The 112,800-nt window shown below is 67.5% G+C and carries 111 protein-coding genes, 2 tRNA genes and 1 pseudogene (2 of these 114 running past the window's edge); 46 read left to right on the top strand and 68 right to left on the bottom strand.

Annotation, left to right across the window (positions count from 1 at the left end):
* The 3 genes in view from hsaC to hsaA are tightly spaced (at most 13 nt apart) and all read right to left on the bottom strand, a layout consistent with a single transcriptional unit that may run on beyond the window.
* Window positions 1-237, bottom strand: the 5' end (the start) of a protein-coding gene (gene hsaC / locus G6N43_RS05780) for an iron-dependent extradiol dioxygenase HsaC (RefSeq protein ID WP_083155042.1). Its footprint begins 666 nt before the window's first position; 237 of the gene's 903 nt are visible here — the first part of the coding sequence; it begins with the start codon at window positions 235-237; the stop codon falls past the left edge of the window.
* A gap of 13 nt (window positions 238-250) precedes the next feature.
* Window positions 251-1,135, bottom strand: coding sequence for a 4,5:9,10-diseco-3-hydroxy-5,9,17-trioxoandrosta-1(10),2-diene-4-oate hydrolase (hsaD, locus tag G6N43_RS05775; RefSeq protein WP_083155044.1), 885 nt, complete (start codon window positions 1,133-1,135; stop codon window positions 251-253).
* Window positions 1,136-1,147: 12 nt separating this feature from the next.
* Window positions 1,148-2,332, bottom strand: coding sequence for a 3-hydroxy-9,10-secoandrosta-1,3,5(10)-triene-9,17-dione monooxygenase oxygenase subunit (hsaA, locus tag G6N43_RS05770; RefSeq protein WP_083155046.1), 1,185 nt, complete (start codon window positions 2,330-2,332; stop codon window positions 1,148-1,150).
* 151 nt (window positions 2,333-2,483) lie between these two features.
* Between hsaA and G6N43_RS05765 the strand changes: the two genes are divergently transcribed.
* Window positions 2,484-3,536, top strand: coding sequence for a ferredoxin--NADP reductase (locus tag G6N43_RS05765; protein ID WP_083155388.1), 1,053 nt, complete (start codon window positions 2,484-2,486; stop codon window positions 3,534-3,536).
* Between the two features lie 67 nt (window positions 3,537-3,603).
* The gene (locus tag G6N43_RS05760) at window positions 3,604-4,152 is read left to right on the top strand and encodes a hypothetical protein (RefSeq protein WP_234810182.1); all 549 of its coding nucleotides are present in this window, start codon (window positions 3,604-3,606) and stop codon (window positions 4,150-4,152) included.
* A gap of 5 nt (window positions 4,153-4,157) precedes the next feature.
* On the opposite strand, the gene G6N43_RS05755 is transcribed toward G6N43_RS05760, so the two are convergent.
* Window positions 4,158-6,263 (bottom strand): acyl-CoA dehydrogenase family protein, encoded by a 2,106-nt coding sequence (locus tag G6N43_RS05755; protein WP_083155048.1) that lies wholly within the window; start codon window positions 6,261-6,263, stop codon window positions 4,158-4,160.
* Window positions 6,264-6,460: 197 nt separating this feature from the next.
* Between G6N43_RS05755 and kstR the strand changes: the two genes are divergently transcribed.
* The gene (gene kstR / locus G6N43_RS05750; RefSeq protein WP_083155050.1) at window positions 6,461-7,129 is read left to right on the top strand and encodes a cholesterol catabolism transcriptional regulator KstR; all 669 of its coding nucleotides are present in this window, start codon (window positions 6,461-6,463) and stop codon (window positions 7,127-7,129) included.
* Window positions 7,130-7,131: 2 nt separating this feature from the next.
* Window positions 7,132-7,884 (top strand): trehalose-phosphatase, encoded by a 753-nt coding sequence (gene otsB / locus G6N43_RS05745; protein WP_083155052.1) that lies wholly within the window; start codon window positions 7,132-7,134, stop codon window positions 7,882-7,884.
* On the opposite strand, the gene G6N43_RS05740 is transcribed toward otsB, so the two are convergent.
* On the bottom strand, window positions 7,881-8,981 hold the full coding sequence (locus G6N43_RS05740) for an Rv3575c family transcriptional regulator (protein ID WP_083155054.1): 1,101 nt from the start codon (window positions 8,979-8,981) through the stop codon (window positions 7,881-7,883). The genes otsB and G6N43_RS05740 overlap by 4 nt on opposite strands.
* Window positions 8,982-9,073: 92 nt before the next feature.
* On the opposite strand from G6N43_RS05740, the gene G6N43_RS05735 reads away from it, so the two are divergent.
* The 3 genes from G6N43_RS05735 to G6N43_RS05725 are packed head-to-tail and all read left to right on the top strand — an operon-like array spanning window position 9,074 to window position 11,650.
* Window positions 9,074-9,979, top strand: coding sequence for a metal ABC transporter solute-binding protein, Zn/Mn family (locus G6N43_RS05735; RefSeq protein ID WP_083155056.1), 906 nt, complete (start codon window positions 9,074-9,076; stop codon window positions 9,977-9,979).
* 8 nt (window positions 9,980-9,987) lie between these two features.
* Window positions 9,988-10,785: a metal ABC transporter ATP-binding protein gene (locus tag G6N43_RS05730; protein WP_083155397.1), complete on the top strand. Its 798-nt coding sequence runs from the start codon at window positions 9,988-9,990 to the stop codon at window positions 10,783-10,785.
* Complete coding sequence (locus tag G6N43_RS05725; RefSeq protein WP_083155058.1) at window positions 10,778-11,650, top strand: metal ABC transporter permease; 873 nt, start codon at window positions 10,778-10,780, stop codon at window positions 11,648-11,650. The genes G6N43_RS05730 and G6N43_RS05725 overlap by 8 nt, the downstream gene beginning before the upstream one ends.
* On the opposite strand, the gene G6N43_RS05720 is transcribed toward G6N43_RS05725, so the two are convergent.
* A complete protein-coding gene (locus G6N43_RS05720; RefSeq protein WP_083155060.1) occupies window positions 11,624-12,430 on the bottom strand; it encodes a sulfurtransferase in 807 nt (268 codons plus the stop codon). The two genes, G6N43_RS05725 and G6N43_RS05720, sit on opposite strands and share 27 nt — an antisense overlap.
* Before the next feature lie 31 nt (window positions 12,431-12,461).
* Between G6N43_RS05720 and bluB the strand changes: the two genes are divergently transcribed.
* Window positions 12,462-13,130, top strand: coding sequence for a 5,6-dimethylbenzimidazole synthase (gene bluB, locus G6N43_RS05715; RefSeq protein ID WP_179967972.1), 669 nt, complete (start codon window positions 12,462-12,464; stop codon window positions 13,128-13,130).
* Window position 13,131: 1 nt separating this feature from the next.
* Window positions 13,132-13,887, top strand: a complete 756-nt coding sequence (locus G6N43_RS05710; RefSeq protein ID WP_083155062.1) for a LamB/YcsF family protein — start codon at window positions 13,132-13,134, stop codon at window positions 13,885-13,887.
* On the opposite strand, the gene G6N43_RS05705 is transcribed toward G6N43_RS05710, so the two are convergent.
* On the bottom strand, window positions 13,884-14,903 hold the full coding sequence (locus G6N43_RS05705; RefSeq protein WP_083155064.1) for a CobW family GTP-binding protein: 1,020 nt from the start codon (window positions 14,901-14,903) through the stop codon (window positions 13,884-13,886). The two genes, G6N43_RS05710 and G6N43_RS05705, sit on opposite strands and share 4 nt — an antisense overlap.
* 79 nt (window positions 14,904-14,982) lie before the next feature.
* Here G6N43_RS05705 and G6N43_RS05700 point away from each other — a divergent pair, with 79 nt between their 5' ends.
* Window positions 14,983-15,903: an MBL fold metallo-hydrolase gene (locus tag G6N43_RS05700; RefSeq protein WP_083155066.1), complete on the top strand. Its 921-nt coding sequence runs from the start codon at window positions 14,983-14,985 to the stop codon at window positions 15,901-15,903.
* Window positions 15,894-17,135 carry an SLC13 family permease gene (locus tag G6N43_RS05695; protein WP_083155068.1) on the top strand — a complete coding sequence of 414 codons (1,242 nt, stop codon included), beginning with the start codon at window positions 15,894-15,896 and terminating at the stop codon, window positions 17,133-17,135. Before G6N43_RS05700 ends, G6N43_RS05695 begins: the two co-directional genes overlap by 10 nt.
* Window positions 17,136-17,143: 8 nt before the next feature.
* On the opposite strand, the gene rlmB is transcribed toward G6N43_RS05695, so the two are convergent.
* Genes rlmB through carD form a run of 4 tightly spaced genes read right to left on the bottom strand, consistent with a single transcriptional unit; the run spans window position 17,144 to window position 20,493 of the window.
* Window positions 17,144-18,085, bottom strand: a complete 942-nt coding sequence (gene rlmB, locus G6N43_RS05690) for a 23S rRNA (guanosine(2251)-2'-O)-methyltransferase RlmB (RefSeq protein ID WP_083155070.1) — start codon at window positions 18,083-18,085, stop codon at window positions 17,144-17,146.
* Window positions 18,086-19,471: a cysteine--tRNA ligase gene (gene cysS, locus G6N43_RS05685; RefSeq protein ID WP_234810192.1), complete on the bottom strand. Its 1,386-nt coding sequence runs from the start codon at window positions 19,469-19,471 to the stop codon at window positions 18,086-18,088.
* A 47-nt stretch (window positions 19,472-19,518) separates the two neighbouring features.
* Window positions 19,519-19,998, bottom strand: a complete 480-nt coding sequence (gene ispF, locus G6N43_RS05680; protein WP_083155074.1) for a 2-C-methyl-D-erythritol 2,4-cyclodiphosphate synthase — start codon at window positions 19,996-19,998, stop codon at window positions 19,519-19,521.
* A gap of 6 nt (window positions 19,999-20,004) precedes the next feature.
* A complete protein-coding gene (gene carD / locus G6N43_RS05675) occupies window positions 20,005-20,493 on the bottom strand; it encodes an RNA polymerase-binding transcription factor CarD (protein ID WP_003888533.1) in 489 nt (162 codons plus the stop codon).
* A 261-nt stretch (window positions 20,494-20,754) separates the two neighbouring features.
* Here carD and G6N43_RS05670 point away from each other — a divergent pair, with 261 nt between their 5' ends.
* From G6N43_RS05670 to disA, 3 genes are all read left to right on the top strand, one after another.
* The gene (locus G6N43_RS05670; RefSeq protein WP_083155077.1) at window positions 20,755-21,306 is read left to right on the top strand and encodes a copper chaperone PCu(A)C domain-containing protein; all 552 of its coding nucleotides are present in this window, start codon (window positions 20,755-20,757) and stop codon (window positions 21,304-21,306) included.
* A gap of 67 nt (window positions 21,307-21,373) precedes the next feature.
* A complete protein-coding gene (gene radA, locus G6N43_RS05665; protein WP_083155079.1) occupies window positions 21,374-22,768 on the top strand; it encodes a DNA repair protein RadA in 1,395 nt (464 codons plus the stop codon).
* Between the two features lie 10 nt (window positions 22,769-22,778).
* Entirely contained in the window at window positions 22,779-23,897 is a 1,119-nt protein-coding gene (disA, locus tag G6N43_RS05660) for a DNA integrity scanning diadenylate cyclase DisA (RefSeq protein WP_083155081.1), read from the top strand.
* On the opposite strand, the gene G6N43_RS05655 is transcribed toward disA, so the two are convergent.
* Both G6N43_RS05655 and G6N43_RS05650 read right to left on the bottom strand, forming a co-directional pair.
* The gene (locus G6N43_RS05655) at window positions 23,894-24,652 is read right to left on the bottom strand and encodes a hypothetical protein (protein ID WP_163658020.1); all 759 of its coding nucleotides are present in this window, start codon (window positions 24,650-24,652) and stop codon (window positions 23,894-23,896) included. The genes disA and G6N43_RS05655 overlap by 4 nt on opposite strands.
* 60 nt (window positions 24,653-24,712) lie before the next feature.
* A complete protein-coding gene (locus G6N43_RS05650) occupies window positions 24,713-25,333 on the bottom strand; it encodes a carbonic anhydrase (RefSeq protein WP_083155399.1) in 621 nt (206 codons plus the stop codon).
* Between G6N43_RS05650 and G6N43_RS05645 the strand changes: the two genes are divergently transcribed.
* Window positions 25,332-26,201, top strand: coding sequence for an iron-sulfur binding domain-containing protein (locus tag G6N43_RS05645; protein WP_083155083.1), 870 nt, complete (start codon window positions 25,332-25,334; stop codon window positions 26,199-26,201). The genes G6N43_RS05650 and G6N43_RS05645 overlap by 2 nt on opposite strands.
* Window positions 26,202-26,214: 13 nt before the next feature.
* Window positions 26,215-27,573 (top strand): bifunctional lipase/adenylate cyclase LipJ, encoded by a 1,359-nt coding sequence (locus tag G6N43_RS05640; RefSeq protein WP_083155085.1) that lies wholly within the window; start codon window positions 26,215-26,217, stop codon window positions 27,571-27,573.
* A 6-nt stretch (window positions 27,574-27,579) separates the two neighbouring features.
* On the opposite strand, the gene G6N43_RS05635 is transcribed toward G6N43_RS05640, so the two are convergent.
* Window positions 27,580-28,560, bottom strand: a complete 981-nt coding sequence (locus G6N43_RS05635; RefSeq protein WP_083155087.1) for a helix-turn-helix domain-containing protein — start codon at window positions 28,558-28,560, stop codon at window positions 27,580-27,582.
* Window positions 28,561-28,631: 71 nt separating this feature from the next.
* Between G6N43_RS05635 and G6N43_RS05630 the strand changes: the two genes are divergently transcribed.
* Window positions 28,632-28,883 carry a hypothetical protein gene (locus tag G6N43_RS05630; RefSeq protein ID WP_083155089.1) on the top strand — a complete coding sequence of 84 codons (252 nt, stop codon included), beginning with the start codon at window positions 28,632-28,634 and terminating at the stop codon, window positions 28,881-28,883.
* On the opposite strand, the gene G6N43_RS05625 is transcribed toward G6N43_RS05630, so the two are convergent.
* Window positions 28,857-29,636: an alpha/beta fold hydrolase gene (locus G6N43_RS05625; RefSeq protein WP_083155091.1), complete on the bottom strand. Its 780-nt coding sequence runs from the start codon at window positions 29,634-29,636 to the stop codon at window positions 28,857-28,859. The genes G6N43_RS05630 and G6N43_RS05625 overlap by 27 nt on opposite strands.
* Window positions 29,637-29,689: 53 nt before the next feature.
* Between G6N43_RS05625 and mhuD the strand changes: the two genes are divergently transcribed.
* Together mhuD and G6N43_RS05615 are read left to right on the top strand one after the other, a co-directional pair.
* Window positions 29,690-30,001, top strand: a complete 312-nt coding sequence (gene mhuD / locus G6N43_RS05620; protein ID WP_083155093.1) for a mycobilin-forming heme oxygenase MhuD — start codon at window positions 29,690-29,692, stop codon at window positions 29,999-30,001.
* Window positions 29,970-31,337 carry a serine hydrolase gene (locus G6N43_RS05615; RefSeq protein ID WP_083155095.1) on the top strand — a complete coding sequence of 456 codons (1,368 nt, stop codon included), beginning with the start codon at window positions 29,970-29,972 and terminating at the stop codon, window positions 31,335-31,337. Before mhuD ends, G6N43_RS05615 begins: the two co-directional genes overlap by 32 nt.
* Here G6N43_RS05615 and G6N43_RS05610 read toward each other — a convergent pair.
* From G6N43_RS05610 to lysS, 6 genes are all read right to left on the bottom strand, one after another.
* Window positions 31,334-31,885: a histidine phosphatase family protein gene (locus G6N43_RS05610; RefSeq protein ID WP_083155097.1), complete on the bottom strand. Its 552-nt coding sequence runs from the start codon at window positions 31,883-31,885 to the stop codon at window positions 31,334-31,336. The two genes, G6N43_RS05615 and G6N43_RS05610, sit on opposite strands and share 4 nt — an antisense overlap.
* Before the next feature lie 10 nt (window positions 31,886-31,895).
* Window positions 31,896-32,699: a CbtA family protein gene (locus G6N43_RS05605; RefSeq protein ID WP_083155106.1), complete on the bottom strand. Its 804-nt coding sequence runs from the start codon at window positions 32,697-32,699 to the stop codon at window positions 31,896-31,898.
* A 10-nt stretch (window positions 32,700-32,709) separates the two neighbouring features.
* Window positions 32,710-32,934 (bottom strand): CbtB domain-containing protein, encoded by a 225-nt coding sequence (locus G6N43_RS05600; protein WP_083155109.1) that lies wholly within the window; start codon window positions 32,932-32,934, stop codon window positions 32,710-32,712.
* A gap of 219 nt (window positions 32,935-33,153) precedes the next feature.
* Window positions 33,154-35,694, bottom strand: a complete 2,541-nt coding sequence (clpC1, locus tag G6N43_RS05595) for an ATP-dependent protease ATP-binding subunit ClpC (protein WP_083155112.1) — start codon at window positions 35,692-35,694, stop codon at window positions 33,154-33,156.
* Between the two features lie 240 nt (window positions 35,695-35,934).
* Complete coding sequence (gene lsr2 / locus G6N43_RS05590; RefSeq protein WP_083155115.1) at window positions 35,935-36,276, bottom strand: histone-like nucleoid-structuring protein Lsr2; 342 nt, start codon at window positions 36,274-36,276, stop codon at window positions 35,935-35,937.
* A 112-nt stretch (window positions 36,277-36,388) separates the two neighbouring features.
* Window positions 36,389-37,897 carry a lysine--tRNA ligase gene (lysS, locus tag G6N43_RS05585; protein WP_083155117.1) on the bottom strand — a complete coding sequence of 503 codons (1,509 nt, stop codon included), beginning with the start codon at window positions 37,895-37,897 and terminating at the stop codon, window positions 36,389-36,391.
* Between the two features lie 23 nt (window positions 37,898-37,920).
* Between lysS and G6N43_RS05580 the strand changes: the two genes are divergently transcribed.
* On the top strand, window positions 37,921-39,156 hold the full coding sequence (locus G6N43_RS05580; RefSeq protein WP_083155120.1) for an alanine racemase: 1,236 nt from the start codon (window positions 37,921-37,923) through the stop codon (window positions 39,154-39,156).
* 56 nt (window positions 39,157-39,212) lie between these two features.
* On the opposite strand, the gene G6N43_RS05575 is transcribed toward G6N43_RS05580, so the two are convergent.
* The 11 genes from G6N43_RS05575 to ftsH form a co-directional block, all read right to left on the bottom strand.
* Complete coding sequence (locus G6N43_RS05575; protein WP_083155122.1) at window positions 39,213-40,028, bottom strand: type III pantothenate kinase; 816 nt, start codon at window positions 40,026-40,028, stop codon at window positions 39,213-39,215.
* Window positions 40,029-40,031: 3 nt separating this feature from the next.
* Window positions 40,032-40,439 (bottom strand): aspartate 1-decarboxylase, encoded by a 408-nt coding sequence (gene panD, locus G6N43_RS05570; protein WP_083155125.1) that lies wholly within the window; start codon window positions 40,437-40,439, stop codon window positions 40,032-40,034.
* On the bottom strand, window positions 40,439-41,374 hold the full coding sequence (gene panC, locus G6N43_RS05565; RefSeq protein ID WP_083155127.1) for a pantoate--beta-alanine ligase: 936 nt from the start codon (window positions 41,372-41,374) through the stop codon (window positions 40,439-40,441). Before panC ends, panD begins: the two co-directional genes overlap by 1 nt.
* Window positions 41,371-42,294 (bottom strand): Rossmann-like and DUF2520 domain-containing protein, encoded by a 924-nt coding sequence (locus G6N43_RS05560; protein WP_083155131.1) that lies wholly within the window; start codon window positions 42,292-42,294, stop codon window positions 41,371-41,373. The genes panC and G6N43_RS05560 overlap by 4 nt, the downstream gene beginning before the upstream one ends.
* 89 nt (window positions 42,295-42,383) lie before the next feature.
* Window positions 42,384-43,583: a DUF6779 domain-containing protein gene (locus tag G6N43_RS05555; protein ID WP_179967971.1), complete on the bottom strand. Its 1,200-nt coding sequence runs from the start codon at window positions 43,581-43,583 to the stop codon at window positions 42,384-42,386.
* Window positions 43,584-43,659: 76 nt separating this feature from the next.
* Window positions 43,660-44,136 carry a DUF3180 domain-containing protein gene (locus G6N43_RS05550; RefSeq protein WP_083155137.1) on the bottom strand — a complete coding sequence of 159 codons (477 nt, stop codon included), beginning with the start codon at window positions 44,134-44,136 and terminating at the stop codon, window positions 43,660-43,662.
* Window positions 44,136-44,648 (bottom strand): 2-amino-4-hydroxy-6-hydroxymethyldihydropteridine diphosphokinase, encoded by a 513-nt coding sequence (folK, locus tag G6N43_RS05545; RefSeq protein ID WP_083155142.1) that lies wholly within the window; start codon window positions 44,646-44,648, stop codon window positions 44,136-44,138. The genes G6N43_RS05550 and folK overlap by 1 nt, the downstream gene beginning before the upstream one ends.
* Window positions 44,645-45,025, bottom strand: coding sequence for a dihydroneopterin aldolase (gene folB / locus G6N43_RS05540; protein WP_083155146.1), 381 nt, complete (start codon window positions 45,023-45,025; stop codon window positions 44,645-44,647). Before folB ends, folK begins: the two co-directional genes overlap by 4 nt.
* A gap of 2 nt (window positions 45,026-45,027) precedes the next feature.
* Entirely contained in the window at window positions 45,028-45,831 is an 804-nt protein-coding gene (gene folP / locus G6N43_RS05535) for a dihydropteroate synthase (protein WP_179968021.1), read from the bottom strand.
* Between the two features lie 11 nt (window positions 45,832-45,842).
* Window positions 45,843-46,451, bottom strand: a complete 609-nt coding sequence (folE, locus tag G6N43_RS05530) for a GTP cyclohydrolase I FolE (RefSeq protein ID WP_083155151.1) — start codon at window positions 46,449-46,451, stop codon at window positions 45,843-45,845.
* Window positions 46,452-46,479: 28 nt separating this feature from the next.
* Window positions 46,480-48,783, bottom strand: a complete 2,304-nt coding sequence (ftsH, locus tag G6N43_RS05525) for an ATP-dependent zinc metalloprotease FtsH (protein ID WP_083155155.1) — start codon at window positions 48,781-48,783, stop codon at window positions 46,480-46,482.
* Window positions 48,784-48,946: 163 nt separating this feature from the next.
* Between ftsH and G6N43_RS05520 the strand changes: the two genes are divergently transcribed.
* Both G6N43_RS05520 and G6N43_RS05515 read left to right on the top strand, forming a co-directional pair.
* Window positions 48,947-49,843 carry an alpha/beta fold hydrolase gene (locus G6N43_RS05520; protein ID WP_083155158.1) on the top strand — a complete coding sequence of 299 codons (897 nt, stop codon included), beginning with the start codon at window positions 48,947-48,949 and terminating at the stop codon, window positions 49,841-49,843.
* Between the two features lie 41 nt (window positions 49,844-49,884).
* Window positions 49,885-50,637: an SIMPL domain-containing protein gene (locus tag G6N43_RS05515; protein WP_083155162.1), complete on the top strand. Its 753-nt coding sequence runs from the start codon at window positions 49,885-49,887 to the stop codon at window positions 50,635-50,637.
* A gap of 75 nt (window positions 50,638-50,712) precedes the next feature.
* Here G6N43_RS05515 and G6N43_RS05510 read toward each other — a convergent pair whose 3' ends face one another.
* Genes G6N43_RS05510 through G6N43_RS05485 form a run of 6 tightly spaced genes read right to left on the bottom strand, consistent with a single transcriptional unit; the run spans window position 50,713 to window position 57,828 of the window.
* Window positions 50,713-52,932 (bottom strand): molybdopterin-dependent oxidoreductase, encoded by a 2,220-nt coding sequence (locus G6N43_RS05510; protein ID WP_083155405.1) that lies wholly within the window; start codon window positions 52,930-52,932, stop codon window positions 50,713-50,715.
* A 19-nt stretch (window positions 52,933-52,951) separates the two neighbouring features.
* The gene (hpt, locus tag G6N43_RS05505; protein ID WP_275989662.1) at window positions 52,952-53,515 is read right to left on the bottom strand and encodes a hypoxanthine phosphoribosyltransferase; all 564 of its coding nucleotides are present in this window, start codon (window positions 53,513-53,515) and stop codon (window positions 52,952-52,954) included.
* Window positions 53,516-53,556: 41 nt separating this feature from the next.
* Window positions 53,557-54,519: a tRNA lysidine(34) synthetase TilS gene (tilS, locus tag G6N43_RS05500; protein WP_083155169.1), complete on the bottom strand. Its 963-nt coding sequence runs from the start codon at window positions 54,517-54,519 to the stop codon at window positions 53,557-53,559.
* On the bottom strand, window positions 54,498-55,559 hold the full coding sequence (locus tag G6N43_RS05495) for an Rv3626c family coenzyme F420 biosynthesis-associated protein (RefSeq protein WP_083155407.1): 1,062 nt from the start codon (window positions 55,557-55,559) through the stop codon (window positions 54,498-54,500). Before G6N43_RS05495 ends, tilS begins: the two co-directional genes overlap by 22 nt.
* Window positions 55,556-56,935: a D-alanyl-D-alanine carboxypeptidase/D-alanyl-D-alanine endopeptidase gene (dacB, locus tag G6N43_RS05490; protein WP_083155172.1), complete on the bottom strand. Its 1,380-nt coding sequence runs from the start codon at window positions 56,933-56,935 to the stop codon at window positions 55,556-55,558. Before dacB ends, G6N43_RS05495 begins: the two co-directional genes overlap by 4 nt.
* A 56-nt stretch (window positions 56,936-56,991) precedes the next feature.
* A complete protein-coding gene (locus tag G6N43_RS05485; protein ID WP_083155173.1) occupies window positions 56,992-57,828 on the bottom strand; it encodes a DUF6159 family protein in 837 nt (278 codons plus the stop codon).
* Window positions 57,829-57,943: 115 nt separating this feature from the next.
* Between G6N43_RS05485 and G6N43_RS05480 the strand changes: the two genes are divergently transcribed.
* Both G6N43_RS05480 and G6N43_RS05475 read left to right on the top strand, forming a co-directional pair.
* Window positions 57,944-58,432, top strand: coding sequence for an inorganic diphosphatase (locus G6N43_RS05480; RefSeq protein WP_083155174.1), 489 nt, complete (start codon window positions 57,944-57,946; stop codon window positions 58,430-58,432).
* Window positions 58,433-58,524: 92 nt separating this feature from the next.
* The gene (locus G6N43_RS05475; protein ID WP_083155409.1) at window positions 58,525-59,037 is read left to right on the top strand and encodes a 2-oxo-4-hydroxy-4-carboxy-5-ureidoimidazoline decarboxylase; all 513 of its coding nucleotides are present in this window, start codon (window positions 58,525-58,527) and stop codon (window positions 59,035-59,037) included.
* A 6-nt stretch (window positions 59,038-59,043) separates the two neighbouring features.
* Here the strand turns inward: G6N43_RS05475 and G6N43_RS05470 are convergent, their stop codons facing one another.
* Both G6N43_RS05470 and G6N43_RS05465 read right to left on the bottom strand, forming a co-directional pair.
* A complete protein-coding gene (locus tag G6N43_RS05470; RefSeq protein ID WP_234810185.1) occupies window positions 59,044-59,574 on the bottom strand; it encodes a hypothetical protein in 531 nt (176 codons plus the stop codon).
* A 2-nt stretch (window positions 59,575-59,576) separates the two neighbouring features.
* The gene (locus tag G6N43_RS05465; RefSeq protein ID WP_083155176.1) at window positions 59,577-59,810 is read right to left on the bottom strand and encodes a hypothetical protein; all 234 of its coding nucleotides are present in this window, start codon (window positions 59,808-59,810) and stop codon (window positions 59,577-59,579) included.
* 113 nt (window positions 59,811-59,923) lie between these two features.
* On the opposite strand from G6N43_RS05465, the gene G6N43_RS05460 reads away from it, so the two are divergent.
* On the top strand, window positions 59,924-61,069 hold the full coding sequence (locus G6N43_RS05460; RefSeq protein ID WP_083155179.1) for a serine hydrolase domain-containing protein: 1,146 nt from the start codon (window positions 59,924-59,926) through the stop codon (window positions 61,067-61,069).
* Here the strand turns inward: G6N43_RS05460 and G6N43_RS05455 are convergent.
* Together G6N43_RS05455 and G6N43_RS05450 are read right to left on the bottom strand one after the other, a co-directional pair.
* Window positions 61,051-61,446 (bottom strand): hypothetical protein, encoded by a 396-nt coding sequence (locus G6N43_RS05455; RefSeq protein WP_179967970.1) that lies wholly within the window; start codon window positions 61,444-61,446, stop codon window positions 61,051-61,053. The two genes, G6N43_RS05460 and G6N43_RS05455, sit on opposite strands and share 19 nt — an antisense overlap.
* 45 nt (window positions 61,447-61,491) lie before the next feature.
* Entirely contained in the window at window positions 61,492-62,529 is a 1,038-nt protein-coding gene (locus tag G6N43_RS05450; RefSeq protein WP_083155186.1) for a TerC family protein, read from the bottom strand.
* A gap of 229 nt (window positions 62,530-62,758) precedes the next feature.
* On the opposite strand from G6N43_RS05450, the gene G6N43_RS05445 reads away from it, so the two are divergent.
* From G6N43_RS05445 to G6N43_RS05435, 3 genes are read left to right on the top strand one after another with little or no spacing between them, the layout of a single operon-like run.
* On the top strand, window positions 62,759-66,682 hold the full coding sequence (locus G6N43_RS05445) for a Pls/PosA family non-ribosomal peptide synthetase (protein WP_083155189.1): 3,924 nt from the start codon (window positions 62,759-62,761) through the stop codon (window positions 66,680-66,682).
* On the top strand, window positions 66,679-68,016 hold the full coding sequence (locus tag G6N43_RS05440; protein ID WP_083155193.1) for a M1 family metallopeptidase: 1,338 nt from the start codon (window positions 66,679-66,681) through the stop codon (window positions 68,014-68,016). The genes G6N43_RS05445 and G6N43_RS05440 overlap by 4 nt, the downstream gene beginning before the upstream one ends.
* Complete coding sequence (locus tag G6N43_RS05435; RefSeq protein ID WP_083155196.1) at window positions 68,013-69,275, top strand: polysaccharide biosynthesis protein; 1,263 nt, start codon at window positions 68,013-68,015, stop codon at window positions 69,273-69,275. The genes G6N43_RS05440 and G6N43_RS05435 overlap by 4 nt, the downstream gene beginning before the upstream one ends.
* Here G6N43_RS05435 and G6N43_RS05430 read toward each other — a convergent pair.
* Window positions 69,255-69,857, bottom strand: coding sequence for a TetR/AcrR family transcriptional regulator (locus G6N43_RS05430; protein WP_083155201.1), 603 nt, complete (start codon window positions 69,855-69,857; stop codon window positions 69,255-69,257). The genes G6N43_RS05435 and G6N43_RS05430 overlap by 21 nt on opposite strands.
* Before the next feature lies 1 nt (window position 69,858).
* Complete coding sequence (locus G6N43_RS05425) at window positions 69,859-71,640, bottom strand: N-acyl-D-amino-acid deacylase family protein (protein WP_083155206.1); 1,782 nt, start codon at window positions 71,638-71,640, stop codon at window positions 69,859-69,861.
* Between the two features lie 133 nt (window positions 71,641-71,773).
* On the opposite strand from G6N43_RS05425, the gene galE reads away from it, so the two are divergent.
* From galE to G6N43_RS05410, 3 genes are read left to right on the top strand one after another with little or no spacing between them, the layout of a single operon-like run.
* Window positions 71,774-72,742, top strand: coding sequence for a UDP-glucose 4-epimerase GalE (galE, locus tag G6N43_RS05420; protein WP_083155210.1), 969 nt, complete (start codon window positions 71,774-71,776; stop codon window positions 72,740-72,742).
* Entirely contained in the window at window positions 72,739-74,523 is a 1,785-nt protein-coding gene (locus tag G6N43_RS05415; protein ID WP_083155213.1) for a hypothetical protein, read from the top strand. The genes galE and G6N43_RS05415 overlap by 4 nt, the downstream gene beginning before the upstream one ends.
* A 24-nt stretch (window positions 74,524-74,547) precedes the next feature.
* On the top strand, window positions 74,548-74,919 hold the full coding sequence (locus G6N43_RS05410; RefSeq protein ID WP_083155216.1) for a carboxymuconolactone decarboxylase family protein: 372 nt from the start codon (window positions 74,548-74,550) through the stop codon (window positions 74,917-74,919).
* Between the two features lie 17 nt (window positions 74,920-74,936).
* On the opposite strand, the gene G6N43_RS05405 is transcribed toward G6N43_RS05410, so the two are convergent.
* Both G6N43_RS05405 and G6N43_RS05400 read right to left on the bottom strand, forming a co-directional pair.
* Window positions 74,937-75,009 (bottom strand) — tRNA-Thr (locus G6N43_RS05405).
* A 53-nt stretch (window positions 75,010-75,062) separates the two neighbouring features.
* Window positions 75,063-76,253, bottom strand: a complete 1,191-nt coding sequence (locus G6N43_RS05400; protein ID WP_083155219.1) for a DNA polymerase III subunit delta' — start codon at window positions 76,251-76,253, stop codon at window positions 75,063-75,065.
* Between the two features lie 92 nt (window positions 76,254-76,345).
* On the opposite strand from G6N43_RS05400, the gene G6N43_RS05395 reads away from it, so the two are divergent.
* A complete protein-coding gene (locus tag G6N43_RS05395; RefSeq protein ID WP_083155224.1) occupies window positions 76,346-77,971 on the top strand; it encodes an adenylate/guanylate cyclase domain-containing protein in 1,626 nt (541 codons plus the stop codon).
* A 5-nt stretch (window positions 77,972-77,976) separates the two neighbouring features.
* On the opposite strand, the gene topA is transcribed toward G6N43_RS05395, so the two are convergent.
* The 3 genes from topA to G6N43_RS05380 all read right to left on the bottom strand — a co-directional run bounded on the left by topA (window position 77,977) and on the right by G6N43_RS05380 (window position 81,851).
* The gene (gene topA, locus G6N43_RS05390) at window positions 77,977-80,796 is read right to left on the bottom strand and encodes a type I DNA topoisomerase (protein WP_083155228.1); all 2,820 of its coding nucleotides are present in this window, start codon (window positions 80,794-80,796) and stop codon (window positions 77,977-77,979) included.
* Window positions 80,797-80,931: 135 nt separating this feature from the next.
* Window positions 80,932-81,522: a hypothetical protein gene (locus G6N43_RS05385; protein WP_083155240.1), complete on the bottom strand. Its 591-nt coding sequence runs from the start codon at window positions 81,520-81,522 to the stop codon at window positions 80,932-80,934.
* A gap of 125 nt (window positions 81,523-81,647) precedes the next feature.
* The gene (locus tag G6N43_RS05380) at window positions 81,648-81,851 is read right to left on the bottom strand and encodes a cold-shock protein (protein WP_006243848.1); all 204 of its coding nucleotides are present in this window, start codon (window positions 81,849-81,851) and stop codon (window positions 81,648-81,650) included.
* A gap of 286 nt (window positions 81,852-82,137) precedes the next feature.
* Here G6N43_RS05380 and G6N43_RS05375 point away from each other — a divergent pair, with 286 nt between their 5' ends.
* Window positions 82,138-84,477 (top strand): DNA 3'-5' helicase SftH, encoded by a 2,340-nt coding sequence (locus G6N43_RS05375; protein WP_083155244.1) that lies wholly within the window; start codon window positions 82,138-82,140, stop codon window positions 84,475-84,477.
* A gap of 307 nt (window positions 84,478-84,784) precedes the next feature.
* Window positions 84,785-85,774: a PAS domain-containing protein gene (locus tag G6N43_RS05370; protein ID WP_083155247.1), complete on the top strand. Its 990-nt coding sequence runs from the start codon at window positions 84,785-84,787 to the stop codon at window positions 85,772-85,774.
* A 5-nt stretch (window positions 85,775-85,779) separates the two neighbouring features.
* On the opposite strand, the gene G6N43_RS05365 is transcribed toward G6N43_RS05370, so the two are convergent.
* The 7 genes from G6N43_RS05365 to ssd all read right to left on the bottom strand — a co-directional run bounded on the left by G6N43_RS05365 (window position 85,780) and on the right by ssd (window position 90,279).
* Entirely contained in the window at window positions 85,780-86,124 is a 345-nt protein-coding gene (locus tag G6N43_RS05365) for an Rv3654c family TadE-like protein (protein WP_263991890.1), read from the bottom strand.
* The gene (locus tag G6N43_RS05360; RefSeq protein ID WP_234810186.1) at window positions 86,111-86,362 is read right to left on the bottom strand and encodes a TadE family type IV pilus minor pilin; all 252 of its coding nucleotides are present in this window, start codon (window positions 86,360-86,362) and stop codon (window positions 86,111-86,113) included. Before G6N43_RS05360 ends, G6N43_RS05365 begins: the two co-directional genes overlap by 14 nt.
* 71 nt (window positions 86,363-86,433) lie before the next feature.
* Window positions 86,434-86,637, bottom strand: coding sequence for a DUF4244 domain-containing protein (locus G6N43_RS05355; RefSeq protein ID WP_083155251.1), 204 nt, complete (start codon window positions 86,635-86,637; stop codon window positions 86,434-86,436).
* 21 nt (window positions 86,638-86,658) lie between these two features.
* Window positions 86,659-87,240, bottom strand: a complete 582-nt coding sequence (locus G6N43_RS05350) for a type II secretion system F family protein (RefSeq protein ID WP_083155254.1) — start codon at window positions 87,238-87,240, stop codon at window positions 86,659-86,661.
* A complete protein-coding gene (locus G6N43_RS05345) occupies window positions 87,237-88,046 on the bottom strand; it encodes a type II secretion system F family protein (RefSeq protein ID WP_083155257.1) in 810 nt (269 codons plus the stop codon). Before G6N43_RS05345 ends, G6N43_RS05350 begins: the two co-directional genes overlap by 4 nt.
* Window positions 88,043-89,209 (bottom strand): TadA family conjugal transfer-associated ATPase, encoded by a 1,167-nt coding sequence (locus G6N43_RS05340; protein WP_083155261.1) that lies wholly within the window; start codon window positions 89,207-89,209, stop codon window positions 88,043-88,045. The genes G6N43_RS05345 and G6N43_RS05340 overlap by 4 nt, the downstream gene beginning before the upstream one ends.
* Entirely contained in the window at window positions 89,206-90,279 is a 1,074-nt protein-coding gene (gene ssd, locus G6N43_RS05335) for a septum site-determining protein Ssd (protein ID WP_083155265.1), read from the bottom strand. The genes G6N43_RS05340 and ssd overlap by 4 nt, the downstream gene beginning before the upstream one ends.
* Before the next feature lie 521 nt (window positions 90,280-90,800).
* On the opposite strand from ssd, the gene G6N43_RS05330 reads away from it, so the two are divergent.
* Window positions 90,801-91,610, top strand: coding sequence for an HAD-IB family hydrolase (locus G6N43_RS05330; RefSeq protein WP_083155272.1), 810 nt, complete (start codon window positions 90,801-90,803; stop codon window positions 91,608-91,610).
* Between the two features lie 350 nt (window positions 91,611-91,960).
* Here G6N43_RS05330 and G6N43_RS05325 read toward each other — a convergent pair whose 3' ends face one another.
* A complete protein-coding gene (locus tag G6N43_RS05325; protein WP_083155276.1) occupies window positions 91,961-92,782 on the bottom strand; it encodes a Fic family protein in 822 nt (273 codons plus the stop codon).
* Window positions 92,783-92,869: 87 nt separating this feature from the next.
* Between G6N43_RS05325 and acs the strand changes: the two genes are divergently transcribed.
* Entirely contained in the window at window positions 92,870-94,831 is a 1,962-nt protein-coding gene (acs, locus tag G6N43_RS05320; protein WP_083155280.1) for an acetate--CoA ligase, read from the top strand.
* On the opposite strand, the gene G6N43_RS05315 is transcribed toward acs, so the two are convergent.
* Entirely contained in the window at window positions 94,832-95,545 is a 714-nt protein-coding gene (locus G6N43_RS05315; RefSeq protein WP_083155419.1) for a S1 family peptidase, read from the bottom strand.
* A 127-nt stretch (window positions 95,546-95,672) separates the two neighbouring features.
* Here G6N43_RS05315 and G6N43_RS05310 point away from each other — a divergent pair, with 127 nt between their 5' ends.
* Both G6N43_RS05310 and G6N43_RS05305 read left to right on the top strand, forming a co-directional pair.
* Entirely contained in the window at window positions 95,673-96,191 is a 519-nt protein-coding gene (locus tag G6N43_RS05310; RefSeq protein WP_083155285.1) for a phage holin family protein, read from the top strand.
* Window positions 96,191-97,147 carry an alpha/beta fold hydrolase gene (locus G6N43_RS05305; RefSeq protein WP_083155290.1) on the top strand — a complete coding sequence of 319 codons (957 nt, stop codon included), beginning with the start codon at window positions 96,191-96,193 and terminating at the stop codon, window positions 97,145-97,147. The genes G6N43_RS05310 and G6N43_RS05305 overlap by 1 nt, the downstream gene beginning before the upstream one ends.
* Here the strand turns inward: G6N43_RS05305 and marP are convergent, their stop codons facing one another.
* The 4 genes from marP to nth are packed head-to-tail and all read right to left on the bottom strand — an operon-like array spanning window position 97,148 to window position 100,543.
* Window positions 97,148-98,335: an acid resistance serine protease MarP gene (gene marP / locus G6N43_RS05300; RefSeq protein ID WP_083155295.1), complete on the bottom strand. Its 1,188-nt coding sequence runs from the start codon at window positions 98,333-98,335 to the stop codon at window positions 97,148-97,150. It abuts the gene before it with no gap.
* Window positions 98,336-98,348: 13 nt separating this feature from the next.
* The gene (locus tag G6N43_RS05295; RefSeq protein ID WP_083155298.1) at window positions 98,349-99,131 is read right to left on the bottom strand and encodes an NUDIX hydrolase; all 783 of its coding nucleotides are present in this window, start codon (window positions 99,129-99,131) and stop codon (window positions 98,349-98,351) included.
* The gene (locus G6N43_RS05290) at window positions 99,128-99,772 is read right to left on the bottom strand and encodes a TlpA family protein disulfide reductase (RefSeq protein ID WP_083155302.1); all 645 of its coding nucleotides are present in this window, start codon (window positions 99,770-99,772) and stop codon (window positions 99,128-99,130) included. Before G6N43_RS05290 ends, G6N43_RS05295 begins: the two co-directional genes overlap by 4 nt.
* An 18-nt stretch (window positions 99,773-99,790) precedes the next feature.
* A complete protein-coding gene (gene nth / locus G6N43_RS05285; protein WP_083155307.1) occupies window positions 99,791-100,543 on the bottom strand; it encodes an endonuclease III in 753 nt (250 codons plus the stop codon).
* A 104-nt stretch (window positions 100,544-100,647) separates the two neighbouring features.
* Between nth and G6N43_RS05280 the strand changes: the two genes are divergently transcribed.
* Entirely contained in the window at window positions 100,648-100,980 is a 333-nt protein-coding gene (locus tag G6N43_RS05280) for a hypothetical protein (RefSeq protein ID WP_083155311.1), read from the top strand.
* Between the two features lie 102 nt (window positions 100,981-101,082).
* Window positions 101,083-101,757 carry a cAMP-activated global transcriptional regulator CRP gene (gene crp, locus G6N43_RS05275; RefSeq protein ID WP_163658018.1) on the top strand — a complete coding sequence of 225 codons (675 nt, stop codon included), beginning with the start codon at window positions 101,083-101,085 and terminating at the stop codon, window positions 101,755-101,757.
* Between the two features lie 58 nt (window positions 101,758-101,815).
* On the opposite strand, the gene G6N43_RS05270 is transcribed toward crp, so the two are convergent.
* Genes G6N43_RS05270 through G6N43_RS05260 form a run of 3 tightly spaced genes read right to left on the bottom strand, consistent with a single transcriptional unit; the run spans window position 101,816 to window position 103,205 of the window.
* On the bottom strand, window positions 101,816-102,595 hold the full coding sequence (locus tag G6N43_RS05270; protein WP_083155319.1) for an MBL fold metallo-hydrolase: 780 nt from the start codon (window positions 102,593-102,595) through the stop codon (window positions 101,816-101,818).
* Complete coding sequence (locus G6N43_RS05265; protein WP_083155323.1) at window positions 102,592-103,047, bottom strand: RidA family protein; 456 nt, start codon at window positions 103,045-103,047, stop codon at window positions 102,592-102,594. The genes G6N43_RS05270 and G6N43_RS05265 overlap by 4 nt, the downstream gene beginning before the upstream one ends.
* Window positions 103,044-103,205, bottom strand: coding sequence for a Sp36 family protein (locus tag G6N43_RS05260; RefSeq protein WP_014817956.1), 162 nt, complete (start codon window positions 103,203-103,205; stop codon window positions 103,044-103,046). The genes G6N43_RS05265 and G6N43_RS05260 overlap by 4 nt, the downstream gene beginning before the upstream one ends.
* 47 nt (window positions 103,206-103,252) lie before the next feature.
* On the opposite strand from G6N43_RS05260, the gene G6N43_RS05255 reads away from it, so the two are divergent.
* Entirely contained in the window at window positions 103,253-104,272 is a 1,020-nt protein-coding gene (locus tag G6N43_RS05255) for an ATPase BagA (protein WP_083155327.1), read from the top strand.
* A complete protein-coding gene (locus tag G6N43_RS05250; protein ID WP_083155331.1) occupies window positions 104,269-105,399 on the top strand; it encodes an ATPase BagB in 1,131 nt (376 codons plus the stop codon). Before G6N43_RS05255 ends, G6N43_RS05250 begins: the two co-directional genes overlap by 4 nt.
* Here G6N43_RS05250 and G6N43_RS05245 read toward each other — a convergent pair whose 3' ends face one another.
* Window positions 105,400-105,756, bottom strand: coding sequence for a WhiB family transcriptional regulator (locus G6N43_RS05245; RefSeq protein ID WP_083155338.1), 357 nt, complete (start codon window positions 105,754-105,756; stop codon window positions 105,400-105,402).
* A gap of 319 nt (window positions 105,757-106,075) precedes the next feature.
* Between G6N43_RS05245 and ponA2 the strand changes: the two genes are divergently transcribed.
* From ponA2 to G6N43_RS05220, 4 genes are all read left to right on the top strand, one after another.
* Complete coding sequence (gene ponA2, locus G6N43_RS05240; RefSeq protein WP_083155341.1) at window positions 106,076-108,565, top strand: transglycosylase/D,D-transpeptidase PonA2; 2,490 nt, start codon at window positions 106,076-106,078, stop codon at window positions 108,563-108,565.
* A gap of 73 nt (window positions 108,566-108,638) precedes the next feature.
* Window positions 108,639-109,595, top strand: coding sequence for a metallophosphoesterase (locus G6N43_RS05235; protein ID WP_083155344.1), 957 nt, complete (start codon window positions 108,639-108,641; stop codon window positions 109,593-109,595).
* Window positions 109,596-109,600: 5 nt separating this feature from the next.
* Window positions 109,601-110,704, top strand: a complete 1,104-nt coding sequence (gene cds1, locus G6N43_RS05230) for an L-cysteine desulfhydrase Cds1 (protein ID WP_083155348.1) — start codon at window positions 109,601-109,603, stop codon at window positions 110,702-110,704.
* A gap of 325 nt (window positions 110,705-111,029) precedes the next feature.
* Window positions 111,030-111,103: transfer RNA gene (locus G6N43_RS05220), tRNA-Pro, on the top strand.
* Window positions 111,104-111,312: 209 nt separating this feature from the next.
* On the opposite strand, the pseudogene G6N43_RS30635 reads toward G6N43_RS05220, so the two are convergent.
* Window positions 111,313-111,861: pseudogene (locus tag G6N43_RS30635) on the bottom strand (tyrosine-type recombinase/integrase); the annotation flags it as partial.
* Between the two features lie 451 nt (window positions 111,862-112,312).
* A protein-coding gene (locus G6N43_RS05210) for a helix-turn-helix domain-containing protein (RefSeq protein WP_083155353.1) crosses the window boundary here: on the bottom strand, window positions 112,313-112,800 show its 3' portion. 163 nt of this gene lie beyond the right edge of the window; the window shows 488 of its 651 coding nt (coding positions 164-651); the start codon falls outside the window, past its right edge; it ends in the stop codon at window positions 112,313-112,315.

Genomic DNA, 112,800 nt, shown 5'->3' with positions numbered 1-112,800 from the left:
GTTGCGGATGTCCTGCAGCGCAGCGGCATTGGTCGTTTCCCAGCCGGACTGCAGCAGCCGGTCGTGCTCTCCCGGGACGATGACCAGGCGCGCGGGGAACTCGTCCATCCTCAAGTACAACGCACCGTCGGTCGCCCCGGAGCCCTCGATCATGCCGAGCACCTTCAACCCGAACTCGCGCCACGCACCGACGTCGGTGGCCTCGATACGCAGGTAGCCAAGGGATTTGATGCTCACGGCCTACCCCCTTTCACGCGCTAAGAAAATCAACGGTGAGCTTGTTGAACTCGTCGAACTTCTCCAGCTGCGCCCAGTGTCCGCACTGCCCGAACACGTGCAACTGCACCTTCGGGATCTGCTTGAGGGCCACCAACGCTCCGTCGAGCGGGTTCACCCGGTCCTCGCGGCCCCAGATGAGAAGTACCCGTTGGCGCAGCTTGTACACCTCACGCCACATCATGCCGAGCTCGAAATCCGCGCCTGCGAACGACTTCCCCATCGCGCGGGCAGCGGCCAGCGACTCGGGTTGGCTTGCGATGGCGAACCGCTCGTCGATCAGTTCCTCCGTGATGAGGCTCTGATCGAAGACCATGATGCGCAGGAACTTCTCCATGTTCTCGCGCGTGGGTTCGGCGGTGAACTTCCCGAGCAGCTTGACCCCCTCGGTGGGGTCCGGCGCGAACAGGTTCACCGACAATCCGCCAGGGCCCATCAGCACGAGCCGACCCGCCCGCCTGCCGTTGTCGAGGGCAAACCGCACGGCGGTACCGCCGCCGAGTGAATTGCCCACCAAATCGGCACTTTCGATGCCGAGGTGGTCGAACAGGTTCAGCAGCGCGGTCGCGCTGTAGCGGTTGTACTGCTCGTGTTCGGTGTGTTTGTCGGAATGGCCGTAACCGGGCTGGTCGACCGCGATCACGTGGAAGTGCTGGGCCAGCACGGCGACGTTGCGCCCGAAGTTCGACCAGCTCGATGCTCCGGGCCCGCCGCCGTGCAGCAGCACGACCGTCTTCTCGTGGCCGACACCGGCCTCGTGGTAGTGCAACCGCATGTCGTCGCGAACCTGGGCGTAGCGCGAGGTCGACTCGAACGTGATCTCTTGCTGTTGAGCGGCTTCGGCGGCAAAGGAGGTCATCAGCGGATCCAGTTAGACCATCGTGTCCTGCGGCGGCAGCCCGAACTCGTTGTTTCCGAAGATCAGGTAGGCGCGTTCGGGGTCGTTGGCGGCGTGCACACGGCCGGCGTGCGCATCGCGCCAGAACCGCTGCACCGGCGCGTCGAGGCTGAGCGCCGTCGCACCGGACGCCTCGAAGAGCCGGTCGATCGACGCGATCGCACGTCCGGTGGCGCGCACCTGGTCACGACGGGCGCGGGCGCGCAACTCGAACGGAATCTCCTGTCCGGCCTTGAGTAACGCGTACTCGTCGCCGACATTGCCCATCAGCTGACGCCAGGCCGCGTCGATATCGCTGGCCGCCTCGGCGATGCGGACCTTCGCGAACGGATCGTCCTTGGCCTTCTCGCCCGCGAACGCCGCGCGGACGCGCTTGCCCTGGTGCTCGACGTGCGCGTCGTAGGCGCCGTAGGCCATGCCGACGATCGGCGCCGAGATGGTCGTGGGATGCACTGTGCCCCACGGCATCTTGTACACGGGCGCGGTGTTCGTCTTCAGACCACCCGCGGTGCGGTCGTTCATCGCCTTGTAGGACAGGAAGCGGTGACGCGGTACGAACACGTCCTTGACCACCAGCGTGTTGCTCCCGGTGCCCTTGAGCCCGACGACATGCCAGACGTCATCGATCGTGTAGTCGCCCAACGGGAGGAGGAAGCTGCCGAAGTCGACGGGCTTGCCGTCCTTGATCACCGGGCCGCCGACGAACGTCCACGTCGCGTGGTCACATCCCGAGGACCAGTTCCACGAACCGTTGACGAGGTAGCCGCCGTCGACGACGGTGCCCGCCCCCATCGGCGCATACGACGACGAGATTCGAACGCTGGGATCGTCGCCCCAGACGTCCTCCTGGGCCTGCTGGTCGAACAGCGCGAGGTGCCAGTTGTGGACGCCGATGATCGAGGCGACCCACCCGGTCGATCCGCAGGCGCTCGCGATGCGACGCACGGCTTCGTAGAACAGCGTCGGATCGCACTGCAGGCCGCCCCACTGCTCGGGCTGCAGAAGCTTGAAGAATCCGACCTCGTTCAGTTCGGCGACGGTCTCGTCGGGCAGGCGGCGCAGCTCCTCGGTGGCCTGCGCCCTCTTGGCGATCAGCGGCAGCAGATCGTCGACACCGGCTAGGACCGACTGCACGTCACGCTGTTCAATGGACGTCACTGGAAATGCCTCCCGGGGAGTATTGAGCTTAGGAGCAGATTAGAACACGTTACGATTTGTGTCGAGAAGGGCGTAGCTGTAGCGGCTGGGCCTGCGCACATGCATTTCTGTAACCTGTTCTAGTTATTGGTAGGAAGGAAGGATGCACGTCGTGACAGACGAGCCGCTCGGTAGCCACGTGCTCGAGCTGCAGCTGGCCGAGGTTGTCGAGGAGACCGCCGACGCGCGCTCGCTGGTGTTCAAGGTCCCCGACGGGGCCGACATCCCCGTGGAGCGGTTGCGCTACTCACCCGGTCAGTTCCTGACGCTGCGGATCCCCAGCGACCGCACCGGCTCGGTGGCGCGTTGTTATTCGCTGTGCAGCTCGCCCTACACCGGCGATCCCCTGACCGTGACAGTCAAGCGCACCGAAGGCGGCTACGCGTCGCACTGGTTGTGCGACAACGCCCACGCCGGCATGAAGATTCATGTCCTCGCGCCGTCGGGCACCTTCGTCCCGAAGACCCTCGACACCGATTTCCTGCTGCTGGGGGCTGGCAGCGGTATCACGCCGATGATGTCGATCTGCAAGTCGGCGTTGAGCGAGGGCAGCGGCAAGGTCGTGCTGATCTACGCCAATCAGGATGAGAACTCGGTGATCTTCGGGGCTGCACTGCGCGATCTGGCGGCCAAATACCCGGATCGGCTCACCGTCGTGCACTGGCTCGTCAGCGTGCAGGGACTGCCGAGCGCCGCGGCGCTGGCCGGCCTGGCCGAGCCGTATGCGGGACACGACGCCTACATTTGCGGGCCGGGGCCCTTCATGGCGGCGGCAGAGGAAGCGCTGAAGGCGGTCGGCGCCGAACGCATCCACATCGAGGTCTTCAAGTCGCTGGAATCCGACCCGTTCGCTGCGGTGGTGATCGAAGAGGACGACAGCGACGAGGGCCCGGCGACGGCGATCGTCACGCTCGACGGTGAGACCCACGAGATCACATGGCCGCGCAACGCGAAGCTGCTCGACGTACTGCTCGACAAGGGTCTCGATGCGCCGTTCTCATGCCGCGAGGGCCACTGCGGCGCATGCGCGGTGCTGAAGAAATCCGGTGAGGTCGAGATGGAGGTCAATGACGTGCTCGAGCAGTCCGACCTCGACGAAGGCCTCATTCTCGGGTGCCAGGCGAGGCCGCGATCGGATTCGGTCGAAGTCACCTACGACGAGTAAATCGCGGGCTACCATTCGCGAGCACCGAGTTTGGACGTCGCCGCCAGCGGCTCCGGAGGGGAGCAATGTGACGAACCGGTTCGCCGGCATGCTTGCGGTTATCTCATCGATTTGGCTGACGCTCGCATTTGTCACATCGGTCGCACCCGCGAACGCGGCCATCGACACCGCGAACTCGTCCATCCCGGTGAATCCCGCGCAGACCCTGGAAATGCACGTCACCGCCAATTGCGTGACGGCCGAAGGCACTTGCTACTTCGACACCGCGGCCAACCTCCTTGCACCCGAAGGCGTCATCGGCTTCCCCGGCGAACTGTGGGCTCGGCAGAGCACCACGCTGCGCACGATGGACCGGGGGGTCTACATCAACTTCAACTACGACATGACGAACACCCGGTCGTTCAAATCACCGACCGATGTGGTGTTCACGACGATCTTCTTCGGCGGCGGACCGCCGGAGAAGTTCACCTGGCGCGGGCAGGCCTACCCGGTCGACTGGCGTACGGGCGCGCCACGAACCGACGTCCCGCTGATCGTCTGCTCGCATATTCAGGTGGTGTACGCGGGCGTCAACCTCACCTCGCCCGACGCCTGCGCACAGGCCGCCTTCTCGTAGCGCGTTCAGCGCGGCAGTCCGAGCAGACGCTCACCGGCCATGGTGAGCAGAATCTGCTCGGTGCCGCCCGCGATGGTCAGGCAGCGCGTGTTGAGGAAGTCGAAGACGGTCTTGTTTTCGACGACGCCGCCGCCTTCGGAAAGCTCCATGCGAAGCTCGGCGAGCGCCTGCCGGTAGCGCACACCGATCAGCTTGCGCGCGCTGGCCTGCGGGCCCGGATCCTGGCCTCCCACAGCCAGTTCCGCGATCTTCTGATCCAGCAGTGAGCCCACCTGCGCCGCGACGATCAGCTCGCCGAGCTGCTGCTGTCCCGCAACGTCCAGATCGAGATCGGCGACCGAGCGCAGCAACTCCTCCATCGGATTGCCCAGCGCGGTGCCGTGCGCCATCGCCACGCGCTCGTTGGCGAGCGTCGTCCGCGCCAGCCGCCAGCCGTCGTTGACCGGTCCGACCACCATCTCGTCGGGCACGAAGACCTCGTCGAAGAACACCTCGTTGAACAGGTTGTCTCCGGTGATCTCACGCAGCGGGCGGATGTCGATGCCCGGAGAGGTCATGTCGACGAGGAAGTACGTGATGCCCTTGTGTTTCGGCGCATCCGGATCGGTCCGCGCGAGGCACACGCCCCACGCGGCCTTGTGCGCAGCCGACGTCCACACCTTCTGCCCGGTGAGCTTCCACCCACCGTCGACGCGCACGGCCTTGGTCCGCAGCGCGGCGAGATCGGAGCCCGCTCCGGGCTCGCTGAACAGCTGACACCAGATGAACTCACCGCGCAGTGTCGCGGGCACGAAGCGTTCGATCTGTTCCGGGCTGCCGTGCTCGAGAATGGTTGGCACTGCCCACCATCCGATGACCAGATCCGGCCGCACCACGTCGGCCTTGGCCAGTTCCTGGTCGATCAGCAGCTGCTCGGCCGGGCCGGCTTCGCGGCCGTACGGCCGGGGCCAGTGCGGTGCCAGCAGTCCCGAGTCGGCCAGTGCGGTCTGCCGCTTCTCCTCGGGTTGCGCAGCGACTTCGGCCACCGCCGAGGCGATTTCGGGCCGAAGGTGCTCCACCGATTCGAGGTCGATGCGCAGTTCACGACGGACGCCCTGTTGGGTGAGCGTCGCGATGCGGCGCAGCCACCGTTGCGCACCGCCGAGGAAGTGCTCGATTCCGTAGGCGCGTCGCAGATACAGATGCGCATCGTGTTCCCAGGTGATCCCGATGCCGCCGAGCACCTGGATGCAGTCCTTGGCGTTCGCCTTGGCGGCGTTGATCCCCGCGGCCGCGGCCACCGCCACGGCGATGGACAACTGCCGCTCGTCGGCCTCGCTGACCGCCCGTGCCGCGTCGGCTGCGGCCACCGACGCCTGCTCAGAACGCAACAGCATCTCGGCGCACAGGTGTTTGATGGCCTGAAAGCTGCCGATCGGCTTGCCGAACTGCTCGCGCACCTTCGCGTACTCGGTTGCGGTCTGCAGTGTCCAGCGCGCCAGGCCCGCCGCCTCGGCAGCCAGCACCGTCGCGGCCACGTCGGCGAAGCGTTGCGCCGATGCGGACAACGCCTCCGCCGGAGCGGAGTCCAGCACCACACGGGCCAGTGGCCGCGAGAAGTCGGTCGCCTTGAGCGGTTCGATGGTGACGCCGTCGGCTCCCCCGTCGATCAGCACCACGGAGTCACCAGCGGGAAGCAGCAGCACTCCCGTCGGATCGGCGCCCAGCACGTATGCGGCGGTGCCGGACGCGTGACTGCCGTCGAATCGCACATCGGCCGTCAGCGCCGCGCCCGCGACACGCTCCCCCGAGATCAGCGACTCCAGCACGTCCGGCCGGTCGATCAACAGGGTAGCCAGCGCCGTGGTCGCGACGGGACCGGGCACCAGCGCCGCTGCCGCCTCGTCGACCATGGCGCACAGGTCCTCGACGGTACCGTCGGCGCCGCCCTTTTCCTCGGGAAGCGCAACACCGAAGATTCCCAGTTGAGCTAAGCCGTCGTAGGCGCTTCGCCACGCGCCGGGCTGGCCCTGCTCGACCTCCCTGGCTGCCGCGATGGCGCCGGAGGCGGCTGCCCAGCTGCGGACCAGTTCGCGCGCGGCAAACTGCTCATCGGTGATTGTGGCTGGCACCCTGTGCTCCTAGCGTTTGGGCGAGAAAATAATGCTTCCCACTAGAACGTGTTCTAATAGTGCCAGCGATCGGCAGTCAAGTCGACCGTCATAGCAGCAGGACACGTCAGTGCCGCGGCGGTGCTGAGGTGAGAAAATGAAGTCCGGCATGCGTATCGTTTCCGGCGAGTACGCACGATGAAGGAGCAGTCGACCAAATGTCCGGCCAGTCACCCAACCCGGGTCCTGCGTCGGATTCGCGACCGCGCCAGGTGATGAACGTGGCGGTACTCGCCGAGTCCGAACTCGGATCAGAAGCTCAGCGGGAACGCCGCAAGCGCATCCTGGACGCCACCCTGGCGATTGCGTCCAAGGGTGGTTACGAGGCCGTGCAGATGCGTGCCGTCGCGGAGCGCGCGGATGTCGCCGTCGGCACGCTGTACCGCTACTTCCCGTCGAAGGTGCACCTGCTGGTCTCGGCGCTGGGCCGGGAGTTCGAGCGCATCGACGCCAAGACCGACCGCGCGGCGCTGTCGGGCGGGACGCCGTATCAACGGCTGAACATCATGGTCGGCAAGCTCAATCGCGCGATGCAGCGCAATCCGCTGCTGACCGAGGCGATGACGCGGGCATTCGTGTTCGCCGACGCGTCGGCGGCAGGCGAGGTCGATCACGTGGGCAAGCTGATGGACTCGATGTTCGCCCGCGCGATGAGCGACGGTGAACCGACCGAGGACCAGTACCACATAGCGCGGGTCATCGCCGATGTGTGGTTGTCGAACCTGTTGGCGTGGCTGACCCGCCGGGCCTCTGCGACCGACGTGAGCAAGCGACTGGACCTCGCCGTACGGTTGCTGATCGGCGACGGCGAGCACCCTAAGATCTAGGGGTGCTCCCGATCGAACTACAGCGGGCGCTCGATTCGGCCTCTCGGGTTCCGAAAATCCTTGTCACCTGCGACTTCGACGGCACCCTCGCACCGATTGTCAGCAATCCCGCCGATGCCAGGATGCTGCCCGAGGCCGCGGCCGCACTGACCGCGCTGGCCGATCTCCCCGACACCGAGGTCGCCCTGGTGTCCGGGCGCGCCCTCGACGTGCTGCGGACGCTGTCGGCGGTGCCGCCGGCCATTCATCTGGTCGGCAGTCACGGCGCCGAGTTCGACACCGGTTTCGCCCATAATGTCGACGAGGAACTATTGGGCCGGATCATCGCGGAGCTCAACGAGATTGCAGCGGACAAGCCCGGCGTCACCGTCGAGACCAAACCGGCATCGGTTGCACTGCACGTACGCAATGCGAGTCCCGCCGACGGCGAGGCTGCGCTCGAGGCCGCCCGGCGCGCGTCGGCCGCGTGGGATGCGCACGTCACCGCGGGCAAGGCGGTGCTGGAGTTCGCGGTCATCTCGACGGACAAGGGCGAGGCCGTCGACATCCTTCGCGATCAAACCGGTTCTGGTGCAGTGGTTTTCCTGGGCGATGACGTGACTGACGAAAAAGCGTTCGTCCGGTTGCGCGACGGAGACGTCGGTGTCAAGGTCGGGCCCGGCGAGTCCGCGGCCCGCTACCGGGTGGAATCGCCCGAGGACGTTGCGGCCGCGCTGGCCTACCTGTTGGACAGGCGCAGGACAGCAGGCAGCTAGGCAGGCGGTCCAGAGGTGCGCCCGCGCACCACCTCGGTCTCCAGCACCTCGATGACCGGCAGGCCGGAACGCGGCGGGTGGTGCAACAACCGGCCTGCGCTGCGACCCTTCTCGATACTCGACTGCACCACGGTCGTCAGGCCACGGCGCAGCGCTTCGGGCACCCCGTCGAAGCCGGTGACCGTCATCTGCCCCGGTACGTAAATCCCGTGTGCGCGTAGATAATCCATCGCCGAGAGCGCCAGCACATCGGCTGTGCACATCAGCGCGGTGAGGCGAGGGTTGATACCGAGGGCGACCTCCGCGGCGGCCCCGCCCGATGTCGGCAGGTGTTCGTAGCTCTCGATGACGGTCAGCGAATCCGGATCGAGACCGCCGGCGCTCATCGCGTCGCGCACACCCTGAATGCGCTCGCGCTGAACGTGGAAATGCGGCGTTTGGACTCGTTCGGGATCGGCCAGCGCAGGCACCGGCCCGCCGTGCGGCCAGTCGCGGCCCAGCCGCATGGTCAACAGTGCGATCTCCCGGTGTCCCAGTCCCACAACGTATTCCGCGAGCAGACGCATGGCCTCACGGTCGTCGATGCAGACGCGTGAGGTACCCGGGACATCCTTGGGCTGATCAACGACGACGATCGGGAGGTGTCGCTGCTGCACGACGGGCAGATAGGGGTCGTCATCGGAGGCGGAGTACACGACGAACCCGTCCACACCCGCCGCGAGGACTGCCGCCGAACCGTCGTCGAGACTCCGGTTCGGACCGATGGCTACCAGCAGCAGGCCCTGGCCCGCCTCCTCGCACGACTCCGCCAGGCCTGCGACGAAGTCCAGGGCGGCCGGATCGCTGAACGAATAGTTGAGTGGTTCGGTGATCATGAGTCCGACCGCCCCGGCCTTGCGGGTGCGCAGCGAGCGCGCGACGGGGTCCGGTCCCGGGTAGCCCATTCGCTTGGCGGTGGCCAGCACCCGGTCACGGAGTTCGGCAGACAGCTGATCGGGCCGGTTGTACGCGTTGGAGATGGTGGTCCGCGAAACCTTCAGTTCGGCGGCCAATGAGGCCAGGGTCGCCCGGCGCCGTGGCGCTGGACTCCTGGGCATGGTGTGACGTTAGCGGATTGATTTGGCATTCCAGGGAACCTCTGGGCTAGAGTTATTGGAAACGGTTTTCATTAGCTTTAGGGGGTTCGCGCATGCGTGCCGGTCTTGTGGTGGCTACTGCCGTGGGACTGGCGATCGCAACCGCGGGCTGCGCCGGTCAGGACGCGTCGCAACAGAAGCCGGCATCGCCCGCGGTCGTGGCTTCCACGGACGTCTGGGGCAGCGTGGCCGAGGCCGTCACCGGTGATCGTGCGACCGTGACGTCGATCCTTGACAGCGCGGTGGACGATCCCCATTCGTATGAGGCGACGCCGGCCAACGCCGCCGCCATCGCCGATGCGTCGCTGGTGGTGTTCAACGGAGGCGGATACGACCACTGGGTCGAAGATGTGCTGGCCAACAACCCGAATGTGCCCACCGTCGACGCATATTCGCTGCTGCCCGGCGCCGCCCCCGGAGCCAACGAACACGTCTTCTACGATCCGGCGACCGCCAAGGCCGTCGCCGCGCAGATCGCCGACCGGCTGGCCACGATCGACGCCACCTCGGCCGACACCTACCGCGCCAACGCCGCGGCGTTCGCAAGGACGGCGGACGAAATCCTGACGCTGGAGCGCGCGATCGGCCAGGAGCATCCGGGCGCTTCGGTGGTGGCGACCGAACCCGTCGCGCACTACCTGTTGACCAATGCCGGCCTGACGGACAAGACGCCGGAGGGTTTCGCGAACGCGATCGAGGAGGACACCGACCCGTCGCCTGCCGATCTGGCCGCGATGCTCGATTTGATCAACACGCGCCAGGTGTCCGCGCTGCTGCACAACCCGCAGACCGAGACCGCTGTCACCAAACAGCTGCGGGATGCGGCCGAGCGGGCTTCAATACCCGTGGTGACGGTGACGGAGACACTGCCGGAAGGCACCGACTATCTGACCTGGCAGCGCCAGACCGTCGAGCAGCTGGCGAGTCAGCTGGATAAGGCGCCGCAGGCCAACAGATGATCGATCCTGTGCGTGCTGACGTCGTCGCCGAACTGACCGGCGCCCGTCTGGCGTTCGGCGAACGCGTGCTGTGGGACCACCTCGACCTCACCGTGCATGCCGGTGAGTTCATCGCCGTGCTCGGACCCAACGGCACCGGTAAGACCTCCCTGCTGAAGGTGCTGCTCGGCCAGTTGCCACTCACCGCGGGCGACGTGACGATCTGCGGGGAACCGGTCGAGAAGGGCAGTCGGCGAATCGGTTACGTGCCCCAGCACCGCGCGATCGACAACGGGCTTTCGCTGCGCGGCTGCGACCTCGTCGGACTCGGCTTCGACGGGCACCGATGGGGGCTGACGGCGCTGCGTGACCGGTCGACCAAACGCGCGGCGGTGCAGACAGCGCTCGATCAGGTGAACGGCCACGCGTTGGGGGCCGTGCCCATCGGCGTGATGTCCGGCGGAGAGCTGCAGCGCGTGCGGATCGCCCAGGCGCTGACCACGGATCCGGTGCTGCTGCTGTGCGACGAGCCGCTGCTCAACCTCGACCCCGCCAATGCGCGATTGGTGTCCACGCTCATCGATGCCCGCCGCCGTGAGGCGAACACAGCGGTGCTTTTCGTCACCCACGAGGTGAATCCCGTTCTGCCGTACGTGGATCGGGTGCTGTATCTGGTCGACGGCCGCTTCCGCATGGGCACCGTCGAGGAGGTCATGACCTCGGCGACGCTGTCCGAGTTGTATCGCGCCGACATCGAGGTGGTGAAGGTCCGCGGCCGCTACGTCGTGGTCGGCGAGCACAGTGAGTACCAGCACGACCATGAGTGACCGACTCGCCGACCTACTGGCACACCTGTTCTCGTTCGACATCACCTTCGACCTGCTGCGCCGCGACTTCGTCCAGCAGGCGTTGCTCGCCGCCGCGCTGCTCGCGCTGGTGTCCGGGTTGATCGGTCCCTTCATCGTGATGCGGCAGATGTCGTTCGCGGTGCACGGCTCGAGCGAGTTATCCCTCACCGGAGCGGCTTTCGCACTGCTCGCCGGTTTCAACGTCGGAGTCGGCGCGCTCGTCGGCTGTGCATTGGCGGCGATTCTGTTCGGCATCCTGGGTCAGCGCACCCGTGAACGGGATTCGGCGATCGGCGTGGTGCTGGCGTTCGGACTGGGCATGGCGGTGTTGTTCATCCACCTCTACCCGGGCCGCACCGGCACGAGCTTCGCGTTGCTGACCGGTCAGATCGTCGGCGTCGGGTATTCGGGACTGACGCTACTGGCCGTGGTGTCGGCGTGCGTCGTCGCGGTCCTCGCGGTGTCCTACCGCCCGCTGCTGTTCGCCACCGTCGACCCAGAGGTGGCAGCCGGACGCGGAGTTCCGGTGCGGGCGTTGGGCATTTTGTTCGCCGCGCTCGTCGGGGTGACCGCCGCTCAGGGCGTGCAGATCGTCGGGGCGCTGCTGGTGATGTCCCTGTTGATCACGCCCGCGGCGGCCGCGGTGCGGGTGTTCGTTTCGCCGGCGGCGGCCATCGCGGCGTCGGTGATCTTCGCCGAGGTGGCTGCTGTCGGAGGCATCCTGCTGTCGCTGGCGCCAGGGGTGCCGGTTTCGGTGTTCGTCACGACGATCTCGTTCGTGATCTTCCTGGTGTGCTGGCTGATCGGCAGACGCAGATCAGCCGCGTTCAACGGGACGCGTTGAGTCCGAGCACCATTCGGACCACGAACCCGGATACAGGGCGGCGTCGATGCCCGCCGTAGCGAGGGCCGCAACCACGACCGAGGCGGTGACACCCGAACCGCAGTAGGCGCCGACAACGCCGGTCACCTCAGGCACCTCGGCGACAAAGCGCCCATCGGCGTCGAGCAGGTTGGTGCTCGGCACATTTCGGGCGCCGGGGATGTGGCCGGCGACAGGATCGATCGGTTCGACGTCGCCGCGGAAGCGTTCCGGCGCCCGCGCGTCGAGCAGCGTCACATCACCGGCGGTCACCTGGTCGGCGGTGAGCGTCGGCAGCGCGCCGGCGTAGAGGTCGTCGTATTCCACCGTGATGTCACCCGGTTGCGCTGTGACAGAACCGGTTTCGATCGGACCTCGCCACGCCGCCAGGCCGCCGTCGAGGATGCGCACGCCGGGAATGCCCGCCGCGGTCAGCACCCACCAGGCGCGTGCCGATGCGGCCCGGTTCCAGTCGTCGTACACGACCACCGGTACCCCGCGTCGCACACCCCATCGCCGCGCCGCCGCCTCGAGATCGCGGCCCGACGGCAGCGGGTGGCGTCCGCGGCCGGTGACAGTGTGGTCGGACAGCTCGTCTTCCAGCGACACATACACCGCACCGGGAATGTGGCCACTCTCGTACGCTGCGCGGCCGTCGGGCTGCGTCAGCTCCCAGCGCACGTCGAGGATCGTCGGAGGCCGGCCCTCGTCACACTGGTGCTCCAATTCCGTCGCGCTGATCAACACCTGGTCGCGGGTCATATCCCCGATCGTGCCACCTAAGCTGGCCCGCATGACCGACCACGCGTTCTGCCCCGCGGAGCTACGCGCGGTCTACCGGGTGATCGCCGAACGTCGCGACATGCGCCGCTTCGTCCCCGACTCCGAAATACCGGCCGATGTGCTCGTCCGGCTGCTGCAGGCCGCACATGCCGCGCCGAGCGTGGGACTGATGCAGCCGTGGCGGATCATCCGGATCACCGATCCGGCGCTGCGCCGGGAGATCCACGCCACCGTCGACGACGAACGGCTCCGCACGGCCGAGGCACTGGGGTCCCGCAGCGACGAGTTCCTGGCGCTCAAGGTCGAGGGCATCCTCGAATGCGCAGAGCTGCTGGTGGTGGCGCTCGGCGACGGCAGGCAGGCGCATGTCTTCGGCAGACGCACGCTTCCCCAGATGGATCTCGCGTCGGTGTCCTGTGCGATTCAGAACCTGTGGCTGGCGGCGCGCGCGGAGGGCCTCGGCATGGGATGGGTGTCGATCTTCGATCCACCCCGGCTCGGGGAACTGCTCGGCCTGCCGCCGGACGCCGAGGCCGTCGCCGTTCTGTGCCTGGGCCCCGTGCCCGAGTTTCCCCAGCGTCCACAGCTCGAGATCGACGATTGGACGGTAGGGCGGCCGCTGCACGAGTTCGTCTTCGAGAACAACTGGGACACGCCCGCACCGCTCGTAGGCTGGTGATGTGACCATCGATCTCAATGCCGACCTGGGTGAGAGCTACGGCATTTGGAAGCTCGGTGACGACGACGCCATCCTCGGCCTCGTCACCAGCGCCAACGTCGCCTGTGGTTTCCACGCCGGCGATCCCGCGCTGCTGCTGCGGACGTGCAGGGCGGCGGTCGAGCGCGGCGTCCGGATCGGTGCGCAGGTCGGATACCCCGATCGCGCCGGTTTCGGCAGGCGCTTCATCGATGCCGATCCAGAGGATCTGAAGGCCGACGTGATCTACCAGATCGGCGCGCTACAGGCGATCGCCAATGTCGCGGGCTCGGAGGTCACGTACGTCAAACCGCATGGTGCGCTGTACAACGCGATCGTCTCCCATCGCGATCAGGCGCGGGCGGTCGCCGAAGCGGTGCACGCCGTCGACCCCGCCCTGCCAGTCCTCGGCCTGTCCGGATCGGTGTTCTTCGACGAGGCCGCCGAACTCGGGTTGCGCACCGTGCCGGAGGCGTTCGCCGACCGCGCATACCAGTCCGACGGGGCGCTGGTGTCACGGCGGTTACCCAACGCGGTGCTGCACGACGTCGAGGAGATCGCGGACCGGGTCGCGTCGATGGTGACGTCGGGCCGAGTTACCGCGGCCGACGGTTCCACGATCCCGATCACGGTCGAATCCGTTTGTGTGCATGGAGATTCGCCAGGCGCAGTGCAGATCGCGAAGGCGGTTCGGGAGCGGCTGAGAGCCGACGGCGTCGAGTTGAAGCCATTCACCTAGAGGCTGAGCCGACGATAGCGCTGCAGTCGACGAATGGCTTCGCCCCTGGCGTTTCCGTCGTGTGGCTCCAGCGTGTCGCCAAGGCGGGCACGCACCCGCTCGGTATCGAGATCCATTCCGATCGCAACGAGGCTGTTCGGGGTCGCCGTCGCTGCAACGGTGGCGATGTGGATGGCAGTGCCGACAAGGTTTGCGACGTAGGTCCGCACGGCGGAGCGATAGCGCACCGCGATCGTGCCCTTGAGGCGATAGACCCCGGGCGGCGGATTCTCGAGCAGGTCAATGAGTTTCCCCGGGTCGATGCAGCCAGAGCTCGTCACCGTGACCGCGTCGGCGTGCACATGGTCGTCGTCGGTGTGCGCTGGGGCGTCGAAGAGGAGTTCCCGGAACGAGAGCTGGCCGGGTTCGTCGCTCGACCCTGGCAGGTCGTAGAGCAAGGCGGGATCGATGCGGCCGCCGACCGTTCCGACCACGGGGGCGACCGGATTGCGTACTCGGACCCGCTGCTCGACTCGCTCGAGCAATGGCTGCCGGTCAGCCTCGGGCAGTCCGTCCAGCTTGTTGACGACAACCAACGATGCCGCGGCATACCGCGCGGGCGGGGTCGTATCGCGATCCACGACGTCGAAGTGGGTGGTGGCGTCGATGACATCGACGATGCCGCCCGGCCGCACCCCTTCGGCTCCGCTGAAGCGGATCAGCTGCGCGACGGCGACCGGGTCGGCCAAACCGCTGGTCTCGACGATGATCGCATCGAGGTCCAGCCGCGGGTCGGCGAGCTTGGTCAGCGCATCGTCGAGGCCGCCGTTGTCCGGCAGGCAGCAGACACAGCCACCGGCGATCGAGGCTGGTTCATCGACCTGACCGGTGACCAGACCGGCATCCACGTTGAGCTCACCAAAGTCGTTGACGATCACGCCAACTCGTGCTCTCGGGGTGCGCAGCACGTGATTCAGCAGGCTGGTCTTACCCGCGCCGAGATAGCCGGTCAGCGCGACGACGGGGATGTCTTCCACGCGCTATCGCTCCTCAACATTCCGGGCCGTTCCACCCGCTCACCGTCTGCCGCGAAGGATATCGCTTTAGGGTGACGCTATGCGTCTCAAGCTGGGCAGGCCGGACCTGGCCCACTACGCCGACCACTTCGACGCGCCCGCCGCGTCGGACGGCGCCCCGCTGACCGTCACCTGGGTGGGCGTCACCACGCTGCTGATCAATGACGGCGCATCGGCCGTGATGACCGACGGGTTCTTCTCGCGGCCGAGCCTGGCCGAGGTGGGGCTGCGGGCGTTGTCACCGTCGGCGCCGCGCATCGACGGCTGCCTTGCGCGCCTCGGGGTGCAGCGGCTGGAGGCGGTGCTGCCGGTGCACACCCACTTCGACCATGTGATGGACTCTGCGGTGGTCGCCGACCGCACCGGCGCCAAGGTCGTCGGCGGCATGTCGGCGAAACAGGTGGGCCGCGGGCACGGGCTGCCCGACGATCGTCTGGTCGTGGCGACGCCCGGTGAGCCGATAACCCTTGGGGCGTATGACGTCACGCTGATCGAGGGCAGGCACTGCCCGCCCGACCGTTTCCCCGGTGTCATCACCGCGCCGGTCACCCCACCCGTCAAGGCGTCGGCGTACAAATGCGGCGAGGCGTGGTCCACGCTGGTGCATCACCGGCCGTCCGACCGTCGGCTACTGATCGTCGGCAGCGCGGGATTCGTTCCCGGCGCCCTGGCCGGACAGCGCGCCGACGTGGTCTACCTCGGCGTCGGGCAGCTCGGCCTCCAACCCGAGCAGTACCTGGTCGACTACTGGACGGAGGCCGTGCGCACCGTCGGCGCCCGCCGCGTCGTGCTCATCCACTGGGACGACTTCTTCCGCCCCCTGCACAAGCCGCTGCGCGCATTGCCCTACGCGGGTGACGACCTCGACGTCACGATGCGAGTGTTGACCCGGCTGGCGCGCGACGACGATGTCGCGCTGCACCTGCCGACGCTCTGGCAGCGCGGCGACCCGTGGAGTTAGGTCTGGCACTCGCCGCACTGGCCGTCGTCCTGCTGTTCGCCGTCATGCGACCGCACGGCTGGCCGGAGGCGATTGTCGCCGTACCGGCCGCGGCGACACTCATTGCGGCGGGGGTCATCTCGGTGCCCGAGGCGCTCGCCGAGGTGAACCGATTGCTGCCGGTGGTCGGCTTCCTCGCCGCGATCCTGGTGCTGGCACGGCTGTGCGACGACGAGGGCTTGTTCCGTGCGGCAGGCGTGGTGATGGCGCGGTTCAGCGCAGGCAACCCCAAACGCCTGCTGGCCATGGTGTTCGTCGTCGCATCGGCGACCACGGCGATCCTGAGCCTCGATGCGACGGTCGTGCTGCTGACGCCAGTCGTACTCGCCACTGCACGCACCTTGAAGGTGCCGGCCAGACCGCACGCCTACGCCACCGCGCACCTATCCAACAGCGCATCGCTGCTGTTACCGGTTTCGAACCTCACCAACCTGCTGGCATTCACCGCAGCCGGACTGTCGTTCATGCATTTCGCCGCGATCATGACGCTGCCGTGGCTGGCGGCCATCGCCGTCGAATATGTGCTCATGCGTTGGCTTTTCACGCGGGACCTGGTGACCGGGTCGGAGCATGCCGATGTCGCCGTACCCGTCGATGTGCCGCTCTTCGTTCTGGTCGTCCTCGGGCTCACCCTCGCCGGTTTCGCGGTGGCCTCAGTGCTCGGCTACTCGCCCGCGTGGGCGGCACTGGCCGGTGCGACTGTCCTCGGCGTCCGCGCGCTGGCCCGCCGCGACACGTCGGTCATGCGAATCGCCGCTGCGGCGGACGTGCCGTTCCTCGCCTTCGTGTTGTGCCTCGGTGTCGTCGTCAAAGCGGTGATGCTGCACGGCCTTGACACCGCGATGCGCGACTTTCTGCCAAGCGGAGACACGCTGCCCGCACTGCTCGGGATCGCCGCGATGGCCGCCGTGCTCGCAGGCGTCGTCAACAACCTGCCCGCGGTGCTGGTGATGCTCCCGCTGGTCGCCGGCTCCGGTCCCGCGGGCGTGCTGGCCGTGCTGATCGGGGTGAACGTGGGGCCCAACCTGACCTACGTCGGCTCACTGGCCAACCTCTTGTGGCGCAGTGTCGTTCGCCGCGAAATGCCCACCGGCGCCGTCGAATTCACCCGCATCGGGTTGTGCACCGTGCCGCTCACTCTGGCGGCGTCTGTGACGGCGCTGTGGGTTGGTGTGGAACTGTTCGGCGTGTAGTTGGGCCGTCAACCCCGGCGCTGGCGGGCGATTTCCGCGAGCACCACGCCCGCGGCGACCGAGGCGTTCAGCGATTCCGTCGGTCCGGCCATCGGGATGGACACCACGGCATCGCAGTTCTCCCGCACCAGGCGGGAGAGCCCCTTGCCCTCGGAACCGACGACCACGAGGATCGGGCCCGAACCGTCCAGCTCGTCGACCGTGATGTCGCCGCCGGCGTCCAGCCCCACCACCTGCAGGCCGGCCTTGCCCCAATCCTTCAGCGTTCGATTGAGATTCGTGGCCCGCGCCACCGGCAGCCGAGCCGCCGCGCCCGCGCTGGTCCGCCAGGCGACCGCGGTCACCGAGGCGGACCGCCGCTGGGGAATCAACACACCGTGACCGCCGAATGCGGCCACCGACCGCACGATGGCGCCGAGGTTGCGGGGATCGGAGATGTTGTCCAACGCCACCAGCAGTGCGGGCGTCACATCCGTTGTCGCCGTCTTGAGCAGATCGTCGGGATGGGCATACGAGTACGGCGGCACCTGCAGCGCGATGCCCTGGTGCAGGCCGTTGGTGCTCATCCGGTCCAGGTCGTGTCGCGGCACCTCGAGAATGGGTATGCCGGAATCGGCTGCCCGCGTGACCGATTCGGTCAGGCGCTCGTCGGATTCGGCGCCGAGTGCGACGTACAGGGCGGTCGCGGGCACACCCGCGCGCAGGCACTCCACAACGGGATTGCGCCCCAGCACCAACTCGACGTCGTCGGTCTTGCGGGCACGACTGCGCTGCTGCCTGGCCGCCTTCGCGGCGCGTTTCGCGGCGGGGTGGTTGGCCCGCTCCTTGGCCGGCGGCGTCGCGCCCCTGCCCTCCAGACCGCGACGGCGCACACCGCCCGAACCGACGGTCGGCCCCTTCTTGGTGCCGGGTTTGCGTACCGCACCACGGCGTTTCGAGTTTCCGGCCATCTACTTGGAGTAACCGTCCAGCAGTGTCCATTGCGGGCCGTCGGCGGTGTCCGTGACCTCGATGCCGGCCTCCTTGAGTCGGTCACGGATCGCGTCGGCCTCCGCCCAGTCGCGCCGGTTACGCGCGTCCTCGCGCCGCTGCACCTCCGCCCGCACCAGTACATCCACGGCGGCCAGCGCGGCCGAGGTCTCGTCCTTGGACTCCCAGCGCTCGTCCAGCGGATCGGCGCCGAGGATGCCCATCATCGTCCGGATCGACATGGCCTGGGTCAGCGCCGTCTCGTGGTCACCGGCATCCAGCGCGCGGTTCCCCTCGGCGCGTGCGGCGTGGACTTCGGCCAGCGCGATCGGCACCGAGAGGTCGTCGTCGAGCGCCGCTGCGAACTTGGGTGTCCACTCGCCCGGCACTACCGCGCCGACGCGGTTGCGCACCCGGTGCAGGAAGTCCTCGATCCCGGAGTAGGCCTTCGCGGCGTCCTGCAGCGCGGTCTCGGAGAACTCCAGCATCGACCGGTAATGCGCGCTGCCCAGGTAGTAGCGCAGCTCGGCGGCCCGGACCCGTTGCAGCACGGCCGGAATCGCGAGGACGTTGCCGAGCGACTTGCTCATCTTCTCGCCGCCCATGGTCACCCAGCCGTTGTGCAGCCAGTAGCGGGCGAACCGGTCACCCGCGCCCTCGGCCTGGGCGATCTCGTTCTCGTGATGCGGGAACACGAGATCCATTCCGCCCGCGTGGATGTCGAACTCGGCGCCGAGGTAGGCCTCGCACATGGCGACGCATTCGGTATGCCAGCCGGGACGTCCGCGCCCCCATGGCGTCGGCCACGACGGTTCACCGGGCTTGGCGCCCTTCCACAGCGTGAAGTCGCGTTCGTCGCGCTTACCGGTCGCCACACCCTCGCCCTGGTGCACATCGTCGATCCGGTGGCCCGAGAGCTTTCCGTAGTCGGGCAGGCTCAACACGTCGAAGTAGACGTCACCGCCGCCAGACCGAAGATCCACGTAGGCGTGGCCGCGCTCGATGAGCCGCTCGATCAGCTCGATCATCTGGGTGATGTGGCCGGTGGCACGTGGCTCAGCGGACGGCGGAAGGACGCCCAGCGCGTCGTAGGCGGCCGAAAAGGCGCGCTCGTAGGTCGCGGCCCATTCCCACCACGGCCTGCCCGCATCGGCGGCCTTGTTGAGGATCTTGTCGTCGATGTCGGTGACGTTGCGGATGAACGCGACGTCGTAGCCCTTGGCCATCAGCCAGCGCCGCAGGACGTCGAACGCCACCCCACTGCGGACGTGCCCGATGTGCGGCAGGCCCTGGACGGTGGCGCCGCAGAGGTAGATCGATACGTGGCCGGGGCGCACGGGCACGAAATCGCGGACGGCGCCCGCCATCGTGTCGTACAGCCGCAGTTCGGTCACGACGGGCCAGCTTACCGGGCTTATTCGCGCGGAATTACCAATGCCGTCGCGATGGCGGCCAAACCCTCACCGCGACCGGTCAGGCCGAGGCCGTCGGTCGTGGTCGCCGACACCGTCACCGGGGCGTCGAGCAGCTCGGACAGCACCGTCTGCGCCTCAGCGCGGCGTGGGCCCACCTTCGGACGATTGCCGATGACCTGGACGGTTGCGTTGCCGACGGCGTAGCCGGCTTCCGTCAGCAGACCGCGGACATGACGCAGCATGTCCGCGCCGCCGGCGCCGCGCCACTCGGGACGTCCGGTGCCGAAAACCTCGCCGAGATCGCCAAGCCCGGCGGCGGAGAGCAGCGCGTCGCACAGCGCATGAGCCGCAACATCACCGTCGGAGTGCCCTGCGCAGCCGTCAGCGTCATCGAACAGCAGGCAGAGCAGCCAACAGGGCCTACCGGCCTCGATTGGGTGAACGTCGGTGCCGAGCCCGACTCTGGGCAGGCCCGTCACTAGCCGTCAGGACGCGGCAGCGAGCGCCTCGTCGAGAATGGTCGCTGCCTTCTCGTCGTCGGTGTTCTCCGCGAGCGCGAGCTCACCGACGAGGATCTGACGCGCCTTGGCCAGCATCCGCTTCTCGCCTGCGGACAGACCACGCTCCTGATCGCGACGCCACAGGTCGCGGACGACCTCAGCCACCTTGTTCACGTCGCCGGAGGCCAGCTTCTCGAGATTGGCCTTGTAGCGGCGCGACCAGTTGGTCGGCTCTTCGGTGTGCGGTGCCCGTAGCACCTGGAAGACCTTGTCGAGGCCTTCCTGTCCGACGACGTCGCGCACGCCCACATATTCGGCGTTCTCCGCAGGGACTCGAACCGTGAGATCACCCTGGGCAACCTTCAAGACGAGATATTCCTTTTGTTCGCCTTTGATGGTTCGGGTTTCGATCGCCTCGATCAATGCGGCACCGTGATGTGGATAGACGACGGTGTCTCCGACCTTGAAAATCATCAGATTAGAGCCCCTTTCACATCTCAATGTTAGCACGGGGCCCGGACGGGCGTGGAACAACGGTGCAGGTCAGGGGCACTGCAGGTCGATAATAGGGGTTGACAGCGCGATAAATACGTGCCTCACGCTGGTGCCATCTCCAAAACTGGCGACGCTGCATCGCCCCTCAGCTACCGCCCGCAACGCACACCTACTACAGTCCATAGTCGAATCTCGGCGACCGGTATCCCGGCCGCCCCGCCGGTTGAGCAGGAGGCATCTGTGGACCGCTTCAAACTGGCCGCCTGTGGGCTGGCTTCCGTAGTCCTGCTGAGTGGCTGTGGTGCCGGGCAGGTCTCCCAGACCGCCACCCAGGAGCCCGCGGTCAACGGCACCAGCGCGAACATCGGCAAGATCGCGGTGCGCAACGCCCATCTGCGGGCCACCCAGACGACGGATTTCGTCCAGCCCGGCACGGAGGTCGAACTGCTGTTCGTCGCCTCCAACGAGTCGCCGGATGTCAACGACAAGCTGGTGTCGGTCACATCCGACGTCGGCACGGTGTCGCTGACCGGGGACACCACCCTGCCCGCGGGCAGCACACTCGTCGTCGGCGCCCCCGACGGGCAAATCACGGCGCTGGAGAGTGTCGAGCGTGCCGAAGCCGCGGAGGCCGTCGTGCAGTTGTCCAAGCCGATCACCAACGGCCTGACGTACAACTTCACCTTCAAGTTCGAGAAGTCCGGCGAGGGCACCTTCGCGGTGCCGATCTCGGCCGGTGAGAGCCCCCGCCGTGAAGAGGCCGGGGCCGGCGGTGGCGCGGGCGGCCACTGACCGCGTAAGTCTGCGACACGGCGCCTAGCTCGGAGGTCCTGTCGGTTCCGACGGCTAACGTCAGCGCATGCCCAAAGGTGGTACCAAGGCGCGTCCGCAGTATCGCTGCTCGGAGTGCCACCACGTCACCCCGAAGTGGGTGGGCCGCTGTCCGGACTGCGGCACCTGGGGCACGGTCGACGAGGTCGCGGTGCTCTCCACGATCAACGGTTCGTCGATGCGGCGCGCGGTCGCCCCGACCTCTCCCGCGGTACCGATCAGCGCCATCGATCCCGGCCACACCCGGCATTTCCACACCGGAATCACCGAGCTGGACCGGGTTCTCGGCGGCGGGGTGGTGCCCGGTTCGGTGACGCTGCTCGCCGGTGACCCCGGTGTCGGGAAGTCGACGCTGCTGCTCGAGGTCGCGCATCGGTGGGCGCAGGCGGGCAAACGCGCCCTGTATCTGTCGGGGGAGGAGTCGGCGGGCCAGATCCGGATGCGGGCCGAACGGACCGGCTGCACGCACGACGAGGTCTTCCTGGCCGCCGAATCGGATCTGCAGATGGCGCTGGGCCACATCGACGAGGTGCGACCCAGCCTGGTGGTCGTCGACTCGGTGCAGACCATGTCGACGACGGAGGCCGAGGGCGTCACCGGCGGTGTCACGCAGGTGCGCGCGGTCACCACGACGCTGACGATGGCGGCGAAGACCTCTGGCGTCGCGATGATCCTCGTCGGTCACGTCACCAAGGACGGTGCGATCGCGGGGCCGCGCTCACTCGAGCACCTCGTCGACGTCGTGCTGCATTTCGAGGGTGATCGTCAGTCGTCGCTGCGCATGGTGCGCGGTATCAAGAACCGCTTCGGAGCCGCCGACGAGGTCGGCTGTTTTCTGTTGCACGACAACGGAATCGAATGTGTGTCCGATCCGTCGGGCCTGTTTCGTGATCAGCGTCCCAAGCCGGTGTCGGGTACGGCTGTCACCGTCGCGCTCGACGGTAAGCGCCCGTTGATCGGTGAGGTGCAGGCGCTGATCGGGTCTCCTGCCAACGGATCACCCCGGCGCGCGGTCAGCGGTATCGACTCGTCGCGCGCGGCGATGATCACCGCCGTGCTGGAGAAGCGGGCGAGGCTCCCCGTCGCCGCCAACGACATCTACCTGTCGACCGTGGGCGGTATGCGGCTGACGGATCCCTCCGCGGACCTGGCGGTGGCGCTGGCCATCGCGTCGTCGTGCATGGACCTGCCGATGCCGGCCTCGACGGTGGCCATCGGTGAGGTCGGCCTGGCCGGCGACCTGCGCCGCGTCACGGGCATGGATCGTCGGCTGGCCGAAGCCGCCCGGCTCGGTTTCACGTCCGCGATCGTCCCTCCCGGGGTGACGGCCGTGCCCGCAGGGCTGCGCGCGATCCCGGCGGACGATATCGGCGCGGCATTGCGGGTGTTGCGGGAGATCGCGCAGAATAGCGGCCGATCCTAGGAGGGGAACCATGGCCGTGAAAACGGGTGGGCGGTCGAACCGCACCGTTGTCCAGCTGGCCCGGCCGACCCTGCGCGAGACCATCGCCCGCCTCGCACCCGGGACCGCACTGCGCGACGGGCTCGAGCGCATCCTGCGTGGCCGCACCGGCGCGCTGATCGTCGTCGGCTACGACGACAGCGTCGAGGCGATCTGCGACGGCGGCTTCGAACTCGACGTCCGCTACGCGCCGACTCGACTGCGCGAGCTGTCCAAGATGGACGGCGCCGTGGTGCTGTCCAGCGACGGCAGCCGCATTCTGCGGGCCAATGTGCAGCTGGTACCCGACCCGTCGATCCCAACCGAGGAATCGGGCACCCGGCACCGCTCCGCGGAGCGCACCGCCATCCAGACCGGCTACCCGGTGATCTCGGTCAGCCACTCGATGAGCATCGTGACCGTCTACGTGGCAGGCGAGCGCCACGTGATCCCGGACTCGGCGACCATCCTTTCGCGCGCCAACCAGACCATCGATACGTTGGAGCGCTACAAGGCGCGTCTCGACGAGGTCAGCAGGCAGCTCTCGACGGCCGAGATCGAGGATTTCGTGACCCTGCGCGATGTGATGACGCTGGTGCAGCGGCTGGAGATGGTGCGACGCATCAGTGTCGAAATCGACTCGTACGTAGTCGAACTCGGAACCGACGGGCGCCAGCTCAAACTTCAGCTGGAGGAACTCGTCGGCGACAACGACACCGCGCGCGAACTGATCGTGCGCGACTACCACGCCAACCCGGACCCGCCGACCGCCGCACAGGTCAGCGCGACATTGGAGGAGCTCGATCAGCTCTCCGACAATGAGCTACTCGACTTCACCGTGTTGGCAAGGGTTTTCGGCTACCCGTCGACGGCCGAGGCGCAGGATTCGGCGATGAGTTCGCGCGGATATCGCGCAATGGCGGGCATTCCGAGGTTGCAGTTCGCGCACGTCGACCTGCTCGTGCGTTCGTTCGGCTCACTGCAGGGACTGCTGGCCGCGAGCGCGACCGATCTGCAGAACGTCGAGGGCATCGGGTCGATGTGGGCGCGCCACATCCGAGAAGGCTTGTCGCAGTTGGCCGAATCGACGATCGCCGACCGACTGGCTTAACCCACCGCGGCAGGCGGCGGCGCGCCCTCGGCGGGCGGCGGAGCCGGAGCGGGCGCGGCCAGCATGAACGGGACCGTCGCCGAGCGCAGATTGCCCAGTTGGACCACCAGGTTGTACGTCCCCGGCCCGATCGGTTGACGCGGCAGCGGGCAGCCCGGTGCCGAACCCATACCGGTCCAGGTCACCTCCGTCGTGACCTGCTCGCCGGGCTGGAACGTCTTGACCAACGTCTCGTTCGACGGTGCGCAGTCCAGGTTCGACCACAGCCGCGCGTTCTCCAACGAGTAGACGTAGGCGGCCAGGACGGCGGCGCCGACATCGCGCTTGCACGCCACCAGCCCGATGTTGGTCACGACCATCGTGAACTTCGGCTGATCGCCGACAACGTACTGCGGCTGATTGGTGATGCCCTTGACGGCCAACGTGGAGTCCGGGCAGTCGTCGCCCTCGTTGAGCACCGGCGGGGGCGTGACGGCCGCGGTGGGCGTCGGGGTCGGCGGCGGCGCGTCCTGCGGCGGCGGCTGGATCGGGGTCTTGACTTCGGGGTTCTCGCCCGGCAGCGGCGTGGGGGGTGCGGCTGCGGGCGGGGCAGGCTGCTCAGCTGCGGTGTTCTCGGTACCGGTCGTGGACTGCACGATCACGACCACCAGCGTTGCGATCAGGCCGATCACGACGACCGCGATGCCCAGCGCCAGTGCTCGGCGACGCCAGTAAATCTGCGTGGGGAGTGGGCCCTGCGGTTCTAGATCCAGCACAATTCACACGGTAAGGCCAGGTCATGCCTGTTCGGCCGAGGTCGCTCGGCGTGTCGCGCGTCAGCCTTCGCCGATGTCGCCGAGATGCTCCCGCAAAACCGCGCGGCCGTCGGCCAGCTGGTAAGTCAGGCCGACGATCGCCAGGGTCCCGTCTTCGATCCGCTTGGCGATGGCGGTGGAGCGGTTGAACAGCTGTGTGCCGGTCTCGATGACGTGTCGCGCTTCGAACTCGTCGACCCTGGTCAACCCGTCGCGGCGGCCGAGCAGGATCGACGGGGTCACCCGCTCGACCACGTCGCGAACGTAACCGCCGGGCACCATGCCGCCGTCGAGCGCCGACAGGGTCGCCTTCACCGCGCCGCAGCTGTCGTGGCCGAGGACGACGATCAACGGCACGTCGAGCACGGTCACGGCGTATTCCACCGAGCCGAGCACCGCGGAGTCGATGACGTGGCCCGCGGTGCGCACCACGAACATGTCGCCGAGCCCCTGGTCGAAGATGATCTCCGCGGCCACCCGGCTGTCGGCGCAGCCGAACACCACAGCGGTAGGCGTCTGCCCAGTCGCGAGGCTGGCGCGATGCTCGATCCCCTGGCTCGGGTGCAGAGGCTTTCCCGCGACGAAGCGCTCGTTACCCTCTTTGAGTGCTTTCCACGCGGTCACTGGGCTGGTGTTGGGCATGACCGACATTGTGCCTCAGCTGCTCGATTGGTATGGCCGCGCACAGCGCGACCTGCCCTGGCGGCGGCCGGAAGTCACGCCGTGGCAGATCCTGGTCAGCGAGTTCATGCTCCAGCAGACGCCCGTCGCACGGGTCGAGCCGGTCTGGCTGGCGTGGATCGCGCGCTGGCCCACCCCGTCGACGACCGCGGCGGCCAGCCCAGCCGATGTGCTGCGCGCCTGGGGGAAACTTGGCTATCCGCGGCGCGCCAAGCGGCTGCACGAGTGCGCGACGGTGATCGCCACCGAGCACGACGACGTGGTGCCGTCCGACGTCGAAACACTGTTGACGCTTCCTGGCATCGGCGCGTACACCGCGCGAGCCATCGCCTGCTTCGCCTACCGCCAGCGCGTGCCCGTCGTGGACACCAACGTCCGTCGGGTGGTGGCACGGGTGGTTCACGGCCGCGCCGATTCCCCGGCATCCGTACGCGACCTCGACGACGTCGCCGCCCTGCTACCCGATGGTCCTGATGCGCCACAGTTTTCAGTGGCACTGATGGAACTCGGGGCGACGGTCTGCACGGCGCGGTCGCCGCGCTGCGGTGTGTGTCCGCTGACTACGTGCGCGTGGCGTGCCAACGGATTTCCCGAAGCGACGACGCCGGTCCGCCGGACACAGCGTTACGCCGGAACCGACCGCCAGGTGCGCGGCCGGTTGCTGGATGTGTTGCGCGACAACGATTCTCCGGTGCCGCGGGCTCAACTCGACCTGGCCTGGCTGAGCGACACCGCGCAGCGGGATCGTGCGCTGGACTCACTTCTGGTCGACGGCCTGGTCGAGCAGACCGCAGACGGGCGTTTCGCCCTTGCCGGAGAAGGCGAATAGCTAACCTGGATTCGTGGCAGTTACCGGATCGGGGGCGCCGCGGACTCGCTACGCATCACGTGGCGACTTGGACATCGCCTATCAAGTACTCGGCGACGGCCCTGTCGATGTGGTCTTCATGCCGGGGCCCTTCATCCCGATCGACTCCATCGACGCCGAGCCGTCGATGTACCGGTTCCACCGCCGAGTGGCGTCGTTCTGCAGGCTGATCAGGTTCGATCACCGCGGCATGGGTATGTCGTCGCGGATCGGGTCGGACAAGATCACCCCGGCCTGCTGGGCCGAGGACGTCGTCGCGGTGATGGATGCCGTCGGCTCAGAGCAGGCAACGATTTTCGCGTCGGGGTTCACGGCGATGAGCGCCCTGTTTCTTGCGGGCGACCGACCGGAGCGGGTGTCCAAGTTGGTGATCGTCAACGGCGCGGCGCGGGCGCTATGGGCGCCGGACTACGAGGTGGGTTCGCGGTCCACTGCGGCGAGTCCGTTCACGACGGTCGCGATCGAGCCGGACGCCGTCGAGCGGGGATTCGACGTGCTGGCCTACCTGGCACCGTCGGTGGCCGACGACGTCGCATTCCGCACCTGGTGGGATGCCGCGGGTAATCGCGCGGCGTCGCCGAGCATGGCCCGCCGATCCAGCGCGGCGCTCGCCGAGGGCGACGTGCGCGACAAGCTGGCGCACATCACCGCGCCGACGCTGATACTGCATCGGCGCGATGCCGCGTTCGTTTCGGCGGGCCACGGCCGATATCTGGCCGAACACATCGCGGGCGCCCGCTACGTCGAACTGCCCGGTGCGGACGCACTCTACTGGGTGGGCGACAGCGCACCGATCATCGACGAGATCGAAGAGTTCATCACGGGTTCGCGCGGCGGCTCGGAAGCCGAACGCGTCTTGACCACAATCGTATTCACCGACATCGTCGGGTCGACCCAGCGCGCGGCGGCACTCGGCGATGACCGGTGGCATGCCCTTCTCGACAACCACGACACGCTGATCCGTCGCGAGCTCGAGCGGTTCCGCGGCATCGAGGTCAACACCGTCGGCGACGGATTCGTCGCGATGTTCCCCAGCCCCAGTGCGGCCATCCAGTGCGCCTCGTCGATCGTCGACGCCATCCGGGTGCTCGGCATCGAGGTGCGTGCCGGCATCCACGCGGGCGAGGTCGAGGTGCGCGGTGACGACATCGCAGGCATGGCGGTGCACATCGGCGCGCGCGTTTCGGCGTTGGCGGGGGCCAGCGAGGTGCTGGTGTCGTCGACGGTGCGTGAGATCGTCACGGGCTCACGGCTGAGTTTCGACGACCGCGGCGAGCACGACCTCAAGGGTGTGCCGGGCCGGTGGCGGGTGTACGCGCTCGTCCGCGACTGAGTGCGGTCAGGCGCTGGCGGCCTCGTCCTCTTCCGTAGTGGCACAGGAGAACCGGCGCCGGTAGTCCGACGGCGTCACCCCGATGATCCGGCGGAAGTGGTGGCGCAGCAGGGTCGCCGTTCCGAAACCGGAACGCTCGGCGATGCTGTCGACGTCGAGGTCGGTCTCCTCCAGCAGGGTGCGCGCATAGAGCACACGCTGATCGGTGACCCACTGCATCGGTGTGCGGCCGGTCTCCTCGACGAACCGACGCGCGAACGTGCGCGCCGACATGTGCGCGCGCGCAGCCAAACTCGCAACGGTGTGCGGCTTGTCGAGGTTCGCCAGGATCCAATCCAGATGCGGCGCAAAGCGTTCCGAGCACCGCACGGGTATCGGCTGGTCGATGTACTGCCGTTGGCCACCGTCACGCTGCGGCGGCACCACCATCCGGCGGGCAATCTTGTTGGTGACCTCGCTGCCCAGTTCGCGACGGACCAGGTGCAGGCACGCGTCGATGCCCGCTGCGGTGCCCGCGCTGGTGATCAGATTTCCGTCGTCGACGAACAGCACGTTGCGGTCGACCTTGGCGGTCGGATACTGGCGGGCCAACTCGTCGGCATGCATCCAGTGGGTGGTGCACGGCCTACCGTCGAGCAGTCCGGCGGCGCCCGCGACGAAGGCGCCCGAGCACACCGTGAGGATGATCGACCCCGAATCCGCGGCGGCCCGAACGGCCTCCAGCGCCTCGGGCAGATAGTCCGAACCACCGATCGCGGGGATCGCCACGAGATCGGCGCCGACCAGATCGTCGAGTCCGTGGTCTGGGATGAGTGTCGCGCCGACGGACGTCCGCAGCGGCTTGCCGGGCTCGGGTCCGCACACCTTGAAGTCGAAGTTCGGCACCCCGTCCGTTGACCTGTCGATTCCGAAGACCTCGCAGATCACGCCGAACTCGAAAATCGCTAGACCGTCCAGCACCAGCGCCGATACGCTCTTTATTGCCATGGCAGCATTTTATCGCAAGGTGTCTCTCCTGCCACTGTTGGCGGGATCTTTATCAGCGGAGCATTACTGCCATGACCACTGCACTCACTTTCCTGATCCTGATCTCCCCCGTTGTGGTGGCAACGGTCCTCAGCTGGGCCGCCCATCGCAACGGTTCCCTGCGACTGCGGATCGACCAGTTCCGACTGGCCGGGCCCATGTCGGGGGGTTTCGATGACGACCGCGACGCGTTCCGCATCGACCATGACGCCGAAGCCGTGCGCACGCGGTTCGAGCAGCAACCGTCCTGGCCGGCGTCAGGGGCTTTGAGCGAGCGTCGCTAGGAACGACTCGACCGCTTCCCGGTAGACCTGCGGCGCATCGTCGTGGATGAGGTGACCGGCGCCGGGCACGTGCAGATACGTGGTTCGGTAGCCGGTCTCCGCCATTTTGCGCATCTGCCCCTCGGGGGTGACCGAGTTGTCGGCCTCCATCAGCAGCGTGGGCACCCGCACCCGCGACCACTGCTCCCAGTAGTCGCGGGTGCCCCATTCGGCGGCGATCTCGATCCACGTCTTCGTGTGACCGTGTAGTCGCCAACCCGTGGCGGTCCGGTCGAACGCCTCGAGAAAATACTGTCCGGCAACCGGACCGAACTCGTCGTAAACCCTTTGCGCCGTGCCGAATTCGACCGGCAGCGCATGTAGCCAGGGCTCCCACGGGCCGGTGGTGCGGCCGCGGAAGTCGGGCGCCATGTCTTCGACGACGAGCGCGCGCACCAGCTCGGGCCGACAGGCCGCCAGGCACCACGAGTGCAGCGCACCCATCGAGTGACCCACCATGACGGCCGGCGATCCCAGCGTCTCGACGGCCGCGCCGAGGTCTGCGACGAATCGTTCGGTGCTGATCGGGTACGGATCGGCCACGTCGCGCCCCCGGTGCCAAAGCGCGTCGTAGGTGTACACCGCGCCGAGCCCGGTGAGCCACGGCAGCTGCCGCGACCACGTGCTGCCCCGGCCCATCAGACCGTGGACCAGCACCAGCGGCTCACCCTGCCCGCCGCGGGCGGTCAGGCCGCTTTCTGCGGACGGTTGCATGCCGCAATGATGCCTTCAAGGCGCATGGCGTCTCGTTCGGTAGCCTGAACCGCATGCCTGTGGTGAAGATCAACGCAATCGAGGTACCGCCCAACGCCGGTCCCGAGCTGGAGAAACGGTTCGCCCACCGCGCGCACGCCGTTGACAACCAGCCCGGATTCCTGGGTTTTCAACTGCTGCGCCCCGTCAAGGGCGAGGACCGCTACTTCGTGGTGACCCAGTGGGAGTCCGAGGAGGCGTTCCAGGCGTGGGCGAACGGCCCCGCCATCGAGGCGCACAAGGGACAGTCCACGAACCCTGTGGCCACCGGCGCGTCGCTGCTGGAGTTCGAGGTTGTCTTGGACGTTGCAGGTCAGAAGGCGTAGCGCGCACCGCGTGACGCGCCTGCTGGTTGCCGTCGCGGCGGTGGTCGCGCTCGCGACCGGCTGTACCAACAGCGCAACTCCGGTCCCGGTGGCCGACGCCACCTACGGCGTGCCGATCGAGATCAACACCCCACAGGGGCTGCGCGCCAAGCAGACCCTCGACATGCTCAACTCCGAGTGGCCCATCGGCACGGTCGGCGTGCGCACGCTGGCGGCCCCCGAACAGGTCAACGGCGTCACGTCCGCGATGGGCAACCTGTGGCTGGACCGTCCGATCACGGCCACAGGCATCGACTACAGAGCGGGCGAGGCGACACTGCACGTCGTGACGTCCTACGGCGTCGCGCAGGACATCGAACTTCGCACCAACGATGAAGGTCTCGTCGACCGCTTCGAGGTGACGCTGCAGAAGCCGGTGATCAACACCTGGCGCGACATCGACACCGAGCTGGCGAAGACGGGCGCGCGGTATTCCTACCAGGTGTCGAGGGTCGACGACGGTAAGTGCTCGAGTGTCGCGGGTACCAACACCGAGCTTTCGCTACCGCTGGCGTCGATCTTCAAACTCTATGTGCTGCTTGCGGTTGCGGACGCCGTCAAGGCAGGCACCCTCGACTGGGACGACCAGCTCACGATCACCGAGGAGGTGAAGGCCGTCGGATCCGCGCGCCTCGAGGAGCTTCCGCCCGGTGCCCACGTCTCGGTACGCAAGGCGGCGCAGGAGATGATCTCGGCGAGCGACAACATGGCGACCGACCTGCTGATCGGGCGGCTGGGCCCTGGCGCCGTCGAGCGCGCGCTGGTGACCGCGGGCCATCACGACCCGGCGAGCATGACGCCTTTTCCGACCATGCACGAGCTGTTCTCGATCGGCTGGGGCAAGCCGGACCTTCGCGAGCAGTGGAAGCATGCGACTCCGCAGGTGCGGGCGCAGCTGCTGGAGCAGACGAAATCCCGTCCGTACGAACCGGATCCGGTGCGCACCAACACGCCGGCGTCCGAGTACGGCGCCGAGTGGTACGGCAGCGCATCCGACATCTGCCGCGTACACGCGGCACTGCAGGCCGCGGCCGTCGGTGAGGCCGCCCCGGTGCGCGACATCCTTTCCGCGATCCCCGGTATCTCGCTGGACGAGTCGAAGTGGTCCTACATCGGGGCCAAGGGCGGAAATCTGCCGGGGGACTTGACATTCAGCTGGTACGCCGTCGACCGGACGGGCCAACCGTGGGTGGTCAGCTTCCAGATGAACTGGCCGCGCTTTCGCAGTCAGACCGCCGCGGGTTGGCTGCTGTCGGTTGCGCAGCGGACCTTCGATCTGATCCCCGTGGCGTCCTAACGCTTCGACCGCAGTGACCACGCGTGGCCACGGAAGTGCATCATCGTGCGGCTCACCGGTTCGATGTCGATGCGCCAGAACGACTTCGGCGGTGCATCCAGTGCGATCACGATCGCGGCGCGAATGACGGCGGGATGTGTGACGGCGACCAGCCGGGCCCGGCGCGCCGTCAGCGAATCCATCCAGCCGCGCACCCGCTCGATCAGATCGACGACGGACTCGCCGCCGTGCGGCGCGCGCGTCGGGTCCGTCAGCCAGATCGCCAACTCGGCGGAGTCCACTCCGCCGAGCACATCGCCGCGCCAGCGGCCGCAGTCGAGGTCGGCGAGCCGGGTGTCGACGGCCGCGTGCAGGCCCAGTAGTTCCGCGGTCTGCCGGGTGCGCTTCTCGGGTCCGCAGAAGGCGCGCTCGGTGACTCCGAGGTCGATCGAGGCGTCGACCTGGCGATGGCCGACCGAGTTCAGCGGCTCGTCGGTGGGGAAGCGTCCTGCTGCCATCGCATCCGTCATGGCATGCGATACGAGTGTCAGCCGGACGACCTCACTCACTCAGGAGGCCTCACGCCGCGAGGCGCTCCTGCCGCTTCTCGCCGAGCAGCTTCGCCGCCATGGCGCCGAAGGCCAGACCGATCGTCGCGTAGATGACGACCTGGTTCCCCAGTGAGAAGAGCCGGAAGTCGTAGAGGACGTCGGCGGGGAAGCCCTCGTAGACGATGGTGCCCGCGTCGTCGAGCAGCGGTCCCGGCGTCTCTTCGATGGCCGGGAGTACCAGCATCAGAACGGCCGTGGCCACGATGTAGGACCCCGCAGCCACCAGCGCCGCGTTCCACGCCCCCAGCCTGTCGCTCAGCCGTCGCCCCAGATACACCGCGGCAACGAACAGCGCGGCCGACAACGCCACCATCAACAGATACAGCAGCGTGCGCTGCTGGATCGTCTCGTCGAGGCTCAGCGCCGGCGGGCTGGGCGGGTACTTCAGCGCGGGAACGATGAAGAGGCTCACCAGCATTCCGGCGGCGACGTACAGCGACAGCAGTCGTGCGGAGACGTCGCCGACCCGCCCGTACGCCACGGCGAACACCACAGCGAACAGCGCGCCGATCGCGACGCTGAACAGCAGCACGCCAAGGCCCATCCCGATGTTCATTTGCACGGCGCGAGTGAAGCCTTCGAAGGCGCCGTCGCCACCGTGGTCATGGCCGGCCGCAGCCCCCGACAGCGCCTCACGTGCCTCGCCGATGCCGTCCTCGTAATCGATGGCCTTCTCGATCGTCGGCTCGATGAAGATCCGGGAGAAGATGAACGAAAGCACCCCGGCCAGGGCGCCGGCCAGCAGGCCGCGCCAGATGATCTGCTTTTCCATGTGCCCGGCGTCAGTGACAGGGGAAGCCGAGCAGGTGCCGGGCGTCGTGCACGAACTCATGGACGACGGTGTTGCTGCCGAACACCGACGTCGCGCCCTGATCCATCCCGATGAAGTACATGACCAGCAGGGCGAAGAACGCGGTGAGCGTCAGCCAGACCGCCGCCTTGGTGGCGGAGAAGTCGATTGGGCGGGCCTGAGATGTCAGGGTCTTGCGGGCCTCTGGAGAGGTCATGGATCAGGATCCTTCCCGGGATTGCGCGTCCCAGCTTCAGGTGTTGACGACTGACGTCGGGTCTGACTTCACACAGTGGCGCGACCGTTCTGGATTCTCACCAGATTCCTTCGCCCGTCGATTACATCAGCATCCTAAGCAGACGGTCCAGCGTTCGGCGACCCCACCTAGAAAGGCCCCGAGACCGTGATGGTCTCGGGGCCTTTCCTGCCGTTCGATTTACTCGGCGGTGGTCGCTCCTGCGGCGCCGGCCTGAGCCAGGTCCGGCTCCTCCACCGTGGCCGGCTTCTTGGTGCCGGTGAAGGTGAAGACCGCGTCCTCGCCCGCGCCCTCGCCGTCCCAGTTGTCGACGTCGACGGTGACGAGCTGGCCGGGGCCGACCTCCTCGAAGAGGATCTTCTCGGACAGCTGGTCCTCGATCTCGCGCTGGATGGTGCGCCGCAGAGGCCGCGCACCGAGCACGGGATCGAAGCCGCGCTTGGCCAACAGGGCCTTGGCCTTGTCGGTCAGTACCATGTCCATGTCCTTGCCCTTGAGCTGCTTCTGGACCCGGCCGATCATCAGGTCGACCATCTGGATGATCTCGTCGCGAGTCAGCTGGTGGAAGACGATGATGTCGTCGATGCGGTTGAGGAACTCCGGGCGGAAGTGCTTCTTCAGCTCGTCGTTGACCTTCTGCTTCATCCGCTCGTAGTTGTTCTCGCCGCCACCCTGGCTGAAGCCGAGGCCGACCGCCTTGGAAATGTCGGACGTGCCCAGGTTCGACGTGAAGATCAGCACGGTGTTCTTGAAGTCGACGGTGCGACCCTGACCGTCGGTGAGACGGCCGTCCTCGAGGACCTGCAACAGGCTGTTGTAGATCTCCTGGTGCGCCTTCTCGATCTCGTCGAACAGGACCACCGAGAACGGCTTGCGCCGCACCTTCTCGGTGAGCTGGCCGCCCTCCTCGTAGCCGACGTACCCCGGAGGGGCGCCGAACAGCCGCGAGGCGGTGAAGCGGTCGTGGAACTCGCCCATGTCGATCTGGATGAGCGCGTCGTCGTCGCCGAACAGGAACTCCGCGAGCGCCTTGGACAGCTCGGTCTTACCGACACCGGACGGGCCGGCGAAGATGAACGAGCCCGAGGGCCGCTTCGGATCCTTCAGCCCAGCGCGGGTACGCCGGATGGCCTTGGAGACGGCCTTGACGGCGTCCTCCTGGCCGATGATCCGCTTGTGCAGCTCCTCCTCCATGCGCAGCAACCGCGTGGTCTCTGCCTCGGTGAGCTTGAACACGGGGATGCCGGTCCAGTTACCGAGCACCTCGGCGATCTGCTCATCGTCGACCTCGGCGACGACATCGAGATCACCTGAGCGCCACTGCTTCTCGCGCTCAGCGCGCTGCGCAACCAGCTGCTTCTCCTTGTCACGGAGGCTGGCGGCCTTCTCGAAATCCTGCGCGTCGATCGCGGATTCCTTCTCACGGCGAGCCTCGGCGATCTTCTCGTCGAACTCGCGAAGGTCCGGCGGAGCGGTCATCCGGCGGATGCGCATCCGGGCACCGGCCTCGTCGATCAGGTCGATCGCCTTGTCCGGCAGGAACCGGTCGTTGATGTAGCGGTCGGCCAGCGTGGCCGCAGCCACGATCGCGGGATCGGTGATCGAGACGCGGTGGTGTGCCTCGTATCGGTCGCGCAGCCCCTTGAGGATCTCGATGGTGTGCTCGACCGTCGGCTCGCCGACCTGCACCGGCTGGAACCGGCGCTCCAGGGCGGCGTCCTTCTCGATGTACTTGCGGTACTCGTCGAGCGTGGTGGCTCCGATGGTCTGCAGCTCGCCGCGTGCCAGCTTCGGCTTGAGGATGCTGGCGGCGTCAATGGCGCCCTCGGCGGCACCTGCGCCGACGAGCGTGTGCAGCTCGTCGATGAACAGGATGATGTCGCCGCGCGTGTTGATCTCCTTGAGCACCTTCTTCAGGCGTTCCTCGAAGTCACCGCGGTAGCGGCTGCCCGCCACCAGGGAACCCAGGTCGAGCGTGTAGAGCTGCTTGTCCTTCAGCGTCTCTGGGACCTCGCCGTGCACGATGGCCTGCGCCAGGCCCTCGACGACTGCGGTCTTTCCGACGCCGGGCTCACCGATCAGCACCGGGTTGTTCTTGGTGCGCCGGCTCAGCACCTGCATGACGCGCTCGATTTCCTTCTCGCGGCCGATGACCGGATCGAGCTTGCCCTCCATGGCTGCGGCGGTCAGATTGCGACCGAACTGGTCGAGCACCAGCGAGGTGGACGGGTTGCCCGCCTCGCCACCACGTCCGCCGGTGCCGGCTTCCGCGGTCTCCTTGCCCTGGTATCCGCTCAGCAGCTGGATGACCTGCTGACGCACCCGGGTCAGCTCGGCGCCGAGCTTTACGAGCACCTGAGCGGCCACGCCCTCGCCCTCGCGAATCAGGCCGAGCAGAATGTGCTCGGTGCCGATGTAGTTGTGGCCGAGCTGCAGCGCCTCGCGCAGCGACAGTTCCAGCACCTTCTTGGCGCGGGGGGTGAAGGGGATGTGCCCGGACGGCGCCTGCTGGCCCTGGCCGATGATCTCCTCGACCTGGCTGCGAACGCCTTCGAGCGAGATGCCCAGCGACTCCAGCGACTTGGCGGCTACACCCTCGCCCTCGTGGATGAGTCCCAAGAGGATGTGCTCGGTCCCGATGTAGTTGTGGTTGAGCATCCGGGCCTCTTCCTGGGCCAGGACGACAACCCGACGCGCACGGTCGGTAAATCTCTCGAACATCGGTGGTTACCTGCTCTCCATCAATAGACTCGGCGCCTTGCACTTGTAGAAGTGCACGCACCTGCCATCCACTCTAATGGGCGACGGTCGGAGACGCCCCGCCTCCCGGTCTGCTCTGAGAGGAAGTGTGCGGTTGACGTACCCAGGCGCTCGTAGTTACCAACGTTCGAGCGGCAGGTTTGTTTCCGCTGATTCGCTGCAGCGGTTTCGCGGCCCGCGAAACGGGCCCTCAGGTGGCCGCTAGGTCGCCGCGTGGAATGCGTCGATGACGTCCGCCGGGATGCGCCCGCGGGTCGACACATTGTGGCCGTTGCGGCGGGCCCACTCGCGGATCGCGGCGCTCTGCTCGCGATCGATCGCAGCGCGTCCGCGCCCTGAACCTGCCGACCGGCCGCGGCGGCGTCCACCGACCCGGCGTCCGGCCTCGACCCATTGCTTCAGGTCGTTACGCAGTTTTGCGGCATTTTTCGAAGAAAGGTCGATCTCGTAGGTGACCCCGTCCAGCCCGAATTCAACGGTTTCATCGGCCGCGCCTTCGCCGTCGAAATCATCGACCAACGTGACGGTCACTTTCTTCGCCATTACCCCACCACGCCCTTCTCGGCAACACCCTGGTTCATTGGATAAATTCGACCCCCGGGTTCAATCTGCCATATTCAGACAACGCATTCAACAAGATCAGAAATTTGGCTGATCAGTTGCTATGCCGGCGAACAATCGGGAACAAAACTGTCTCGCGAATCGAGAGTCCCGTCAAAGCCATCAACAATCTGTCGATACCCATTCCGGTCCCCGTCGAGGGCGGCATCGCATACTCCAGGGCCGCGAGGAAGTCCTCGTCCAGCACCATGGCCTCGTCATCGCCCGCGGCGGCGGCCCGCGCCTGGGCCTCGAACCTTTCGCGTTGGATGACGGGATCGATGAGCTCCGAATAGCCGGTGGCCAGCTCGACGCGTCGAATGTACAGGTCCCACTTCTCGGTTACGCCTTCGATGCTGCGGTGTGACCGCGTCAGCGGCGTGGTTTCGACCGGAAAGTCCCTGACGAAGGTCGGCGCCCACAGCTTCTTCCCGACGGTGTGCTCCCACAGTTCCTCGACCAGTTTCCCGTGCCCGTAGCCGCGGTCCCGCGGGATCTCCAGACCCAGCCGATCGGCTGTCTCCCATAGGTACTCGGCGGTGGTCTGCGGGGTGATCTCCTCACCGAGCGCTTCCGACAGCGATGAATACATTTGAATTGATTCCCATTCACCGTCGAGGTCGTATACGCTGCCATCAGGCAATGGCACCTGCCTGGTGCCGATCGCCTCATCGGCGACCTCCTGAATTAGCTCGCGCGTGACGATGGCGGAATCGTCATACGTGCCATAGGCCTGATAAGTCTCGAGCATTGCGAATTCCGGAGAATGCGTCCAATCCGCGCCTTCGTTTCGGAACACGCGATTCAACTCGAAGACCTTCTCGAAACCGCCGACTAGGCAGCGTTTCAGGAAAAGTTCGGGGGCGATGCGAAGGTAGAGATCGGCGTCTAGGGCGTTGGAATGCGTGACGAACGGCCTGGCCGCCGCACCGCCGGCGAGTGTCTGCAGCATCGGCGTCTCGACCTCGAGGAACCCGCGCCGCTCCAGCGCCGAACGCACGGCGCGCACCACGGCGACCCGCTGACGCGCGATGGTCCTGGCCTCCGGGCGGACGATCAGATCCACATAGCGCTGCCGTACGCGGGATTCTTCGCTCATCTCTTTGTGAGCGACGGGAAGCGGACGCAGTGCTTTTGAAACGATCTGCCACGAATCAGCGAGCACCGACAATTCCCCGCGCCGCGAGCTGATCACCTCACCGTGAACGAAAACAATGTCGCCGAGGTCGACGTCGGACTTCCACGAGTCCAGCGATTCCTGACCGACCCGGTCGAGGCTGATCATCACCTGCAGTTGTGTGCCGTCGCCCTCTTGCAGTGTCGCGAAACACAATTTCCCGGAATTGCGCGCGAACATCACGCGGCCCGCAATTCCGACGATGAGGCCGGTTTCTTCCTCCGGCTCCAGGTCCGGATAGGTCTGGCGAATCTCGAGGAGGGTGTGCGTACGCGGAACTTCGACCGGATACGGATCCCGCCCCTGCGCCAGCAGACGCTCCCGCTTGCCCTGGCGGATTCGGTACTGCTCAGGGATATCGGTTTCGGGCGGGTCAGGTGCGGTCACGACTGGCCAGCTTAAATCAACGCGTGGACACCCCCATCAACGCAGCGGCGGTCGGCGCCCTCGCCGAGGAGCCGCTCGACTGGCGCTTCAAGGCTCTGCCTGCGTCGTGGTGGGGCCATACCCCCGCCGACGTGTGCGCGGCATCACCCCGGCTGCTCGAGGAGGGCGCCGTCGGCCCGATGTGCGTGCTGCGCGCCGACGCGTTGGCGCACAACGTTGCGGCCATGGCGCAGTGGTGCCGGCAGCGTGGCGTCGAGCTTGCGCCACACGGTAAGACGCACATGTCCCCTCAGCTGCTGGCGCGGCAGCTGGAGGCGGGCGCGTGCGCCGTTACCGTCGCCACCGTCAGCCAGACCCGTATCTTCCGTGCGTTCGGCGTGACCGATGTCGTGCTGGCCAACGAGCTGGTCGACGAGGCGGCGCTGCGCTGGCTGGCCGCCGAACTCGACGCGCATCCGGACTTCACCCTGGTGTGCTGGGCCGACTCGGTGCGCGGCGTCGAGCTGATGACCTCGACGCTGGCGGCGGCGGGTGCCGTGCGGCCGGCGGACGTGTGCGTCGAGGTGGGCATGGCACGCGGCCGAACGGGCTGTCGTGGGGCGGACGCCGTCGACGAGGTGGCCCGCGCAGTCGTCGCATCGCCGCGGCTGCGGCTGGTCGGTGTGGCGGGCTACGAGGCGGCGCTGGGTCACGATGTGACCGCCGAGGCGGTAACCCATGTCCGGTCCTATCTGGCCGACATCCGCGCCGCGGTACTGCGGCTGGCGCCGATCTTCGAAACCGACGACGTGATCGCGACGGCGGGCGGCAGCACGTATTTCGATGTGGTCGCCGACGAGCTCACCGGATGGCCTGCGGGGCTGCGCGTGCGGACGGTCCTGCGCAGCGGGTGCTACCTGACGCACGACGACGGCCTCTATCGCCGCACGTCGCCGTTGCGGGACGGCCTGCGGCCGGCGCTGAGCGTGTGGGCGCAGGTCGTGTCACGTCCCGAGCCGGACCTCGCGATCGTGACGATGGGGCGCCGCGACGTGTCCTTCGACCAGGATCTGCCGGTCCCCCAGGGTCTTCCGACGGCACGCGTCGTCAAGCTCAATGATCAGCACGCGTACCTACGGCTTGGCGACGAGCGCGTGGAGGTCGGCGACTGGCTGGAGTTCGGGATCAGTCACCCGTGCACCGTCTTCGACAAGTGGCCGATGATCCCGCTGCTCGACGGGGACGGCCGCGTCGTCGACCTGATCCGCACGTTTTTCTAGTGATTTCGGCGTGCTAAGTCTCGCTGAGCGTGACCCAGCACGCCGAAATCGCTGAATTAGCGCGCCTGCTTGAGGCGGCCGCGCTGGCTGTCGCGGTTGCGCTCGAACACCAGTCGCAGGCCGTCGAGAGTGAGATGCCGGTCGTAGTGCTCGACGGTGTGCAGATCCGGAAGAACCAGTGGCGCACCGTGCCCGGTGGCCACGACGGTGATGTCGTCGCCGCCGAAGCCGTCGACGTCCTCGCGGATGCGGTTCACCAATCCGTCGACCAGGCCGGCGAATCCGAACACCGCGCCTGCCTGCATGCATTCGACGGTGTTCTTGCCGATGACCGACCGCGGCCGCGTCAGCTCGACGCGGCGCAACGCCGCCGATCGCGCGGCCGCGGCGTCCGAGGACACCTGCACGCCGGGAGCGATTGCGCCGCCGAGAAATTCACCCTTGGCCGAGACGACGTCGACGCAGATCGAGGAACCGAAATCCACGACGATCGCGGCGGTACCGTACTTGTGGTAGGCGGCCAGGCAGTTGACGATGCGGTCGGCGCCGACCTCTTTGGGGTTGTCGACCAGCAGGGGTATACCGGTGCGCACCCCAGGTTCGATGAGCACGTGCGGCACCGACGGCCAGTACTGCTCTAGCATCACGCGCACCTCGTGCAGCACTGATGGCACGGTGGACAGTCCCGCGGCTCCCGTCAGCCGTTCGGCGTCGTCGCCGATGAGGCCGTCGATGGTCAGCGCCAGCTCGTCGGCGGTGACTTCGGATTCGGTGCGAATCCGCCAGTGGTGCACCACTTTTGCGTGATCACCCGAGCCGGACACCAGCCCGACGACGGTGTGCGTGTTACGAACGTCGATTGCGAGCAGCATGAATCACCGCGGCGACATCAGCTCGGACGCGTCCGCCGGCACATGGGCGGGATCGTGACCGAGGTCGATCTGCTTGTTATCGGCGTCGACGAAAACCACTCGCGGCTGGTACCTGCGCGCCTCGGCGTCGTCCATCGCGCCGTAGGCGATCAGGATCACCAGGTCGCCGGGATGCACCAGATGCGCTGCCGCACCGTTGATCCCGATGACGCCGCTGCCGCGTTCGCCGGTGATCGCGTAGGTCACCAGTCGTGCACCGTTGTCAATGTCGACGATCGTGACCTGCTCACCCTCGAGCAGGTCGGCGGCGTCCATCAGATCGGCGTCGATGGTCACCGAGCCGACGTAGTGCAGGTCGGCCTGGGTCACCGTGGCGCGGTGGATCTTCGACTTGAGCATGGTCCGTAACATCAGTTCCTCCAGGGTAGTTCGTGCTCGTCGTACTCGACATGGGGCCCTGGTCCGGATGGCACTCCGATGTCGACGGCGATGTTGTCCAGCAGTCGGGTTCGTCCGAGCCGGGCGGCGATGAGCATGCGCGCCGCGCCCTCGGCGGGTGCAGGCCCCAGCATCGGGTCGCGCACCTCCAGGTAGTCCACATCGATGGCAGGCACCTCGTCGAGCACCGCGCGGGCGGCGTCCAGCGCGGCGGTCGAACCCTCGCCTGCGGCGTACATTCCGGCAAGCAGCGCGGCCGAAAGCGCGCCCGCCTGTTCGCGTTCGACATCGTTGAGGTAGCGGTTGCGTGACGACATCGCCAGGCCGTCCGCTTCGCGGACGATCGGCACTCCGACGATCTGGGTATCGATGTCGAGGTCGGCGACCATCTGCCGGATCAGCGTCAGCTGCTGATAATCCTTCTCGCCGAAGAACGCGCGGTCCGGGTGGACGATGTTCAGCAGTTTGAGCACAACGGTCAGCACGCCGGCGAAATGTGTTGGCCGCGCGGCACCTTCGAGTTGTTCACCGAGCGGTCCCGGATGGACGGAGGTGCGGGTGCCCTGCGGGTACATGTCGGCGACCGTCGGGGTGAAGGCGATCTCGACCCGTTCTTCACGCAGGGCGGCGAGGTCGTCCTCGAGGGTGCGCGGGTATGCGTCGAGGTCTTCGTTGGCACCGAACTGCAACGGGTTCACGAAGATCGACACCACCACGACCGCACCCTGGACCCGCTTCGCCGACCGGATCAGCGTCAGGTGCCCCTCGTGCAGCGCACCCATCGTGGGCACCAGCATCACCCTGCGGCCGGTCGCGCGAAGGGCTTTCGTGACGTTCGAGACATCGCGCGGCGCGGAGTAGACGTTCAGCTCGCCCGCATTGAACTGTGGCTTCGCGGTGGTGATCATCGTGTTGCCTCCGTGAGCACCGCGAGCACCTCGTCGGGAGCATGCGCACGCTGTGCGGTACGCAACGAGTTGGTTCGATATGCCTGTGCGAGTTGAGGATCGACCTCGGTCAGCGCCTCCAGATGGCGTGCGATCGCGTCGGCGTCCCCGCGGGCGACCGGACCGGTCAGCGCGCTCTGACCGCGCGCCAGCGCATTCTCCAGCGATGCGCGCGCCAGCGGACCGATGACCCGTTCGGCGATGCCTCCCGGTGCGTCACCGACGATTTCCTGCCCGAGCAGTTCCTGTCCCCACAGCGCGGAGCGCAGCGCCTCGACCGCGTCGAGCAGCACGGTGACGACGTGGTTGCTCGCATGCGCCAGGGCGGCGTGATACAGCGTGCGCGCATCTTCGCGGATGCGGAACGGTTCGCCGCCGATCTCCAGCACCAGCGACTGTGCGATCGCGTATCCGACTTCGTCGGCCGCTGTGACGCCGAAGCAGGTGTCGGACAGGCGGACGATGTCCTCGTCGGCACCGGTGAAGGTCATCGCGGGGTGGATGGCCAGCGGTATGCAGCCCTGCTCGGTCAGCGACGCCAGCACCCCGATGCCGTTGGCCCCCGATGTGTGCGCCACGATCGTCCCCGGCCGAACCGCATGGGTCTTCGCCAGTCCTGAGACCAGGCCGGGCAGCGCAGCGTCGGGGACGGCCAGCAGAAGCAGTTCGGCACGGCCGGCGACCTCGTCCACCGGCAGCACCGCGGTGTCGGGCAGTCGGCGCTGCGCACGCTCGCGCGACGCATGCGAGATGGCGCTGCACGCGACGACGACATGCTCGGCGCGCTCCAAGGCCACACCGAGCGCAGTACCCACCCGACCAGCGGAAACAATGCCGATCGTGAGCCGCGCCGGGCGGAATCCGTCAGAGGGGGTCCCCATTGAAACCACGCAGACGACCTCGCTGAATGTCGAGAGTTTCTTCGTTCCGGTCCTGCAATGCGGGTACCGGACGGTCACCGAAGCCTAGCTCACTCCTCGCGACGGCGACGACGCCCGCCCCCCGAAGGGGTGGCCTGCAGCCGCGCCAGGAGCTCGGCGACCGTCTGTCCGCCGCTCCCGTCCTCGTCGGCACTGCGGTGTCGCGACCTGCGCGGCTCGGGCTCCGGCTGAGGCGGCACAGGGGGCTTACCCGGATCGACGACCTCGGGTCCCACCGAGTGCCTGCCGCGCGGCGGCTCGGACGGTGGTGTCGACATCGCGGGTTCCGGATCGGACTCGCGGGCGCGTCGCCTGCCGACGTACTCCTCGGAGGATCCGTTGTCGGTCGGCTGTTCCGCAGGCGCCACCCAGTTGCTGCCCGGTGCCCCCGCCGGAATAAAGCGACCTTCGGCGGGTGCGGGCTGCCAGTCGGATACCGGCTCCGGCTCGGGTGGTGGAGGCGCCGGCTCGGGCGCCTTCGGGGGTTCTTGCCCTACGGGCCAGGAGAATTGGGTGGTGCGCTCGTTGTCGGTGGGCGGCGGGACCGACGGCGTGGCCGCATAATGTGCGGCTTCATAATGTGCGGCTGCGCGTTCCGCCTCGCCCGCCCTGCGGTGCGCACCGCCAGGACCGGCCGGCGGCACCCACTCGTACTCGGGCGGATGCGGTTCCTCCGGCACGTCGATGATCGGGCTCTCGTCGGTGTGGAAGTCGGTCTCGACGCGGTCTTCGGTGTCGATGCGGCTGGCGGTGACCCGGCCCGCGGGCTCCGGAGTGGGCGCCCATTCCCGGTCGGTTTCCAGTGCGGGCCGGTGCGAAAGGTCGGCGTCGAACAGGATCTCCAGGTTGGCGCGCAGCGCGGCGAGTTCGGCCCGCAGGCCGGCCACCTCGTCGGCCGCCTGCGCGCGCAGTTCGGATACCAGTTCGCGGCGCAGCTGCGTCTCCACCGACAACTCGTACTCGCGGCGCGCGGAGATCTCACGATCCAACTGGAGGTCGTAGACGAGTTTGAGGTCGCGAACCTTCGCCTGGTCGATATCGCTCTGTCTGCGGTAGATGACCGACACGAACGCCGCCACCACCGCCGCCCAGAGCGCCAGGATGACAGCGAGTTTCAGCAACTCGACCCGGTTGGTGAACACAAGGGCAGAACTGGATCCGATTGCGAGTACCAGCAACACCGTCAGCAGCACCCAACCGGGCCGACGCGCGCTGCGCCGAGGCCTGGCGCTGCGGGTCGGTTCGGTCATGGGGCGACTGTACCCGCCACTGGTCACTCCGCGTGTCGTCCTCGGCGGCGATTCGGCCGCCCGACGATCGAACCAGTTACTCCGTTGCGCCATCAGGGTTGTCGGGCGGCTCAGGCGGAGACTTGCAGCAATGCTGGAGCCACAGCGCGGCGACCACGAGCGCCAACGCACACGCGGCGGCCACCACGGCGCCCGCGGTGTCTTCACCCGCGACGCGCAACGTCGAGCGCCGCGGCAGGAGGTAGGCGACCACGCCGAGCCACCAGCCGAGCACCAGCGCCCCCACCCACGCCGAGGCCTTGGCGATCAACACGGATCTCGCGACGGCGAGCGGATGCAGCCAGCCGGGTCCGTCGCCGATCTGCCCGTCGTTGATCTTGGCTCGCACGTAGAACGCCCAGCCCGCCAACACGATGGCGACCGCCAGCAGCGACACCCCCGACAGCAGCGTGATGGGCGGAAAGTACCGGTACAGCACCACGACGAGGAGGTAGCCCACCACCGCGGCAAGCAGGGTCGCGGCGGTGAGATCGCGTTTCCGGGTCGGACCCATCAGCGCAGAACCGAGTCGGTCAACCGGACGCCGTCACGGTCGGCGGGATCGAGTTCGGCCACCAGCTTCTCGACGGAGCTTCGCTCGCCGGCCACGGTCAGGACCGCGGCGGGCTCGACGGCGAGCCACGGCACGAGCACGAACGCGCGCTCGTGGGCCAGCGGATGCGGCAGCGTCAGCTCAGCGTCGTCGGAGGTGACCTCACGACCGCCGTCACTGCACATGACGAGGTCGACGTCGAGGGTGCGCGGACCCCACCGCTGTTCGCGCACCCGCTGCGCCCCCCGCTCGAATTCCTGCGCGCGGCGCAACCATCCGTGAGCGTCGAGGGTGGGATCGTCGGCGAGCACCACGGCGTTGAGGAAGGCGCCCTGTTCGACACCGCCCCACGGATCGGTCTCGTACACCGGCGACACCGCGCGTACGGCGTCGCCGAGGCCTTCGACGACGGCCCGCAGCCGCGCCAGCCGATCGCCGAGGTTCGACCCGATCGACAACACCACGCTCGTCACGGGTTACCCCGTCCGCCGCGCCGGGACCGACGCGCCACCACCGCGACGTCGCTGAAGCTCAGCGGGATCGGAGCGGACGGCTTGTGCACCACCACCTCGACGGCGTGCACACGCTGATCGGACATGACGTCATCGGCGATCTCGCCGGCGACGGTCTCGATCAGATTGCGCGGCGGGCCCGCAACGATATCGGCGGCCCGCAACGCCAACGTGCCGTAGTCGAGAGTGTCGGCCAGGTTGTCGCTCGCCGCCGCGACGTCGAGGTCGATCCACACTGTGATGTCGACGACGAAGTCCTGGCCGTCGCGCCGCTCATGTTCGAAAACACCGTGGTGGCCGCGAACGGTCAACCCGCGCAACTCGATTCGATCAGCCATGCTCAACCGTTCCAGGCCTCGAGCACCTTGAGCGCATCGACCGACGCTCGCACGTCGTGCACTCGGACCCCCCACGCGCCGTGCAGGCCGGCGAGCGCGGAGATCACCGCGGTCGCGGTCTCCCTGCCGTCGGGTGGACGCGGTTCACCGTCTGAATTCGCCAGCAGCGAGCCGAGGAAGCGTTTCCGGGATGCGCCGACCAGTACCGGAATTCCGGTGCCGACGAACTCGGGCAGCGCCCGCAACAGCGACCAGTTGTGTTCCGCCGTCTTGGCGAAACCCAGTCCGGGGTCGATGACCACATTCGCCGGATCGACCCCGGCGGCCACCGCGCGGTCGACGCTCTCCAGAAGCTCGTCGCGGACCTCCGCGACCACGTCGCGGTAGGCGGGCACGTCGTGCGGGCGAGCCGCACCGACCGAGCGCCAGTGCATCAGCACCCACGGCACCTTCGCGTCGGCGAGCAGCGGAGCCATCCCCGGATCGGCCCGGCCACCGGAGACGTCGTTGACGATCTGGGCACCGCTTTCCAGCGCGGCCTGCGCGACCGCTGCGTGCATCGTGTCGATGCTCACGGTAAGCCCTTGTCCGGCAAGCTCTTTGATCACCGGCACCACTCGCGACGTCTCCACCTGCGGGTCGATACGCGTGGCGCCCGGCCGCGTCGACTCCCCGCCGACATCGATGATTGCCGCGCCTTCAGCGGCCAGCTCGAGACCATGGGCGACGGCGCGGTCACGGTCGAGGAACAGCCCACCGTCGGAGAAGGAGTCGTCGGTGACGTTCACAACCCCCATGACCTGCACGCTGGGTGGATTCACTTGCGCAGGATGAGGTCCAGTGCTTCCGACCTGGATGCATTGTCGGTCTTGAACTGTCCACGCACCGCCGACGTCGTCGTGACGGCGCCGGGCTTGCGGACGCCGCGCATCGACATGCACAGGTGTTCGGCCTCGACTACGACGATGACGCCGCGCGGATTCAGCTTGCGCATCAACGCGTCCGCGATCTGCGCCGTGAGGCGTTCCTGCACCTGCGGTCGTTTGGCGTACAGATCCACCAGCCGCGCGATCTTCGAGAGCCCGGTGACCCGGCCGTCCTCGCCCGGGATGTAGCCGACGTGCGCCACCCCGTGGAAAGACACGAGATGGTGTTCGCATGTCGAGTACATCGGGATCTGCTTGACCAGCACCAGCTCGTCGTGCTGCTCGTCAAAGGTGGTGTTGAGCACCGTATCCGGGTCGGTGTACAGACCGGCGAACAACTCCCTGTACGCGCGCGCCACCCGGGCGGGGGTGTCTTCGAGGCCGTGGCGATCGGGGTCCTCCCCCACCGCGATCAGCAACTCGCGCACAGCGGCCTCGGCGCGCGCCTGGTCGAACTCCGCGGGTTTGAATTTGACAGAGTTGTTCTGCGACTGCGTCATTGAAGCCTCCTGTGAGCCTGCAGGCCGGTCAGCCGTGCGGGTTCTGCCGGCCGTTCTCCTGTCCCGAATCGTCGTTCGGGCTGGGCTGGCCACCCTGCTGTGGATGGCCGGGCTGCGGGTAGGGCTGATATGGGGGGTACGGCTGCTGCCAGTTTGGGTTCTGCGGCGGCGGATACCAGTAACCCTGGGGCTGCGGTTGCTGCTGCTGTGGCTGCGGCGGCCACCCGGGCGCATGCCACCCTGCGGGGGCGCCGTAGTCCGGTTGCGTCGGCGCACCGGCCCCAGTTCCGTTGGAGCCGTTGCCGTTTGCGCCGTGCTTGGCCGCCTCGGCAAGCTTGGTGGCCTCCGCCTTCTTGCTGGCCTGCGCGATGGCTGTCTTGAACGCGGGCTCAGGCACCGGCTTGGGCCACGGCTCGCCGCGTTCGATCGCGAGCTCGCCGGGTGTCTTGATCGGCGGCTTATCCGAGGGAACCCGGCCACCGAAGTCGTCGAACATCGTCAGCCGCGGCCGCTTCTTGACGGCCTCGAAGATCGCCTGCAACTCCGCGCGGTGCAGGGTCTCCTTCTCCAGCAGTTCGCCTGCCAGGACGTCGAGCACGTCGCGGTACTCGGTGAGGATCTCCCACGCCTCGGTGTGCGCGGCCTCGATCAGCTTGCGGACCTCGTCGTCGATGATCTGCGCGACCTCGTGGCTGTAGTCGGCCTGAGTGCCCATGGTGCGGCCGAGGAACGGGTCGCCGTGTTCGGTGCCGTAACGCACGGCGCCCAGCTTGGAACTCATGCCGTATTCGGTGACCATCGCGCGGGCGATCTTGGTGGCCTGCTCGATGTCGGACACCGCGCCGGTGGTCGGCTCGCGGAACACCAGCTCCTCCGCGGCGCGGCCGCCCATCGCGAACACCAGCCGCGCGATCATCTCCGATCGCGTCATCAGGCCCTTGTCGTCCTCGGGGACCGCCACCGCATGGCCACCGGTGCGGCCGCGGGCGAGGATCGTCACCTTGTAGATCGGCTCGATGTCGGGCATCGCCCATGCCGCCAGCGTGTGCCCGCCTTCGTGATAGGCGGTGATCTTCTTTTCCTGCTCGCTGATGATGCGGCCCTTACGGCGCGGCCCGCCGACGACGCGGTCGACCGCTTCCTCGAGTGCAGGGCCGGTGATGACCGTGCCGTTCTCGCGGGCGGTCAGCAGCGCGGCCTCGTTGATGACGTTGGCCAGGTCCGCACCCGACATGCCGACGGTCCGCTTCGCGAGCCCATCGAGGTCGGCGTCCTCGGCCATCGGCTTGCCCTGCGAATGCACCTTCAGCACGGCCTTGCGGCCCGCGAGGTCGGGGTTGGACACCGGGATCTGACGGTCGAAGCGGCCGGGCCGCAGCAGCGCCGGGTCGAGGATGTCGGGCCGGTTGGTCGCCGCGATCAGGATCACCCCCTGGCGGTCACCGAAGCCGTCCATCTCGACCAGCAGCTGGTTCAGCGTCTGCTCGCGTTCGTCGTGCCCGCCGCCGAGCCCGGCGCCGCGCTGGCGACCGACGGCGTCGATCTCGTCGACGAAGATGATGCACGGGCTGTTCTGCTTGGCCTGCTCGAACAGGTCGCGCACGCGCGAGGCGCCGACGCCGACGAACATCTCGACGAAGTCCGAACCTGAAATCGTGAAGAACGGAACTCCTGCCTCGCCCGCCACGGCGCGCGCCAGCAGCGTCTTACCGGTGCCCGGCGGCCCGTAGAGCAGCACGCCCTTGGGGATCTTGGCGCCCAGCGCCTGGTAGCGCGACGGGTTCTGCAGGAAGTCCTTGATCTCGTAGAGCTCCTCGACCGCCTCGTCGACGCCGGCGACGTCGGCGAACGTGGTCTTCGGCATGTCCTTGGACAGCTGCTTGGCCTTCGACTTGCCGAAGCCGAAGCCCATCCGGCCGCCGGTCTGCATGCGGGAGAACATCACGAACAGGCCGACGAGCAGCAGCAGCGGCAGCAGGTAGATCAGCAGTGAGCCCAGCATGCTGCCCTGGTTCACGACGGTGTTGATCTTGGCGTTCTTGGCGCTCAGCGCGTCGAAAAGCTGCACTCCGTACCCGGTGGGGTACTTCGTGATGATCTTGTCGCTGTCCTGGGTATCGCTGTTGCCATCCTTGAGCTCCAGGCGAAGCTGCTGCTCGCGGTCGTCGATCTGCGCGCTCTTGACGTTGTCGTTCTTGATCTGCGCCATCGCGACCGAGGTGTCGACGGGCTTGAATCCGCGAGTGTCGTCGCTGAAGTAGTAGAACGACCACCCCAGCAACAGCACCACCGCAATCACGGTGAGCGTGCGGATGACATTCTTTCGATTCATACGTGAGTCCGGTTCATCGAATGTTCGTCGTCGACTTCCTGTAGAGCGCAGTCAGAAAACTCAAGGCTACCGCTAGACCAACGAACTAAGGTTCCCGCCCAGCCAGCGGATCTCCCCGATGGCGTGCACCGATCCCGCAGTCGGGCCTGGATAGGCTCATGCCGTGCTCACGACGACCGTGCGGCTGGTTGAGACGAACGGGGTGACTCTTCGAGTCCTCGAGGCAGGCGACCGCGGTGCGCCGCCGGTCGTGCTTGCCCACGGATTCCCTGAACTGGCCTATTCGTGGCGCCATCAGATCCCGGTGCTTGCCGACGCCGGCTACCACGTGCTGGCCCCCGATCAGCGCGGATACGGCGGCTCCAGCCGGCCCGCCGCCGTCGAGGAATACGACATCCATGCGCTGACCGGCGACCTCGTCGGCCTGCTCGATGACGCGGGCGTGGAGCGGGCCGTGTTCATCGGCCACGACTGGGGCGCGATGGTGGTGTGGCACACCACGCTGCTGCACCCTGACCGGGTCCGCGCGGCCGCCGGGCTCAGCGTGCCACCGATACCCCGGGCCCGGTCTCGCCCGACCGAAAGATGGCGGGAGAAGTTCGGCGAGGACTTCTACATGCTGCGCTTCCAGGAGCCCGGCGTCGCCGACGCCGAGATGGCCGCCGACGTGGCCGTCACAATGCGTGGGATGTTCGCCGGGCTGCTCGGGGGGGACGCGCCGCTACCCGACTGGATCAGCCCGGACGAGTTCGAGCATTACGTCACCGAGTTCGGCAGGACCGGTTTCACCGGCGCCCTGAACTGGTACCGCAACTACGACCGCAACTGGGAGACGACGCCGCACCTGGCCGGCGCGCAGACCACCGTGCCTGCGCTGTTCGTCGGTGGCACAGCCGATCCCGTGGGCCCGACGATGAATCCCGCCCGCGCGCGTGAGGTCGTCGCGGGGCCGTACACCGAGACGTGGATCGAGGGTGCCGGGCACTGGGTTCAGCAGGAGCGGCCCGAGGAGGTCAACCGAATCCTGTTGGCGTTCCTGCGCGAAGTGGAGACCAGCTAGCCGGACGATCTTGGTGCCGCCCTGACGGTATGGTGCCTCACATGTCGATCGCAGCGAGTGCGAAGTTTCCCATCCGGCTCCTCGTCCTCGCCGCCGCGGGACTCGTTGTCACACTGTCGGGTTGCGACGCCGCGTCGGGCCCGTCCCCCGCCCCGACCACCACCGCCGAGCCGACAGTCCGGCAGGTCACCGTCGTCGGCTCCGGCGAAGTCAAGGGCGCCCCGGACACGTTGAACGTCAGCGCCTCGATCGAGTTCACCGCCCCCGACGTCACCGGCGCGATGAACCAGGTCAGCGATCGTCAGCTCGGGGTGATCAACGCACTGGTCGACGCCGGCGTCGACCGCGACGACATCAGCACCACCGAGGTGAGCCTGCAGCCACAGTTCGCGAGCACCGACAGCACCACCATCGTCGGGTACCGGGCGAGCAACACCATCGACGTGAAGATCCGCCAGCTGGACGCCGCTTCGCAGGCCCTCGCGCTGATCATCAGCACCGGCGGCAACGCCACCCGGATCAACAACGTGAGCTATTCGCTCGAGGACGATTCACAACTCGTCCGCGACGCGCGCAGCCGCGCCTTCCAGGACGCCAAGGACCGCGCCGAGCAGTACGCGGAACTGTCGGGACTCACTCTCGGCAGCGTGATCTCGATTTCCGAGGTCGCAGGCACCCAGCCGCCCGTCCCGCTGCAGAGTCCACGCGCCGACATGGCCGCCGCACCCGTGCCGCTCGAACCGGGTCAGCAGACCGTCGGCTTCGGCGTGACGGTGGTCTGGGAGCTCACCTAACCCCGGCGAGCAGACGCGAAAACCCCCTTTTTGCGCGGAAATTGGGGGTTTTCACGTCTGCTCGCGGAAAAAAATTCAGCCCGCGGGCGCGATGTCGACCGGGATCCCGTTCAGCACCGCGGTGCCGGACAGCGGATCGAGCCGATTGCCCGCGTTGAGCTGATTGACGTTCACCCCGGGATTACGCGCGGCGAGTTCCTGGCCGGTGCCGTCGCGGTCGTGACCCCAGCCGTGCGGTAGCGACACCACACCGCGCCGCATGCCGTCGGTGATCTCGATCGGAGCCAGCAGTTCGCCGCCCGGACCCTTCACGACCGCGGTGTCGGTCAGGCCGAGTTCGGCGGCGTCGTCGGGATGGATGCGCAGCGTGCAGCGATTGGTGCCGCCTGCCAGTGCGGGCACGTTGTGCATCCAGCTGTTGTTGGACCGCAGATGGCGTCGCCCGATGAGCACGAACCGATCTGCCCGACGGTCCAGCGCGTCGCGCAGCCGCGCCGTTTCCTCGAGCAGCAGCGGCGGCGCGAGTTCGACTCTGCCCGTTGGGGTTCGCAGAACCTGGCGCAGCCGCGGTTGCAGCGGACCGAGGTCGATTCCGTGCGGGGACTCCTTGACACGCTGCAGCGTCAGGCCGTCCGGCTTGGCGCCGAACGCATCGCCGTAGGGGCCGAGCCGCAGCATCATGTCGAGGCGGCGCTCGTATCCCGGACCGGGCGGCAGCATCGCGGTCAGCTCGTCGACGGGGCGGCCGGCGACCGGTGAAGTGGGATCGGCGGTCTCCTTGCCCAACGTCATCGCGATGACCTGTTCGTCGACGAGCGCGGGGTCGCCGTCGACGGCCGCACCGAACAGCACCAGCGCGATCCGCGACAGGATCTCCGCCTCGTCGGGCCGACCCTTGGTGGGCAGCACAGGCGGCGAATAGCGGACGTTGTTGCGCACCGCGAGGTTGTTGAGGGCGAAGTCGAAGTGCGGGCTCTGCGACGGCGGCGGTGGCGGCAGGATGACGTCGGCGTGCCGCGTCGTCTCGTTCAGGTACGGGTCGATGCTGACCATGAACTCGACGCCTGCGAGTGCACGGTCGAGGCGGTCGCCGTCGGGCGCGGACAACACGGGGTTGCCGGCGATGGTGATCATGGCCTTGATCTGACCGTCGCCCGGGGTGTCGATTTCCTCGGCGAGTGCGGCCGCCGGAAATTCGGCCAGCGCCTCGGGATAGCCGGAGACCCGGCTGTGCCAGCGGCCGATGCCGAATCCGCGACCAGCTTTCGGCGGGCGGGGCGCCGGTGACGTCGCACCGAGCGGGAACATCGCGCCGCCCGGGCGGTCGAGATTGCCCGTCAGCACGTTGATGACGTCGACGAGCCAGCTGCCGAGGGTGCCGAATTCGACCGTCGACGTGCCGATGCGGCCGTAGACCGCGGCTGTCGGGGCGGCGGCGAGCTCGCGCGCCAGCGTGCGGATGTCATCCGCATCGACTCCGCAGTACTCGGCCACGGCGTCCGGCCCGAAGTCGGTCGCTGCGGCGCGCACATCGTCGACACCGTTCACGTGATCGGCGACGGTCCCCAGGTCGACCAGGCCCTCGTCGAACAGCACGTGCACGACGGCGAGCATCAGCGCGGGATCGGTGCCCGGCCGGGGCGCGATGTGCCGGTCGGCGAGCTCGGCGGTGCGGGTGCGGGCGGGATCGATGACGACGAGCTTGCCGCCGCGCTTGCGCAAGGCGCGCAACTTGCCGCCGAAGTCGGGGGCGGTGGCCAGACTGCCGTTGGACACAAGGGGATTCGCGCCGATGACGACGAGGTAGTCGGTGCGGTCGAGGTCGGGCACGGTGAACGCGACCGGGCTGCCGAACATCAGGCCCAGTGCGACGTGCTTGGGCATCTGGTCGAGCGTGCTCGCGCTGAACACCTGGCGGGTGCCGAGTGCGCGGATGATCACCGGCGGATACAGCGCGCCCGCGACGGTGTGTGCGTTGGGGTTGCCGAGATACACCCCGACCGAGGATCCGCCGTGCTCGGCGACGACAGCACCGAGGCCATCGGCGACCGCGGCGAACGCCTCGTCCCATCCGGTCTCGGTCAGCACGCCGTCGCGCCGGACCAGGGGCCGCGCCAATCGGTCGGGATCGTTGTCGAGCTCGGCGAAGCTCGCCCCCTTGGGGCAGATGAAGCCGTGGCTGAACACGTCGTCGCGGTCGCCGCGGGCACCGGTGAGCCGACCGTCGTCGATCGTGAGGATCAGGCCGCAGGTGGCCTCGCACAGGGGGCAGATCCGAAGGGCTGTTTCGGTCATGCCCAACATAGTGCGCCGATTACGCCTGCTCGTACACCTTTGGGTCGAGCGTGCCGATGTAGGGCAGGTCGCGATAGCGCTCGGCGTAGTCGAGGCCGTAGCCGACGACGAACTCGTTGGGGATGTCGAAGCCGACGTAGGCGATGTCGACGTCGGCGCGGACGGCCTCGGGTTTGCGCATCAGCGTGCAGACCCGCAAGGACCGCGGATGCCTGGTCGCCAGGTTGCGCAGCAGCCAGGACAGCGTCAGCCCGGAGTCGACGATGTCCTCGACGATCAGCACGTCGCGGTCGTTGATGTCGCGGTCGAGGTCCTTGAGGATGCGCACGACGCCCGATGAGGACGTCGACGATCCGTAGGAGCTGACGGCCATGAACTCCAGCTGCGTCGGCAGCGGGATCGCTCTCGCGAGATCGGTGACGAAGAAGACCGCGCCCTTCAGCACCGTGATCAGCAGCAGATCCTGGGTCCCGGCGGCGATGGCGTCGCGGTAGTCCTCGCCCAGCTGACGTCCCAGCTCTGCGACCTTTGCCTGGATCTCGTCCGACGACAGGAGCACCGACTTGATATCACCGGAGTACATGTCGGTGGATTCCGCGGCCACGTGCACAGCGTGCCATGTTTTCACACGGGCTCGCTGTGCAGGGTCAGCATCCCGCCGCGCCGGCCCGCGATGAGCCGCCTGCTGCGCAGCGGCGACCCGACCGCGACGCCGCCCTGGCCACGCCAAGCCGTCACCAAGGCGTCCACGCCGCGGATCTGCTTGTCGGTCAGCGCGCTGGCACCGCCGGCCAACAGCCAACCGCGAATGACCCTGCGCCGGACGGCCTCCGGCAGCTTGATCAGACGTGCGGTGTCGAGGCCGTCGGCGACCGACACGTCGGCGAGCTCGCGAGCCGCCAGTTCGTCGAGCGCCTCGCTGTCCTCGCGCAGCGCGGCGGCGGTGCGGGCCAGCGCCTCGGCGACGCCGCCGCCGAGCACGTCCTCCAGCAGCGGGAGGACCTCGTTGCGCAGCCGCGTCCGGGTGAACCGGCGATCGAGGTTGTGCGGGTCCTGCCACGGCGTGAGGTTCAGCTCGTCGCACGCCGCGTGCGTCACCGCCCTCCGGACGCCGAGCAGCGGGCGGTACCACGGCGGGTCGTGCGGGCGCATACCCGCGATGGAGCGCGCACCCGAGCCGCGCCCCAGGCCGAGAAGCACCGTCTCGGCCTGGTCGTCGAGTGTGTGCGCGAGCAGCGCCGGCGCATCGCCACGCGCGGCGTCCAACGCCCGGTAACGGGCGGTGCGCGCGGCGGCCTCGGGACCGCCCTCGGTGCCGACGTCGACGCAAAGCACTTGGGCGTCAACGCATCCCAATGCGAGTGCCTGTTCACGCGCGATGGTCGCCACCTGATCGGAGCCGGCCTGCAGGCGATGGTCGACGATCAAGGCGGTGGTCGGTTTCAGCTTGGCCGCCACCGCGGTCAGCGCCAACGAGTCGGGTCCCCCGGACAGCGCGACACACCACCGCGAATCGGCATCGCCGTACTCCCGCACGAACGCCTTCACGGCCGCCCGCAGCGCGGCTACAGCACTCTGTCGATCCACCGTTGCGGCTTGTCGATTTCCGTTGGCAGGGGCAGGGTTTCGGGACTGGACCAGACGGCGTTGAACCGGGTCATCCCGACTCGGTACACCACGTGGTCGACGAATGCCTTGCCGCGGGTGTACTGGAGCAGTTTGGCGTCGAATCCGAGCAGTGCCCGCATGATCCGTTGCAGCGGAGGCTGTTTTCGTTGGCGCCGTTCATCGAAGCGTTTGCGAATCGTCGCCACCGACGGCACGACTTTGGGTCCCACGGCGTCCATCACGTGGTCCGCGTGGCCCTCCAGCAGCGTGCCCAACACCAGCAGTTGGTCCAGCGCCTTGCGCTGGGGCTCGGCCTGCACGGCCCGCATCAGGCCGATCATCCCCGTCGAATTCGGTTCCGTATCAGCGTCAATGACGTAGTCGCGACGGCTGCGGATGAACGCCGCGAGCCTGCCCACCATCTGGGAGACGTCATCCCCCGCGTCCTGGGTGAGCACCGCCAGCGACTGCGACATGTGGTCGGCCAGCCACGGATTGGCCCGGAACTGAACGCGATGGGTGACCTCGTGCAGGCACACCCAGAGCCGGAAATCGCTTGGCTGGACCCGCAATTGGCGCTCGACACCGATCACGTTCGGGTACACCAGCAGAAGTTCGCCGCCCTCGCGTCCGAACGGGTCGTACTGACCGAGGATCCCCTGCGAGACGAACGCCAGCACGGCCCCGGTCTGCGCGCCGGTGATCCGTCCGCTGATGAAACCCCTCGGCTTGTCCGTGCCGCCTGTCATCACCCGCATCGACTGTGCGGCCGCGTGAATCCACTGCGGGCGGTCGACGATTCGGGCTTCAGGGATCTCGCCGCCCTCGTTGAGCCCGGTAACCTCGCGCACCGGCACCTCGGCCCGACGGGACGCCTCCGCCAGTTGCTCGATCACCTGACGACGGGTGTAGTCGGAGGCCGCCGGACCCGGTCGCACCAGTTTCGCGCCGACCTCGGTGGCGAAATTCCAGTCGACGGCACGGCCGACGCTGGGCGAAGTCACGGTCTCTGCACTCATGCGCTGCATCCGCACGTCCGCAGCACCGCGGCGAAGTTGTCGAGGGCGATCAGGCCGGTCGGCCCCGCGTCGTTGGAGATGAAGGCGAAGGTGAGGACGCGTCCGCTCGAATCGGTGACGATGCCGGCCAGCGAGTTGGTCCCGGTGAGCGATCCGGTCTTGGCCCGCAGGAAACCCGCCGAGGGCCGGTGGGCATCGATGTGGAGGTAGCGATTGGACAACGTGCCGCTGCCGCCCGCGATCGGCAGCAGTTCGACCAGCGGCCGTAGCTTGGGCTGGTCGTTGCCGGCGGCTGCGTTGACGACTTCGTCGAGGGTGTCCGCGGTGAGCCGGTCGTCGACGGACAACCCGCTGGAATCGAATAGCCGGGCGTTGGCGGTGTCAATCTCGGCGGCTTCGAGTTGGCGCAGGACCGCCTGCACCGCGCCGGCAAAGCTCTGTGGCAGGCCGAGTTTGGCGGCGACCTCGCGGCCGATCGACTCGGCCATCACGTTGTCGGAGAAGTTCATCATGTCGCGCAGCCGATCGATCAGCGGCGGCGACTGCACCGACCCGATCTCATGGCCGCCGCGAGCGGCCCCCGGCACCACGGTCACCTTGGCGGGGTCGACGCCGAGTGCGACGGCCAGCGCGCGACCGGCATCGAGCGCGGGTGTCTTGGAACGCGTGGAGTCGACGCTGACGGGCTGGGTGCGACCGCCGTCGAGCATCACCGACTCCATCGGGGCGATGTCACCGCCGTCGATGTCGGCCGGATCCCAGCCGTGCGCCATCGTCGGGCCGCTGTATTCGCTCACGTCGACCTGCACGGCGGTGGCGTGGATACCGGCCTCCTCAACCTGCTCGGCCAGATCGCTGATGCGCGCCGCGTCGCGGTACCAGGTGGCATCGCCGGGCTTGGCCGCCGACAGCGTCTGGTCACCGCCGCCCTTGAGGACGACCACACCCGGCCTGTCGGTGCTGAACACGCGGGTGGTCAGCCGGGCGTCCCGGTCCAGGGTCAGCAGGGCCGCCGCGGCGGTCAGCATCTTGTTGGTCGACGCCGGTTGCATCGGCACGTCGGCGCCCTGCGACCACAGCTCCGCCCCGGTGATCGCATCGGTGATGCGGCCGGTGAACTTGCCGAGATTGGGATCGGCGAGCACGGGCGCGAGCGCCGCCGCCAGCCGGTCCCTGGTGGGCTTGGGGGCGGAGTCGGAGACGGGCACGATGCCCGGGTTCGCGGTCGCCGCCGGGGGAGGCGGCTTGATCGCCGCCGCATCGGGAGAGCCGCCGCCCGTGACCATGGCCGAGACCGCGACGACGGCGGCGACCAGCACCAGCACCGCCACCGCGATCAGCGCGTGGGTGGAGCGCCGCCACGTCGTGGGCCGCATAGCTCTCCTGCTCTCAAACGACTAGCTGCTTAGAGCAGGGTATCCGTTGCGGAGGATCAGGCCCGCCGGCCGCGGGGGCCGAAGGCGGACTGCACGAGGGCAGGATCGAAGGCGGCGGGCGCCTGCCCCGTCGCCGCGTACTCGTATACGGCGACGCGGAAGATCGAGTTGAGCGCGCTGGACACGACGGCGACGACGATCACGGCGGCCACCGCGACCGCGCCGACAGCGAAGGCGACCGGGGCGAGACCGACGGCGACGAGCGCGTAGCCGGCGGCACCTCCGACGAGGACGAGTCCGAAGACGATCAGTCCCGTGACCGCCGAGATCGCGACCTGCCCCGTCGCACCCTCACCCCATTTCGCGCGCACGACCGCAACCGATCGTTTCAGCGACCGGATCGGTCCGGTGCCCTCCAGCGCGATCACCGGGATCACGAAGAACGTCGCCACCGCCCACGCGGCACCGGCGATCCAGACCGCGATCCGGCCTGCCAGCGGGAAGCGTTCCTCCAGAATCCGCAGGACCAGCCCGACGGTGCCCGCCACGAGGGTCCAGCCGAGGATCGGCCCGAGTTGGCGCGTCGCGGCCGAAATGCCCTCGCCGATGGTCGTGTCCTCGCCACGCAGCGAGCGCGCCGCACATGCCGCCAGCGCCACGTTGAAGAACACGGCGATGAACGTCGACACGTAGATGGTCACGACCGCCGCCACGGCGTACCCGGGGTTGTTCTGGTCGGCGCCCGCGACCAGGGCCGTCGGGACCATGATGACCACGACGGCGACGGTCGCGAAAGCCGCCGACAGGATCGGGAAGATCACCAGCGACCTGTCGTTCTTCAAGACCACCCAGCTCTGCTTCGTCAGAGCCCAGCCGCGGGAAATGGCGCCCATCGTGCCTCCTAGACAAGTGGCCAGCATCGTAGGCAGCCGACCGCACCAAGATCAGCGAAACGCCCTGGATTAGGGTTGTGCCCGTCCCCAACACCCAGGGCAGAAAGGCGCGGCCGTGCAATTCGACGTAGTCATCGAGATCCCCAAGGGTTCGCGGAACAAGTACGAGGTGGACCACGACACCGGCCGGGTGAAGCTGGATCGCTACCTGTACACCGCGATGGGCTACCCGACCGATTACGGTTTCTTCGAGAACACGCTCGGCGAGGACGGCGATCCGCTGGACGCGCTGGTACTGCTGCCGGAGTCCGTGTTCCCCGGCTGCATCGTCGAGGCACGTCCTGTCGCGATGTTCCAGATGACCGACGAGGCCGGCGGCGACGACAAGCTGCTGTGCGTGCCTGCGGGCGACGGGCGCTGGGACCACATCCAGGACCTCGAAGACGTCCCCGCCTACGAACTCGACGCGATCAAGCACTTCTTCGTGCACTACAAGGACCTCGAGCCCGGCAAGTACGTCAAGGCCGCGGACTGGGTGGGGCGCGAGAAGGCCGAGGCCGAACTACAGGCCTCGATCGAGCGGTTCAAAAACGCAGGCCACTGACACTGACCGGCCCGTCCGGGCCGTTATTTTTCATCGCCGTAACATTCGGTAACCCGCGCGTACCCTGCGCCTTCGATGATGACGGCGTGTTGATGCATCAGGGGATCGGCCTCGAGGCGTTCAACGCAATGCCGATGCGGCGAGCGGTGCACGCCATCTTCGAGTGCTGCTACAGCGTCCCGCTGGCAGCCGATCTGTGCCGCAGTCGGCCGTTCGCCACCCACGACGAACTCTTCCGTGCGGCCGACGCGCTGCTGTTCGGCCTCGCCGAGGAGTCGATTGACACGATCCTGCAGGCCTATCCCGACGTCGGCCGCAGGCCGGGCAGCGAGAAGTCGGCCGCGGAGCAGTGCGCCATCTGGTGCGAAGAGCCCGTGATGGACCAACTGAGCCAGGCGTCCAAGCGCTACCTGGAGCACTTCGGCTTCGGCTTCGTCATGTTCGTCAACGGCTACACGGCACAGGATGTGCTGGCGACGATGTCCGACCGGCTGCACAACGACGCCGAAACCGAGCGCAAGGTCGTGCGAAACGAACTCGCCAGGATCAATCGCACCCGTCTCGAACGGATGTTGGGCCCCGAAGGCGGCTACGACAACTGGTGAGGGGGCCTAAACCCCCTGCCAGTCCAGGATTGCCGTGTCCTGCTTCTTGCCGTAGTCGAGAACGAAATCCTCTGGCGCAGGATCGTTTAGCGGACCGTCGAACTGAATCGTCGTGGCCGCGTTGCCCTGAGTGAACGTCAGCACGCTTGTCGACTGCGTACCGTCGAGCGTCGTCCCCGCGATCAGATTCCCGTTGGCGCCCACCGCCGCGGCCACCTTCCTCGGCGCCGCCACCTGATCCGCTGCGGCCGAAAGCGATGCAGCCGCCGCCTCCTCGTTGGGATAGAGCAGGATCGTGGTGGTGATCGAGCGGGTACCGCCTTCGCGGTGGGTGTAGTCGGCCTGAATGCCTTGCTGCCCGTTCGGATTGATGACGAACGGGGCCGCGCTGTAGGCCAGTGAATCCGTGAGGAGGTTCGGGTCCACCGGCAGCGTGCTGAGGTCATTGGATTGCGCTGTGGCAGAGCCCAAACCGCCGATCGTCGCCGCAACGGCCATGGCGGCGAACGCTCCCGCCGCCTTCGTATACGTCTTCATCCTCAGCATGGGTAGCACGCCCATCCACGCCAGCCGTCGCGCCAGAACCAGCCGGGCCCGCAACCCATGTTGCCCGTGGTGCCGTAGCAGTCGAGTGCGACCACCTTGGGAACCGCGGGAATCGAAGGTGAGGTGTAGGTCGTGTCCTGGACCGAACCCGCCGCCGCCGTCGGCGCTGTCAGGATCGGCCCCGCCATGAGTGCGGCCGCTGCGACCGCCATCGTGAGTTTGTGCATACGTGCTCCTCCCACAACATTGACACCGGGTCATGCAGAAGGTACCGCGCCGACGCTGCCATCACTTCCCAATTGCCGGAACAAAAGCACGGCGTGCCGCGCATGATGGTCCGATGCACGAGCTATTGCAGGGGCACTGGCACCCACGCTTCGACAAGGTCGCGGCGGCGCTCGCCGACGAGATCACCCGCGGCGAGGAGGTCGGGGCCGCGATCGCCATCGACATCGACGGCGAACTCGTCGTCGACATGTGGGGCGGCCACGCCGACGCCGCCAAGACCCTGCCGTGGACCAGGGACACGATCGTCAACGTGTGGTCGTCGACGAAGACGGTCACGGCGCTCGCGGCGCTGATGCTGATCGACCGTGGTTTGGTCGAACCCGAGGCCCCGGTGGCCACGTATTGGCCCGAGTTCGCGGCGAACGGCAAGCAGCACATCGAGTTTCGTCATCTGATGTCGCACACGTCGGGCGTTTCCGGGTGGGACCAGCCGGTGGTCGTCGAGGACGTCTTCGACTGGGACAAGTCGACGTCCGCGCTGGCCGCCCAGTCGCCGTGGTGGGAGCCGGGGACCGCGTCGGGATATCACGCCCTTAACTACGGACACCTCATCGGCGAGGTGCTGCGCCGGGTGACCGGAAAGTCGTTGAAGGAGTTCGTGCGCGACGAGATTGCGGGTCCGCTCGGCGCCGACTTCCAGATCGGTGCGATACCCGCTGACGACGACCGGATCGCGGAGATCATCCCCGCGACCGAGCCGCTCGACCTGCCCCCGATGGATCAGTGGCCGGCCCCGATGCTGAAGACCTTCACCGGTCCGGCGCCGGATCCCGCGGTGGCCAACACCGCGGATTGGCGCGCCGCAGACATCGGCGGCGCCAACGGCCACGGCAACGCCCGGTCACTGGCCCGCATCCTGTCGGCTATCTCGTTGGGCGGCACGGTGGATGGTGTCGCGCTACTGAGGCCGCAGACCATTGACCGGATATTCGAGATCCAGTCCGACGGACCCGATCTCGTCCTCGCCAACCACCCGCTGAAATGGGGCCTGGGCTTCGGACTGCCTCAGCCGGAAACGATTCCGTTCGTCCCCGACGGGCGGATCTGCTTCTGGGGCGGCTGGGGCGGATCGTTCGAGACGATGAACCCCGACCGTCGCACCACTGTGGCCTACGTGATGAACAAGATGGGGCCGGGCATCGAGGGGTCGGCGCGCACCGACCGCTACTTCAGGCTGATCTACGAGGCCCTGGCCTGACCCCGGATGGTCAGCCAGTCGAGCACGTCCAGACCCAGGGCGTGCAGGTCCTGATCCGGTGAAGCCGCGATCAGCGTGACACCGTCGGCCACACCGGCTGTTTCGATGTCGGCGATCAACCCCGCAAGACCATCGACCGTGCCCGCGTAGCGCACGCCGTCGATCGATCCGAGTTCGGTTCGCGCCGAACGGAAGTCGGCTGCCACCGCAACGGTGAGATCGAGGATGACGGAGACGTCGTCGGAATCCGCCCGGATCCGGGCTCGGGCCCGCTTCGCCTGCAGCAGATCGTCGGCGACGACGCGCACCGCGGGCTCGACACCGTCGGTCAGTTCACTCCAGTGTCCTGCTGCGTCGTCCGCCACGAATAGCCGCACGATGGCCACGCTAGGCGCGGCCGGGACCGGCGTCGATCCTTGCGATCAGTGCGAATCCAAGGGCTCCTCGGACCCCTCGGGGTTCTCGGCCCCCTCTTCAGCCGTCTGCCTGCCGTTTTTCACGTCGTGCACGCGCGTCTTGTACAGGCTCGCGGCGGTGGTTATGAGCAACGTCACAACGATCACGCCGAGGCTGGCCAGCGTCGGGATCTCCGGCACCGGCACATGCTCACCGCCGTTGATGAACGGCAGCTCGTTTTCGTGCAACGCGTGCAGGAACAGCTTCACGCCGATGAACGCGAGGATGATGGCCAGTCCCTGGGACAGGTAGACCAACCGGCGCAGCAGGTCACCCAGCAGGAAGTACAGCTGGCGCAGACCCATCAGTGCGAACACGTTCGCCGTGAACACCAGGTACGGTTCCCGGGTCAGGCCGTAGATCGCCGGGATCGAGTCCAACGCGAAGAGCAGGTCGGTGGTGCCGAGCGCGACGATCACGAGGAACATCGGCGTCATCAGGCGCTTGCCGTTGACCTTGATCCACATCTTCAGGCCATGCCACTCATCGGTGAGGCTGAGGTGCTTGCGCGTGAAGCGCACCACGAAGTTCTCGGCATCGTCGTCGTGGTCGGTGTCGCGCACCAGACTGATCGCGGTGTAGACGAGGAACGCGCCGAACGCGTAGAAGATCCAGGAGAACTGGTTGATAGCGACCGCGCCGAGCGCGATGAAGATGCCGCGGAAGATCAACGCCAGGATGATGCCGACGAGCAGCGCCTGCTGCTGGAACTTCCTCGGCACGTTGAAGCTGGCCATGATGATCAGGAAGATGAACAGGTTGTCCACCGACAGGCTGTATTCGGTGAGCCAGCCGGTGAAGAACTCCAGGCCGAACTGGCTGCCGTGGAAAAACCACACCCAAAGCCCGAACACCACCGCGAGCGTGATGTAGATCGTCAGATAGGTCCCGGTTTCACGTTTCGACGGTTCGTGCGGGCGACGCCCGATCACGATCACGTCGAACGCCAGGATCGCGATCGTCACGCCCAGCGTGATGATCCACTCGAGTTGAGAAACGTTCACAGAGCCTCCGGTCGTCAAAACGCCGGAGGTCTCTTCCACCGCGACGACCGCGCGGTCCGCAGCACCGGTCGTCCGATGGAGGTCGACGTGATGACGACGCTACGGCGAAGGAATACTCCCCTCCTCGTCTGATTCTGCCAGGTAACCGCGATTGACCGAAATCCCGGAAACGAAACACGGCGCGTGCGGAGCGTATGCGCGACCGGCACCGCTTAGTAGTTTTGTAGCCGTGACTGGGGCCTTCTCGTATGAGATACCTGCGCAGTATCTGCGGTCCCGGCACGCGCCGGAGCCCCGCACGCTGATCGACATCCTCTACGACACGGCGGCCCGTTACCCCGATGCCCCGGCCATCGATGACGGCGAGGTCCAGCTGACCTACGCCGAGATGATCGCCGACATCGAGGACAGCGTCGACTGGCTGGCCGCAAGGGGCATCGGCCGCGGCGACCGCATCGGGATCCGGATGCCGTCGGGCAGCTACGCGCTGTACGTGGCGATCCTCGCGACACTGGCCACCGGCGCCGCCTACGTGCCCGTCGACGCCGACGACCCCGACGAACGGGCCGACCTGGTGTTCGCCGAGGCCGGGGTGGTCGCCATCATCACCGAGGCGGGACTGATCCGCGCGCAGGGCTCCTCGCGCGGGTGGCGCGCGGCGGCTCCGCTCGGACGCGACGACGCCTGGATCATCTTCACGTCCGGATCCACCGGCACCCCCAAGGGCGTCGCGGTCACCCACCGCAGCGCGGCGGCATTCGTCGACGCGGAAGCGCGAATGTTCCTGCAGGACAACCCGATCGGGCCGGGCGACCGGGTGCTGGCCGGCCTCTCCGTTGCGTTCGACGCGTCGTGCGAGGAGATGTGGCTGGCGTGGCGGAACGGAGCGTGCCTGGTCCCTGCACCACGATCGCTGGTGCGCAGCGGGATGGATCTGGGTCCGTGGCTGGTGGCGCGGGACATCACGGTGGTCTCGACGGTGCCGACGCTCGCGGCATTGTGGCCCGCCGAGGCGCTGGAGTCGGTGCGACTGCTGATCTTCGGCGGTGAGGCCTGTCCCCTCGAGCTGGCCGAGCGTCTCGCGGTCGAGGGCCGCGAGGTGTGGAACACCTACGGCCCCACCGAGGCGACCGTCGTGGCGTGCGCGGCGCGGCTGCGCGCCTGGGGTCCGGTGAGCATCGGGTTGCCGCTACCCGGCTGGGATCTGGCGGTGGTGGATCGCGACGGCATTCCGGTGTCCTATGGCGAGGTCGGTGAGCTCGTCATCGGCGGCGTCGGGCTGGCCCGCTATCTGGATCCGGAAAAGGACGCCGAGAAGTACGCCCCGATGCCGACGTTGGGCTGGGATCGCTGCTACCGCAGCGGTGACCTGGTCCGCTTCGAAAGCGACGGCCTCTACTTTCAGGGCCGCGCCGACGACCAGGTCAAGGTCGGCGGCCGACGGATCGAGCTCGGTGAAGTCGATTCGGCATTGGTGAACCTGCCGGGCGTCAGCGGCGGCGCGGGCGCGGTGCGGCGCACGGCCAGCGGCACCCCGCTGCTGGTGGGCTATATCGCCAGCACCGACCCGTCGTTCGACCTCGCCGCCGCCCGCGCGTCGCTGGCCGAAGCACTGCCCGCCGCCCTCGTGCCGCGCCTGGTGCTCGTGACCGAACTGCCCACTCGGACGTCGGGGAAGGTCGACCGCGATGCGCTGCCGTGGCCGCCTCCCGGCGAACCCCAGGTCGAGGACGCCTCCGACCTGGCCGGGACGATGGGCTGGGTGGCCGGCCTGTGGCGTGACGTCCTCGCGGCGCCCATCGAGGGTCCCGAAGCCGACTTCTTCGCACTGGGCGGCGGGTCGCTGTCCGCCGCCCAACTGGTCGCCGCGCTGCGCCAGCGATATCCCCAGGTGACGGTCGCCGACCTCTACGACCATCCCCGGCTCGGATCGCTGGCCACCTATCTCGACGAGTTGAAACCGCCGCCGCGGGTACAGACCCGTGTGGTCAAACCGACGCCGCGGCTCACCCAGGCCGTCCAGCTGGCCCTGTCGCTGCCGCTGGCCACGCTGACCGCGCTGCAGTGGGTCGTCTGGCTCGCCCTTGCCAACAACGTCGCCGCCGAACTGGACCTCCTGCCGTGGGCGAGGCCGCTTGGCTGGTGGTGGATCGCCGCGGGCTTCCTGCTGTTCGTCACACCGTTGGGCCGGATGGGCATCGCGGTGCTCTTCGCGCGGATGCTGCTGTCCGGGCTGGAACCCGGCACCTACCCCCGTGGCGGAGCGGTGCACCTGCGGGTGTGGTTCGCCGAACGTCTCGCCGAAGCCAGTGGCGCGGAGAACCTGGCGGGGGCGCCGTGGCTGGTCTACTACGCCCGCGCGCTGGGCAACAAGGTGGGCAAAGGCGTCGACCTGCATTCGACTCCGCCGGTCACCGGCATGCTCAAGCTCGGCCACCGCAGTTCCGTGGAGCCCGAGGTCGACCTGTCGGGACACTGGATCGACGGAGACCACTTCCACGTCGGCACGATCACCATCGGCAACGACGCAACCATCGGTGCCCGCACCACCCTGCTGCCCGGTGCGGTCATCGGTAAGAACGCCGACGTCGCCCCAGGCTCCGGCGTGGTCGGCAAGGTCAAGAACGGCCAGTACTGGAAGGGCTCGCCCGCCGTGAAGTCGGGTAAGGCCCGCCACCCGTGGCCGGATCACCGCCCGCCTCGGGCACCGCTGTGGGTGGCCGTCTACGGTCTGACGTCGGTGCTACTCGGCGCCCTGCCGGTGCTGGCACTGGGCGTCGGCCTCGCCGTCATCGGATGGGGTGTGCACGACGCGGAAACGGTGTCGGCGGCCGTCGCCCCCGCCGCGATGTGGACCCCGGTGGCGACGGTGGCCGCGGTGCTGACGTATGCACTGCTGACCGTGCTCGGTGTGCGGGTGCTGTCACTGTGGCTCAGCGAGGGCTATCACCCGGTACGCAGTCGCGTCGGCTGGCAGATCTGGGCGACCGAGCGGCTGATGGATGCCGCGCGGAACTATCTTTTCCCGCTTTACGCCAGCTTGTTCACCCCGTGCTGGTTGCGTGCGCTCGGCGCGAAAGTGGGTCGAGGTACCGAGATTTCGACGGCACTGCTGACGCCGAAGTTCACCGTCATCGAGGACAGCGCGTTCCTGGCCGACGACACCATGGTGGCGTCCTACGAGCTGGGGGGCGGCTGGATTCACGTCGCGCAGGCGACCATCGGCAAGCGCGCGTTCCTTGGCAACTCCGGCATCACCCAACCGGGCCGCAAAGTGCCCGACGACGGGCTGGTCGCCGTGCTGTCGGCCGCACCGCACAAGGCGAAGGCGGGGTCGTCGTGGCTCGGCAGCCCGCCGGTTCGGTTGCGGCGCAAGCCAACAGCGGCCGACACGCTGCGTACGTTCCATCCCTCGGCGCGGCTGAAGATCCTGCGCGGATTGGTGGAGACCTGCCGGCTCATTCCGTTGATCGTCACCTTCGCGATCGGTGTTGCCGTGGCGCTGACGCTGCAATGGTTGGCGGTGACGTTAGGCTGGCTGTGGTCGGCGTTGTTGGGCGGCGTCGTCCTGTTGGCGGCGGGGGCGATCGCCGGCATTGTCTCGGTGATTGCGAAATGGCTTGTGGTGGGGCGCATCCGCGCCGTCGAACACCCGCTGTGGTCGCCGTTCGTGTGGCGCAACGAGGTATCCGACACCTTCGTCGAGACGGTCGCAGCGCCGTGGTTCGCCCGTGCCGCATCCGGCACGCCGGTGATGAACCTCTGGCTGCGGGCGCTCGGCGCGTCGATCGGACGCGGCGTGTGGTGTGAGACGTACTGGCTGCCCGAGGCCGACCTGGTCACCCTCGGCGACGGCGCGACCGTCAACCGCGGCTGTGTGGTCCAGACGCACCTGTTCCACGACCGCATCATGCGTATGGACACCGTTGTGCTCGAGGAGGGGTCGACGCTGGGTCCGCACTGTGTCGCGTTACCTGCGGCCCGGATCGGCGCGGGAGCCACCGTCGGCCCCGCGTCGCTTGTGATGCGCGGCGACGAGGTGCCGCCCTCGACACGCTGGCAGGGTAATCCGATCGCGCCGTGGGATCTGTTCCGCAAGAAGGACGGCGGCGACACCCCGGCGCCCAAGCAGCCAGAAGACGCCGCCGCGTGACGCGAAGCAAGAAGAAGGGGACCCCACCCGTCATCGACCCCTACATCCCGGCCAACGGCAACTTCGGCTATCGGGTGTCGCGGTATGAACTCGATCTGGAATACAAGGTGGCGATCAATCGGCTGACCGGGACGGCCACCATCACCGCAGTGACGCTGGCCGCGCTGCGCACCTTCACCCTCGACCTGTCGCACGCGCTCACGGTCACCAAGGTGACCGTCAACGACCGTCGGCCCGAGCGGTTCAGGTCGTCGCACAACAAGCTGCACATCGGCCTCGCGGAGGCCCTACCCGCCGGCGCGGCGATGTCGATCGTCGTGCGGTACGGCGGCACTCCCAAGCCGATCCACTCCCATTGGGGCGAGGTCGGTTTCGAAGAGCTGACCGAAGGCGTCCTCGTGGCCGGACAGCCCAACGGAGCGGCATCGTGGTTCCCCTGCGACGACCACCCGAGCGCGAAGGCGAGCTTCGCCATCCGCATCAGCACCGAAAGTCCCTACTACGCACTGGCCAACGGTGAGCTGGTGTCGCGGCGCGCACGGGCGGGCATGACGACGTGGACCTACGAGCAGGCCGAGCCCACGTCGACGTATCTGGTGACGCTGCAGATCGGTACGTACAACCGGCACCGCATGGCGAAGAACGGTGTTCCGATGCACGCGATCCTGCCGGATCGGTTGCGGCGCAACTTCGACCGCGACTTCGCCGATCAGCCGCAGATGATGAAGCTGTTCGTCAAGTTGTTCGGGCCGTATCCCCTTGCCACCGGCTACACCGTCGTGGTCACCGATGACGATCTGGAGATACCGCTTGAGGCGCAAGGTATCTCGATCTTCGGGGCGAATCACTGCGATGGCAACGGCAGCGCCGAACGACTGATCGCACACGAGTTGGCCCACCAGTGGTTCGGCAATTCGGTGACGGCTCAACGCTGGCGCCACATCTGGCTGCACGAGGGCTTCGCCTGCTATGCCGAGTGGTTGTGGTCGGAACACTCGGGTGGCCGAAGCGCCGACGACTGGGCGCGACACTACTACCAGCGACTGGCGGATTCGCCGCAGGACCTGATCCTGGCGGACCCCGGCGCGCGCGACATGTTCGACGATCGCGTCTACAAGAGGGGTGCGCTCACCCTGCACATGCTGCGGCGGCGCATCGGCGACGACAACTTCTTTGCGCTGCTGCGTGATTGGACAGCGAGATACCGGCACAGCACCGTGGTCACCGACGACTTCACCGGGCTGGCGTCGAACTACACGAACGAGTCCCTGACGCCGTTGTGGGCGTCGTGGCTCTACTCCCCCGAGCTTCCCGCCCTGGATCTCCCGTCGTGACGGACGCAGGCACGCCCGCCGGTCCCGCCGCACGAGCGAGCGTCGCCCGGGTGGGCACGGCCACCGCAATCGCCGCGCTGTGCGGCTATACCGTGCTCTACCTCGCCGCGCGCGACCTCGAGCCGGCGGGGTTCGCGGCGTTCGGCGTGTTCTGGGGGGCGTTCGGTCTCGTCACCGGTGCCGCGTTCGGGCTGTTGCAGGAGACGACGAGAGAGGTGCGATCGGCCAAGTACGCAGAGGTCGTCACCGGCCCGCGGGCTCACCCCATGCGGGTGGCGGCGCTCGTCGGGGTGGCCGCCGCCGGTGTGATCGCGGTGAGCTCCCCGCTGTGGTCGGGCCATGTGTTCGCCGACCAGCGGTGGCCCTCGGTTGCGTTGCTGGCAGTCGGCCTCGCCTGCTTCTGCCTACACACCACGCTGCTGGGCGTGCTGGCGGGTCTGGACCGGTGGACGGCATACGGATCGCTGATGGTGACCGATGCCCTGCTGCGCGTGATCGTCGCCACGGCAACGTTTTTGGTGGGCGGGGGGTTGATCGGCTACCTGTGGGCGACGGTGGCGGGCGCGATCGCCTGGCTGATCCTGTTGATCGTCTCCCCGGCCACCCGCGCGGCGGCCGACCTGCTGACGCCCGGCGGCACCGCCGCGTTCCTGCGCGGGACCGCGCACTCGATCGCCGCAGCCGGCGCGAGTGCTGTCCTGGTGATGGGCTTTCCGGTGCTGCTCAAGGCGACATCCGGGGATCTGGGTGCGACGGGTGGCGTCGTGATCCTGGCGGTGACACTGACCCGCGCCCCGCTGCTGGTCCCGCTCACCGCGATGCAGGGCAACCTGATCGCCTACTTCGTAGATCAGCGCACGCACCGGCTGCGGGCGCTCGTCGCACCCACCGCCCTGGTGCTTGCGGTCGGCCTGCTCGGTGTGCTGGCCGCCGGGATCTTCGGACCGTGGTTGCTGCGCAGCGCATTCGGCGCCGGCTACGCCGCCACCGGGTCGTTGTTGGCGTGGTTGACCGCGGCAGCGATCGTCATCGCACTGCTGACCCTGACGGGTGCCGCGGCGGTGGCAGCGGCACTGCACCGGGCGTACTCGCTGGGCTGGGTGTCGGCGACCGTCGCCGCAGCGGCGCTGCTGCTCCTGCCGGTGAGCCTCGAGACGCGCACCGTGGTCGCACTGACGTGCGGACCGCTGGTGGGGATCGCGGTGCACCTCGCCGCGCTGGCCAACGCTTCAGATGGGTCAGGCCTGCAGCGTCGGTGACGTCCCGTTGAGTAACGCGGCCAGCAACTCGATCCGCTTGTCCTCGAGTTCGGGCTGCGGCAGCACCGCACGCACGATCGCCGCGCCGTCGAAGGCGTTGGTGAGTATCGCCACCAACGCGTTGAAGGTCTCGTCCGGGATGTGCTCGGCGCCGGGCAGCGCCCTGGCCGCCTCGTAGATGTTCGCCGCATATTCGGCGAGCACCTCTTTCAAAGTGCCCTTGAGCTTCTCGTCCGTACGCGCCGCCACCATCAGCTCGTACATCACGGTGTTGGTGGCGTTACCGGTGACATCGCGCAGGATCGTCAGTGCGGACTCCAGTGCCGGCTTGTCCGCCGGTATCTCGGCCACCCGCTTGGAGAACAGCCCGAGTTGGCGCCGCATCACCTCCTGCGCCGTGGCGGCCATGAAGTCACCCATGGTCGGGAAATGCCGGAACAGCGCACCGTCGGAAACGTTTGCGCGCCTGGCGATCACCGCCGCAGACGCGCGCGCGTATCCGACATCGATGATGGTCTCGATGCTGGCGTCGAGCAGCCGCGCGATCGTTTCCTCCCGACGCTGCTGCTGCGTTCTCGCCATGTCAGGCAGGCGCTTTCGCGTTCTGGATGGTGCCAACGCGCAGGAATTGCCCTGACTTCACCGTCGTACCGTAGCCCTCGCAGAACTCGCCGTCGCGGAACACGACCTTGCCGTTGACGGCGGTCGCCACCACGGTGGCATCGTTGCGGTTGACCATGCGGCTCAGCCCGCCGTAGAACGGGACGCTCTCCTCGTGGTAGCCGTTCACCGAATCGTCGAGGTGCTCGGGATCGATAACGACGAAGTCGGCGCGCTCGCCCTCGCGAAGGGTGCCCGCGGCGAGGCCGAACCAGTCCGCCACCTCGGCGCTGAGCCGGTACACGGCCCGCTGCACCGACAGGAACGGACGGCCTGCCCGCTCGGCGTCACGGACCCGCTTGAGCAGGCGCAGCGGGAAGTTGTAGAACGCCATGTTGCGCAGGTGGGCACCGGCGTCGGAGAACCCCATGTGGACGGACGGGTCGGCGGCGAGCCGGTCGAGGTACCTGGGCCGGTGGTTCGCCACGATGGTCGTCCACCGCACGTTGCGCTCGCCGTTCTCGACGAGCACGTCGAGGAACGCGTCGAGCGGATGCAGCCCGCGCTCGTCGGCGATCTGACCGAAGCTCTTGCCGATCAGCGTCTCGTCCGGGCACTCGACGATGGTCGCATCGTGGAAGTCGCGGTGCCACAACGACGGTCCGAGCTTCTTCTTGTCGAACGAGCGGCGGAACCGGCGCCGGTACTCGGTGTCGGCCAGCAGCTCGTTGCGCTCGATCTGGTCACGCAGATGCAGTGCGGCGGTGCCGGCGCCGAACTCCTCGAACACTGGCAGGTCGATACCGTCGGAGTAGAGCTCGAACGGCACGGGCAGGTGCTGGAAACGCACGAACGAGTCGAGCAGCTTGTTGAGAAGCCTTACACCGGGCCCCAATACGTGCACCGCGCCCGTCGCGGACTTGGCGTCCGCCGATACCAGCAGGCTCACCCGGACTCCGGGACGACGGCCGAACCACCCGCTGCTGGTGAGGAAGAACATCAGCGCAGACATCGGTTTCACGGTGTTCGGCGCGCTCTGCAGAATGCGGCGATGCCTGCGCAGCACCGAGATCAGCTTGCGCCGCTCACGCCAGGTCGCGAAGGTCGACGGCAAGGCCCGTGAGCGGTAGCGATCGCCGTCGAGTTTGTCGATGGGTGCGTCCATGCCGGAGAGCCCGAGAAGCCCCGCGTCCAAAGCCTTCTCGAGCATCGTCGCCATCCGATCCAGCTCGGCTGGGGTCGGCTTGACACCCTCGGTCGTCGCGCGGTCCAGCCCGAGGACGCTGGTGCGTAGGTCGGAGTGTCCGAGCATCGAGCCGATGTTCGGTCCCAGCGGGAGTTCGTCGAGTACGCGCACGTACTCGGCGGGGCCGGACCATGTCTTCTTGGCTTCGAGGGCGCCGTACACGAACTTGCGGGGCACCGCCTCGACGCGGCTGAACAGGTCGGCGGCGTCGTCGGCGTCGGCGTAGACCGTCGACAACGAGCAGTTGCCGAGCAGCACCGTCGTGACGCCGTGGCGGACCGACTCACGCAGACCCGGATCGAGCAGCACCTCGGCGTCGTAGTGCGTGTGCACATCGATGAAGCCGGGAACGACCCACTTGCCCGTCGCGTCGATCACGTCGGGGCAGCCCGTCTCGTCGAGGGCTTCGGCCGACACGGTCGCCACGACGCCGTCGCGGATTCCCAGGGTGCGGACTTGCGGGGCGGCACCGGTCCCGTCGAACCAGAGGCCGTTGCGAACGATCACGTCGTAGGTCATGACGGGAAGGCTACAACAGAAAGTAAGTACTCACAATCTTTCTTTCCTGTGGAAGGACCCGCCGCGCGATGACACCGCGAGCGGCCACGCGCCGGTCACTAGACTCGGCCCGGTGGTGGCTCCGACAACGTGGATGGTGACCGGCGGAGCCGGCTACATCGGTTCCCACGTGGTCCGCGCGCTGCTGGACGCCGACCTCGGCGTGGTTGTCATCGACGATCTGTCGACGGGGCTGGAGCAGTTCGTCCCCGCATCGGTGCCGTTCGTGCGCGGCACCATCCTGCACGGGGACCTCGTGACGCGGGCCCTGCAGGACCACCGCGTCGACGGCGTCATTCACATCGCCGGGTTCAAGTACGCCGGAGTGTCGGTCCAGCGCCCCCTGCACACCTACGAGCAGAACGTCTCGGCAATGGTGACCTTGCTCAAGGCGATGGAGGCCACGGGCGTCGACAAGATGGTGTTCTCGTCCAGCGCGGCCACCTTCGGCACGCCGGACGTCGACATCGTCACCGAGGACACCCCGACACGACCGGAGTCGCCATACGGTGAGACCAAGCTGATTGGCGAATGGCTGCTGCGCGACGCCGGCCGCGCGTCCGGCCTGCGGCACACCAGCCTGCGCTACTTCAATGTGGTCGGCTCGGGTTCAGAGGAACTGTTCGACGCCAGTCCGCACAACCTGTTCCCGTTGGTGTTCAACGCGCTCTACCGGGGCGAGACGCCACATATCAACGGCGACGACTACCCGACACCGGACGGGACGTGCGTGCGCGACTACATCCACGTCGCCGACCTGGCGCTTGCGCATGTCGCCGCCGCGATGCGGCTCGCGGCCGATGAGCCGGTCGAGCCGGTGTACAACCTCGGCAGCGGGGACGGCACGTCGGTGCGCGAGATCATGACGGCGATCCGGGACGTGACCGGGATCGACTTCGAACCGACCATCAACCCCCGGCGGCCGGGAGACCCGGCCCGCATCGTCGCCTCGGGCGACCTGGCCAAGCGTGACCTGGACTGGCAGATGCGACATTCACTGCACGAGATGGTCGCCTCGGCGTGGGAGGCGCGCAGCCGGGCCGGCGACAACTATCCCGCGTGAAAAGCACCACAAGTCAAGTCAACTGGGTCGCCCGCACCGCTGCCGCACTGATCGCGGTGCAATTGGTCGTCCGCGCGGTGCTCGCCTTCGGCGGCTACTTCTACTGGGACGACCTGATTCTGATCGGTCGCGCGGGCACGCAGAACCTACTGTCGGCGGAGTATCTGTTCGACGACCACGACGGCCACGTGATGCCGGGCGCCTTTCTGGTCGCCGGCGCAATCACGCGGATTGCGCCACTGCAGTGGTTTCTCCCGGCGATCAGCCTGATCGTGTTGCAGCTGTTGGTGTCGCTGGCGCTACTGCGGGCGTTGCACGTGATCCTGGGCTGGCGGCCAGTGTTGCTCATTCCGTTGACCTTTGCGCTGTTCACCCCGCTGGCCGTACCCGGCTTCGCGTGGTGGGCCGCAGCGTTGAATTCGCTTCCTATGCTGGCGGCGCTGTCCTGGGTGTGCGGGGACGCTGTTCTGTTGGTGCGCACCGGAAATCAACGCTATGCCGTCACAGGACTGCTGGTCTACTTCGGCGGTCTGCTGTTCTTCGAGAAGGCGGCCGTCATCCCGTTCGTCGCATTCACGGTCGTCGCTCTGCTCGCCCATGTCACCGGCACCGGTTCACCGGCGACGGTGTGGCGCCGAGGGATTCGGTTGTGGGTCTCGGCGCTGGCCGTCACCGCGGTATGGATTGCCGTCTATCTGGCCGTCGTCGACCAGAAACGGTGGACCCTCGACTGGTCGATGACCTGGGATCTGTTGAGCCGCTCGGTGACGCATGGCATCGTGCCCGGACTCGTTGGCGGGCCGTGGGATTGGCAGCGCTGGGCGCCGGCGTCACCCTGGGGTACGCCACCGGTGACCGTGATGGTGCTCGGGTGGCTGGCCTTGGCGGCCGTGGTGGTGGTGACTGTTGCGCGAAAACAGCGTATCGGTCCGGTGTGGCTCGTCGCGGTCGGCTACGCGGTGGCGTGCCAGATACCGATCTACCTGATGCGCTCGTCGGAGTACACCGCGCTCGAGTTGGCGCAGACCCTGCGGTACCTGCCCGACCTCGTGATCGTGCTGGCGCTGCTGGCGGCCGTTGGCCTGTGCGCGCCCAACCGCGAGGGCTCGTCCTGGCTGGACGCATCACGCGCCAGGACAGCCGTAATCGTCGTCGCGACAACCGCGTTCGTGGCGAGCAGCCTCTACTCGACGATGACGTTCCTGACGAGTTGGCGGGACAACCCGGCCCAGGCGTACCTGCAGAATGCCGTGGCGGGACTGGCCGCCGCGTCGCTGAAGTCCAGCGCTCCGATGCTCGACCAGGAGGTCGACCCGATGGTGCTGCAGCGTGTGGTCGGACCCGAGAACCGGGCCAGTCACATGTTCGCCCTCCTGCGGCGCCGTCCCGAGTTCACCTCGGCCACAACGGACTTGCGCATGCTCGACAGCTCCGGACGGTTGGTCGACGCGAAGGTCACCTGGGTGCGCAGCATCGTCGAGGGGCCCGAGCCGCAATGCGGCTATCTCGTCCAACCCGACTTCCCCGTGCGGATGCCGTTGGACGGCCCGCTGCTGCCTGCCGATTGGACCGCGGAGATCAACTATCTGGCCAACAGCGACGGATCGCTGACGATGTCGCTGTCGGAGGGTGTCGAGGTGAAGGTGCCGGTGCGGCCGGGGCTCAATCGGGTGTTCGTCCGGCTCCCCGGTGCCGGCGACGCGATCGACGTACGGGCGAACACCGCGGCGTTGTCGGTGTGCATCTCGCCGGGCCCGGTCGGATTCGTCGCTCCCAGATAGGCCTGCGCATGTCACGCTGTTCCCATGACTGATGTGCGTGAGCAAGGCTTCGAGGTTTTTCGCGAACTGCTGCCCGGTGTCCTACCGGACGGCGATGTCGAGATCCCGGAGGGCTCATTCGGGAGCGAGATGCTGCCGTTGGTGATGGACAACGTCTTCGGCCGGTTGTGGACACGTGAGGGGCTGAGCCGTCGCGACCGCAGCCTCGTCACGCTCGGCATCCTCATCGCGTTGCGGGCGACCGACGAGTTGCAGATTCACGTCCAGATCGCTCGCAACAACGGGCTGACCGAGGACGAGATCGCCGAGGTGATCTACCACTCGACGGGCTACGCCGGGTTCCCCGCGGCCAACTCGGCCCTGCGGGTGGCGGGTGAGGTGTTCGGCGCGGCGTGACCGGCTGACGCTCTGAGAGCCACCTGGGGGAATCGAACCCCCGACCTATTCATTACGAGTGAATCGCTCTACCGACTGAGCTAAGGTGGCGTGCCCGTTTCGGGGCGGCACGAGTCTACGACAGGGCACACCGAGCGCCCAACTCAGTCACGCAGAGCACGGCCGACGGTGGCGACCATCGCGTCGACCGCGAACTTCGGCTTCACGTTCATGTCCAGCGCCTCGCGGCAGTCCAGCACCGCCTCGATGCAGCGCAACAGCTTTTCCGGTGATGCGTGCGCGGCCATCGCGGCGACCCGCTCACTCATGTCGGGATGGTTCGGGGCGATGGCGCCGGCGCCCGCGGACACCAGCAGTGCATCCCGGAAGTACGTGGCGAGGTCGATCAGCGCCCGGTCCAGCGCGTCGCGGGAGGCCCGGGTCTTGCGCGACTTCTGCCGCCGCTCAAGATCTTTGAGCGCCCCGGCCGCCCCGCGCATGGTGCCCGCGGTGCCCTTGCCGGTGCCACCGGCGCCGAGGGCGGTGCGCAACTCCTCCGTCTCGACCTCGTTGCGGTCTTCCGTCAGCGACACCGCCTCCGCCTCGGCGGTGGCGACCAGCTCCTCGGCGGCGGCGTAGGCGCGCGACGGGGTGGCCGCGTCACGCGCCAACGACAGCGCCCGCTGCCTGCGCTCACGCGCCTCATCGTCGACGGCCAGCCGCCGCGCCCGGCCCACATGGCCGCCGCTGACCGACGCCGCCCAGCGAGCCTCGGCGGGCGCCAGCCCGTCGGTGTCGATCAGCACCTGGGCGATGGCGTCGACCGGCGGCGTCACCAGCGCCACATGCCTACAGCGCGACCGCAGGGTGATTGCGATGTCCTCGGGGTCCACGGACGGCGCGCAGAGCAGGAACACCGTCGACGGCGGCGGCTCCTCGACGACCTTGAGCAGTGCATTCGCCGCGCCCTCGGTCAGCCGGTCGGCGTCCTCGATCACCACGACCTGCCAGCGCCCGGTGCTCGGTCGCCGCGACGCGATCTGCACGATGGTGCGCATCTCGTCGACCCCGATGGACAGGCCTTCGGGGACGATGCGCCGCACGTCGGCGTGGGTGCCCGCCATCGCCGTCGAGCAGGCGCGGCACTCGCCACAGCCCGGGACGCCATCGCTGGTGCACTGCAGGGCGGCGGCGAAGCACAGCGCGGCGATCGATCGGCCCGATCCGGGCGGCCCGGTGATCAGCCAGGCGTGGGTCATGGTGTGAGACGAATCACCACGGGCGGCCTGTGCAGCGGCCACCAATTCGGCTTCTACCGCCTGCTGGCCCACCAGACGCGAAAAAACACCGGTCATCGCAGATAACAGTAGTGCTGCGAAGCGACACGTCAGCCTCACAGGGCTCGTTTGCGCCTTTTCCAGTCCGTGCCGACCGATACGGTTGACCAGTGACCAGTTCGGCCATCCCCATCAGACGAATCGGTGCATTCGTCCGCTGGGTGGCGCGTACGCCGTGGCCGGTGTTCACCCTCGGGATGCTGCAGGCCGACATCATCGGCGCCCTGCTGGTCCTGAGCTTCCTGCGGTTCGGATTGCCACCCGAGGACCGCATCCAGCTGCAAGACCTGCCCGCGTTCAACCTGGCGGTCTTTCTGGGCTTCCTCTTCATCTCGTTCACGACGGCGTCGTATCTGAGCCTGCGGCTGCTGATCCCGGTGATCCGCTGGCAGCGCCGCGACACGCTGCTCACCGAGACCGACCCGGCCGTGACCGAGTTGGCCCGTGTCCGCGCGCTGAAGATGCCCTACTACCGCACCATGATCAACGTCGCGAACTGGCTGCTCGGGTCGGTCGTGTTCATCGTCGCCAGCTGGCCGGTGGCCAGTAAGTCGGCGCCGGTCGTGTTCGTCGCCAGCGGTCTGGGTGCCACGGCGACGGCGATCATCGGATATCTGCAGTCGGAGCGGGTGCTGCGACCCGTCGCCGTAGCCGCGCTACGTGGCGGGGTGCCCGAGAACTTCCGCGCCCCCGGGGTGATTCAGCGGCAGGTGATGACGTGGGTGCTGTCCACCGGCGTGCCGATCCTGGCGATCGTGCTGGCATTGGTGGCCAGCAAGTTCGAGGTGCTCACCGCGCCCGCGGACAAGCTGACCACCCCGATCCTGCTGCTGGCCATCGCCGCATTGGTCATCGGCCTGTTCGGCACGGTGCTGGTCGCGATGTCGATCGCCGACCCGCTACGCCAGCTGCGCTGGGCGCTGGGCGAGGTACAGCGCGGCAACTACAACGCCCACATGCAGATCTACGACGCCAGCGAGCTGGGCCTGCTGCAGGCCGGCTTCAACGACATGGTCCGCGACCTCGCCGAACGACAACGGCTGCGCGACCTGTTCGGCCGCTACGTCGGCGAGGACGTCGCCAGGCGGGCGCTGGAGCGCGGCACCGAACTCGGCGGCCAGGAACGCGACGTGGCCGTGTTGTTCGTCGACCTGGTCGGTTCCACGCAGCTGGCGGCCACCATCCCGGCCGGTGAGGTCGTCAACCTGCTCAACGACTTCTTCCGGGTGGTCGTCGACACCGTGAACCGCCACGGCGGCTTCGTCAACAAGTTCCAGGGTGATGCGGCGCTGGCGATCTTCGGGGCACCGATCGAGCACCCCGACGCGTGCGGGGCCGCGCTCGCCGCGTCGCGAGAGCTGCACGACGAACTGATCCAGGTGCTGGGCCAGACCGAATTCGGCATCGGCGTTTCGGCGGGCCGCGCGATCGCCGGGCACATCGGCGCGCAGGCCCGGTTCGAGTACACCGTCATCGGCGATCCGGTCAACGAAGCGGCACGGCTGACCGAGTTGGCCAAACTCGAGCCGGGGCATGTGCTCGCGTCGGCCATCGCGGTCAGCGGGGCGTTGGACGCTGAGGCGCTGTGCTGGGACGTCGGCGAGATCGTCGAACTGCGCGGGCGCGTCGCCCCCACCCAGCTGGCGCGGCCGGTGAACCTGGTGTCACCGGAAGACGTGGCGTCCGAACCCGAATCGGACTCCGAACCCGAATCCGTTGTGGAGGAGAAGGCTTAGAGTCCTTAGGCCTTCTTGGCGGCCCTCTTCTTCGCGGGTGCCTTCTTCGTCGCCTTCTTGCGCTTGACCGGGCCCCGCGCGCGGCGGTCGGCGAGCAATTCGGCGGCCCGCTCGTCGGTCAGGGACAGCACGTCGTCGCCCTTGCGCAGGCTGGCGTTGGTCTCGCCGTCGGTGACATACGGCCCGAAGCGGCCGTCCTTGATCACCATCGGCTTGCCGGTCGCGGGGTCGTTGCCCAGTTCGCGCAGCGGCGGCGCCGAAGCGCGTTGGCCGCCACGGCGTTTCGGTTCCGCGTAGATCTTCAGGGCCTCTTCGAGCGTGATGTCGAACATCTGCTCTTCGGTGGCCAGCGATCGAGAGTCGTTGCCGCGCTTGAGGTATGGGCCGTAGCGGCCATTCTGCGCGGTGATCTCCTCGCCGGTGGTCGGATCCACGCCGACAACACGAGGCAGCGACAGCAGCCGCAGCGCGTCTTCCAACGTGACGGTCTCGAGGTCCATCGAACGCAGCAGCGACCCCGTGCGCGGCTTGGGCCCGGTCGGCTTCTTGCCCTTCTTGGCGGTTGCGCCCGCGTCGTCGTCGGGTTCGTCCGGCGTCGGCAACACCTCGGTGACGTACGGCCCGTAGCGGCCGTCCTTCGCGACGATCTCGTGTCCGGTCTCGGGATCGATGCCCAGCGAACGGCCCTCTTGCGGTGTGCTGAAAAGCTTTTCGGCGAGCTCGAGCGTCAGCTCATCGGGGGTCAGCTCGTCCTTGAGGTTCGCGCGCTGCGGGGTCGGCTCGCCGTCCTCGCCGGTGATCATGCGCTCCAGGTACGCCCCGTTCTTACCGACCCGCACGTAGATGGGGCGACCCTCGGCATCGTCGAACAGCTTGATGGAGTTGACTTCTCGAGCGTCGATACCTTCGAGGTTCACGCCGACGAGCTTCTTCAGGCCGCCCGAGCGTGCGATCGAGTCGGCCACACCGTGCTCGCCGCCGAAGTAGAAGTTGGTCAGCCAGTTGGTGCGCTGTTCGTGGCCCGCGGCGATCTCGTCGAGCTCATCCTCCATCGCCGCGGTGAAGCCGTAGTCGACCAGCCGGCTGAAGTGCTGTTCGAGCAGACCGGTGACGGCGAACGCGACCCACGACGGCACCAGGGCGCTGCCCTTCTTGTGCACGTAGCCGCGGTCCTGGATCGTCTTGATGATCGACGAGTACGTCGACGGCCGTCCGATACCGAGGTCCTCCAGCGCCTTGATCAGCGACGCTTCGGTGTAGCGGGCAGGCGGCGATGTGGTGTGACCGTCAGCCGTGAGCTCCTTGGCGTCCACCCGCTGGCCCTGCTTGAGCTGAGGCAGCCGGCTCTCGGCGTCGTCGGCCTCGCCGCCCGCCTGGTCGTCGATGCTCTCGACATACGCCTTGAGGAAGCCGGCGAACGTGATGGTGCGCCCGCTGGCGTTGAACACCACCTGTCTGCCGTCGCTCGACTGCCCGGAGATCCGCAGGCTCAGCGTGGTACCCCGGGCGTCGGCCATCTGCGAGGCGACCGTGCGCTGCCAGATCAGCTCGTAGAGCCGGAACTCGTCGGTGTCGAGCTGGCTGTGCAGCTGACCCGGCGTCTGGAAGACGTCGCCCGCGGGCCGGATGGCCTCGTGCGCCTCCTGGGCGTTCTTGACCTTGCGGGTGTACTGCCGCGGCTGCGGATGCAGGTACTCCTCGCCGTAGAGCTGGCGAGCCTGATTGCGTGCCGCGTTGATTGCCGACTGCGACAGCGTCGTCGAGTCGGTACGCATATAGGTGATGTAGCCGTTCTCATAGAGCCGCTGCGCGATGCTCATCGTGCGCTCCGAGGAGAACCTCAGCTTCCGGCCGGCCTCCTGCTGCAGCGTCGACGTCATGAACGGCGCGTACGGCTTACGGGTGTAGGGCTTCTGCTCGACGGACGACACCTCGAGCTGCGCGCCGCGCAGCCCGGCGGCCAGCGCACCGGCGGCGGACTCGTCGAGCACCACCACCTCGTCGGGCTTCTTGAGCGCGCCCAGCGAGTCGAAGTCGCGTCCGGCGGCCACTCGCAGTCCGTCGACAGAGCTCAGCTTCGCGGTGAACGTCGGTGGCGACGCCTGCGGGTCGGACACGCTGGCGTCGAGTTGCGCGGTCACGTCCCAGTAGCCCGCGCTGCGGAACGCCATGCGCTCCCGCTCGCGCGACACGATGATGCGGGTCGCCACGGACTGCACCCGGCCCGCCGACAGCTTCGGCGCGACCTTCTTCCACAGCACCGGGCTGACCTCGTAGCCGTAGAGGCGGTCCAGGATGCGTCGGGTCTCCTGCGCATCGACGAGGTCGTTGTCCAGATCGCGCGGGTCTTCTGCGGCGGCCCGGATGGCCGGCTCGGTGATCTCGTGGAACACCATCCGCTTGACCGGGATGCGAGGCTTCAGCGTCTCCAGGAGATGCCACGCGATGGCCTCGCCCTCGCGGTCGCCGTCGGTGGCCAGATAGAGCTCGTCGACGTCCTTGAGCAGGTCCTTGAGCTCCGCGACGGTGCTCTTCTTCTCCGGGCTGATGATGTACAGGGGCTCGAAGTTGTCCTCGACGTTCACCCCGAGGCGCGCCCAGGGCTCCGACTTGTACTTCGCGGGCACGTCGGCAGCGTTGCGTGGCAGGTCGCGGATGTGCCCGCGGGAGGACTCGACGATGTAGTTGGAACCCAGATACCCGGCAATTTTGCGCGCCTTGGTAGGCGACTCGACTATGACGAGTCGCCGCACCGAGCCGTTGGCTCTTCGCGATGACGGCTCGTCGCCGCCGTTGCGGCCGCTACTGCGGTCCTCGTCTCCCACCAGTGCCTACGCTCCACTTCTTCTGCTGCCAACAACGCCCGAAACCGCGCTGTGCGTCCGGCAGGGCCTCGTCGGCAACTGACAATTTCGCATTCTGATCGACCCGACGCAAACTGACCCCCCTTTTCCGGGCCGTCAGACGCGCGGCCACTGAGCAAACGCGTCCACATCCGCCGGGGGTTCCCCCACGTTCTCTACCAGGCGCGATAGCCGGCGGCGACCGCTGATCCGCAGTGCCGGACGAGACCCTCTGGTGCCGATGAGTGTCGGAGCTATCCCCACCCGCATCATGGCCGACGCCAGTGGCGAATGCGTGTCGGGCGCGTGCGGGTCCAGGCCAAGGAGGTAGCGATCGGCCTCCGGGGTACCCGCGGCCAGCGTCCAGGCCCGCAATTGTCGCGGACCCGGCAGCCACTGCGGCGGGACGGTCTTGACGGCGCCGCGTGTCCATTCGGTGGCGATACCGACCAGGCGCGCGTCGACAGCCGTGCGGACCAGCGGATTGTTCTCGTCGGTGCGGGATATCTCGGGCTCAAGGCCGGCCTCGACGATCATCTCGGCGAGCGCCTGCGCCCGCCACATCTGGTCCACCACCACCGAGAGCCGCGCCCCGGCCTGTGCGCCCGAACCCACCAGCACCACCTGTCCCGGTGCGGCAAGCAACCCGGTCAGGTCGGCCACCGCAGGCGGCACCGACTCGGCCGAGAAGAAGGACAGCTGGCTCACGCGTTCGACATTAAGCCAGGGACCGCCCGGCCGAGGTGCCGCCGGGCCGGGCACCCCCCAAACGAAAACACCCCCGCGATGCTCGTTGTCGGAGCTGTGCGGGGGGTTTCCTCTAGGTGCGTCGGTTAGACGGCGCGAACGCCTGTGGCCTGCGGGCCCTTGGGGCTCTGGCCAACCTCGAACTCGACCTTCTGGTTCTCCTCAAGGGTGCGGAAGCCGCTTCCTTGAATCTCCGTGTAGTGGACGAACACATCGGCAGAACCGTCCTCGGGCGCGATGAACCCGAAACCCTTTTCCGCGTTGAACCACTTCACAGTTCCCTGTGGCATCTTTCGTACTTTCCTTCTCTTCATACCGGGTGCGGTCCACCGTTTCGGTACACCGGGCCCGTTCCGACCGCCATACCTTCGTGGAGTGCTCGGAACTCGACCCGACCTACAACCCTCGCAGGAACCGCGATCGCAACGTCGATCCTGCGAGTGCGAATACACGAACACAGAAGCTGCGACCGCGATCAGTCAATCACGTTCTGGGCTGCGGCGACAGTGGAGACGCAATCGATTGGTGAACAATTCACATACGAAGGGGCTCAGGAAGGGCCAGGAAAGGTTCGGTATGGCAGATTTCGGCCGCGAACTGCTCGCTAGCGCGGTCGACGGCGCCCGTAGTGGAGGGCACGATCCGTTGCGTCATGTCGCCGACCTGCCGCCGCGCCAGGGCCGACGCCAAGGCTGGCCGGAGTGGGCCGATCCAGAAGTGGTGCAGGCGTTCGTTGATCGCGGCATCGAGGCGCCGTGGTCACATCAGCTCGCAGCGGCCAACCTCGCCAACGCCGGGCGTCATGTGGTACTCAGCACCGGGACCGCGTCGGGCAAGTCGCTGGCATACCAGTTGCCGATTTTGACGGCGCTGAAAGCTGATTCACGCGCCCGCGTGCTCTATCTGTCGCCCACCAAGGCGCTCGGCCACGACCAGTTGCGCACCGCGGTGGCGCTGACCGAAGCCGTACCCGGGCTCCGTGACGTCGCGCCGAGCGCGTATGACGGTGACAGCCTTACCGAGGTGCGACGCTTCGCCAGGGAACGGTCGCGCTGGATTTTCTCCAATCCCGACATGATTCACCTGTCACTGCTGCGCAACCATGCCCGCTGGGCGGTGTTCCTCCGTAACCTGCGATACCTCGTCGTCGATGAATGCCATTACTACCGTGGTGTTTTCGGGTCAAACGTGGCGATGGTGCTGCGTCGGCTGTTGCGGTTGGCCACCCGCTATTCGGGCGCCGGATCGGAATCCTCCGGACCCACGGTGATCTTCGCCAGTGCCACCACGGCGTCACCCGCCGGCACCGCGTCGGAACTGATCGGGCAGACCGTCACTGAGGTCACCGAGGACGGTTCACCGCAGGGCGCACGCACGGTCGCGTTGTGGGAGCCGGCCTTGCTGGACGACCTCGTCGGAGAAAACGGTGCCCCGGTTCGGCGTTCGGCGGGCGCGGATGCCGCGCGGGTGATGGGCGATCTGATCGCCGAGGGCGCTCGCACGCTGACATTCGTGCGTTCGCGCCGCGGTGCCGAACTGACGGCGCTGGGCGCGCGCGCCCGGTTGGAGGAACTCGCACCGGATCTCGCCGACCGTGTCGCGTCATATCGGGCGGGTTATCTCGCCGAGGACCGGCGCGCGCTGGAACGCGCACTCGCCGACGGCGAATTGCGCGGGCTGGCGACGACCAACGCCTTGGAACTCGGGGTGGACATCGCTGGCCTCGATGCCGTCGTACTGGCTGGCTTTCCCGGCACGGTGACGTCCTTCTGGCAGCAGGCAGGCCGTGCCGGCCGCCGGGGCCAAAGCGCGTTGATCGTGTTGATCGCCCGCGACGACCCGCTCGACACGTACCTCGTCCATCACCCCGCGGCCCTGCTGGACAAGCCGATCGAACGCGTCGTCATCGATCCGTCCAATCCGTATGTCCTTGGCCCGCAGTTGCTCTGCGCCGCGACCGAGCTTCCGCTCACCGAGGCGGAGGTGCGGATGTGGAACGCCGAGGCGGTCGCGGCGTCGCTCGTCGACGACGGCCTGCTGCGCAGGCGTCCCACCGGTTACTTCGCGACACCGGGTGTGGATCCGCATCCGGCAGTGGACATCCGCGGCTCGTCGGGTGGTCAGATCGCGATCCTGGAGGCGGAGACGGGGCGACTGTTGGGCACCGCGGGCGCGGGCCAGGCACCGGCCTCGGTCCATCCGGGGGCCGTCTATCTGCATCAGGGTGAGAGCTACGTCGTCGACTCACTCGACTTCGAGGACGGCGTCGCGTTCGTGCACGCCGAGGATCCGGGGTACACCACATCCGCCCGGGAGTTGACCGACATCGTGGTCACCGGCGAGGGGATACGAAAGACCTACGGGCCGGTGACCGTTGGGCTCGTGCCGGTATCGGTGACCAACACCGTCATCGGCTATCTGCGGCGGGAGTTGAGCGGCGAGGTCATCGACTTCGTCGAACTCGAGATGCCGACGCGCACCCTCGACACCTCGGCGGTGATGTGCACCATCACCCCTGAAGCTCTGCAGGACAACGGGATTGATCCGTTACGGGTGCCGGGTTCGCTTCATGCGGCCGAACACGCGGCGATCGGATTGCTGCCGCTGGTCGCCAGCTGCGACCGAGGCGACATCGGCGGAGTGTCCACGGCGGTGGGCCCCGTCGACGGCCTGCCGACGATCTTCGTCTATGACGGCTATCCCGGCGGCGCCGGCTTCGCCGACCGCGGCTTCGAAAAGATCGACGTCTGGTGGGGAGCGACGGCGGCGGCGATCGAGGCGTGCGAGTGCCCCGCCGGGTGCCCGTCCTGTGTGCAGTCACCCAAGTGCGGCAACGGAAACGATCCCCTTGACAAAGAGGGTGCGATCAGGTTGCTGCGACTGGTTCTGAAAGAGCTCGGAGGCACCACGCCATGACGCCGCCGCAAGGGGCGACCGACCCCTCGTACGGTCGCCCCCGCGGCTCCGCGGACCCTGCCAGTCAGACCGAAATCGCTGGTACCGCGGTTGCGACGAACGGTCGGACAACTCGATCCGTTCCCTATCCCGGTATAGCTGGGTGCAGTCGCAAACTACCTTGTCAGGGCTGGCACCGCAACTTTGGTGAGTTAACTGACGCCCGCGAAAAATCTTGTGACGCACCGTACACATGGCAAACGACCACTGATTCCGTATGCAAATGCTGGCTGCGGAGGGCCGCAGACCCCGCCCTAAAATGCCCCTCATGAACCACGACTGGCTGCTCGTGGAGACATTGGGCAGCGAACCTGCCGTGGTCGCACAGGGGCGCCTAACGAAGAATCTGGTCCCCGTCAGCGCGTTTCTGAGGCGAAATCCGCATCTGATGGCGATTCAGACCGCGATCGGCGAGACCGTGCGCGCGGGCCAAGGCCTGAGCAGCATCACGCCCAAGAACGACCGCGTGATCCGCACCGAGGTGATCCAGATGTCGGATGGCCGGATTCACGGTGTGCACGTGTGGATCGGCCCGCCCGATATGGAGCCGCCGGAGCGCCCGATTCCCGGGCCGCTCATCTGGGACCTGACCAACGGCACCGCGACCGACACCAAGGAGTCGTTGTTCAACAGCGGATGGGCCCCGGACAGTCAGGTGACGCACGGCAGAGCGTTCGCCGAGGATCTGCCTAAGCGTGAGCTCAATCCGAGCGAGGCCGAAGTCCTGTCGATGACGATCAAGCGCGAGCCCGGCCACACGCTCTGCAATTCGTGGGACGTGAGGGACTATCGCGGCGAACCGATCACGATCGGCTTCGTGGCCAGAGTGCTCGCCGAGGAAGCGGACGACGGAAGCCAGCGACTGGTCCTTCGGGCGATGAACTGGCGCGGGGAGTCTGAGGGCGGCGCTGACCGACGCGACGTTCTGGCCCAGCGGATCCTGAAGGGCTTGGCACAGCCGGGCGCGCACCGCGCGCTCGTCGACCCGACCAACTGGACGCTGCTGAAGTGGCTCGATGACCCCGCCCCATTCTTCAACTGGCGCGCCAGCCTGGCCGGTGAACATCTGGTGCATCCGTCAGACCGGCACGAATTGGCAAGAATGGCAGAGGAATTCGAGAAGGGTCGCACCTCGGGCACCTTACGGTTGGTCGCCAACGACGGCGGGTGGACGCCCGTGCACGTGACGATCAACCGCGTCGAGCTCGACGACGACGTGTCCGCGGGACTGGCCACACTCCGTCCGGCCGAGAGCTAGCCGCACTATTCGACCGGGCCGGCGCGGGCTACGGCTCGGGCCGTACCGACACCAAACCGGCCGAGTGCGACGGCGACCTCAACGGCGACAACGGCATCGAGTCCCACCACGGTGCAGTCCGCGACCCTGGTGCTCATCGCCTCGGCCAACTCTTTGGCGTGTGCGCATGCAGTGCCCGCACCCTGCGCGAGCCGTCCAGCCGCGGCCAGTGCGGCGAGATCGGCCGCGGCCTGGGCGCGGTGCCGCGCCGTCACCGCCGCGCCGAGGTACACGCACGCGACGGTGACCGCCACCAGCACCGCCATCATCGCGACGGCGACCGGAGTCGCCGCACCGTCATCCGCCCACACCGGGCTCCAACGCGGCGACAGCTCGTCCCGCGAGGGTGACGCCCGGCAGGAACGCCGACCGCGCCGAGACGGTGGCGACGATGTGTTCGCCGTCGCGGCGCAGCTGAATCGCCGCTCCGTCCGGCGCGATGGCTTGGGCCGCCGCCGATCCGTCGTCACCTCGGGCTGCCAATCGCGCCGCTTCCCTGGCTGCGTCGACACACCGGATGTACGTCGACACCGCGATGAGGCTCGACATGCACACCAGCAGGACGACGACCAGACCCGCGATGCCGATCGCCGCCTCGACCGTCGCACCGCCCTCGTCACCTAGACGTTGGTGTTCAGTGCGCGATTGATGATGTTGGTCAGTGCGCTGACGATCGAGTCGCCCGTCACCACGGTGTAGAGAATGGCGCCGAACGCCGCCGCCGCAATAGTGCCGATTGCGTATTCGACCGTGGACATGCCGCTCTCGTCCACGATCAACAGGCTCAGCTTCGCCTGCGATGTACGAATCCAGTTGCTTTTCAATCGATTTCCTCCCCATCATTTTCACAACACACCGGAACCCAGCACATCGGTGGCCAGGCCCGCGACGACCGGCACGATGCCGAGGCACACGAACGCGGGCAGATAGCACAGCCCCAGCGGCCCCGCGATCAGGACGCCGGCCCGTTCTGCCGCGGCGCGGGCGGAGTCGGCGGCATCGTCGTGGACCTGGCCGGCCAACTCGGCGACGCCCTGCGCGAGAGCGGCACCCGATGCCGCCGAGCGACGCGCCAACCGCAGCAGCGCTTCGGCGTGGTCGTCGGTGTTCTTGGCCGGATCCGTCCATGCCGAGGCCGGTTCGGCGCCGAGCGCGAGCATGTCGGAGGCCCGAGTCAAGATCCGGGCCAGGTGCGGTGGTGCGGACGGCGCCGTGGCGGCCGCGGCCGTCGACACCGCCATTCCCGAACGCAGGCATGCGGCCAACACCTCAAGAGTCGACGCCGTGGCCAGCGCATCGGGGGCCACCGGAACGGCCGGCCGTATCGATGTCCGCGGCCCGAAACCGGCCAACGCACGTGCACGCGCTCTTGCTCCGGCCGGGGCGAGAAGCACCGCAACAGCCATCAGGATTGCGGCGCAGATCATCTCAACACCTGACTGGTGATCCGGTCGCACCACAGCAGGCCGACACAGGCCAGTGCCACCCCGATGACCAACAACCATCCACCGAATCCGTCGGAGAGCAGGAAGCTCAGCGGGTCGGCGCCGATCAGCTGGCCGAGTCCGACGCCGACTACGGGAAGCCCCGCCAGCACCGCTGCGGTGGCGCGTGCTCCGGCCATCCCGGCGTCGACGCGGGCGGCGAATCGTTCCCGCTCGAGGAGATCCCGCTGTGCGGTTTGCATCAGGGTGCCGATGGCGAGGCCGTGGTGCTGTGCGAGCTGCCAACCGGCCGCGAGCCTTTCCCACTGCCCTGGCAGCGACGAGCGGTGCGCGACGCTGCGAAGGCCCACCGCGACGTCAGCGCCCAGACGCGCTCGCGCCGCGATGGTCCGCAGTGCCGTGGCGACGACACCGCCGACGTCCACGGCGGCGGCGCCGAGTGCGGCGACGGGGTGAGCTCCGACGCGCAGTTCCCCGACGAGAGTGTCCAGCGCGCCCTGCAGCGCGACGGCTTCGGCGGCGCGGGCTCGGCGCCGCCGTCGGGTCCGTCGGCGAATCCCGACTGTCGCGCCGGTTATCGCCGTCGCGACGACGAGCCCCACCGATGTGACCGAGGCCAACAGGAAAGCCAGCGCCACCACTAGAACACCCGCCGGAACCAGTGCCGCGCGGCGCGCGGTGACGCTCGGCGGCGTCGACGAGACAGGTCCACGCGCTCGAAGGCGGTGCCGGGACGGACGCGGCGCCGCCAGCAGCGCGAGCGCCAGTGCCAGTGCCGCCCCAGTCATGTCGACCGCCGTTCATGCACCAGCTTGCGGAGATGTTCGGCGCCGCGATCGAACCCGGTCCCGAGACGCCAGGCGGTCTCTGCGCGCACTCGACCATCGGCGGCCGGGAGTAGCACCGCAATCTCGTTCAGGCGTCGCGCGCCGACGTGGTCGCGTGTGACGTGCACGAGAACCTGAACGGCGGCCGCGAGCTGACTGTGCAGCGCACCGCGGTCCAGCCCGCCGATCGCCGCGAGGGCTTCGAGACGGGCAGGCACCTCGGTCGGACGGTTGGCGTGCACGGTCCCCGCCCCGCCGTCATGGCCCGTGTTGAGCGCTGCGAGCAGGTCGACGACCTCGGCGCCGCGGACCTCGCCGACCACGATCCGGTCCGGCCGCATCCGCAGCGCCTGCCTGACCAGGTCCCGAACCGTCACTTCACCGACGCCCTCGACGTTGGCGCACCGCGCGACCAGGTTCACCAGATGCGGGTGCGCCGGTTCCAGTTCGGCGGCGTCCTCCACGCAGACGATGCGTTCGTGCGGGGGAACCGCACCGAGTAGCGCAGCCAGCAGGGTGGTCTTTCCTGCACCGGTACCGCCCGAGATCAGAAAGGCAAGGCGCGCGGCAATGATGTCGTCGAGCAGCGCCGCGGCCGACGGGTCGATGGTGCCCGTCCCGATCAGGGCGGCGAGGTCCTGGGTGGCGGGCCGCAACACCCGTAGCGACAGGCATGTGCCTGCGGGGGCGATCGGCGGCAGCACGGCGTGCAGCCGGACGGTGCACTGCCCGCTTGCCAGTCCGGTCAGCTGCCCGTCGACCCAGGGTTGCGCCTCGTCGAGACGGCGGCCGGCCGCCAGCGCCAGCCGTTGCGCCAGGCGCCGGACGGCATCGTCGTCGGCGAACCGGATCGATGTCCGGCGCAGCCCGGCGCCGTCGTCGACCCATACCGCGTCGGGAGCGGTGACCAGAACGTCGGTGGTCCCATCCGCGCGCAGCAGCGGGTCAAGGACACCGGCCCCGGTGAGTTCGGTCTGCAACACCCGCAGGCCGCTGAGCACCTCGGCGTCCCCCAACAGCCCGCCGGATTCCGCGCGGATCGCCGCGGCGACCGCCGTCGGTCGGAGCGGTGCCGATTCGGCGGCCAAGCGCTCACGGACACGCTCGATCAGCGATGCGCTCATGCCGCGCCTGCCGCCGGATGCTGCTGCAGGACCGCCATCACCCGACGGGCGGCGGTCGCAAGTGGGGACCTGCGCGACAGTTGCAGACCACCCCGGTCCAGCGCCGCTGCGATACCCGGCTGCGGTCGCATCGCGGCAAGGAGCGGAAGCCCCACGATCGCCGCGACGTCGCGTGACCTCAACCCACCTGGTGCCGGCCCTCGGACGACGACGCCCACGTTCGGATTGACGGTCGACACCCACCGCGCGACCCCCTCGGTCGCAGCGCAGGAGCGCACGTCCGCAGGCGTCACGACGATGACGAGATCCGCCGATTCGAGAGCAGTCTCGGTCGCCGGGGTCGCGGCCCTTGGCACGTCGCATACGACCGTCGCACCGCCGCGACTGCCGGCATCGATCACGGCACCCAACGGCGCCGCTTCGATACCCCCGTCGCCCCGCCCACCCGAGAGCACGGAGACGCCCCGGTGCCGCGGCAGGGAGTCACGCAGCGCCGCGTAGTGCAGCCGTCCGCCCTGCAGCGTCAGATCGTGCCAGCGGAGCCCTGGGTCGGCCTCAATACCCAGCAGCAGATCGATGCCACCGCTCCACGGGTCGGCGTCGATGAGTAAGGCGTCAGTCGCGTCGGACGCCTTCTGGGCCAGCGCCGCCGCGAACACCGAAGCGCCCGCCCCGCCTCGTCCGGCGAGAACCGCGACCACCGGACCCCGGCGACCGTCGCTCAGAGCGTCTTCGGCCGCCTCCGACAGCTCCGCCATCAACTCGCCTTCGTGGGCCGGCAGGACGAGGACGTGTTGTGCGCCGACCGCGATGGCTGCCTGGAACTCGGCCGAGCCGGGCTGCGCCTGAGTCAGCAGGATGACTCGTCCGCGTCGCGGCAAGCCCCTGCGCGCACAGCGGTGGGCCGCCTCGCGATCGAGCAGCACGGCGCCCGCCCCCGTCCACGCACTGCGGCCGGACGGCTCGCTGGCGTGCACAACCTGGACGCCCGCCGCGGCGCTGATGCGATCGACATCGTCACGCAGGTCGGGGTCGCCGATAAGGGCGAGAATTCCGGCGGTGGCTCCCATGCGCCCACCATGCGGTGCCGCGCCGACACCGCGCCATCGTCACCGCGCGGTCTGTGGATGAACTCGAATGTGGGGATGGATGAGTGGTGCGCATCGCGAAAATCACATTCCGCAACTACCGCGCGCCCCATCACCTATCCGAAAGGCGAATCGTTGTCGCGCACGCGTGCGGCGAGGAAAGGAAAGGACATATCCGACGGACGAAGAATGGTCCCGAAAAAAGGGACGACCCCCGCCAGGGGGGGAGGAGGCGGAGGTCGTCGTGTATCAGCCCCGGGGGGTCGGGCTGATGCACACCCGGCACAGGCCGAGTAACACTCACTATACACACGCGGCCACGGATGGGCGCAAGTCGTGCGTGTGATGCAAAGCACCGCCGGAGCAGGAAAAATGCAGCCACCGACACCTGTCGTGCACTGTCATTTCGTACACTCTCTCGCCTTGCCTCGGACCACCGCCCCTATGCTGGTTGCGTGGACGCACCGCACCCCGGGGCAGCAGATTCCAGTGCTCGGCAAACAATGGCTTCGCCCCCTGGCCCGGTCCGCACCGCCGCCTTCTTCGATCTTGATAAAACGGTCATCGCCAAATCGAGCACCCTTGCTTTCAGCAAACCTTTCTTCGATCAAGGGCTAATCACTCGGCGCACTGTCTTGAAGTCCGCCTACGCGCAATTCCTCTTCCTCATGTCGGGTGCGGATCACGATCAGATGGACCGGATGCGCTCGTACCTGACCAACATGTGCACCGGGTGGGACGTCGAACAGGTGAAGTCGATCGTCGGCGAGACGCTGCACGACATCGTCAACCCACTGGTCTTCGCCGAGGCCGCCGAACTCATCGCCGACCACAAGCTGTGCGGCCGCGATGTGGTTGTGGTTTCCGCCTCTGGTGAGGAGATTGTCGCTCCGATCGCCCGTGCGCTCGGCGCCACTCACGCGATGGCCACCCGGATGGTCGTCGAGGATGGCAAGTACACCGGAGAGATCGCCTTCTACTGCTACGGGGAGGGCAAGGCGGAGGCTATCCGCGAACTCGCCGCCCGTGAGGGATATGCACTCGAGCACTGCTATGCGTACTCCGATTCGATCACCGACATACCCATGCTCGAGGTGGTCGGGCATCCGACCGTGGTAAACCCGGATCGTGCGTTGCGCAAAGAAGCCGCGGCCCGCGGCTGGCCGGTACTGACGTTCTCACGGCCGGTGTCTTTGCGCGATCGCATCCCGGCGCCCTCCGGGGCGGCGATGGCTACGACAGCCGCGGTCGGCGTGAGTGCCCTGGCTGCAGGTGCGTTGACCTACTCGTTGTTACGTCGCTTCGCCTTCTGAGTCGTAGGCGTAACGATCTGGAGTCGCAGCGGATTTGCCCCTTGATGTGACCGCGGTCACGGAGTACAAAGGAGGCACGGAAGCTTGGTTAGGCCAAGACCGAGCCGGAAGAGAAGGCTCGGATCTCCCGAACCAGGCTCCCCAGCACGGATCCCGGCACCCACGCGGAGCACATGCCGCGGAATAGGCAAAAGTGTTGCGGGCCTGCGTAGTTGCGATAGCGGACGGCCACGACGGCCCCTTGGGTGGGGTTGCAGTTGAAGCGCATCGACAAGACGCCGAGGCCACCCACGCAACCCACCGGAGCACGCATGGTAACCGGTATCCGTGCTAGCGGGCGGCGAGCCGAATTAGTTCGGAACGTCGCCCGCTTTACTTTGCTGGACGCTCTCCCCCACGCTGCCCGCGGCGATCGCGAGCGCCTCTCGCGCGCCGGCGCGCAGCCCCTGGCAAGTCATCAGCAACCAGGCGGTGAGGCCGTCGGGCGTCCCGGACGCGAAGCCCCGCGCGGCGGCCCGGTAGTCGCCTGACTGGCGCATCCAATACACCTCAGGAACGCCGAGGCCGTGCGGATCCAGCCCGCTGGCGATCGTGACCAGCCGCCCGACCGCCCGCGCCACCACTCCGTCGGCGCTGCCGAAGGGGGCCAGCGTCAGGAGTTCCCCGTGCACGACGGCGGCGAGCACCGGCGCGGGGACCCGGGTGCCACCGGTCACGATGTCAGCCAGTAATTCCAGGCGACGGCCGACGTCGGGATCCGTACGCGGCCTGCCGAGGTGATCGTCGTCTGCGATATCGGCCGCCGCCAACGCGTGCAGCTTCGCGATGGCTTGCAATGGGGCGCGTTGCCAGACGCCGACCAGAGACGTCGCACCGCCCTCGAGCGCTTCCGATACCCGCAGGGCACCGGCGAGGATGGGGTCCGGGCCCTCCTCGGACAACTGCAGCGAACCGCCGTCCAAGACCGAGGACGCCCGCGCCGCCCGCAATGCGGCCTCGGCGGCGTTCGCCGGCCATCCCCGTAAGTTGGCGCGGTGCCGGTGCGCGCGTCCCAGCGCCTCGCCGACCTCCGCGCTCGCATCGGCCACTCCAGGCAGCTCGGCCAGCGGGGCCAACGGGTCGACGGCAGTCACGGCAGCCCACGCTAGCCGACCGCTGGACCCGTCAGCCATGACGTTCGGCGCGCCCGATGCGCCGCCCGCGGAGCTCCCTGTGACTTGATGCCCTGATCATCAACATCGGTGACTACGCTCACAGACATGACGAGCACCACGACGCAGCACACCGACGTTCCGTCCGTCTATCCCCCCTCCGAGGAATTCGCGGCGCAAGCCAACGCGACCGAGGAGTTGTACGCCGAAGCTGAGGCCGATCGGCTGGCGTTCTGGGCGAAGCAGGCCGAACGGCTGTCCTGGGACACGCCGTTCTCGGAGGTGTTGGACTGGTCGCAGGCCCCGTTCGCCAAGTGGTTCGTCGGCGGCAAGATCAACGTCGCATACAACTGTGTGGACCGCCATGTCGAGGCAGGCAACGGCGACCGGGTGGCGATCCACTGGCAGGGCGAACCGGTCGACGACGTCCGTGACATCACCTACGCGCAACTGCAGGCCGACGTGTGCAAGGCGGCCAATGCACTGACCGAGCTGGGTCTGGTGGCCGGGGACCGCGTCGCGATCTACATGCCGATGATCCCCGAGGCCATCGTGTCGATGCTGGCGTGTGCACGCCTGGGCATCATGCACTCAGTCGTCTTCGCGGGTTTCTCCTCCACCGCGCTGGCGGCCCGCATCGAGGACGCCGAGGCCAAGTTGGTCATCACCAGCGACGGGCAGTTCCGTCGCGGCCAGGCCGTATCGCTGAAGGAATCGGTGGACCAGGCCTGCAAGGGCCAGGACTCCGTCGAACACGTTCTGGTCGTCCGCCGGACCGGGATCGACACCCCGTGGACCGAGGGTCGCGACCTGTGGTGGCACGACACCGTCGAACCGGCGTCACCCGAGCACACGCCCGAGGCGTTCGATTCAGAGCACCCGCTGTTTCTCCTCTACACGTCGGGGACCACCGGCAAGCCCAAGGGCATCATGCACACCTCCGGCGGATACCTGACCCAGGCGTCGTACACGCACCATTACGTCTTCGACATCAAGCCCGAGAGCGATGTCTTCTGGTGCACCGCCGACATCGGCTGGGTCACCGGCCACACCTACATCGTCTACGGGCCGCTGTCGAACGGTGCGACGCAGGTGGTCTACGAAGGCACGCCGAACTCGCCGAACGAGCACCGTCATTTCGAGATCATCGAGAAATTCGGCGTCACCATCTATTACACGGCGCCGACGCTGGTGCGCATGTTCATGAAGTGGGGCCGCGAGTACCCCGACGCCCATGATCTGTCCAGCCTGCGCCTGCTGGGTTCGGTCGGCGAGCCGATCAACCCGGAGGCGTGGCGGTGGTATCGGGATGCCTTCGGCGGCAACCGAGTTCCGATCGTCGACACGTGGTGGCAGACCGAGACCGGGGCCATCATGATCTCGCCGCTGCCCGGTGTCACCGCGGCCAAGCCCGGCTCGGCGATGAAGCCGCTGCCCGGCATCTCAGCCAAGATCGTCGACGAGGAGGGCCAGGAGCTGGTCCCCGGCGCCGATGAGGCCGAGCATGTGACGGGTTATCTCGTCCTCGACCAGCCGTGGCCGGCAATGCTGCGCGGCATCTGGGGCGATCCCGAGCGCTACAAGGAGACCTACTGGTCGCGCTACGGCGAGCAGGGCTGGTACTTCGCCGGCGACGGGGCGCGGGTCGACTCCGACGGTTCGATCTGGCTGCTGGGCCGCATCGACGACGTGATGAACGTGTCGGGACACCGGATCTCGACCACCGAGGTCGAGTCGGCGCTGGTCGGCCACTCCCATGTCGCCGAGGCGGCCGTCGTCGGTGCGTCCGACGAAACCACCGGCCAGGGCATCTGCGCGTTCGTGATCCTGGAGTCGCACGCCAAGGACAGCGGCGCCGAGATGGTCGAGGAGCTACGCGAGCAGGTAGCCAAGGAGATCGGAAAGATCGCCAGGCCGCGCGAGATCCACGTCGTGCCCGAGCTGCCGAAGACCCGCAGCGGCAAGATCATGCGGCGGCTGCTGCGCGATGTCGCCGAGGGCCGCGAACTCGGGGATACGTCAACCCTGGTGGACCCCAGCGTGTTCGAGGCGATCCGGGCCAGCAAGTAGTCAGGCGGCCGGGGCGGCGCCGATCGGGACGAAGCCCGACCCCGGCCGGTTCTTGGCGACGATATCGGCCAGCTGCGTGTTGAACGATATGTTCACCGCGGGCGTGTGCAGCGGAATGTACTTGATGATGCACGTGGGCAGTTTTTCTGAGAACGCCCCGTGGATCATGCCCACCAGCCGGTTGTTGACGGTCACCGGCGCGCCGGAGTCACCCGGCTGACCGCACACCTGGTTGATGAAGGTGCCGGGTTCCTCGCCGGGACCCCACGTGACACCACAGGAGTAACCTGTGGTGCGGCCCAATTTGCACGCGATATCGCCCGGGACGGGGTCGGGACCGAGTCCGTCGATCTGGAATCCGTCGATGTTGTTGACGGGCCGCACCTTCTGCGGGTCGAACTGAATGACCGCGTAATCGAGGGCGTCGTTACCCGCGACCATCGTGCCGAGCACCCCGGCGTTCTCCGCCCGCTCGGCAGCCACCTTCGCGCCTGGGCCGCCGCAGTGCGCCGACGTGAACCCGACCAGATTTCCGCGATTGTCGTAGCCGATGGTGGTCAGCGTGCACAACGTCTCACCGTTGACGACCAGACCCGAGCCACCGCCCAGCGTGACGGGCTCCTGAGCGTGCGCGGTCGCGGACGTCGGCAACAGCACCGCGAACAAGGCCGCGATGATCACTGGAATCCGCAGGCAGCGGCCGCTGCTCCTCAACCGGAAAACCTCCTCGACAGGCCCCGACCTGCGTTGCATTCGACCTTGTCAGTCTAACGTCGGCCGGAATCGTTTCGCGGCACGCCACATGGCAACATGAACCGCAGACCGATCAATGCGGGAGGAAATGTCAGTGAGTGATCGCAGGAATGGCGTGCCGACCACCGTGACCTCGATACCACTGGTCGACCCGCATGCGCCCAAGCCCGACCCGTCCATCGGCGATCTCGTCAAGGACGCCACCGCGCAGGTGTCCACGCTGGTCCGCGCCGAGGTGGAACTGGCCAAGGCCGAAATCACGCGTGACGTCAAGAAGGGCCTCACCGGCAGCGTCTACTTCATCCTCGCGCTGGTGGTGCTGTTCTACTCCACGTTCTTCTTCTTCTTCTTCGCCGCCGAACTGCTCGACACCTGGCTCTGGCGGTGGGCGGCGTTCCTGATCGTGTTCGGGGTCATGGTCGTGGTGACGGCGATCTTCGCGCTGCTCGGCTACCTCAAGGTGCGCCGGATCAGGGGTCCGCAGAAGACGATCGAATCGGTCAGGGAACTGCCCGAGGCGCTGACCCCCGGCCACGAAAAGGCGGTGGCCGTCGAGTCAACCGACGGCGCCAAGCCGGCGTCGACCTCTGACCCCTCAGGCTGGTAATGCCGCCAGACCCGTCGGTCGTTCGCATCGACGGTCCGTGGCGCCATCTCGAGGTGCACGCCAACGGGATTCGATTTCACGTGGTGGAAGCCGACCACCAGGAGTCCCGGGACGCTGCCATCCCGATGACGCAGCGACCGCTGGTCATCCTGCTGCATGGATTCGGTTCGTTCTGGTGGTCGTGGCGCCACCAACTGCGGGGGTTGGCCGGAGCTCGCGTGGTGGCCGTCGACCTGCGCGGCTACGGCGGCAGCGACAAACCGCCCCGCGGTTACGACGGCTGGACCCTGGCCGGCGACACCGCCGGGCTGGTACGCGCGCTCGGCCACAAGACCGCGACGCTGGTGGGACACGCCGATGGCGGACTGGTCTGTTGGGCGACGGCAGTGCTGCATCCGCGGGCGGTGCAAGCGATCGCCCTCGTCAGCTCCCCGCATCCGAACGCGCTGCGTGCCTCTGCGCTGACCAGACGTGACCAGGGCCGGGCGCTGCTGCCGTGGATGCTGCGCTACCAGGTACCGATGTGGCCAGAACGTGCGTTGACGCGCCACGGCGGTGCCGAGCTGGAGCGATTGGTTCGCAGTCGGGCGAGCGCGAAATGGATGGCCTCCGAAGACTTCTCCGAGACGATCGCGCATATGCGCCGCGCGGTCCAGATTCCGTCGGCGGCGCACTCGGCACTCGAATACCAGCGCTGGGCGGTCCGTAGCCAATTCCGCGGCGAGGGTCGTCGGTTCATGCGCTCGATGCGACGTCCGATCAACGTTCCCGTGCTGCACCTGCGTGGCGACGCCGACCCGTACGTCCTTGCCGACCCGGTCATCCGCACGCAGCACTATGCTCCGCACGGGCGCTACGTATCCATCGGCGGCGCAGGGCATTTCGCACATGAGGAAGCGCCCGAGGCGGTCAACGCCCAGCTACAGCGGTTCCTCACACAGGTGTACGGCGCGTGACTAGGTGACGCAGGCGCCCGTCGCCACACGTTCGGTGTTGCCCAGCTTCTCGAGCTGACGCGCTACCTCATCCCCGGTCAGCACGAAACCGGTGTCGGCATCGTCGACCGCCGCGCCGAACACCACACCGAGGACCTGGCCGTCGCGGTTGATCATCGGCCCGCCTGAATTGCCTTGTCGCACACTGCCTCTGATGGTGTACACCTGACGCGTCACGGTGGTGCTGCGGTAGATGTCGGGGCCGTTGAGTTCGATGGTCTCCCGGATGCGAGCCGGGGTGGCGGCGAAATCGCCGCCACCGGGATACCCCATCACCACGGCGTCGGTGCCGGTCGGTGCGTCGCCCTGCGCGAACTGCAGCGGCGCGGCGTCGAGGCCCGGCACGTCGAGAATCGAGATGTCGGCCTGCGGGTCGTACGACACCACGTATGCGTCGTACGTCCTGCCGTCGACCTCGACGGTGGCGCTCTCGGCGCCGGCGACCACGTGCGCATTCGACATCACCCGGTTGGGCGCGACGACGAATCCGGTGCCCTCGAGCACTTTCTGGCACCCGGGCGCGACACCACGGATCTTCACCACGCTGGGTCGCGTCGCTGCGACGACGGGATCGGCGGCGAGCGCCGCATCGGGTGCGTCGACGGCCACGATCGGCGTGCGTCCGAACGGTTGCAAGACGTCGGGCAGGCCGGAGGTGTCCAGCAGCGCCGACAACCGTCGCGGCACGGACCTCAGCCACGGCGGTGCGACGTCGTCGACTTCCTTGAGCACGACCGACCCGCGCACGGCCGCGGCCAGGTTGGGCTGATCGGAGGTCTGCAGCGGATAGGTCAGCATCCACGCCGCGACCAGCACCGCGACGATCTGCAGCGCCACCCCGATCGTCGAATCCAGGGTGCGCATGCCGGGGCTGCGGATGGCGCCGCGCACCGCCCGGCCCAGCACCACGCCCGCGATCTCACCGACGACCACCAGGGCGAGGATCAGGAACAACGTCACGAACAGCTTGGTGCGGGGTCCTTCGATGTTGGCGACGACGTGGGGCGCGAGCAGCACACCGGCCACCGCACCCAGCACCACGCCGACGAAGGACAGCAGGGATCCCAGCGCACCCGAGCGCCAGCCCGAGATAGCGGCGATGAAGGCGACCGCGAGGACGGCGAGGTCGAGCCACTGGGACGATGTCATGGTTGGGCCTACCCTAACCGGCAGGGTCGCCGCCGCGTCTGACCAGAGCCATCGCGTCCTCGAGTTCGCGGACGTCGTCGGTGTTCCACGGCTGCGCCCAGCCGGCGACGTCGAGCATCGCCGAGACCACCTGTCCGGTGAATCCCCACACCAGCATTTCGTTGAGCAGGAAAGCCGGGCCGGCGCTGCGACGCGCATTTTCCTTGCGGTACACCATGATTCGGTTCTCAGGGTTGACGAACGCGCGTAGCGGGACACGGGCGACGACCGCCGTCTCGGATTCGTCGACCACTGTCACCGGCCCCGGGTCGGGCGAATACGCCAGTACCGGCACCACGTGGAAACCAGACGGCGGGATGAACATCCGCTCGAGCGTGGTCAGCGGCTGCAGCCGGCCCACGTCGATGCCGGTCTCCTCGTTGGCCTCTCGCAGCGCGGTGTGCACAGGGTCGACATCGCCCGGATCGGCCGCCCCACCTGGGAAGGCGGCCTGTCCGGCGTGATGGCGCAGGGTGGACGCGCGCACCGTCACCAGCAGGTCGGCCTCGGCAAGCCCGCTCCCGGACTCGGGCTCGGGCGGACCTGAGAACAACACCAGCACCGCGGCGTCTCGCCGTTCTCCGGCGACGGCGGCCTTCTTGTTCGCCGCGGTCAGCATCGCCAGCACCTCGGGCGACACGCGCCGGCGATAGGCGCGCTTGATGTCCTTGGCGTTGTCGACCAGCGGTTTGAGCCAGGTTGGGGCTGCCTCGGCGTTGAGCGGGGCGAGTTCACTCCCCTCGCTGGCCCAGCTCACCCCGGCTCTCCTATCTCCGGCCCGACCGCGGCCGCGATCTCGTCGGCATTGGCGAAGGACCGCGGCAGGATTGCGGCCACGCTACCGTCCGAGCGCAGCACAACCGTCGCTGGCATCACGTTGGGGACCTTCAGCGCCGCTGCGATCCGACGTCGGCCGTCCTGCAGCATCGGCAGGTGTACCCCGAGCTCAGCCAGGCGTAACAGCCCTGCGGTCTCGTTCTCGTCCTGGTGCACCGTCAGCACGGTCACCTCGGATCCGACCCGTTTCTGGTACTCGGCCATCGCGGGCAGTTCCTGGGTACATGGCGCACACCAGTAGGCCCACAGGTTCAGTACCACCATCCGTCCCGCCACGGCCTTGGCGACGTCGACGTTCGAACCGTCGCCCGCGCATTCGAGGACGATGCCGCGCAAGGCCTCGGGACCGTCCCCGACGCCGGGAGCAGGGCAGGGTGCCAGGTCAGCGCGGGCCCGCGGCCCCGCCAGGGCCTCGGCGGTGTCGGCATCGCGCCGGTCACGCGGTGCGCCGGGCCCGGTCGAGCCGGGTGCGGACTCGTCACCGAGCTGGGACCACAAGGCCGTCCCGAGGGCGACGACCACGACCAGCACCGCCACGGTCCATCGAGTCGAGGTACGCATCGGAAGCGGGCGGCGCGGTCAGAGGCCGGCCAGCGCCAGTAGGTGGTCGGTTTCGGGGCCTTTCACCAGCGGGGCAGCGATCAGCGGGTCGGTCGGGCCGGTACCGAACGACGGGCAGTCCTTGGCGAGTACGCACACGCCGCAGGCGGGCTTGCGGGCGTGACAGACGCGTCGGCCGTGGAAGATCACCCGATGGCTCAGGTCGGTCCACTCGCTGCGCTCGATGAGCTCGCCGACCGCGTGCTCGACCTTCACCGGGTCCTCTTCTTTCGTCCAGTTCCAGCGCCGGACGAGGCGGCCGAAGTGGGTGTCGACGGTGATGCCGGGAATGCCGAAGGCGTTTCCCAGGATGACGTTGGCCGTTTTGCGGCCGACGCCAGGCAGCGTGACGAGCTCCTCCATCGTCTTGGGTACCTCCCCGTCGAATCGCTCGACGAGTTCGGCGCCCAGCCGCATCAACGAGTTGGCCTTGTTCCGGTAGAAGCCGGTGGACCGGATCAGCTCCTCGAGTTCGGTGCGGTCGGCCTGCGCATAGTCCAGGGCGGTGCGGTACTTCTTGAACAGCGCCGGAGTGGCGAGGTTGACCCCTTTGTCGGTGCTCTGCGCCGACAGAATGGTCGCGACGGTCAGCTCGAGCGGGTTGGTGAAGTCCAGCTCGCAATAGACGTGCGGAAAGGCCTGTGCCAGCGCGCGATTCATTCGCCGGGCGCGGCGGATGAGGCCGAGGCGAGTCTCGCCGTCTCTTTTGCGGGCGCGCTTGGGGACAGTCACAAAGTCAGCGTACTGAGAAGCGCCGACAGGGCCCGACCGAACCGGTGCAGACCGGTGACAATTCGTGATCCCGATGAGACCTTGGCCGTGTTTACTTCACCGTTGTGTCGTGGTTGCTCGTGGCGCTGATCCCGGGGTTGCTGATGATGGCAACGTTCGCGCTGGACCGAGTCGAAGCGACGCTCAGCCACGACACGGTCTCGGCGTCCGACGTCGCGGCGTTTCTGGAACAGGCCGAGGCCGTCGACGTCAACACACTTGCGCGAGACGGCATGAGCCGTGCGATGGATTCCCAGCACCGGCGCCTGAACGGGCAGGGGGCGGTGCCGCACGGTCGAACCGCGGTCGCTGCGCCCAGTGGTTTACCGACGCGGGTGTACGTCCATAGCGCGGTTAATCCTGAGTTTCGGGCGACTCGGCAACCGAATCGTGTGTAGCGTGGGCTGGTCACGAAAAGGCGTACCTCTAGACTGTTCTCGCTAACCAATCAGAGGTCGGCCTGCGCATGTCATATCACCCAACAGCTTAAGAGGGGCAACGTGGACGAGATCCTGGCGAGGGCCGGAATCTTCCAGGGAGTCGAACCCAGCGCCGTTTCAGCGCTGACCAAGCAATTACAGCCCGTCGACTTCCCCCGTGGGCACACCGTGTTCGCAGAAGGCGAGCCCGGCGACAGGCTCTACATCATCGTTTCCGGCAAGGTCAAAATCGGCCGCCGCTCGCCGGACGGCCGCGAGAACCTGCTGACGATCATGGGCCCGTCGGACATGTTCGGCGAACTGTCGATCTTCGACCCCGGCCCCCGGACGTCCAGCGCCACGACCATCACCGACGTGCGCGCCGTATCGATGGACCGCGACGCCCTGCGCGCCTGGATCTCGGACCGCCCCGAGATCGCCGAGCAGCTGCTGCGCGTGCTCGCCCGTCGGCTGCGGCGTACCAACAACAACCTGGCCGACCTGATCTTCACCGACGTGCCGGGCCGAGTGGCCAAGCAGCTGCTGCAGTTGGCTCAGCGCTTCGGCACGCAGGAGGGCGGCGCGCTGCGGGTCACTCACGACCTGACTCAGGAGGAGATCGCTCAGCTCGTCGGCGCCTCGCGCGAGACCGTGAACAAGGCGCTGGCCGACTTCGCCCATCGCGGGTGGATTCGGCTGGAGGGCAAGAGTGTTCTCATCTCCGACAGCGAGCGCCTGGCCCGTCGCGCCCGCTAACCCTTGCGATTTGTGTGCGCTCCGTTGCGGTGAGCGCTCCTAAACGCACACAAATCGCTCAGGAACGTAGGTAATCCACCTGGGCTTGGACGCTCCATTCCGCCGCGTCCCAAAGCTTTTCGTCGACATCGGTGTAGACATATTCGACGATCTGTCGCACGGTGGCGTCGTCGCCGAGGTCTCGAAGCGCTGCGCGCACCTGATCGAGTCGCTCCTCGCGATGCGCCAGATACATGTTGCTGACGGCTTCCAGATCGGGGAGATCCGGACCGTGCCCGGGAAGCACCGTGCGCTGGCCGATGGCGCGCAACCGCTGCAGCGAGTCCAGGTACTGGCGCAGACTGCCGTCCTCCTTGTCGATGACGGTGGTGCCGCGGCCGAGCACGGTGTCGGCGGTCAACACCGCATCGTCGAGCACGAACGAGACCGAATCCGCGGAATGGCCGGGCGTGGCCATCACGGTGATACGCAGACCGGCCGCCTCGATGACCTCGCCGTCGGTCAACGGGCCGCCGAGGCCACGAAGGAACCCGCTGCCCACTGCGCGGACGACCGCGCCGGTGCGGTCGACCAGCTTGTCGATGGCACCCGTGTGGTCCTCATGCTTGTGGCTGATCAGCACCAGCGGGATCTTGCCCAGCCCCGCGATCAGGTCGACGTGCTCGTCATCCTCCTCAGGGCCGGGGTCGACGATCACCATCTCGTCGCTGCCAGGCCCACGCAGCACCCAGGTGTTGGTGCCGTCGAGTGTCAGCAGTCCGGGGTTGTCGCACAGGAGCACCGACGCGGTCTCCGTCACCGGACGGAGCTTCTTGTACGCGGGGTGCTCCAGGGTCACGCGACCTCAACTATCACTTCGACCTCAACCGGCGCATCCAACGGCAACTCCGACACCCCGACCGCCGAGCGGGCATGCGCGCCTGCCTCGCCGAACACCTGACCGAACAGTTCCGACGCGCCGTTGACGACGCCCGGTTGCCCGCTGAAGCCCGGCGAGGAGGCGACGAACCCCACCACCTTGACCATCCGGGTCACCGAATCGATGCCGACCAGCGAGTGGATGGCAGCCAGCGCGTTGAGCGCGCACACCCGTGCCAGCGCCTTGCCGTCCTCCGGGCTGACCTCGGCGCCCACCTTGCCCGTGCGCAGCAGGCTGCCGGCCTCCATGGGCAGCTGCCCGGCGGTGTACACCAGATTGCCCGTACGCACCGCGGGCACGTAGGCGGCCAGCGGCGGCACCACGTTGGGTAGCTCGATGCCCAACTCCGCGAGTTTGGCCGACGCGCTCACTTCGGCCGCTTCAGGTAGGCGACGTGCTGCTCACCGGTCGGCCCGGGCAGGACCGACACCAGCTCCCAGCCGTCCTCGCCCCACTGGTCGAGGATCTGTTTGGTCGCGTGCGTGAGCAGCGGGACGGTGGCGTACTCCCAGCGGGTTGGTTCGCTCATGGGCCGAGCTTAACGGTCCGCGATGCGCACTTGGTTAGGCTGCACGGGTGGGCACCACCTCTGACGACCACAGCGCGGTCGGTTGGCCGTCCCGCCTGACCAAGGCGCGACTGCATTTCGTGACTGGCAAGGGCGGAACCGGTAAGTCGACCATCGCCGCCGCATTGGCGCTTACGCTCGCCGCGGGCGGCCGCAAGGTGTTGTTGGTGGAAGTCGAAGGGCGCCAAGGCATCGCGCAGCTGTTCGACGTGCCGCCGCTGCCCTACGAGGAGGTCAAGATCGCCACCGCAGAAGGTGGCGGCACCGTCAACGCGCTGGCGATCGACACCGAGGCGGCGTTCCTCGAGTACCTGGACATGTTCTACAACCTCGGCCTCGCGGGCCGTGCCATGCGCCGTATCGGGGCGGTCGAATTCGCCACGACCATCGCCCCCGGACTGCGTGACGTGCTCCTGACCGGCAAGATCCGCGAGATCGTGACGCGCGCCGAGAAGGGTAAGCAGCCGGTGTATGACGCCATCGTCGTCGACTCGCCGCCGACCGGACGCATCTCGCGTTTTCTCGACGTCACGAAGGCCGTCTCGCAACTGGCCAAGGGCGGGCCGGTGCACTCGCAGGCCGAGAGCGTCGTCAAGGTGCTGCACTCCGACCTCACCGCGATTCATCTGGTGACCCTGCTGGAGGCGCTGCCGATCCAGGAGACCCTGGAGGCGATCGAAGAACTCAGGGAGTTGGGGCTGCCCATCGGCAGCGTCATCGTGAACCGCAACATCCCCGCCTACCTCGCACCCGACGACCTGACCAAGGCCGCCGAGGGCGTGATCGACGCCGACGCCGTCCGCGCGGGACTGGGCGATGCGGGAATCACGTTGTCCGACAGCGACTTCGCCGGACTGTTGACGGAGACGATCCAACACGCGACCAGGATCAAGGCACGTTCCGAGAGTGCCGAGCAGCTCGACGCTCTCGACGTGGCCCGTCTGGAGCTGCCGCAGATCGCCGACGGTGTGGATCTGGGCAGCCTTTACGAACTCGCCGAAGCACTCGCCCATCAGGGGGTCCGATGAGCACCACACCGCCGGCCCTCGACATGGGCTCGATTCTGGCCGACACCTCCAACCGCGTCGTAGTATGTTGCGGCGCAGGCGGTGTCGGCAAGACCACCACCGCGGCGGCGATGGCGCTGCGCGCAGCCGAGTACGGCCGCACCGTCGTGGTGCTGACCATCGACCCCGCCAAGCGACTGGCTCAGGCGCTGGGCATCAAGGATCTCGGCAACACTCCGCAGCGGGTGCCGCTGGCCCCGGAGGTACCGGGCGAGTTGCACGCGATGATGCTCGATATGCGCCGCACCTTCGACGAGATGGTCATCCAGTACTCGGGACCCGAACGCGCACAAGAGATTCTGGACAACCAGTTCTATCAGACGGTCGCGACGTCGCTGGCGGGAACGCAGGAGTACATGGCGATGGAGAAGCTGGGCCAATTGCTCGGCGAGGACCGCTGGGACCTCGTCGTCGTCGACACGCCTCCGTCCCGCAACGCACTCGACTTCCTCGATGCGCCAAAACGGTTGGGCGGCTTCATGGACAGCCGACTGTGGAAGCTGCTGCTGGGTCCAGGCCGCGGTATCGGGAAGCTCGTGACAGGGGCGATGGGTCTGGCGATCCGCGCGCTGTCGACGGTGCTCGGCTCCCAGATGCTCTCGGACGCAGCCGCGTTCGTCCAGTCGCTCGATGCCACGTTCGGCGGGTTCCGCGAGAAGGCCGACCGCACCTATGAACTGTTGAAGCGGCGCGGCACCCAGTTCGTCGTGGTGTCGGCCCCGGAGCCCGACGCGCTGCGCGAGGCGTCGTTCTTCATCGACCGGCTCTCCGAGGAGCACATGCCGCTGTCGGGGCTGATCCTCAATCGCACCCATCCGATGTTGTGCTCACTGCACGCCGAGAAGGCAGACGAGGCCGCGGAGGAATTGGAAGCCAAGGATCCCGAATCGCTGACCGCGGCGGTGCTACGGATTCACTCCGACCGCGCCGGCCGCTCCAAGCGGGAGATCAGGCTGTTGTCGCGGTTCACCGGCGCCAATCCACATGTGGCGATCGTCGGTGTGCCGTCGTTGCCGTTCGACGTATCGGATCTGGACGCGCTGAGGGCGATCGCCGATCAGATCACCGGCGAACTGACTGCGGCCTGATTAGACGGCACTGCGGTGCTTGCGCTGGGCGGCAAAGAACTCGGCCCAGGAAACCACCTCGGGGTGCTGCTTGAGCAGGGCACGGCGCTGGCGCTCGGTCATGCCGCCCCACACACCGAACTCCACCCGATTGTCGAGGGCGTCGGCGCCACATTCCAGGATCACGGGGCAGTGCCTGCAAATGACCGCGGCTTTGCGCTGCGCAGCTCCGCGGACAAATAGCTCATCAGGATCAGCCTGGCGGCAGCGTGCCTGAGAAACCCAGGCAATACGTGCCTCGGCCTCCGCGCCTTGGACAATGCTGGGGGTCGTCGCAGTCATGCTTGACCTCCGTGCAGCGGGCCTCGAACCGGACACAGCGTTTCCCCTTCGTTCCGGCCGCCCCCCGATGACGGCTTACTCATCCGGTGTAGAACGCGATGTGCGTCCTACGTCACTGTGCGGGGGTCTGGTGTGACCTGCATCGCACTGTCAGGACAACTTAAGTGGTCAGGGCACTTCTGCGCAATACGTACGGACCCTCTTTTTTGGGACGACCGTGCCGTCATTAAGTGAATTCTGAGGCAAATCCTGAAGAAATTGACGCGCGCGCAGGTAGGCGCGGTCGCGGCGCTTAACAAATGGGGCCTGGACTCTGTCAATTTTGCCGCCCGCAACCTCTGGCTACTCTGTACGCATGCCGGAACGCCCACCGACCCCGCCGCTGGCGGTGACGGTGATCAAGCTCGCCTGGTGCTGCGTATTGGCCAGCGTCGTGCTCGCGGCATTCATGTTTCCCGTGGTCGGTGGATTCGGCCTGATCTCCAACCGCGCCTCGGACGTGGTGGCCAACGGATCCGCCCAGCTGGTGGAGGGTGAGGTCCCGCAGGTGTCGACGATGGTCGACGCCAAGGGCAACGTCATCGCCTGGCTGTACACCCAGCGACGTTTCGAGGTACCGAGCGACCAGATCGCCAACACCATGAAGCTGGCGATCGTGTCCATCGAGGACAAGCGGTTCGCCGAACACAACGGCGTGGACGTCCAGGGCACACTGACCGGTCTGTCGGGCTATCTCTCCGGGAACCTCGACACCCGCGGCGGTTCGACCATCGAACAGCAATACGTGAAGAACTACCAGCTGCTGGTGATCGCGCAGACCGATGCGGAGAAGCGCGCCGCCATCGAGACCACGCCGGCCCGCAAGCTGCGCGAGATTCGCATGGCGCTGACGCTGGACAAGACGTTCACCAAGCCGGAGATCCTGACGCGCTACCTGAATCTCGTCTCGTTCGGCAACGGCTCGTTCGGCGTACAGGACGCGGCGCAGACGTACTTCGGGATCAACGCCTCCGAGCTGAACTGGGAGCAGGCGGCACTCCTGGCGGGCATGGTGCAGTCCACCAGCACGCTGAACCCCTACACGAACCCCGAGGGTGCGCTGGCCCGTCGAAACGTGGTGCTGGACACCATGATCCAGAACATTCCCGAGGAAGCCGCAGCACTGCGCGCAGCCAAGGAAAAGCCACTCGGTGTGCTGCCGCAGCCCAAGGAGCTGCCCCGCGGCTGCATCGCGGCGGGCGATCGCGCGTTCTTCTGCGACTACGTGCTCGAGTACCTGGCGCGCGCCGGGATCAGTAAGGAGCAGGTCGCCAGGGGCGGCTACCTGATCAAGACCACCCTCGATCCCGACGTGCAGGGTCCGGTGAAGGCGGCGATCAACGAGATCGCCAGCCCCGATCTCGACGGCGTCGCGAGCGTGATGAGCGTGATCCGGCCGGGCAAGGAGTCCCACCCCGTGCTGGCGATGGCCAGCAACCGCACGTACGGCCTGAACATGGAGGCCGGGGAAACCATGCAGCCCCAGCCCTTCTCGCTGGTCGGCGACGGTGCTGGATCGATCTTCAAGATCTTCACCACCGCCGCCGCGATGGACATGGGCATGGGCATCAACGCGCAACTGGACGCGCCGGCGCGATTCCAGGCCAAGGGCTTGGGCACCGGTGGCGCCAGGGGATGTCCGCCCGCGACGTGGTGTGTGCAGAACGCGGGCAACTACCGCGGCGCCATGAGCGTGACTGATGCGCTGGCCACTTCGCCGAATACGGCCTTCGCCAAGCTCATCTCGCAGGTGGGCGTGCAGCGCACCGTCGACATGGCGGTCAAGCTGGGCCTACGGTCCTACGCGCTGCCCGGTACCGCCCGCGACTATGACCCCGAGAGCAACGAGAGCCTCGCCGACTTCGTCAAACGACAGAACCTCGGCTCGTTCACGCTGGGCCCCATCGAGGTCAACGCGCTCGAGTTGTCGAACGTCGCGGCGACGTTGGCGTCCGGCGGCGTGTGGTGCCCGCCCACCCCCATCGCCGAGGTGATCGACCGCGACGGCAACCCGGTGTCGGTGACCACCGAGACGTGCGAACAGGTCGTGCCGGAGGGCCTGGCCAACACGCTGGCGAACGCGATGAGCAAGGACGACACCGGCGGCGGCACCGCAGCAGGGGCGGCGGGCTCCGTCGGCTGGAACCTGCCGATGTCGGGCAAGACCGGCACGACCGAGGCAAGCCGCTCGGCGGGCTTCCTCGGCTTCACCAACCAATACGCCGCCGCCAACTACATCTATGACGACTCGACCGCGCCGGGTGCGCTGTGCTCCTACCCGCTGCGCCAATGCGGCGGGGACGGCAACCTGTTCGGCGGTAACGAACCCGCCAGGACCTGGTTCAAGGCGATGATGCCGATCGCCAACAACTTCGGGCCGGTTTCGCTGCCGCCGACCGATCCGCGCTATGTCGACGGCGCCCCAGGCTCGCGGGTGCCCAGTGTCGCGGGTCTGACCGAGAGCACCGCGCGGCAGCGGCTGCGTGACGCCGGTTTCCAGGTCGCCAACGAGGCGACACCGGTGAACAGCACCGCACCGTACGGGGCGGTCGTGGGCACGTCGCCGACCGGCCAGACGGTGCCGGGATCGATCATCACGATCCAGATCTCCAACGGCATTCCTCCGCCACCACCTCCTCCGCCGGAGGGTGCGCCACCTGGCGTTCCGCCGCCGGTGGGGTCGACGGTGGTCATGATTCCGGGACTGCCGCCCATCACGGTGCCGGTCCTCGGGCCGCCGCCGCCACCAGCGCCGCCGCCACCGCCACCACCACCGTTCGAGCCACCGCCGCCACCACCGCCGTGATCAGGCTGTGGTGTGGCCCACGCACCGCACGGTGAAGGCGGGCGCATCGACCGGCTGGCAGTAAGCTCTGTGCATGTCCGCCTCTTCGATCCTGAAGAAATCCACGGTCGTCGCCGCCGGTTCGCTGGTCGCAGGGGTCGGCTATGCGTCTCTGATCGAGCGCAATGCGTTCGCCGTGCGTGAAGTGACGATGCCGGTGCTCTCGCCCGGATCGTCACCGTTGCGGGTGCTGCACATCAGCGACATCCACATGCGTCCTCAGCAGCGCCGCAAGCAGGCCTGGCTGCGGGAGCTCGCTCGGCTGGAGCCGGACTTCGTCGTCAACACCGGCGACAACCTCGCGCACCCCAAGGCGGTGCCCGCCGTCGTGCAGGCACTCGGCGACCTGCTTTCGGTGCCAGGCGTGTTCGTGTTCGGCAGCAATGACTACTTCGGACCGCGGGCGAAGAACCCGCTGAATTACGTGACCGCCCCGCACCGTCGTGTGCACGGCGAGCCGCTGCCGTGGCAGGACATGCGCGCGGCGTTCACCGAGCGCGGCTGGCTGGACATGACGCACACCCGCCGCGAGTTCGAGGTGGGTGGCCTGCTGATCGCCGCCGCGGGCGTCGACGACCCGCACCTCAAGCGTGACCGCTATGAGACCATCGCCGGCGCGGCGAACCCCGCGGTCAACCTGAGGCTGGGGCTGACCCACTCTCCCGAGCCGCGGGTGCTCGACCGCTTCGCCGCCGATGGATATCAGCTGATCATGGCGGGTCACACCCACGGCGGCCAGCTGTGCCTGCCGTTCTACGGTGCCGTGGTCACCAACTGCGACCTGGACCGGTCACGGGCCAAGGGTGCCTCGCAGTGGGGCGCCCACACTCAGCTGCACGTATCGGCAGGCATCGGCACATCGCCCTATGCCCCCCTGCGGTTCTGTTGCCGCCCGGAGGCCACGCTGCTGACCCTGATCGCCGCCCCGATCGGGGGCTCGTCCGAAGGGATTAGGGCGGGCCAGTCTCACCCGAGCGTCGCGGTGCGCTAAGCGCCGTGAACGCGGCATCCAGCGCGAGCCGCGGGCAGCCGCGCACGTGGGTGGACAACGCGGTTCGGTTGATCGAGGCGGACGCCCGACGTAGCGCCGATACCCACCTGCTGCGCTATCCGTTGCCTTCCGCCTGGGGCGACAGCGCGCACGTCGAGCTCTATCTCAAGGACGAGACGACCCACATCACCGGCAGCCTCAAGCACCGGTTGGCGCGGTCGTTGTTTCTATACGCACTGTGCAACGGCTGGATCGATGAGAACACCACCGTCATCGAGGCCTCGTCGGGCTCGACGGCAGTCTCGGAGGCGTACTTCGCGGCGCTGCTGGGGCTGCCGTTCATCGCGGTGATGCCGTCGTCGACCAGTGCCAGCAAGATCGCGCTGATCGAATCACAGGGCGGCCGTTGCCATTTCGTCGCCGAGTCGTCGCAGGTGTACGCGGAGGCCGAGCGGCTGGCCGCGGAGACGGGTGGGCACTATCTCGACCAGTTCACCAACGCCGAACGGGCCACCGACTGGCGCGGGAACAACAACATCGCCGAGTCGATCTACGAGCAGATGCGCGACGAGACCCATCCGATTCCGGACTGGATCGTGGTCGGCGCGGGCACCGGTGGCACTAGTGCGACGATCGGCCGGTACATCCGGTACCGCCGCTACCCGACGCGGTTGTGTGTCGTCGATCCGGAGAACTCCGCGTTCTTCCCCGCCTACGCGCAGGGCCGCAGCGATGTCGTGACGGGGATGTCGTCGCGCATCGAGGGCATCGGCCGCCCGCGGGTGGAGCCGTCGTTCCTACCCGATGTGGTGGACCGCATGATCGTGGTGCCGGACTCAGCGTCCGTCGCGGCCGCGCACCACATGAGCAAGGTGCTGGGACGGCGGGTCGGTCCGTCTACCGGTACGAATCTATGGGGAGCCTTCGGTGTGCTTGCCGAAATGGTCGCCAACGGGCGCAGCGGATCGGTGGTCACGCTGCTCGCGGACAGCGGCGACCGCTATGCGGACACCTACTTCTGCGAAGAGTGGCTGACCAGCCAGGGCATGGACCCCTCGGAATGGACCGAAGTGCTGGCCGAATTCGAACGCTCCGGGCGTTGGCCCTGATCGTCACCGGATCGGCCGGATCGTCCCGTCAGAGGGCCCTCGGAGGTCAAAAACAGCCACAGCGCGGCCAGGGCAAAGAATCCCAGATAGATGGAAGCTCCGAGCCCGGTCATTTCTCGCCTCACTTAGTCGGTTTGTACCGTCAGTGTGCATAACGTCTCCGACAAGCCGAATCCATCCCGCGGCGTGTCGTGACTTACACCTCAGGGTCACCACACGGCCTCTCATCCGCGTCACGGCTGCGCCACGGTTGCGTCACTGCTCAAGCGCCCGACCGCGTTTGGTGTCGCACCCCACCGGTGCGATACGCTGTCGTGGCTTCACGCGGGGTGTGGCGCAGCTTGGTAGCGTGCTTCGTTCGGGACGAAGAGGTCGTGGGTTCGAATCCCGCCACCCCGACTCGTGTGTTCGCAGGTAGAGGGCCCTGACCGGTTATCCGGTGCGGGGCCTTCTTCCGTCCCAGTCCGCAATTGGTCCGCAGCGGGTTCCAGAGACTTGGTTCGAGCATCGTCCAGAGCCGCCGAAACCAGCTCTAGATCATCGGGGAACAGGTCGGCATACGTGTCCAAAGTAAGCACCGCCGAAGCGTGTCCCAACATCGTCTGCACCGCCTTGACGTTGGCGCCGGCGCTAATGGCTAGTGACGCCGCGGTATGACGAAGATCGTGCGGCGTTACCACCGGGAAGCTCGCGTCCTCCATGATGAGACGCTTGACCGCTTTCGCGAACACCCGGCGCCGCCAGTTCGACACCCTCAGCACCCCGCCCTCTGGCGCGGCGAAGATCAGGTCATCGGGTTTCTTGCCGATCATCAGTGCAGCGAGTTCGTCAGCAAGGAATGCGGGAAAGGGCACCATCCGTTGCTCATAGGACTTGGGTGACGACCACTCCAGTTGGCCCTCGACCTCCGTCACTGATTCCCGCACGTGGACTCGTCGGCGAAGCATTTTGGCGTCGCTGACCCGTAGCGCTGCCATCTCTCCCCAGCGCAGCCCCGTGTAGGCGAGGAAGCGCACCACCGTCGCATCCGGCCCGACTTCAATCGCGAGTTGCTCCACCTGTCGATGCGTCAGATAGCCGCGCGGCCGCCGCTTACGGCGAGGAAGCTTGATCCCCGCGCATGGATTGCGCGCGATCCGTCGATCCTCGACTGCCATCTCCAGAATTTGGCGCAGGATGCCGACGGCGTTCTCGACGGTGGCCGGGCCCGCACCGGATGATGTCATCGACTGGACCCAGCCCCGCACATCGGTCGCCTGGACATCGGCAACAGCCACCGCTGACCAACGCGGCTCCACGTACACCGGCCAGGTGTACCTTCGCGTCGACGCGGTGGTTTTCTTGAGGTGGCTCTGCGTTCCGAGCCACTTTGCGTAAAGCTCGCCGACGCTGACGCGACCGGCCTTTGGGGCCACGTAGGTTCCAGTGACCTGCGTGGCGACGATTTCGTCAAGCCAGGCTTGAGCATCCAATTTGCGATCGAAGGACCTGGTGTTCTCTTGCCCCTGGTCGTCGACGTAGCGGGCCAGCCAGCGGCGCCCCTTTCCGGCACGTACTGATGGACTGCCGTCTGCACGGCGCCAGCGGTCCTCGACACCACCCCGCCGATTACGCCTCTGCATCGTCCCTGTTCACGCCGCGAGGCTCGTCTACGCCGACGTCCTCGGAATTCGCGCCAACAAACAGGTTGTCGACGGCCGCATTCACGACCCGTTGGAGTACATCGCCGAGCCGTTCATCGACGTCCGCGACTTCGAAATCTGGCTTTTGCCAATGCAAGTCGGCCAGTAACTCTTTTAGTTCGAGGACGACGTGGTCATGAGCGTCTAGTTCCTCAGAACGACCACGGAGTCGGCGGAGTCGATCCATGGCTTCTGGCGCTAGCTCCAGAAGCTCTTGCATCGTTCGGGCGTAGTGGCCGAGCTCAGCGAATGCGAATCGACCCGCCCGCATCCGCTTCTCGGCGAACCCTCGGACCGCGAGAACCGCGCTCAACCGGTCCGGACCTGAAGGCATCAGCAGCTGCTGAAGATCGGTGTTCAGACAGTCGGCAATCGCGGCCGCCTCCCGCAGCTTGACTTCGCGATCACCGCGCT

The sequence above is a fragment of the Mycolicibacterium moriokaense genome (genome assembly GCF_010726085.1).
GTDB lineage: Bacteria > Actinomycetota > Actinomycetes > Mycobacteriales > Mycobacteriaceae > Mycobacterium > Mycobacterium moriokaense.
The sequence above is the reverse complement of the archived record's forward strand: the minus strand, read 5'-3'. Positions and strand labels throughout refer to the sequence as shown.

Excerpts from the sequence above, each read along its gene's own strand:
- hsaD (WP_083155044.1), bottom strand. The coding sequence starts at position 1,135 with ATGACCTCCTTTGCCGCCGAAGCCGCTCAACAGCAAGAGATCACGTTC.
- kstR (WP_083155050.1), top strand. The coding sequence starts at position 6,461 with ATGTCCGGCCAGTCACCCAACCCGGGTCCTGCGTCGGATTCGCGACCG.
- G6N43_RS05740 (WP_083155054.1), bottom strand. The coding sequence starts at position 8,981 with ATGCCCAGGAGTCCAGCGCCACGGCGCCGGGCGACCCTGGCCTCATTG.
- G6N43_RS05735 (WP_083155056.1), top strand. The coding sequence starts at position 9,074 with ATGCGTGCCGGTCTTGTGGTGGCTACTGCCGTGGGACTGGCGATCGCA.
- G6N43_RS05725 (WP_083155058.1), top strand. The coding sequence starts at position 10,778 with ATGAGTGACCGACTCGCCGACCTACTGGCACACCTGTTCTCGTTCGAC.
- G6N43_RS05720 (WP_083155060.1), bottom strand. The coding sequence starts at position 12,430 with ATGACCCGCGACCAGGTGTTGATCAGCGCGACGGAATTGGAGCACCAG.
- bluB (WP_179967972.1), top strand. The coding sequence starts at position 12,462 with ATGACCGACCACGCGTTCTGCCCCGCGGAGCTACGCGCGGTCTACCGG.
- G6N43_RS05700 (WP_083155066.1), top strand. The coding sequence starts at position 14,983 with ATGCGTCTCAAGCTGGGCAGGCCGGACCTGGCCCACTACGCCGACCAC.
- rlmB (WP_083155070.1), bottom strand. The coding sequence starts at position 18,085 with ATGGCCGGAAACTCGAAACGCCGTGGTGCGGTACGCAAACCCGGCACC.
- cysS (WP_234810192.1), bottom strand. The coding sequence starts at position 19,471 with ATGGCGGGCGCCGTCCGCGATTTCGTGCCCGTGCGCCCCGGCCACGTA.
- carD (WP_003888533.1), bottom strand. The coding sequence starts at position 20,493 with ATGATTTTCAAGGTCGGAGACACCGTCGTCTATCCACATCACGGTGCC.
- radA (WP_083155079.1), top strand. The coding sequence starts at position 21,374 with ATGCCCAAAGGTGGTACCAAGGCGCGTCCGCAGTATCGCTGCTCGGAG.
- disA (WP_083155081.1), top strand. The coding sequence starts at position 22,779 with ATGGCCGTGAAAACGGGTGGGCGGTCGAACCGCACCGTTGTCCAGCTG.
- G6N43_RS05645 (WP_083155083.1), top strand. The coding sequence starts at position 25,332 with ATGACCGACATTGTGCCTCAGCTGCTCGATTGGTATGGCCGCGCACAG.
- G6N43_RS05650 (WP_083155399.1), bottom strand. The coding sequence starts at position 25,333 with ATGCCCAACACCAGCCCAGTGACCGCGTGGAAAGCACTCAAAGAGGGT.
- G6N43_RS05635 (WP_083155087.1), bottom strand. The coding sequence starts at position 28,560 with ATGGCAATAAAGAGCGTATCGGCGCTGGTGCTGGACGGTCTAGCGATT.
- G6N43_RS05630 (WP_083155089.1), top strand. The coding sequence starts at position 28,632 with ATGACCACTGCACTCACTTTCCTGATCCTGATCTCCCCCGTTGTGGTG.
- G6N43_RS05625 (WP_083155091.1), bottom strand. The coding sequence starts at position 29,636 with ATGCAACCGTCCGCAGAAAGCGGCCTGACCGCCCGCGGCGGGCAGGGT.
- mhuD (WP_083155093.1), top strand. The coding sequence starts at position 29,690 with ATGCCTGTGGTGAAGATCAACGCAATCGAGGTACCGCCCAACGCCGGT.
- G6N43_RS05605 (WP_083155106.1), bottom strand. The coding sequence starts at position 32,699 with ATGGAAAAGCAGATCATCTGGCGCGGCCTGCTGGCCGGCGCCCTGGCC.
- G6N43_RS05600 (WP_083155109.1), bottom strand. The coding sequence starts at position 32,934 with ATGACCTCTCCAGAGGCCCGCAAGACCCTGACATCTCAGGCCCGCCCA.
- clpC1 (WP_083155112.1), bottom strand. The coding sequence starts at position 35,694 with ATGTTCGAGAGATTTACCGACCGTGCGCGTCGGGTTGTCGTCCTGGCC.
- lsr2 (WP_083155115.1), bottom strand. The coding sequence starts at position 36,276 with ATGGCGAAGAAAGTGACCGTCACGTTGGTCGATGATTTCGACGGCGAA.
- G6N43_RS05575 (WP_083155122.1), bottom strand. The coding sequence starts at position 40,028 with ATGCTGCTCGCAATCGACGTTCGTAACACGCACACCGTCGTCGGGCTG.
- panD (WP_083155125.1), bottom strand. The coding sequence starts at position 40,439 with ATGTTACGGACCATGCTCAAGTCGAAGATCCACCGCGCCACGGTGACC.
- panC (WP_083155127.1), bottom strand. The coding sequence starts at position 41,374 with ATGATCACCACCGCGAAGCCACAGTTCAATGCGGGCGAGCTGAACGTC.
- G6N43_RS05560 (WP_083155131.1), bottom strand. The coding sequence starts at position 42,294 with ATGGGGACCCCCTCTGACGGATTCCGCCCGGCGCGGCTCACGATCGGC.
- G6N43_RS05555 (WP_179967971.1), bottom strand. The coding sequence starts at position 43,583 with ATGACCGAACCGACCCGCAGCGCCAGGCCTCGGCGCAGCGCGCGTCGG.
- G6N43_RS05550 (WP_083155137.1), bottom strand. The coding sequence starts at position 44,136 with ATGGGTCCGACCCGGAAACGCGATCTCACCGCCGCGACCCTGCTTGCC.
- folB (WP_083155146.1), bottom strand. The coding sequence starts at position 45,025 with ATGGCTGATCGAATCGAGTTGCGCGGGTTGACCGTTCGCGGCCACCAC.
- folE (WP_083155151.1), bottom strand. The coding sequence starts at position 46,451 with ATGACGCAGTCGCAGAACAACTCTGTCAAATTCAAACCCGCGGAGTTC.
- ftsH (WP_083155155.1), bottom strand. The coding sequence starts at position 48,783 with ATGAATCGAAAGAATGTCATCCGCACGCTCACCGTGATTGCGGTGGTG.
- G6N43_RS05515 (WP_083155162.1), top strand. The coding sequence starts at position 49,885 with ATGTCGATCGCAGCGAGTGCGAAGTTTCCCATCCGGCTCCTCGTCCTC.
- G6N43_RS05510 (WP_083155405.1), bottom strand. The coding sequence starts at position 52,932 with ATGACCGAAACAGCCCTTCGGATCTGCCCCCTGTGCGAGGCCACCTGC.
- hpt (WP_275989662.1), bottom strand. The coding sequence starts at position 53,515 with ATGTACTCCGGTGATATCAAGTCGGTGCTCCTGTCGTCGGACGAGATC.
- G6N43_RS05495 (WP_083155407.1), bottom strand. The coding sequence starts at position 55,559 with ATGAGTGCAGAGACCGTGACTTCGCCCAGCGTCGGCCGTGCCGTCGAC.
- dacB (WP_083155172.1), bottom strand. The coding sequence starts at position 56,935 with ATGCGGCCCACGACGTGGCGGCGCTCCACCCACGCGCTGATCGCGGTG.
- G6N43_RS05485 (WP_083155173.1), bottom strand. The coding sequence starts at position 57,828 with ATGGGCGCCATTTCCCGCGGCTGGGCTCTGACGAAGCAGAGCTGGGTG.
- G6N43_RS05475 (WP_083155409.1), top strand. The coding sequence starts at position 58,525 with ATGCATCAGGGGATCGGCCTCGAGGCGTTCAACGCAATGCCGATGCGG.
- G6N43_RS05470 (WP_234810185.1), bottom strand. The coding sequence starts at position 59,574 with ATGAAGACGTATACGAAGGCGGCGGGAGCGTTCGCCGCCATGGCCGTT.
- G6N43_RS05465 (WP_083155176.1), bottom strand. The coding sequence starts at position 59,810 with ATGCACAAACTCACGATGGCGGTCGCAGCGGCCGCACTCATGGCGGGG.
- G6N43_RS05460 (WP_083155179.1), top strand. The coding sequence starts at position 59,924 with ATGCACGAGCTATTGCAGGGGCACTGGCACCCACGCTTCGACAAGGTC.
- G6N43_RS05430 (WP_083155201.1), bottom strand. The coding sequence starts at position 69,857 with ATGGCGAGAACGCAGCAGCAGCGTCGGGAGGAAACGATCGCGCGGCTG.
- G6N43_RS05425 (WP_083155206.1), bottom strand. The coding sequence starts at position 71,640 with ATGACCTACGACGTGATCGTTCGCAACGGCCTCTGGTTCGACGGGACC.
- galE (WP_083155210.1), top strand. The coding sequence starts at position 71,774 with ATGGTGACCGGCGGAGCCGGCTACATCGGTTCCCACGTGGTCCGCGCG.
- G6N43_RS05410 (WP_083155216.1), top strand. The coding sequence starts at position 74,548 with ATGACTGATGTGCGTGAGCAAGGCTTCGAGGTTTTTCGCGAACTGCTG.
- G6N43_RS05400 (WP_083155219.1), bottom strand. The coding sequence starts at position 76,253 with ATGACCGGTGTTTTTTCGCGTCTGGTGGGCCAGCAGGCGGTAGAAGCC.
- G6N43_RS05380 (WP_006243848.1), bottom strand. The coding sequence starts at position 81,851 with ATGCCACAGGGAACTGTGAAGTGGTTCAACGCGGAAAAGGGTTTCGGG.
- G6N43_RS05375 (WP_083155244.1), top strand. The coding sequence starts at position 82,138 with ATGGCAGATTTCGGCCGCGAACTGCTCGCTAGCGCGGTCGACGGCGCC.
- G6N43_RS05370 (WP_083155247.1), top strand. The coding sequence starts at position 84,785 with ATGAACCACGACTGGCTGCTCGTGGAGACATTGGGCAGCGAACCTGCC.
- G6N43_RS05360 (WP_234810186.1), bottom strand. The coding sequence starts at position 86,362 with ATGTCGAGCCTCATCGCGGTGTCGACGTACATCCGGTGTGTCGACGCA.
- G6N43_RS05350 (WP_083155254.1), bottom strand. The coding sequence starts at position 87,240 with ATGATCTGCGCCGCAATCCTGATGGCTGTTGCGGTGCTTCTCGCCCCG.
- G6N43_RS05345 (WP_083155257.1), bottom strand. The coding sequence starts at position 88,046 with ATGACTGGGGCGGCACTGGCACTGGCGCTCGCGCTGCTGGCGGCGCCG.
- G6N43_RS05340 (WP_083155261.1), bottom strand. The coding sequence starts at position 89,209 with ATGAGCGCATCGCTGATCGAGCGTGTCCGTGAGCGCTTGGCCGCCGAA.
- ssd (WP_083155265.1), bottom strand. The coding sequence starts at position 90,279 with ATGGGAGCCACCGCCGGAATTCTCGCCCTTATCGGCGACCCCGACCTG.
- G6N43_RS05330 (WP_083155272.1), top strand. The coding sequence starts at position 90,801 with ATGGCTTCGCCCCCTGGCCCGGTCCGCACCGCCGCCTTCTTCGATCTT.
- G6N43_RS05325 (WP_083155276.1), bottom strand. The coding sequence starts at position 92,782 with ATGGCTGACGGGTCCAGCGGTCGGCTAGCGTGGGCTGCCGTGACTGCC.
- acs (WP_083155280.1), top strand. The coding sequence starts at position 92,870 with ATGACGAGCACCACGACGCAGCACACCGACGTTCCGTCCGTCTATCCC.
- G6N43_RS05310 (WP_083155285.1), top strand. The coding sequence starts at position 95,673 with ATGTCAGTGAGTGATCGCAGGAATGGCGTGCCGACCACCGTGACCTCG.
- G6N43_RS05305 (WP_083155290.1), top strand. The coding sequence starts at position 96,191 with ATGCCGCCAGACCCGTCGGTCGTTCGCATCGACGGTCCGTGGCGCCAT.
- marP (WP_083155295.1), bottom strand. The coding sequence starts at position 98,335 with ATGACATCGTCCCAGTGGCTCGACCTCGCCGTCCTCGCGGTCGCCTTC.
- G6N43_RS05290 (WP_083155302.1), bottom strand. The coding sequence starts at position 99,772 with ATGCGTACCTCGACTCGATGGACCGTGGCGGTGCTGGTCGTGGTCGTC.
- G6N43_RS05260 (WP_014817956.1), bottom strand. The coding sequence starts at position 103,205 with ATGAGCGAACCAACCCGCTGGGAGTACGCCACCGTCCCGCTGCTCACG.
- G6N43_RS05250 (WP_083155331.1), top strand. The coding sequence starts at position 104,269 with ATGAGCACCACACCGCCGGCCCTCGACATGGGCTCGATTCTGGCCGAC.
- ponA2 (WP_083155341.1), top strand. The coding sequence starts at position 106,076 with ATGCCGGAACGCCCACCGACCCCGCCGCTGGCGGTGACGGTGATCAAG.
- G6N43_RS05235 (WP_083155344.1), top strand. The coding sequence starts at position 108,639 with ATGTCCGCCTCTTCGATCCTGAAGAAATCCACGGTCGTCGCCGCCGGT.